Origin of the sequence: Streptomyces sp. NPDC096105, from assembly GCF_044763335.1 — a bacterium.
In the GTDB taxonomy this organism is placed as follows: domain Bacteria; phylum Actinomycetota; class Actinomycetes; order Streptomycetales; family Streptomycetaceae; genus Streptomyces.
In genome coordinates this window covers 1-112,195 of sequence record NZ_JBIWGC010000022.1, presented here as the reverse complement: position 1 = coordinate 112,195, position 112,195 = coordinate 1, and the positions used below count along the sequence as shown (strand labels likewise).

Genomic DNA, 112,195 nt, shown 5'->3' with positions numbered 1-112,195 from the left:
CCGGTGGCGGCGCGAGTCACGCCGACCACGCTGCCCAGCGCCAGGGCGGTGGAGGTGAAGGCCAGGGAGGGCAGCAGCCACTGCGCGGCCGTCATGGTTCCGGTCAGCCAGCCCCCCACCAGGAGCCCGGGCAGGACCACCACGAGAACCGCCGTGGTGCGCCTGAGGAGCAGGGGCAGGCCGGCTCGGGCGGTCGAGGCCGTCATTTCGTGCGCCGGGTCCAGGCCGCGCGACCACGATGCGGCGACACCACACAGCGGCAGCACGGGTGCGATCACCGACACGGGAGAGATGCCGCCGAAGAACGCAGGCGGGGCGAGCGAGTCCAGTAGCAGCGCCATCAGGGCAACGGCGCCGGTCATGGCCAGCCACGGGGCCATGGCCGGCGTCAGCCAGGCCGACAGCCACCTCGGGCGGCGTCGCCGCGAGGGTGTTCTGACGGCTGCGTCCAACTGCGGTTCCAGACCGGCCCGGACGGTCTCGAGGAGCGTGGCGATGCCGGGCACCTCGGTGGCCACGGAGGCCGCCAGACGACTCCGGCACATCGCGCACGTCTCCAGATGGGCCTCCACCGCCCATACCGCGTCCACGGCCATCTCCGTATCACCGCGTGCGTAGTCGTCGAGCAGCCGCATCGACACGTGTTCCCCGCTCATCTCAGCGCCTCCCGCATTGCGATCCGGGCCCGGCGGGCGCGGGTCTTGACCGTGCCTTCGGGCAGTCTGAGCAGGACGGCGGTCTCCCGCACGGAGAACCCGTCCAGCACCATGGCCTGCAGGACCTCTCGAAGTTCCGGCGCCAGCTGCCGGAGGGCGTCACCGACGTCCCCGCCGACGGTCCCGGCCAGTGCCTCGTCCTCCGCCGCGGGCGCCACCGTCCGCTCGGCGGCGGCAACGGGCGGCTCGGCATGGTGGGCACGGCGCCGGAACGCGTCGACGAGGCGGCGCGCCGCGATCGTCCACAACCATCCGACGGCCGTCCCGCCGACCGCGCTCCCGGCGAACGCACCGGCCGCGCGCCACACCGCCAGATAGGTCTCCTGCATGACCTCGGCGACGATCTGCTCGTCCGCGCAGCGGCGGCGCAGACGCACAGCCAGCCACGGCGACGTGCGCCGGTACAGTTCGTCGAACGCCCCGCGGTCACCTCTGGCCACCAGCCGGACGAGGCGCTCCTCGTCCAGCTCGTCCAGTGTTCTCACGCGTGATCTCACACCAGCCAGACGCCCGATGATGCGCACAGGTTCTGCTTCTTACGTGATGCGCGTCACAGTGTCGCGCACGGAGGGTTCCGATCCCCGTGAAAGAGGTGCTCCCAGGGCGGACACGTGCACGGCCGACAGGCGGCGCAGGCCGCGCAGCTCACGCAGAACGCGCGTGGGACGGCGGGGCAGTCGCAGATGGGGTTGTGGTCGGGGTCGTCCTCGCCGGGGTCGTAGGCCTCGCCGAGCGGCGGCTCGGTCCACGCATGGACGGTGCCGTCGGCGAGCAGCTCCTCGAAGCGCCGGCCGACGGTGCTGGCGGTGTGCCAGAGGGCGACGGCCTCCGGCTCCTGGTCGTGGGTCACGCCGGGCTCCCTGCGGGGTCGGCCGGCTCGGTGGCGCGGGTGAGGAGCGCGGCGAGGCCGGCGGTGGCCTCGGGTTCGGCGGCGGCGAGCCGGGCCACGACTGCCAGTTCGCCGGGCGCGGCGGCCGGGACCAGGCGGGCGGGCGCGGACAGCGGTGCGGCGTGTGCGAGGACGGACTGCGGCAGGAGGCCGGCGGCGGCCTCGCGGGCTGCCGGGTGGGCGTAGTGCCCGCGGTGCGCGGCCAGGGCGCGGGCGAGCCAGGCGTCGACGTCGGCCTGGACCTACGACCCGGCGCGGCGGGTGGGCTCGTCCCGGACGGCTTCGTCGCCCTCGCGGGGTTCGGCCTGCTCCGGCGTGTCCAGCTCGCGCAGCTCCTGGGGCTCGTCGGCGCGGTCTGCGATCCGCTGCGCTTCGCGTACGGCGGCCTCCCGTTCGGCGGCGGCCGTGGCCTCGGCGGCGAGCTCGGCCTGGACGACCTCGTCGGTGTCCGGGTCATACACGGTGCCCGGCGCAGCGGCGGCGGGCAGCTGGTCGATGCGCTCCCGTTCCGCCGGCTCCTCCCGGACGCGTTCGTCCCTGTACAGCAGAGACACGATCACGCGGACATGATCCCAGGACCGGATTGCATCACTCCCACCTGCGCCGATGATCTTTCGAGCGGCACAGGTCCTCTTTCGTGGGCGCGTAACCAGCACTGACACAAGGCGAGACAAGGACCCAACGTGGCCCACGGCAGAGGCGGACCCGGGCCCTTTCGACGGTTGGTGCTGGTGCACAGACCGGTCGAAGCCCGGTCCCTCAGCTGTGCCGGCTCCATGTCCGACGATGCGTCGATGGCTGTCAACGCCCTGTCAAGTCCTGTTCCGCCCCTTCGGTTTCCGCTCCCGGCCGTAAGCCACCTCCCCCGGATCATGGGGACCGTGCGGGGCGTAGTCTCAGCGGCCATGAACAGTCAGTCCGATGAAGCGCGTTCGGCGGGTCGACGCCGTGCCAAAGTGAGCAAGGGTGATCTGCGGGAGCAGGCGTTGCTGGACGCGGCGGAGGAGATGCTCCGGCGGTCGTCGGTCGCCGGGCTGACGATGGAGGCTGTCGCGAAGCAGGCGGGGATCACCCGTTCCGCTGCGTACTTCTACTTCGCCTCCAAGGAGGAGGTGGTGTGCGCCGTCATCGAACGGGCCACCCGGCACATCTACACCGGCCTCGAGGCATCCGGCGACGCGGTGGACACCACCAGCCTGAAGCGGGCCGTCGGCGTTCAGGTCGACAACTGGCGCCGCCACGGCCACATCTTCCGCGTCGGTGTCGAACTGTCCGCCCATGCCGAATACCGGCAGGTGTGGGTCTCCCTGATGGAGCACGGCATCGACCTGGCCTGCCGGGCGGTCGCCCACGACCGCGCCCGCGGACTGGTCGGGGGTGATCCCGCGCAGGACCGTGCCCGGCTGGAGGCCCTTGCCTGGATGGGCGAACGAACCTGCTACCTCCTCTTCACCCGCGATCACACTGAAACCGAGGAGGAGGAGTTGCGCGACATTCTCACCACCTTCGCCCACCGCGGGCTCGGCTACCGCGCCACCGACTGACCTGCTCCTGGGACCGCCGCTGTCCCGCTGCCGGCCGGTCAGGCGGCGGGCTCCTCACCGGCCCTGCTCAAGTACCCCTCGGGAAATCCTGCCTCCTCACTCAAAGACGCGTAGTGCAGGCGACCGTCGTCCCGGAGCGTGACGCGAGCTGTCTCCGTGCTCTCTACGCACAGGTTCAGGGGGTTGGAACCGCCGTTCTCGCTCGACCGGGTCTCCAGGACCAGGCGGTCGTCCTCAGCCGTCGTCAGCAGGTAATCACTGGTGCAGCTGACGCCCTGCATCGAGACCGCCGCGTCGGTCGAGACGACATCACCGACCGTGCCCTGCGCGATCGTGATGCGCAGAGTACCGCCCGGCAGGTCACGTCTGGTCGTGAGCTGCCCTTCCCAGGTGCCCAGGAACGCCCCAGGGACGTCACCGCCGTTGCCGCCGTCACCTCCTGCCTGCACCGTGACGAACACCGTCGCCGACACGGCGAGCGCGGCAGCGGCAGCGAGGAGCAGCGACCCTTTGCGTCGGCGTGGCGGGCCGGCGGGTTCCGTGCGCACGGTGTCGGCGGGGGCGGGCAGGTTGACCAGTTCCCGCATCAGGGCCTGGATGTCCGCCACGACCGGGGCGGGCAGCCAGCCCGCTCCGGCCAGGGACGCGGCCCCGTCAGGCGCCAGCGTGCGGGCTGTCTCCCCGGCCGCGGGGCGTGCCGCCGGATCCTTGGCGAGACAGGCGGCGGCGATCTCCCGCAACCGACCCGACAGGCCGCCCAGATCCGGCTCCTCGTGCACCACCTTGTACATCAGGCCGGCCGCCCCGTCCCCGGGGAAGGGGCCATGGCCCGTCGCGGCGAACACCAGCACCGCGCCCAGCGTGAACACGTCTGTCGGTGGGCCGACTTCGCCGCCGATGACCTGTTCGGGAGACATGTAGCCCGGTGAGCCGACGACCACTCCGGTGCGGGTCAGCGCCACCGAGGCGTCCGTGGCCCGGGCGATTCCGAAGTCGATCAGCCGGGGACCGTCCAGTGCGAGCAGCACGTTGGCGGGTTTGACATCGCGGTGCACCAGTTCCCGGCTGTGCACACCGTCGAGGGCCTCGGCCAGGCCGGCCACCAGCGTCCGTACCGAGGCTTCCGGCAGCGGCCCGTGCCGCTGTACGGCCCGGTCCAGGGACAGCCCCTGCACGAAGGCGGTGGCCACCCACGGCCGGGAGGACCCGGTGTCGGCGTCCAGCACCGGCGCGGTCCACGCGCCGCCCGCCCTGCGAGCCAGGCTCACCTCGCGTCGGAAGCGTTCGCGGAACTCCCCGTCCTGTGCGAATTCCGCCCGCACCAGCTTGACCGCGACCCACGGTGCCTCGTTCCGCCTGCGGGCGAGGTAGACGCGGCCCATCCCGCCCGAGCCCACCCGAGCCAGCAGCCGGTAATCTCCCGCCCACCCCGGGTCGTCCGCCTGCAGTCGCTCCACAGCGCATCCCCTCTTCCCGTCCCCGCGATCAGCCGTCAGCCTAGGTGTAAGTGGACCAAAATTCGACACACCGTCAATTCTGTTGCGGCACACTGGACTCATGGCAGACACGGGAGCGCTCTACGGACTGATCGGCGCAGTCGTCGGGGCAGTGCTGGGCGCGGTGGCCATGGTGAGCGTGCCGGTCCTGGAACGGTGGTGGCGGCGTTCGGACACCGAGGCCGAACGCACTCGGCAGGCCGTCGACACCGAGATCGCACGGCTGACGAGCCTGCGAGTCACCGGACGGCACTGGATCGACGTCCTCAAACGCGCCGAACAGGACCTCGCGGCGGGCCGGGTCCCGGCTCTGGACACGTTCGACGCGGAGATCAAGGCGGTCGGCGTCCCGGCGATCGACGCCCACTACCTCCATCCCCTCTTCGCCCAGCACTCACCCGCAACCCAGCAGGCTGCTGCCCACGCTTTCGACCGCCTGGAGGAAGCCACCCAGCTCCTCCGCCGCGACCTGCTCGGCAGCGTCGCCCAGGGCATCTCACGGGAGCGCGCCCTGGAAGCCTCCCTCGCCGTGGCCCGCGCCGAGCACGCCCGCGACCAGCTCAACGAACAGCTCCTCGACCAGATCGCCAGGATCCAGCAGACCCTGCCCGACCCACCCTCGTCCGTCGCCGTCTCCCGACCCGGATCCCCCGGACGCGCCAGGTCGAACCGGGGCCACTGAACCAGAGCCGGGTCAGGGCAACCGAACACGAGCCACTGAGCAAGAGCCGTTCCCGACACCGCCGGTGGCGTGGTGTCGGCGTACGCCTGGACGTGCTCGACCTCGTACAGGTGAACGTACTCAACCCCGTACAGGTGAACGTGCTCAGTCGATGTTGCGCTGGCCACGGGTTCCCGTCGGTCCGCAGTGGACGGTCGACAGCGTCGGACGGCCGGGCATCTCTCATGCCACCTTGATGACAACCTTGCCCGAGGCGTGACCGTTCTCGACGGTGGCGAGGGCGGCCGGGGCGTCGGAGAGCGGATGGACCGCGGTGATCACGGGTGCGAGGAGTCCGTCGAGGGCCAGCCGGGCCGACCGCTCCAGGTTCTCGCGATCGACGCGGCGCTCGACGAAACGCCCACCGAGATCGGACACGGACATGTCACCCACAGCGATGACGTTGCGGGGATCCTGGGCCAGCGGAGCGACCGTCCGCAGCGAGGCGCCTCCGGCCAGGTCGACGATTCCGTCGAAGCCGTCCGGAACCAGCTCGCGTGCCGCGGCGGCGACGTCCTCGGCGGTGTAGTCGATGAACCGCACTCCGACGGCCTCGGCGTGCTCGCGTTTGGCGGTACTCCCGGTGCCGATCACACGCAGCTCGCGCCCGATGGCCAGCCGGGCGACGGCGAGGCCGACCCCGCCCCCGACTCCGTTGACCAGGACCGTGGCACCGGCCGGGAGGCTGAGCTGGTCGAGCACGTCCACCGCGGTCGTCCCGGCTACCGGCAGCGTTGCCGCCACGGTCGCGGACAGGCCCTCCGGGATGCGCGCGGTGTTCGGCGCGGACAGCACCGTCGTCTCGGCGTAGGTGCCGCCACCGGTGAGCGCGAAGCCGAAGACCGCGTCACCCACCTCGAGCCCGTTGACGTCCTCGCCCCGGGCGAGAACGGTTCCGGCTGCCTCCATGCCCAGCACGCGGGGAAACGGACGCCCGCCGTCGAGCCCGTCGACCAGACCCGAGCGCAGAAGGTGGTCGAGGGGATTCACGCCGGCGACGTCGACCTGGATCAGCACCTCGCCGCGACCGGGGACAGGGCCGGGACGATCGAAGAACTCCTGCACCTCGGGCCCGCCATACCTGCCGAAACCCCACGCCTGCCCCATCTTCCGCCGCCTCTCGTACGACCGACCCGGCGATTCCGGGCGTTGTCGCCATCCTCACCTCTGACATGGATGTGAGGGGCAACCGGCTGAGACGCGGATCACAGCATCAGGCCGACTGCGCCACCGGTCCCGGGGCTGTGGACAGCTCCGCCCGGTGTCGGCTGTTGGCCCTGATCAGCACGTCGAGTGCATCCCGGGTCTCGGTCAGGTGCACGATGTCGGCGTCGATCCGGTCGCGCTCGCGCATCATCGCCGTGAACGTCTCCTCGGCGACGCCCAGGTCACCCGGGACGTCCACACACGGCAGCACAGTCGCGATCACCCTGCTGGACATACCCGCGTCGAACAGCTGTCGGATGAGTGACACGCGCTGGACCGCAGCATCGGAATAGTGACGCTGCCCCGCGTCGGAGCGTGAGCTGGTCAGCAGGCCCTGCTCTTCGTAGTACCGCAGTGAGCGCGGACTCACGCCCGTGCGCTTGGACAACTCGCCTATCCGCATTCCTGAGAGCCTACGCCCGCGTGTTCCAGGTTCAGACCGCCGTCGAGTCATGGACGCTCGCGGACACCCCACGGCCGCAGGGCCGTCCTCCCGGCCCCGCGACTGAGCACGTTCGTCTGTACACTCCCGAGCACTCTTCTCGGTACGCCGACACGTGGCCGACCGCCTCAGAGCCCGTTCTGTCCATACTCTGCCGCAGCCCCGACTCCCTTATGACGACGCGGTGTCCACGCGAAATGTATTTCGCTCCGCGGTCCGAGTGCGTGACGCATCCCTCCTTCAGGTCGCCCCGGCCAGCGGCCATCCGCAGGGCGTCGACGACCAGGCCGGCCCGGTGGCGGTCGGCCATCGCGTAACCGACGACCTCGCGGGTGGCCGGACCGATCACCGTGGCCGGACACCACCAGCCGGCCGGCGTGGGCAGACAGGTGATGTCGCCGACCAGCTTCGTGCCCGGCTCGGCGGCCGTGAAGTCGCGGCCCACCAGGTCAGGTGACGCGAGTGCCGTACGGTCCGCTCTGGTCAGGCCCCGGCGCCGTCTGCGAGTGACCCCGCTGATGCCGTGCTCGCGCATGAGCCGCTCGACGCGTTTGTGGTTGACCCGCTGCCCTTGCCGGTGCAGGGCCTCCGTGATCCGGGGAGACCCGTAGGCACGGCGGGAGGCAGCGTGCAGGTGTCGGATCTCGGTGACCAGCTCGTCCTGGCGACGGGCCCGTTCCCGGGCGGCCTCCCGCGTGGCCAGGCAGGAGTAACAGCCCGAGCGGGACACGCCCAGGATCCGGCGCAGCAGGGCGACACTGTGGCCACCGGGGTTCGCATCGGTGGCCCTCTCCGCATCGATGAACGCGTAGCGCACAGCTACTTCGCCGACTCCCTCGCGAAGAAGGCCGCGGCTTTTTTCAGAACCTCGATCGTCTGCTGCCGTTCCCGGCTCTCCCGCCGCAGACGACGCAGCTCTTCCTTTTCGTCGCTGGTCAGCGCACCCGTCGGCCCCTGCCACGGTCGGCCTTGTCCTGGTTCACCCAGTTCCGCAGCCCCTCCGGACTCACCCCGATCTGCCGAGCGACCTCGGTCACCGTCCTCCCCGACGGGTGGACCAGCGCGACCGCGTCCCGCTTGAACTCGGCCGCGTACCGCTTGCTCGTATTGCTCTTCTTGCCCACTACCTGGAACTGCTTCCTCCGGGACCTGTCGTCCCAGTATCAAGCTGCCCAGTCCAGAGGGGGAACTTCAGGCAGCCCTTCTCCCGCCGTCGCGTCGCGGAGGTGCGGCGGCGCCCCGGTCCGCCCCGTCCGCCCCGTCCGTCCCGGAACGGGCCCCGGCACCGGTGCCGGGGCAGGCGGGCCGGCGGGCCGGCGGGCCGGCGGGCCGGCGGGCCGGCGGGCCGGCGGGCCGCGGCGCGGGACGCCCGCGAGGGCGCCGCCGACGTGTGCCTCAACGAAGTGGATCTTGTCACGTTTGGCTGTCGAGACGTCAATCTTGCCCGCGCTTGCCCGAGTTGCATCACTTCCCCTCCCCGCTATCTTCACATCGGACTTACACAGGTAAGGCACAGATAAAAGGAGTGGACGAGGAGACATGTCGGTTCACATACCCCCGCCGCAGGAGCGCGGGCGTCCTTGGTCGGGGGTGAGCCTCCGCTGCCTGGCGGGCGGTCTCGCCCTCGCCCTGGCCGTCACCGTGCTTGAAGGCGTCGGTCCGGCCCTGGCGCAGTCGCCCCAGCAGCCCCACGCCGCCGAGAAGGCGGCCGTCACCCAGGCCGCCGACATTCCGTCCGCCCGGGTGGCCGCCCGGCTGTCCGGCAAGCGGGTCGAGGCTCTCTCGGAGCGCACGGAGACATCCACCACGTGGGCGAACAAGGACGGGTCGCTCACCACGGAACTGACGGCCGGCCCGGTCCGGTTCCGGGACGAGGCCGACGGCACCTGGCGGGACGTCGATCTCGACCTCGTCCGCGGACCCGGCGGAACGGTCGAGCCCCTGGCCCACCCTCGCGGCCTGCGACTCGCCGGCGAGACCGGTTCGCCGGCCGCGTCCCTCAAGGCCGCGCAGGCTTCGCGGGCCACCGATCTCGTCACCCTCGGCGAGGGTGACGAGCAGATCACCCTGCAGTGGAAGGGCGGTCTCCCCCAGCCCACGCTGAAGGGCACCCGCGCCGAGTACGTCGACGCCGTGCCCGGCGCGGACGTCGTGGTCGAGGCGACCCGGACCGGTTTCGAGCAGTTCGTCGAGATCAAGCGGCGACCCGCCGCGGACGGCTACACCTACACGCTGCCGCTGAAGGCCAAGGGCCTGAAGGTCGAGCAGCGGGCCGACGGCAGCGTGGTCTTCACCGACAAGAAGAAGACACAGGCGGTCATGCCGGCGCCGGTGATGTGGGACGCCACCGTCGACCCGGTCTCCGGCGAGCACACCCGCCGGGTGCCGGTGGCGATGAAGGCCGTCACCAAGGGATCCACCGTCGATCTGGTGATCACCCCGGACCCGGAGTTCCTCAACGACCCGGCCACCAAGTACCCGGTGACGGTGGACCCCTCCACCTCGGCCCTGTCCAACGTCTTCGACACCTACGTCCAGCAGGGCGAGACCCGCGACTGGTCCACCGACGTCGAACTGGACCTCGGCAACCCCGGCACGAAGAACGCCGACGGCACCCCGCGCACCGCGCGCTCCTTCATCTCGTGGAACACCGCGCCGATCGCCGACGCACTGGTGACAGGCGCCAAGCTGTCCCTGTGGAACTTCCACTCGGGCAACACCGACTGCAAGGCGTACCCGTGGGAGGTCTGGTCCACCGGCGCCGCGACGACCTCCTCGCGGTGGACGGCGCAGCCCGCCTGGACGGCGCTGAAAGCCACCTCCACCGAGACCAGAGGCAACACGGCGTGCACCTCGGCCCCCGACGGCTGGATCAACGCCGATGTCACCGCCCTGGTGCAGGAGTGGGCGTCCGCCAAGACCTCGCGCGGGCACATGGGCCTGCGCGCGTCCAGTGAGACCGCGACCACCCAGTGGAAGCGGGTGAACTCGGCCAACGCCGCCGCCAATCCGCCGAAACTGGTCGTCAACTACAACTACCGGCCGCGCACCGGGACCAAGCAGGAGGCGGGACCGCCGTACTACTCGTACAGCGGCGCCTACATGGTCAACACCACCACGCCTACCCTGCGCGACACCTTCGTCGACGCCGACGGGGACAAGGTCAACGGGACCTTCCAGATCTTCGACAGTGCCACCAACGCCCAGGTCGGCAATGTCCTCGTCTCCCCGTACGTGCCCTCGGGCCAGCCCGCCTCGGTGACGGTGCCGGCCGGGGTGCTGACCAACGGCAGGACGTACAAGTTCCGCACCTCGCCGTACGACGGGGCGCACTACAACACCGGCTGGTCGGCGTGGAAGACGTTCACCGTCGACACCTCGGCGCCCTCCGCCCCCGTGAAGATCGCCTCCACGGACTACCCGGCGAACGCCTGGGTCAAGGGCGCGGGCCAGGCCGGCACCTTCACGGTGACCCCACCCGCCGCTGACCACAACTGGCTGGAGTGGTCGCTGGACGGCGTGACCTGGACGAAGGTCGCCACCGGCGGGTCCACCGCGGCCAAGGCCATCAGCGTCGTACCGCCGCGGGACGGGACCCAGACCCTGCAGGTCCGCTCGGTCGACAAGGCAGCCAACACCTCGGACGCCGCCGAGTACACCTTTCACGCCGGTCCGGGCGGCTTCGTCCAGCCCGCCGACGGCGAGCGCACCGCGCGCCGGGTGCCGCTGGTCGCCGAGGCGGAGGCCGGCAAGTACGACCAGGTGTCGTTCTCCTGGCGCCGTTCCGCGGCGGACGACTGGGTGAGGATCCCGGTCGGCCACGTGACGGCCGGCGGCCAGCCGCTGTCCGCCTGGCCGGTGCCGCTGGCCGACGGGAAGAACGCGCCGCTCGTCTGGAACGCCACCGACACCGTCGATCCCGACGGAACGGTGCAGATCAAGGCCGACTTCACGGGCCCGGGCGGTGCCGTCGGCGCCACCCAGCCGCTGACCGTCGTGGTGGACCGCAACGCCGACGGCGCCGCGACCTCCGAGGTCGGTCCCGGCTCGCTCAACCTCCTCACCGGTGACTACACCCTGTCCGGCAGCGACGTGTCGGTGCTGGACATGAGCGTCACCCGCAGCGCCTCCTCCCGCACCCCCACGGCCGGCGCCGACCAGGAGGGGCAGGCCGCGATTTTCGGCAAGCAGTGGGTGACCGGCACGGCCGCCCAGGCCGTCGAGTCCGACTACTCCGAGATCCGCAAGACGTCGGCGACCTCGCTGGACGTCGTCACCTCCGACGGCGGCACGGTGTCCTTCACCTCCAACGCCGCCAGGACCGGCTGGGTCCCCGAGCCCGGCGCGGAGAACCTGACCCTCAAGGGCAGCCTCACCAGCGGCGACCTCGTCCTGTCTGACACCGACGGCACGGTCACCACGTTCCGCCGGGTGGGCACCGCCGGCACCGCTTGGGCCGTCAGCCGCTCCCTGGTCGACGGGCGGGCCCACTCCACCACCGAGGTGGTCTCCGAGTCGGTGACCGTCGACGGCAAGGCCCTCGTCCGCCCCAAGCGGATCATCGCCGCGACCAGCGCCGTGACGGTGGGCGCCTGCGAGGCCGCCCCGGCCACCAAGGGCTGCCGGGTGCTGGAGTTCGTCTACGCCTCCTCGACCACGGCGACGGCCTCGGCCTTCGGCGACTTCAAGGACCAGGTCTCCGAGATCCGGGTGTGGGCGACCTCGCCCGGCGCGGCCGCCTCGACGGCCACGCCGGTGGCCAAGTACGCCTACGACGACGCAGGACGGCTGCGCGAGACGTGGGATCCGCGGATCTCGCCGGCGCTGAAGACCGCGTACTCCTACGACGCGGCGGGCCGGGTCACCGAGCTGACCCCGCCCGGCCAGCTGCCGTGGACCTTCACCTACGGCAAGGTCGGCGGCGACCCGGTCGCCGGTGACGGCATGCTGCTCAAGGTGTCCCGCCCCACTCTCAAGGCCGGCTCGGCCGACGAGACCGACGGCAACACCGCGCAGACCACCGTCGTCTACGGCGTGCCCCTGACGGGTGCCAAGGCACCCCATCCGATGGGGGCCGCCGATGTGCGGGCGTGGGGTCAGCTCGACGCGCCCACCGACGCGACCGCGGTCTTCCCGACGGACGCGCGGCCGTCCTCCCACGACGGCGGCGCCCTGACCGCGGCGGACTACCGGCGCGCCATGGTCTCCTACCTCAACGCCTCCGGCCGCGAGGTCAACACCCTGGACCCGGCGAAGAACGTCACCACCACCGAGTACGACGAGTTCGGCAACGCCGTCCGGGAACTGTCCGCGGCCAACCGCGCCCTCGCCCTCGGCACCACCGACGCGCAGAAGGCCACCCTCGCCGACCTCGGCATCGGCTCCCTGCCGGCCGCGGAGCGGGCGGAACTGCTGTCCAACCGCGGCGTCTACAGCGCCGACGGCTCGCGTGAACTGGAGACCCTGGGCCCGCTGCACCGCGCGGTGCTCGAAACGGACCTGAAGGACGGCACCACCACGGTGGCCGCCGCGGGCGACCAGCTCATGGTCCGGCACCGCACCGTGATGGAGTACGACAGCGGACGGCCCACCGACGGCACCGCCACCGTCTCCGACAAGGTCACCAGGACCACCGAGGGCGGGCAGCCCCGCAACTGGCCGGCGCTGACCGCCGACACCCGCGTCACCCAGACGGTGTTCGACTGGACGAAGGGCCAGCCCACCAGCACCGTCCAGGACCCCGGCGGCCTCGCCATCACCGAGAAGGCGACCTACGACGCGGCCGGCCGTCAGATCAGCCGCAGCCTGCCCGCCTCCACCGGAGCGGACGCCGGAACCCTGATCACCGAGTACTACACCGGTGACGGCACCGGAGTCTGCGGAGGCCGCCCCGAGTGGGCCGACGAGGTGTGCCGCACCCGGCCCGCCGCGGCCGTCACCGGCGGCGGCGCCAACCCGGCCGAAACGGTCACCACCCTGGCCGAATACGACCGCTGGGGCGAGACCTCCAAGCTCACGGAGACCGCGGCCGGCAGCACGCGGACCAAGACGACCGAGTACGACGCGGCCGGCCGCGCCGTCAAGGTCGCCGTCACCGGCGGGCTCGGCTCCGCCGTCCCCACCGTGACCACCACCTACGACCCGGCCAGCGGCAAGGTGGCCACGATCACCTCGGCCGACGGCGGCACGATCAGGAAGTCCTACGACAAGCTGGGACGCCTGATCTCCTACACCGACGCGGACGGCGGTGTCACCACCAGCACCTACGACGCCGAAGGCCAGCCGCTGCGGGTGAGCGACAACGTGCCGTCGAGCACCACGTACGCGTACGACACCACGGCCGACCCACGCGGTCTGCCGTCGGCCATCACCGACTCCGTGGCCGGTACCTTCACCGTCAGCTACGACGCGGACGGCCAGGTGCAGAGCCAGAAGCTGCCGGGCGGCTACACCATGCGCCAGAGCACCAACCCGGCCGGCCAGCCGACGGAGCGCACCTACACGCGGGACAGCGACGGAGCGGTCCTCTTCTCCGAGAACCTGCTGCCCACCGTCCACGGCCAGCGGGCCGCCTACACCGGCTCGGCCGGGCAGACGGCCAACCAGACGTTCACCTACGACAAGGCGGGCCGCCTCACCAGAGCCCAGGACGACACCGTCGACGCCGTCTGCGTGACCCGCAGTTACACGTTCGACAAGAACTCCAACCGCAAGACGCGGGCCGTCTCCGCGGCGGCGCCCGGACTGGAGTGCACCACCAGCGGCGCGACCACGACCACCCACACCTACGACAGCGCCGACCGGCTCGTGGACAGCGGCTACGCTTACGACGCCTTCGGCCGCACCACCGCCGCGCCGGACACCACGCTCGCGTACTTCAACAATGACCTGGTACGCCAGCAGACGGCCGGCTCCCAGCGGCAGACCTGGTCGCTCGACTCCCAGCTCCGCTTCCGCGGCTGGACGGTCGAGTCCAACACCTCCGGCACCTGGACCCGGACCCAGTCCAAGCTGAACCACTACAGCTCGGACGCCGACAGCCCGCGCTGGATCGTCGAGGACACCGCGACCGGAGAGGTCACCCGCAACGTCAACGGCTTCGACGGGAACCTGGTGGCCACCACCGCCAAGACCGGCGGCACGGTGCTCCACCTGGTCAACCTCCACGGCGACGTGGTGCTGGAGCTTCCCGCCACCGCCGGGCAGGCCCCCACGGTGCTGGCCACGGACGAGTACGGCAACCGCGCCGAGGGCTCTGCCCCGGTCCGGTACGGCTGGCACGGCGGACAGCACCGCTCGGGCGAGACGCGCAGCAACCTGCTGCTCATGGGCGTGCGGCTGTACAATCCCGCCACCGGCCGGTTCCTGTCGGCCGACCCGGTTCCGGGCGGCAGCTGCAACGCCTACGACTACGCCTGCGCCGATCCGGTCAACAGCGACGACGTGACCGGCTGCGCCACGTGCCGGGTGCCCAAGCACGCCTGGACGGGCCGCAGTTTCACCACGGTGCTGCGCACCACCCGGTGGACCTACGGCAGTTGGCAGAACTACAACTACCACTGGGTGTGGGACGTCGTGAGCGGTGACAAGGGCCCCGTGCCGATCACCGCCTGGAAGCGCCAGTACCGCTACCGCAAGCAGTACGTCTTCAAGTGCAAGGTCGTGGCCTGGTACGGCTGGGGCAAGCAGAAGATCCTGGCGACGCACGAGACCCGCTACCAGTACTCCTACCGGGACCGGACCACGTACCGGATCGCCTTCACCGGCATCAAGTGGACCCGGACCGGTGGCTGGAGCTGGGCGCGCACGTCCCGGACGTACGTCTCCAGTTACCGGATCGTCTACACCCGCGGGTGACGGACGGTCGTCGGACCGCCGGGGGCGGGTGCCGCGCCGAGTGCGCGGTGCCCGCCCCCCGCTCGTCGTGCACCGGCCGTGCGGTCCGGGCGCGGCGTCGGCGTATCGTGGTCACCGTGAAGAGAGTCCGTCCGTACGTCGTCCTCGCCTATGCGGCGTGGTGGGCATTTGTCACCGCTGTCCTCTGGGTGATCGGTGAACTCGTGGGTGAGCAGGCGAGCTTGGCGGCGTGCGCCGCCTCCGCGGTGCTGGTGATCGTGATCGGGGAAGCCGGTGACCGCGTGCGGCGGTGGCGCGACGCCCGACGTGTGACGGCGCGCCGCCACGAATAGGGACGGCGCCGTTCCCGGTCGGCGCCCGGCCCCGCGATTCCTCGTGACGGCCGCTCCCGCCCGGTCTTCCACGCGACCGCTCACGGCAGTCGCTCAGACCGTGTCCTCTGTGTGAGGCGTCGTTGACCTCGGTATGGGGCAGGGTACGTGGAGTTGGATTGTTCCGGACGGGCTGTGGAGACGGCGGTCTGAACCGCGGCCGGATCGACACCGGTCGGCTGCGGACAGTGCTGGCCGGGCTGTCGCTGCCGCGTTTCGCCGGCGGGCGCCTGGTCCTGGCGGTCGACGTGTCGCCCTGGCTTCGCTCGGACGCGCCGTGCTCGGCGGAGCGGCTCTTCCGCCACGTCCACGGCCGGGCGAAGACGGCCTCGCAGTTCATCCCGGGCTGGCCCTACTCCTTCGTCGCCGCGCTGGAACCGGGCGCCACGTCCTGGACCGCGATCCTGGACGCGGTCCGGCTCGGTCCGGCTCGGTCCGGTAGACGACGCGACCGCGGTCACCGCCGCCCGGCTGCGAAAAGTCATCGAGCGGTTCATCGCCGCCGGCCAGTGGCAGGCCGGGGACCCGCATGTCGTGATCGTCAGCGACGCCGGCTACGACGTCACCCGCCTGGCCTGGGTCCTGCGTGACCTGTCCGTCGAGCTGGTCGGCCGGGTCCACTCCGACCGTGTGACTGGGGGGGGTGGGGCCGTTGCAGTGCGCCGGTACGCGCTGGGGCTGATGCCGCGGACCCGTTTGAACGCCGCGCTGAACGCGAACGCGTCGGAGTAGCCCACGGCGCGGGCGACCTCCGCGACAGTCACCGTCTCGCGCTCGGTCAGCAGGTCCGCCGCGAGCGTCATGCGCCAGTGGGTGAGGTAGGTCAGCGGCGGTTCGCCGACCAGGTCGGTGAACCGCTTCGCCAGCGTGGCCCGCGACACCCCGGTCCGGCTGGCCAGCGAGGCAACCGTCCACGGCGCTGCCGGTTCCCCGTGCAGCAGGCGCAGCGCGGCACCCACCACCGGGTCGCGCCCGGCGGAGTACCAGCCCGGCGGAGTGCCGCCGGGCCGGTCGAAGTATTCGCGCAGCGCACACACCAGCATCCAGTCCAGCAGTCGGTCGAGGACGACTTGCTGGCCCGGTGTGTCGGCGGCGACCTCGGCGGCGAGGTGGTCCCACACGGGGTCGGGCCCGTCGCCGGATCCCACGCGCAGTACGACGGGCAGCGCGTCCAGCAGCCTGCGGCTTATCTCGCCGCGCACCGGATAGGCGCCGACGACCAGGGTCGTCGTGTTCTCCCCGCCGGTACCGGCATCGTGCCAGCCGAGCCGGTACTGGGTCCCGCCCTGCTCGGGCGTCGAGCAGAACGCGCCGCACGCGACGGGTTCGGCCCGGGTGCCCACCTCATCGACGAAGAGGAACGGCGCGGGGCCCCGCACGATCACTGTCTCACCGACGCCCAGACGCTCGGGCGGACGGCGCTCCGGCACGATCCAGCCGCATCCGGAGAGGACGGTGCACAAGGTCAGCGGCGCGCCGTCCACGAAGTGCAGCGACCAGGGCGGGGTCAGGGTCGAGCTGCCGAACAACGAGCCCTGGGCCCGCAATCCGCGCAGTAGGTCACCGAAAGCATCCACCCGCCAAGGCTAAACGATCCAGACGATTACCCAGGTGATCTGGCGTATCACCTATGGAACCGTCCGGGTGCGTGCTGTTGGCTCACTGTCATGAGCAACGACATCACTCTCGTCCTCGGCGCGACGGGCAACACCGGCCGGCGGGTGGCCGCCCGGTTGCGGCTGCGCGACGCACCCGTGCGCGCCGCCTCCCGTTCCAGTCAGACCCCGTTCGACTGGTTCCACCCCGCCGGCTGGGATCAGGTCCTGCGGGGCGTCACCGTCGTCTACGTGGTGCCCCCGCCCGTGCCCGGTCCGGTGCACGAGTTCGTGGCGCAGGCCGAGGCCGCCGGTGTGCGGCGCCTGGTCCTGCTCTCCGGGCACGGCGCCGACGACTGGGGCGACTCCCCGTTCGGGCTGGACATGCGCTCGGCCGAGGACGCCGTGCGCGGCTCGGCACTGGAATGGACCGTCCTGCGTGCCTCGAACTTCGCCCAGAACTTCGACGGGCACCCCTTCCGCGTCCCGCTGGCCGCCGGCGAGCTGGCGCTTCCGGCGGGTGCGGTCCTCGAGCCGTTCATCGACGTCGAGGACGTCGCCGACGTAGCGGCCGCGGTACTGACCGAGCCCGGCCGGCACGCCGGTCGGGTCTATGAGCTGACCGGACCGCGCGGACTGACCTGGGCGGAGGCAGCCGACCTGATCTCCCGGGCGTCCGGGCGGCCCATCGTCTACCGGCGCATCTCCCCGGCCGAGTACACCGCGACGTTGGTTCAGGAGGGCTGGAGCGAGGACGAGGCCCAGCACCTCGCCGAGATGTTCGTGCTGCTTGAACGCGGGGTCGCCGCCTGGGCGTCGGACGACGTCGCCACCGTGCTGGGACGCGCGCCGCGGACGTTCGAGGACTTCGTCCTGCGGGCCGCGGCAGCGGAAGCCTGGCGGTGCTGAGTCCCGCAGGCCCCTGCCTGGCGTACCGCACTCCGGGAGGCGGAGCACCGCGCGCGCCATCCTGCACATCCCCACCACTTGTCAGCAGCCGTTTTTCACGTAACTGGAGCCATCGATGCATACCCTGCTGGTCGCCGCCAACCCGGACCCCCGGTCCCTGACGCATTACGTGCTGGGAAGACTTGAGGCAGCTCTTCAACCCGGTTCGGTCGAGATTGCCGACCTGTCCGAGGAGCGGTTCGACCCCCGGTTCACACCGGCGGATCGTCGGGCGTACCACGAGGGCGGCAACTATCCGGCTGACGTCATGGCTGAGCACCGTCGTCTTGAGCGTGCCACCGATCTCGTGCTGGTCTTCCCCGTGTACTGGTGGTCGATGCCTGCACTGTTGAAGGGGTGGATCGACCGTGTCTTCGTCAACGGCTGGGCCTTCGAGCACTCCCCCGCTACGGGCCTGCGGCCGAGACTGCAGAACCTCACCACCCATCTCCTCCCCATCGCCGGCGACGACTCCGGTGCGTATGAGCGCCACGGATACGAGAGCGCACTGCGGACGCAGATCGAGCACGGCATCGTCGACTACTGCGGCAGCCGGCGCGGCTCCACAGCGTTCATCTACGAATCCGAACAGCTCTCCCCCGAGGCCACGGTGCGCGGGGTCGACCGTGCGGTGCGGACCATCAGCGAAGCCATCCACGCCCGCCTGAAGGAATGAGGCAGTCAGACACCCGCTGAGGCTGTCCGGGAGAACACGACCGGGTGGCCGTACCGACGGCGTGGAGCTGCGCTGGAGTCCGTGTTCGCCGCCCGACGCTCATCGCGCCGTAGGCTCTGTGCCCGTCGACCACCGAGGCCGATGTCCGTGCGCGACAACCTGGTTCGTGAAGCCCTGATCGGCCAGGGCTTCACGGACGCTTCCGCCGGCGTGCTCGGCGACCTGGTCCAGCAGGACGATGCCCGCGATGTTGTCGTCGGTGTTCGCGGCGAGGACGACGGCCGCGATGACCAGACCGAGGACGTCCACGGCAAGCCCCCGCTCGCGGCCGGGCGCCCGCTTGGCCGGGTCGTGGCCGCTCGTGGAGGCGGGCCCCCGGCGGCCATGTGGACGCCCTGGGTGTCCAGGACCACCAGGGTCGGGTCCTCTCATTGTGGGACCCTCGCGGGTGTGTCTCATGCAGGTTGGTTTGCTTCGCCGATGGCATGGTGCCATGCCTGCCCGCCGGTGTTGTGGATGAACTGCTGCAGCACCTTCAGCGCCTGCACGTATGCCTCGTCAGGGATGCCGTCATGGCGCTGAGCCCAGACCTGGTCCATCACGTGCTTGGCGGTGTCGAACGCCAGGCGCCCGGCAGCTGTCAGGGTGAGTGTTCCGCTGCTGTCCTCGGTGGCCCAGCCGAGGGCGATCACGATGTCGACGGACTCGTCGATGGGGCGTGCGCCACGGAACGACACGGCCCCTGGAAATCCGTCTACGAGAGGCATCACCGCTGGTCGGCGAACGGCACCTGGGACCGGATCCTCCAGGCGGTACAGGCCCACGCCGACCTGGCCGGCCGGATCGGCTGGAGCATGGTCGGTGTCGACTCGGCCTCCTGCAGAGCCCACCAGCATGCGGCCGGAGCCCGCAAGGCCACACCGCGGTTTCCGGGAAAAGGACGACACCCCGGCACCACCGCCCCGACGAGGGGCTCGGACGGCCCCGGGGCGGACTGACCACGTCAGCTAGCCCGCCGACGACGAGTGCGGAAACCAGAACCAGGAGCAGGGACGCGTGCCCCCGGACATGGGCCCCGGCCATGACGCCGGTGATGACAGTCGCCACGGTTACTCCGCGCCGTCAAGACGCCACCCACTCAGCAGCCATGAGGCTCACCGTATCGGTGCACCGACACGCTACGCCGGGACAACCACCTGGAAACAGGGAGTCAGGCTCTTCCGCCTCACCTGAAAAGGCCCTTGACCTGGGACCAAGGCGCTGAAGTGGCTGCACATCACGCCTTCAGCACCGCCACGGGCGTTCCGGTCCACTTCTGTGACCCCGGCAGCCCCTGGCAACGAGGTTCAAACGAGAACACGAACGGCCTCCTGCGGCAGTACTTCCCCAAGAGCGGCAGTTTGTCCGGACGCACCCGCGCCCGCCTCGACACGGTCGCTGCCGGACTCAACAGCCGCCCACGCAAGACGCCCGGCTGGGAAACCCCAGCCGGGCGTCTGTCTGAACTGCTCGCCACCACACGTCAGTGATCACGTGTTGCGACGATCCCCGGAATTCGCCTTCGAACCGGGCTCTGTCGGTGAACGGGCCCTTCGGTGCTCGCCCCGCTGCCCTCGCCCTACCGGACCGTGAGGTAGGCGCGGTCGATCGTCTGGACCAGGGTGTTGCCGTCACGGTCGGTCAGCTTGGCACGCAGCGAGACGGTGCCCGGCTGCGCGGGGTGGTTCAGCGACAGGTGGGTGCCGTTGACGGCTCTGGCCGTGCTCCAGGTCCTGCCGTCGTCATAGGACACCTCGAACTCCAGCTTCTTGGCTGTCCGAGCGGTGGCCGCGCCCTCCACGGTGAAGGGCACCTGGAACCTCTCGCCGGCCTTCGCCGTACTGGTCAGTGACAGCGCGGGGGAGAAACGGACCACGGACAGCGGCAGCCGGACCCAGCTGTCCCCGGACACGCCGGCCGACCTGAACGTCCACTGCGCCCGCACGCGGGTGCTCACCGCGAGCAGCTCGGGGTCCCGGGAGGCGTCGACACTCAGTTCGTACCGGCCGTTCCCGGCGGGGACGGTGTACTCGGCGATGTCCAGCGGATCGCCCTCGACGGGGATTTCTTCGCCGTCGGCGCGGAGCGAACTCTCCAGCTCCGTGTAGCCGCTGCCGCTCTCATGCCCGTCACTGTCGCCGAACATGGGCAGATGCGCCTTGATCGTGTTCCCGCTCCGCGCGATCCCGGGACGCCCCCACCGCGGTTCACCCTCACCCGGAGGCAGGAGCGGACCGAAGACACCGACGTTGAACCGCGCGGTGTAGCTCTTCTTCGGCTGGTACGCCGTGGGCCTTCCCATCTGCGCGTTCCCCGACTCCCACTGGTGTACGGAGTAGGACCATTTGACGCCGTTGCCGAGGACGTGTTCAGAGGTCCGCAGCGGCAGTTGGCGCTGGGTGGGGGTGCTGAAGTCGGCCGCGAACTCGCCGATGGGTGTCAGGGGCATCACCGCGACCTGAGCGGTTGGCTCAAGGCCGGGCCTGCCGACCGCGAAGTCGATCTCGGCCAGCTGCTCGCGCCGGACGTCGGCGGTGAAGCCGCCGAGCGAACCCGTACGGTTCCACGCGAGACGGTAGTTCACTGCGCGCCCGCCGGCCGGCTGATGTGTCCAGAAACCGCTGTACTGGGCGTATGCCGCGTCCTTCGGCGCCTCCGGGCCGATGTGACCGACCTTGAAGCTCTGGAAATCGGGGAAGTCGAAGACGGACGGCATGAAGCCCAAGGGCTGCCCGTCGGAGCGGGTGTAGCCCGGGATGAGCTGGGCGTGGTGGTTCTCGGCTCCCGCGTCGGGGACGGTGATGCGCGTGGACTTGGCCTCCCGGGCGTCCATGACGACCGTGGTGTCCTTGGTCAGCTGCAGGGCCGGGGCCAGGAAGAGGGAGGCGGGGGCGGCGGACTCGCCGCCGGCGTTGAGGACCCCGGTGAGCGCATAACCGCCCTTGGGCAGGCGCACCGTGATCTCGCCGTCCGTCGCGTCGGCGAACTCCTGGTAGTAGTCGCGGTCCCGGCCGTCGATCGTCGTGAAACCCTTGCCGGTCGGCTTGCCGTCGTCGTCCAGGTGCTTGATGGTCAGGTCGTACGACTCGATCTCGCGCTCCACGCCGAAGGCGGTGCGCACCCGGGTCCGGCCGTCGGCCGAGGCCGCGGTCACCGAACCGCCGTACGAGCCGTAGGCCTCGCCGCCGACGCGCGTATCGGCGGTCACCGTGGTGCTCGCCGCGCCGCCCGCCGCAATGGTGAGCTGCCTCGGCGACATCTCGAACATGCCCTCGGGGGCGGGCCCGCCGTCCGTCCCGAGCGCCTCGATCGCCAGGTCCAGGACGACCGGCTCGGTGCCGAGATTGCGGTACGTGATCTCCTTCGTCACCGGCTCGTCATCGGTGTGAGGCCACTTCGGGCGGCCGAAGCTGATCGGCCCCTGCTCGGCGACGACGCTCTGCCCGATCGCCCGGGCCACATCGGTGCGGCCGGTGCCCTGCTGGTACGCGCTGTACGGGCCGGGCTCAGCGGAAGCGGTGAGCGCCGCCTTGATCCGCTCGCCGGTCCAGTCCGGGTGCTGCTGCGCCAGGATGGCGGCGGCGCCCGCGACATGGGGAGCGGCCATCGACGTGCCGCTCTGGGTGGCGTAACCGGGCGTCCCCGAGGGGAACACCTGCTCCATGCCGCTCGCGGTGGAGGCGGCAGCCGTGATGTCGACGCCCGGCGCGGTCAGGTCCGGCTTGACTCCTCCGTCACCGACGCGCGGGCCGCGGCTGGAGAAGTCGGCGAGCTGGTCGGCCTGGTCGACCGCGCCGACCGTCAGCGCGGACTCGGCGCTGCCGGGCGATTCGACGGTGCTCTCGCCGCCCTCGCCCGCGTTGCCCGCGGCGATGACGAACAGCGTGTCCGTCTCGGCGGAGAGACGGTTGACCGTCTCCTCCAGCGGGTCGATGCCCTGGGTGTCGGTGCCGCCCAGACTGAGGTTGACGACCTGGGCGCCCTCGGCGACCGCCCACTCCATGCCCGCGATGATGCCGGAGTCCAGGCCGCCGCCGCTGTCGTCCAGGACCTTGCCGTCCAGGATGCGCGCGCCCGGCGCGACGCCCCTGTACCTGCCCTGCGACCTGGCACCCGTACCGGCCACCGTCGAGGCCACATGGGTGCCGTGGCCGACTCGGTCGACACTGTCCTCAGCGTCGGAGAAGTTCCGTTCGGCGATCTCCTGGCCCGCCAGGTCGGGGTGCGTCTGGTCGACGCCGGTGTCCAGCACGGCGACCTTGACGCCCGTGCCGTCGAACCCGGCGCCCCAGGCCGTCGGCGCGCCCGTCCGGGCCACGCTCTTGTCCAGGTCGGCCTGGCGCTTGCCGTCCAGCCAGACCTTCACCACCTTCTTCACCGCCGGTGAGCCGGACAGCCGCGCCGTGCCCTGTCCACCGTCCCCGCCGTCGGTGAAGGTGTCCCAAAACGCGGAGTGGCCGTGCTTGTCGGCCCGTAGCGCCACGCCGTTGACGCTGGTCAGCTCCTGGCCGGCCTTGGCCCGTGCGTCGCGGAAGGCGCTCGCGGGGGGTGTCTCGTCCCCGGCGTAGGTGACGATCAGCGGCAGGTCGGACCGGCTCGCGTCGTCGTACCCGTACGCGACGAGTTGCGTCACGTCGAACAGCCGCCGGTCGAGCTTTCCCTGGGCGACAGCCGGCGCCGCGTCGCCCGGTATGACGAAGCTGTGCCCGTCGACCTTCCGGACCGAGAACGACGCGCCCTCGCGCCCCTTGGCCCTCTCGATCCCGGCGACAGAGCCGTCCGCGGCGATCGACACCTTGTCGCCGGTGATCAGCGTCACCGTTTTGGCGCTCTTCGCCCCCGGAACGGACAGGGCCTTCCCTGAGCCTGCCGGAGCGTCAGGGGTCAGGGCGACGGCCTGGCTCACCCCCGGCATCCCGGTCGCGGTGATCACGGCGGCCATGGCGAGAGCTCCCAGGGGGGCGGCCGCACGTATTCGTCTGCCGGGAGATAAGGACATGCTCATGCCATCTCTTTCGTCGGGGATGAAGGAACGAAGGGCTGGAGCACACAGGCCCGCCCCGCGATGACTCCGAGGTCGGAACGTCACGCCGTCCCACGCCGGCCAGGACAGGCCGGCAGTGGGTCCGCCGCCGGAGGCAGACCGCCCGGGCCGCGGGGCCGGGATGCCGAAGACCTCGCGTGCTGAGCGGTCACGGTCGTTGAGGCTAGGTCCGCTGTGTGACCGGACCTGGCTCGGACGATAACGGAACCGCATCGGCCGATCCGAGGATGTGCACGGGGACCGCCACGTGGCCGACGGCAGGCGACCGCGGCCACGTCAGCCGAAGATGCGCCTGCCGCGCCGACGGACGGTCTCACCGACCGCACATTCCCGTCCGTCGTGCCCACTGCACACCGGGGCGGTAGTCGGTGTGAGCAGGCCCCGCGCGCCGTGCGGTCCTGTCGTCACCGCCGCACCCGGCCGGCGACGGCCCGCACCGTGCGCGGGCCGCATCGGCCCAGCCACCGCCGTTCTCCGCGCGAAAGCCGTTGGCCGCGGCCGCCACGGCCCGACCCTGGTCGACGACGCTGTCCTCCAGCCTTTCGAGCAGTTCCTCATCCTGACGGCGCAGCGCAGCGAGCAGGTCGGCGGTTGCCTGGCCATGGACCGCTTTTCCGCGATGCTCCGGCCGACCCGGCAGGCCGCCGGCGCCCGGGCGGTGAGCGCGAAGGTGCTGTACGTCTTGCCGAGGCAACCCCTCACGCGGTGCGGTGGGGAAGGACAGGGCGTAGAAGACCTGCCGGGCGTTCACCAGGAACGCGGCCACGACTATGGACACCGGCGGTGCTGCGACGGTGACCATGCCGATGAGCAGGAACTCGAACGAGCCGCCGTACGTGGTTCGGGGCTGTGGCCGGGCCTGGATACGCCCCGTGGAGCGAGGCCGTGATCGCGTCGTTGGAGGGCATCGCCGCGGACCTGGACGGTGTGGGGCTGGACTCGGCGGATGCGCGCGAGGTGGCTGGCGTGGCCGGCCATGGCCGGGCGGTGCTGGACGAGGTGGCCGAGCCCCGTCTTTTGACCGGTGATCTGTGGACTGTGAACGCTCTGCTCGAGCGGGACGCCGACGTGCCGGCCATCAGCGGCGTGCTGGACTTCGACCGTTGCCTCTTCGGGGCGCCGGAGGCGGATTGGACGATCCGTATGGCGAGGGCCAAGGACGATGGACGGACCGCGTTCCGGGAGGCCCACGGGCGGTTGGACCGGTCGGCGGCGGTGCGGCGGTCGCGGGTCTATGCGGCGAGGCATCTGGGCGCGATCCGGCCGGAGCGTCACCGGCTGGGAAGGGCGGACGCGGTCCGCGAGGGCTACGGGACGATGGCCGGCCTGCTCGCCGGGTTGAGGTGATCAGGCCCGTGCGGCGCGGGCGGAACGCCTTGCCGGTCAGCTTGCGCAGCCGGAGGTGGTCCTTGCCGGCGGGGACCGCGCCCGGCCGGGCGCGGGGGTGCCGACGGTGAGCCCGAAGGTGACAGCCCGCCGGTGGTGAGACCCCCCAGATGTCTGGGATGGGATACGCCGACCGGCCGCGGCACTCTTTATCCGGTCGAGGGTGGTGAGCCGCCTTCGGCGCATTCGGTGACGACAACGAGGGGGAAGAGATGTCCATGCGAAGAAAGACCATGGGGATGCTGGCCGCGGCCGCGGTCGCCGGCCTGACGGTGGCGGGGGCTCCGGCTGCCGGTGCGGCCCCGTCTGCGGCGGGTGACGCGGTCACGGCCTCCGTGTGGCGGAACGTCGCTCTGACCGGCACCTACACGATCCGCGACGACGAGGGCATTTTCGCCGCCGGTACGTACTGCAACGGCAACGTCGCCTCCGAGGGCTGGGTGAACGAGGTCCGCACGCCGTCGGTGTGGTGGGAGACCACGTGCGGGGGCGAGATCCGTGTGGAGAAGCATGTGTCCGCGGAGACGGACGCCGGCGGCGGAGTCATGATCTATGTGACCCTGCGGTTCTACGAAGGCACGAACGACACCAACACCGACCTCGACGCCGAGTACGAATTCAACCGCTACGTCCCCGCGGGACAGACCTCGACGGTCAGCGAGATCACGCTCCGCAACGGGGAGAACGGCGGCAAGGACTGGGCGAAGCTCAACCTCGTCCTGCACAACAACCGCTGACCCGTACCGAGGCGTCGATCGCGCGCCCCGGACGTCGACGGTTCCCGGGCACGGTAAGCGGAGGCACAGCTACCTGCGCAAACCGGGCTCGGGAACTGTTGTGCACGCTTAGCCTCGGACCATGAGGCGTCATGGGGGAGCAAGACGGGTCGGCGAGACCGGGGACGCGGCGGCGCGGGCGGCGCAGTCCGCGCGGAGCGTCGAGGAGTTCTTCGAGGCGGTGAAACGGGTCGTACGGCCTGCGCTGCGCTTCGACGTATGCGCCTGCTTGACCGTGGATCCGCAGACGTTGATGAACACCGGCGGTGACTACCGAGACGGCCTGCCGCCCGCCATGATGCCGCGCATGCTCGACATCGAGTACCGCGAGGGGGATGCCAACGACCTGTCCGACCTGGCGGCCAGACCGACGCCGGTGGGCCTGCTCAGCCGGGAGACGAACGGGAACCTCACCCTCAGTCCCCGGTACCGCGACATCATGCGGCCCCTCGGCTTCCGCGACGAGCTGCGCGTACTGCTGCGGGACCGTCACGGAGCATGGGGCGCCCTGGTCATGGGACGCGCGGACGATGCGCCCCCGTTCGGCTCCCCAGAGCTGGCTGCGGCGGCATCGCTGGTCCAGCCGTTGGGGAACGCACTGCGCCAGCTGCACCTGACGCGGCTCGCCGAAGCGAACGCCTCGGAGACGGCGCCGGGGCTGGTGTTGCTGGACGGCGACCACCAAGTGGTCCATGCGACACCCACCGTGGCCATGTGGTTCAACGACCTGGCGCACGCCGACGGCGTGCCGTCCGGGGAGCGCGGACTGCCTCCCGCCGTGTACGCGGTGGCAGCGGCGGTGCAGGCCGCAGGGGCCGCGGCCTCCCACACCTCGTGGATGCACAGCCGCAGGCACGGCCGGGTACGGTTGCACGCCTGGCGCCTGGAGGAACCCACGGCGGCCCCGGCCCGCACCGCCGTCGTCGTTGAACGAGCCGGTCCCGCCGAGCACATCGCGCTGATCGTCGCGGCGTACGGACTGACTCCTCGCGAGAGGGACGTCATGGCGCTGGTGTTGCGGGGGCGGTCCACAGCCGACATCAGCCGCAGTGCAGGCTTGTCACCGCACACGGTCCAGGACCACCTGAAGTCGGTGTTCGACAAGACGGGCGTCCGCAGCCGACGAGATCTGGTCGCCACGCTCTTCGCTCGTCACTATTTGCCGGACATGAGTCCGCCGGCGTCCGCACCGCAACGCCGCCCCCGGGTCTGAAGAGGCAAGCCCTCGAATTCGCCGGCTGCGACCCGTTCGTCGTCCTCGCCGGCGCCGGCCTCGGGTCTGTCCCGGATCCGGGTGTCCGAAAGCGCCGTGTGACGGGCAAGCTCCGCTCGGTCCTGCCGCAGAGGGCCACGGAGGTCGCTCTGCACGACGGGCTCGGTGCGGCGGAAGCCCGGGTGCCCACGGAAGCGCTGAAGGCGGTCACCTCGCCTGAGACGCCCGAGGACATCGTCATGGCCCAGGGGCACGGCACGCTGCTGGTGGCCGACGACATCCAGATGGGCTGCGGGCGCACCGGCCCGTCCTTCTCCTTCGAGACGGCCGGAATCGTCCCCGGCATCATCTGCCTGTCCAAGTCCCTCAGCGGGTACGGGTCGCCCATGGCCCTCACGCTGATGCGCCCCGAGTACGACGTGTGGAAGCCGGGCGAGCACAACGGCACGTTCCGGGGCTACAACCCGGCGTTCGTCACCGCCGCCCGGGCCTTGGGGGTGTTCTGGTCCGACAGCGCCTTCCAGGCCAGAACCGCAGTGCTGGGCGAACGGGTCCGCCACTCTCTGCTCGGGACGGCACGTCGCCACGGGTTGGCCGCGCCGTGCGGGCGGGGCCTGTCCTGGGGCCTGCCGCTGGACCGTCCAGGCGCGGCCCGAGAGGTGTGCGGCGCCGTTTACCGGGCGGGGCAGCTCCTGGAGACCGCCGGCCCCCGGGACGAGGCGGTGAAGCCGCTGCCGTCGCTCACCGTGGCGGACAGGCAGTTGGAGCAGAGCCTGGGGATCATCGACGAAGCCGTCGCGGCCATCGCCGGCGCCCGCACCTTGGTGGCCTGACGGGGACACCGGCCCACGGACGCCTACGACCCCCGCGGCCACCGGGCCGCAGGGTGAACGAACGGAGGATGGATGTCGGTCGATCTCATCGGCTTCCTCGGCGTGGTACTGGTGGCGTACGTGGTCCCCGGGCCGGACTTTCTGGTGGTTGTCCGCTCGGCGGCCGAGCACCCGGCCAAAGGGCGGGCAGCGGCGCTGGGCGCCCAGGCCGGGCTGTGCGTGCACATGCTCGCCGCGGCCACCGGCCTGTCGGTGATCGCCGCCCGCTCCCCCGTGGCGTACGACGCCATCAAGCTCCTGGGCGCCGCCTACCTGGTCTACCTGGGCGTCCGGGCGGTGCTCACCGCACGTCGGTCCGCCCACGAGCGGGCCGCCGGACGAGCGGTGGAGAACGACGGCCCGTACGCCGCCGCGCAGGCGCCGCCGGAAGAACCCCGTTCGGCTTGGGCGCGGTGGCGCTCCGGCTTCGCCCAGGGGTTTTTCACCAATGTGCTCAATCCCAAGGCGGCGCTGTTCTTCCTCAGCGTCCTTCCCCCATTCGTCGACGACGGCGGTGGCTCCAGGACCCAGCAGATCTTCTTCCTGGGCATCCTGGACGTTCTGATCGGGGTGGCCTACTGGTTCGCCCTGGTGGCCGTCGCTGCGCGGCTGCGTGCGCTGCTGGCCCGCCCAAGGGTCCGTCACCACTGGGAGCTCACCACCGGCTGGCTGTTCATCGTCATCGGCATCGGCGTCGCCACGGTCACCTGACCAGCATCGCTAAGGCGGTGACGGGTCTTGCTCCCGGATCTTGGGCACACGAGACACTGGATCCCGAGGACCTGAGAACGGACATCTCGTGGTCATGAAGAACTGTCTGCCGCAGTTCAAGGCGACGCGGTCGCGTTGTGAAGGAGGGCATGCCCGCCTACGTCAAGCTGCAGGAGAGCGAGTTCGCGGACCAGCAGCGCGGGTTCACCGCGGTCGAACACCAAAGGGGGGTCGGCGCCGGGTACTTCGACCTGGTGAGCGCGGCGGTCAACCCGGCGGCGGAGACCCTGGCGCTGCGCGGTTCCACCGGGGAGAGCCAGTTCCGCTGACGGCCTCATCGTCCGCAGGTGGCGGCCCGTGACTCCTCCCCCAGCGCGTCACTGTGCTCCGACCGCCGCGCGGGAGGCCGGAAGGCCAGGGTCACCAGTGCCACGGCCGCCGTCACGAGAAACGCGGTCCGCACGCTGTAGTGGTCCGCCACCGCTCCGAGGGTGGCGGGCCCCGTCAAGGTCCCGATGCCGAGGGCCAGGACGGTCGCGCTGAAACCGGTCAACGGTTATTCGGGAAAGACCCGGTAGCTCCACAGCGCGAGCAGCGAGGACGTGGCCATGAAAGTCGGCACGTACAGGACGGCCGAGGCGAGGACCGCAGGGAGAGCGCCGGGAGCCAGCCCCAGCAGCGCGATCGCGGCCGACAGCGCGATGAACAGCACCGCCTGGCCGAGCCGTAGCCCCAGCCGTACGAAAAAGGCGCCGGCGAAGACGCTGCTGATCCCGGCCAGCCCCATGAGCGTCCAGAACAGCGGCGCCATCAGGGAGTTCTCTCCCGTCGCGTCCGAGACGGCCTCCAGGGCGAAGGCCCAGTAGAAGGCGCCGATGAGACCGTAGACGAACGCGGTGAGATACAGCGTCGCGGACGCCGGGCGAAGGAACCAGCGCACGGTGACGGTCTTCCCACCGCCGCTCCCCCTGCCCTCATGGCGCCCGGCGGGCAGGACCCGCGCCGCGTACCAGGCCATCGCCAGAGCGACGAGCGCGAAGCCGAACCAGGCGTACCGCCAGTCGCCCCCCGGGTGGCCAGGGCGAGCGGCCCGGCCACGGTGACACCGAAGGCGGTACCGCTCGGGATTCCGGCACCTGTTCGGCGCCGGTCTCGCGCAGGACCCCGCGGCCGGTGGCGATGTGCTCCGTCGCCACCGGCGAGGAGGAGTCGACGACGTGCAGGGCCAGGTCCGCCTGGACGACCTCCTCCAGTGTGGAGCGGAAGGCGTCGACCAACTCGTTCGGGAGGCGGCGGACGAAACCGACCGTGTCGGTGAGGGTATAGGTCAGGCCGTCGAGGGTGCGGACCTGGCCCTGCACGTCGTCGACTCGCCCTCCGTGTGCGCCGAGCGGCTACGCGCTGTCCGTGAGGGCCTCGTAACCGCGCGAACGGGCACAGTGGGCGCAGCAGAAGAACCGTCCGTCGACCTGGTGCCCGTGCCCGAGGACTTTGCACTGGCAGTTGTCACAGATCGGCGCCAGCCTGTGGGCCGCGCATTCCAGGCTGTCGAACGTGTGAACCGCCCCGCCGACCGTGTGCACATCGAAGGACGGGGCGTAGTCGTTCCCGCATACCTCGCAAACCGCCGTGATGTGCTCCCTTCCGAGCGGCAGCCGGGTACCGAGCCGTGCTCGTTTGCGTGCGGGCCACTCGCCGTGCGGGGATCGCGGCCCCCACGGGCCGCCCCGGGTCGATGCGGACCGTCCTGATCACTGGCCGGCGTCCGGCGCCGCCTCGGCCGGCCGCTTCCACGCCGGTGCGGGCCGTCCGGCCCTCCCGGTGCCGTCCACGACCGCCCTGACGAGGGAAACCGTCATCGGTCCGGCGGTGCCCCGGGCCGGTCTTCACCGGTGTCCGAACGGGTTTCGGGGCGAGCGCTGCCCGGTGGGACCGACGCCTGCGGGTCGATGGTGAGCGCGGTGCACCCGAGAGGTGCGGCGAGGGAACGCAGCGCAGTGGCGGAGAGCCTGATCCAGGGGTGGTCCTGACCGAGGGTCGCCAGGAGCCGTGCGGAAGAAGTGAAGGCGACGGCCGTACGGTGCCCGCCGGGAGTGCGGAAGAAGCAGGTCACGTAGCAGCGGCCCTCCGGCCGGACGGGCACGTACAGCACGCCGGCCGGCGCGGGTCCACCGGGCGTGGGCCCTTCGCCCCGCCCGGCGTCTGCCAGGGGGCCCCGCGACCGGTTCGGGCCTTTCATGCCGGGCGGCACCGGCACGTGGCCCGGAGAGTACGGCTCCCCGGTGCTGCCGACCGCGGTGACCGGGGCGGGGCCGTGGCCCCGCTGCCCCGGTGCGATGCGGGGCGTTTCCGCGCCTCCGCGGCGGTCCGCGGCAGCGGTCCGGCGGGTTCCCACGGACGTCCGGCGCGCACGGGTCTCACCTCACCGGTGCGAAGTCCCGCGCTCCGACGAACGCGGGCCGCCGTGCCGGTGCCGCGAAGGGCTCCACCGCTGTGTTCTCCACGCTGTTGAACACGAGGAACACGTTGCTGCGCGGGTACGGCGTGATGTTGTCGCCCGAGCCGTGCATGCAGTTGCAGTCGAACCAGGTCGCGGAGCCGGCCCGGCCCGTGATCAACCGGATGCCGTTCGGTTCCGACAGCGCGGTGATCGCCTCGTTCGACGGCGTTCCCGCCTCCTGCTTCCTCAGTGACATCTTGTAGTTGTCCTTCGGCGTCTCCCCCGCGCAGCCCAGGAAGGTCTTGTGCGAGCCGGGGATGATCATCAGGCTTCCGTTGGTGACGTGGTTGTCGGTGAGCGCGATCGACACCGACACGGCCCGCATGCGCGGCAGACCGTCCTCCGCGTGCCAGGTCTCGAAGTCCGAGTGCCAGTAGAAGCCGCTCGCCCCGAAGCCGGGTTTCACGTTGATGCGGGACTGGTGGACGTACACGTCCGAGCCGAGGATCTGGCGGGCCGCTCCCACCACGCGCTCGTCGCGCACGAGCGAGGCGAACACCTCGCTGATCCGGTGCACTTCGAACACCGAGCGGATGTCCTGCGATGCGGGCTCGATGAAGGCGCGCTCGTCGGCGCGGACCGCCGGGTCCCGGATCAGTCGGTCCAACTCGGCCCGGTAGAGGGCTACTTCGTCCGGGTCCAGCAGCACGTCCACGGTCGTGAAACCGGTGTGCTCGAAGTCCCGCAGTCCGGCTCGCCCCAAGGGCCCCGGCGTGTCGGACGGGGACCACACCACGGGGTCCCGACGCGGCAGCATCGCCTCGGCCGGGCCACGGGTCGGATACAGGTCGGTGGTCCTGCGGTGGTTGTACAGCGTCGTCATGGTCGTCCTCACGCTTCGTCGCTCTCGGATTCCGTCAGGTGGGGTCCCTCCAGGCATCCGGCTCCGGGGGAGGGTAGACGCCGTTCTCGTCGTGATCCTCCAGACCGGTCAGGGGCGGGTTGAAGACGCACACGCAGCGGAAGTCGGTCTTGGGCCGCAGGGTGTGCCGCTCGTGGCCGTCCAGGAGGTACATCGTTCCCGGCACGATCCAGTGTTTCTCGCCGGTCCCCTCGTCGGTCAGTTCGGCCTCGCCCTCGACGCAGAACACGGCCTCGACGTGGTGGGCGTACCACATCGCCGTCTCCGTACCGGCGTAGAGCGTCGTCTCGTGCAGGGAGAAACCGACCCGCTCCCTGGCCAGGACGAGCCGCTTGCTCTCCCAGGTGCCGGACGCACTCGTGACGTGCCGGTCGGTGCCTTCGACCTCCTTGGAGGAACGGACGATCATGGTGATCTCCCACCTTTCTTCCGCAGGGTGGATGCTCGCTCGCACGACCGCCGGCGCGCTCGTGCGTTCAGCGGCCGGAGGGTCCCGGCGGGCGCTCGGTCTCCCGCACCGCGCGGGCGAACAGCGCGAGCCCTTCCTCCAGTTCCTCGTCGCTGATGGTCAACGGTGGGAACAGTTTGACGACTTCGTCCTCCGGGCCGGACGTCTCCAGCAACAGGCCCAGTTCGAAGGCACGGGCGCACACGGCGGTGGCACGGGACGGATCGGCGAATTCCATGCCCCACGCGAGCCCACGGCCACGCACGTCAGGCGCGGGGGCCGGTCCGTCGGCGGCGACGGCCCGCAGCGCCTGCTCGAGCTGCTCTGCGCGGGCCAGGGTCTGCTTCTCCAGCCGGCCGTCGCGCCAGTACTCCTCCAGCGCGGCGGTGGCGGTGACGAAAGCCGGGTTGAAGCCGCGGAACGTGCCGTTGTGCTCGCCGGGCTGCCAGATGTCCAGCTCGGGACGGAACAGGGTCAGCGCCATCGGGAGTCCGTATCCGCTGACGGACTTCGAGAGCGTCACGATGTCCGGGGTGATGCCGGACTCCTCGAAGGAGAAGAACGCGCCGGTGCGGCCGCACCCCATCTGGATGTCGTCGACGATCAGCAGCATGTCCCGGCGCCGGCACAATTCGGCGAGGTCGCGCAGCCACTCGGCCCGGGCCACGTTGATCCCGCCTTCGCCCTGCACGGTTTCCACGATCACGGCCGCCGGGGTGTCCAGTCCGGAGCCCTCGCCGGCCAGCAGCCGATCGAACCAGAGGAAGTCCGGTTCCCGGCCGTCCGGCCGCTCGTCGTAGGGCATGGGGATGGCATGCACCAGTGGGACGCCCGCGCCCGCCCGCTTGAAGGCGTTGCCGGTGACGGCGAGGGAGCCCAGTGACATGCCGTGGAAGGCGTTGGTGAAGAAGATGACGGCTTCCCTGCCCTTCACCTTGCGGGCCAGTTTCAGGGCGGCCTCCACGGCGTTGGTGCCGGCGGGCCCCGGGAACATCACCTTGTACGGCAGTTCGCGCGGTGCCAGCACGGCGTCCTGGAAGGTGACCAGGAACGTGCGCTTGGCGGCCGTCGACATGTCGAGGGCGTGGGTGACACCGTCACGTTCGATGTAGTCGAGAAGCGCGCGCTTCAGCACCGGGTTGTTATGCCCGTAGTTCAACGCTCCGGCACCGGAGAAGAAGTCCAGATAAGGCCGATCGTTCTCGTCGTACAGCCTGCTGCCGTTGGCCCGGTCGAAAACGGCGGGCCAGCCCCGGCAGTAACTGCGGACCTCGGACTCGAGCCTCTCGAACACGTCGGAGGCGGGTTGGGCAGCCGTCATGATGCTCGCTCCTTACGGAGGACGAACGGACTTAATTCTCGGTCCTTTCGAGGGCACCGTTCACCGTTCACCGGCGCAGCGGCCCGATACGGTACAGGAACTCGGCTTCATGCGTGTCGGGGAAGAGTTCCGCCGGAAACAGGAGGTCCCTTTCGAGCGGTGCCGCGTGCCGTTGGGCGAAGGACCGGAACAGCCGGTGGGACGCGGCATTGTCAGGACTGATGGTCGTCTCCAGGTGCCTCAGGGCGCCGTCCGCCGTCAGCCGGGCGGTGAGATGGTCCAGCATGGCGCTGGCCGTGCCGCGTCCGCGCTGCCCCCGGTCCACGGCGATCTGCCAGACGACGAGGGTGTCGGGCTGTTCGGGTCGGCGGAATCCGGTGACGAATCCGACCGGCACGTCACCGGAATCCGAGGCCACCACGGACGTACGGGCGAAATCCCTGAACCACAGCAGGTAACTGTAGGAGGAATTCACGTCGAGTACCCGGGATTCGCGGGCGATATGCCACGCCGCGACCCCGTCTTCGACCGTGGGAATCGCCATGACCAGTGTGTCCATGGAGCCCACCTCACTCTCGCTGCGCGGACCACCGCGCGCAGGTGTCAAACGGACCTCGTTCGGTCCGAGTTCCGCGCGCCTGGCGGATCGCCGCTCCACCCTGTGGGTCACCTGATTCGTGCCTGCCGCTCAGGGTTCAGTTGTCCGCGCGGAAATACCGCTGTAACGCTTCGGTTCGATGCTACGTCCGCCGGGCCGCGCATGCCCAGGTGAAATCTTCTGTTTAAGTGGGGGCGAAAGGTGGAACCTCCCCCGGATCCGGCAGGGAAACCCAGCACGTTGATTCCGCCCCTTAACCCCCGCTTCACCCGAGGGACTCCCCGCGCCCCTGGCAGCAGCCGGCCCCGCCATCTTCCTCGCGGCCCTGCAAGAGGGCCGCTGGCCTCCGGGCCCGGCATGACTGTTGCCCCCTGTCGATCGGATGACCTCAGGGGGGTGGTGTCACCGGGTCCGAGGGGTGCCGTCGGACCCGGTGATCAGAGGTCCGGCCACCGCCCGGCCCGGCGCAATGCCGGGCAGCTCGTGGGCGGCAGGTCTGCACAACGTGGATGCGCGCGAACGGCCCCGACCACGAGGCCGGCACGGCATCGACGCATGTGGGGGCACGGTGATCGACATTGATCAGGTGGGCGTCTTCCTCGGCTTGGACGTCGGCAAGAGCACGCACCACGGCCACGGCCCCACTCCGGCAGGGAAGAAGGTCTTCGACAAGCCGCTCCCGAACGGTGGTCCCCGACTGAGAGCCGCCTTCGGCAAGCTCCGCGCCAAGTTCGACACCGTCCTGGTGGTCGTGGACCCACCCGCTTCCATCGGCGCCCTCCCGCTGACCGTCGCCCGCGACGCGGGCTGCCAGGTCGCCCACCTGCCCGGACTGGCCATGCGGCGGATCGCCGACCTCCACCCCGGCGAGGCCAAGACCGACGCCCGCGATGCGGCGGTGACCGCGGACGCCGCCCGCACCATGCATGCCTCACACCCTGCGCTCCGTCGAGCTCGCCGACGAGGTCACCGCCGAACTCACCATGCTGGTCGGCTTCGACCAGGACCTCGCCGACGAGGCCAACCGCACGTCCAACCGCATCCGCGGCCTGCTCACCCAGTTCCACCCCAGCCTCGAACGGGTCCTGGGCCCCCGCCTGGACCATCCCGCGGTCACCTGGCTCCTCGAGCGCTACGGATCTCCGGACGCTCTGCGCAAGGCCGGCCGCCGCAAACTGGTCGAAGTCATCCGGCCCAGAGCCCCGCGCATGGCCCAGCGGCTCGTCGATGACATCTTTCACCGCCTTCGACGAACAGACCGTCGTCGTTCCCGGCACGACCACGCTCGATGTGATCGTGCCCTCGTTCGCCAAGTCGCTGGCCGCCGTCCATGAACCACGCAGAGCCCTCGAGGATCAGATCGAGAGCCTGCTGGAGGCCCACCCTCTTGCCGAGACCCTGACGTCGAAGCCCGGCGTCGGCGTCAGGACCGCCGCAGTCCTCCTGGTCACCGTCGGCGACGGCAGCTCCTTCCCGAGCGCCGCCACCTGGCCTCCTACGCCGACCTCGCGCCGACCGCCAAGTCGCATGAGACCAACCACTACACTCAACGTCAGCCCCAACCGGCAGCTGGAGTCGACGCATGGAGCTCCCGTCGAACCCGGAGCGGTTCAGGCGGAGGCAGCGCACCGGATGCCGGTACCGGCCAGCGTCCACCCCCGTGTCCCCAGCGAACCCGGCCGCCGCGTCGGGTACGCCCGGCCGGCCGGGCCTCGCCGCGCGCGGCTTCCACGTCCACCCGAGCCGGGCGGGCACCTCCTCCCTCGAGGCGCAAGATGTGCAGGGCGTCGGCTGCGACCATGCGCGCCGCACTGCCGGGCAGCACAGGCGCGGCGGCCCGGAGTATCACGCAGCCGATCGTGGACGCCCCGGCGGGTGGGCCCGGCTGCGCGCGGCCCCGATGAGGGGAAGAACACGGGGTATCCGGAGCGTGACAAGGATGTCCCGACTCCCTCTTCGAGGAGGTCTGCGCTGTGCTCTCGCTCAAGCGCTTACTCGACCGCAGTCTGACCGCGCAGGCGATCCTGGTGTTCCTGCTGGGCCTGGGCGTTATGGCCCTGATCCGCAGGGACGAGCATCCAGCTGTCTGGGTGCTCCACAGCGCTCTCTACACCGGGATCGCCGTCGCGGTCCTGGCCGTACAGCGCCGCAGGGCCGCCCGAGCCGTGGGCACCGACGCGGGCGGACTCGCCGATCTGAACCGGAGGATTCGCCACCGTGAGGTGCCGCAGGACCCCGAGGAGCGGGCGGCCGTGCGACGGCTGGTCGCCGAGCAGCTCGGCCAGATGGAACGGGCGGGCAAGTGGCTGCCGTACTGGCTCGGCGCCATGGGCCTCGTCGCGGTCGGCCTGTTCGTCCTGGGGGCCGTCAGCGGGTCTTTGGTCTTCCCCCTTCTCTTCGCGGTCGGCATGGTCGCACTGTGCGCCTGGGTTCTGTGGATGCGCCGCCGCTCCCTGGACCGCCTCCACTGGATGCGCCAGGCCCTGCGACAGGAGTGAGCGGCCAGAGAGGGCAGGGAGGGCGGGCAAGTCCCCGGAACGGACCTCGACGGCAGCGGACCGCCGGGCCGGCGCCTGACCGGTGCGCCGGCCCGGCGGTCATTCCGCTTCTCTGCGACAGGTCAGCGCCGAGGCGAGCAGCGCCGCACTTGGGTGATCCCGGCGCCGGCGGGGCCAGGACGGTCGTCGGGCCACCGCAGAGCGCAGTCGGTCGGCGATGTCGTAGCCGGTCGGACGCAGCGCGCGGATGTCGGTGGTCAGGTCACGCCACGGCTCGTAGGAGTCGTCCACGCTCTGGCCGGTGCTTTCGCACGCCATCAACGCGCCCATGCCGGGGGCGGATCCAGTGCGAACGTCCAGTCGGCGCGGCAGAGGGCCGCGTCCGAACGGCGGGGCTGCCCTTCAAGCTCACGGCGCCGACCGGATGACGAAGACCTGGCTGTCCTTCGGCCGGCACGGCTCCACCACGGCCTCGGCCCCCTCCGAGGTGTCCGCGTCTCTGATGGCCACGCAGCCCCGGCCGTCGATACGCAGCGAGTACCGTCGGCTTTCGTCCGGCCCGGCCGGCGCGATCCGGAACGGGGTCGTCTTCCCGCAGTCGTCCCACGGCTCCAGCAGCCCGGAACCCGGCCCCCCGGCCAGGGCCTTCAGACAGCCGGGGCCGTGGTCGGGGTGGTACCAGCGGATCCGGAAGGTGTTCCCGCCGAGCGGAACCAGCGTCGTCTCCTGGGGCGCGACCTCGTCGCACGGCCGCTGCACGGCGACCAGTGACTGGTACCGGCTGCTGTGACCATCCGTCAGGCAGAGGCCGTCCGCCAGGGCCGGACGGATCTGCACACGACCCTGGGGCAGCGGGGGCCGCGCGTCGGCCGCGGCGAGGCCCCCGCCCCCGGCGCCCTTCGAGCCGCCGTCGTCCCGGGAGGGGACCAGAGCCCAGACGGCAGCGGCCAGGAGCGCCACCAGGGCCACCGACGCCGGTAGGACGGGAACCCCGAACACCCGCGCACCGAGGCGGACGCCCCGCTTCGGATCCGCGCCTCTCCCTTCGGCGGTCCCCCCTCGGGCGAGGCTGTCCCGGGCCGCCAGCCACTGCGCCGCCCGCTCGCCGTCCCCGCAGGCTCGTACGAAGGCGGCCAGCAGTTCCGGACGCGGCAGGGTCCGGCCGCGCAGCACATCGGCCAGGGTGCTGCGCGGCAACACCTCGCTGTGCTCGGTGGCGCGCTCCTCCAACTGGCGGTACGTCAGCCCCGCCCGTTCCTTGAGCTCCCGCATGGCGGCAATGAACTCGGCGGCGTCAGAAGCCTGTTGGGGGCCCGAGCCCCCTCTGATCTCCATGCCGCACATCGTCGGCCCTGCTCGATCGGCCGCACAATCCCGTTTCCCGCCACGGTCCTCATGATCCGGACAAGACCCGGACAAGGCGCTGACCAGGCCGGACAGTCAGTGAGCTGTCCGGGACAGCGACGGCTCTTGTCCCCGTCCGGCCCATCCCAGCAAGCTCGGTGCTGCCCCGGCCGGAGCACCCACCCACCCGACTCGTCGATCCCAGGGGGACACCTCATGCCCATGCGTCAGCGCATCGCCGCGACCGCGATATCGACCGTGCTCGCGGGCGGCGCCCTCGGCCTCGCTCCGGCGGCCCAGGCACACGACATCGCGTCGGCTTCCTGCTACGGCGGCGCGAACAGCTATCTCAAGCCGGCCGGAACGTACTGGCTCCCGGCGGGCGATGTGTTCAGCACCTCAAGCGCGTGCGCCGACATCAACATCAAGCCCAACACGAACCGCTATGTGAAGGTCTGCTTCGAGACCGACGGCCGCCTGGAGTGCCAGGCGAACTACACCCTCGCCCGTGCCGGGCAGTGGAACGTCATCGCGAGGAACGTGCGGGACGGCGCCCTGTTCGCCTTCGAGTTCCGCTCGGACGCGAAGTCCACCGGCAGCTGGGCCGCCTGACCCGCGGGCACCGGCACCCGCACCATCACCGACCACCGGGAAACCCGATGAAAAGGACTCGAACGATGGCAAGAGGAACCTGGCGGGCCACGGCCTCGCTGACCGGAGTGACCACGGCCCTGTTCGCCCTCGGTCTCGCGCTGCCGGCCCAGGCCCACGCCGCCGTCCGCTGCGAGACGGTGCGCGCCACCGTGGCCAACTCCCACGGGCTGTCCGGCGGCACCGTGCGGGCGACCGTGTGCAAGCCCAGCAGCGGACACGCCTACTTCGACGACGGCTACTACAACTACGTACAGGACCACCAGGCCGACGGCGTCGCGGCCCGCGCATACGTCGTGGACGCGAACGGCCGCTACGGTCCGCTCGCAGTGGACGACACCTCCACTTCCGGTGGGGAACCCATTTCCTGGGAGTCCAACGGGGCGGGCAGCGGGACGGTCCGTGTGTACGTCTGCCTGGGCAAGAAGTACCCGTGGGACAGCGGGTCCCGCTGTGCCTCGGACTCCATGAGCTAGATCCGTAGGAGAACAACGGGGGAACGGGGAAACCGGGGGACGGGGGCCGGGCTGCCGTAGCAGCCCGGCCCCCGCGGCGGAGCGGCACGTGTCCTTGCAGCGGATGACGTGGCGTACCTGGGCCTCTGTGCCGTCGCGGGCGGTCGTCGGGCGGTACGCGAGCACGAAGCCGTGCTGCTGGTCACGAGTGGAGAACGCGGCGTTCCTGTAGCCGTACGTCTCGCCGGTGTCGCCCCGGAGAAGGATCACCGGGGTAAGCCCAGAAGGGGCCACGGGACGATCTTGAAGCCTTGAGCGTTCGGATTCCCTCCGGCGGCGGACCGCGGGGGCGCGCACGGCGAGTCGCCGGACGCGACGAGCAGGCCGTCACCGTGCGGAAGGAGGCGGCCTGGACGGAGGCGAAAGAGCCTGGGCGGCCTGCGGGGACCGCCTCCGCTGCGAGGACGAAGCCGGGTTCACCCGCCGGCCGCCCAAAGGACGCACTCCCCCAGCTCCGCCGGGGGCACCCCCAGGGGCCGGCGCGGACACCCCCGGTCGTGACCGTCATCGGGCGCCGCCCGGGACGTCTGCCGGTGGCCGGGCTGATCGCGATGCGGCCCGGTTCCCGCACCCGGCTGTGCCATCGCCTGCGCACCCACCGAGCGGGCAAGAACACGCGCCGCAGCATGGGTGAGCGGGACTTCATCGCATTGATCGACGGCGTCCACCAACTCGTCAAGGCACCGGTCGTGCCGGTCTGGGACCGGCTGAACACCCACGTCTCCCGCACGATGCAGAATCCGGTCGCCGAGCGTGAGTGGCTGAGGGTGTTCCTGCTGCCCGCGTACTCACCGGACCTGAACCCGGCCGAGAGGGGGTGGGCGTACGTCAAACGCAGTCTGGCCAACCTCGTCGTCGTCGCCCTGGGCCGGCTCGAAGCCCTCGTGCGCAACCGGCTCAAGCGCCTGCAGTGCCGGTCCGGCCCCCTCGACGGCTTCACAGCCGGCACCGGCCCGACCCTCGACGAACCGGCTTCACCCTGACAAGCCGAAGTCAGCAGCCCAACGGACCGAGGGGCCTCCGGGGACCGGGAGGCCCCTCGGCCGGGGTCGAACCGGCCGCGGACGGGACCCCTCGTGAAGCGGGTCCCGCTCGCACGCGCACGCCGTGCACGCGCGCGTCATCCGGTCGTCGCCGGGGCGGGGACGTACTCGAACCAGTCGAAGGCGACCGTGCCCTCGGTGGCGTACATGCCGATGACGCGGCCGGTGAAGCCGCAGGCGACCTCGGTGGACAGGTAGCGCCCGTCCAGTTCGGCGAGCGGCCGGGCGCCCGGGGCGTCGGGACCGCCGAGATGGAAGGCGATGGTGTCGGGGCCCGTGGTCCCGCCGTCGGTGAGTTCGGGTGACGCGGGTACGAGGCCGGTCGTCCGGACCGTGACGGTGAGGGGCAGCGGCCCGGCCGGGACGGAGCGCTGGGCCACGGTCTGGCGCAGCGGCCCGATCCGGGCGACGACGCGGACCTCCCCGTCCCCGGCCTCGATCTCGTAGTGGTGGGCCTCGTCCAGGCGCACGCACAGACCGCCGCGCCCCGTGCCCGGGTCGGTCAGGGCGGTGACGCGGCAGTCGTGGTGCTGCTGGCGGCGGCCGACGAAGGTGTGGCCGGGGCGGTCGAGGGTGGGGCCGGTCGCGTGCAGGACCAGGTGGCCGGGGCGCTCGGTGAGCGACCAGGAGCCCTCCGGGCGGGTGAACGGCGAGATCCAGTGCGGTGCGAGAGCCGGCCCGTCGAAGTCGTCGCGGGCGGGCGGGGCCGGGACGGGGTGCCAGGCGCCGTCCGGCGCGGGGTGCCGTTCGGGGACGGGCGCGACGACGGGCCAGCCGTCCTCGTCCCACTCCACGGGGGTCAGGAACGTCTCACGGCCGAGGACGTGCACGTCGGGTGTGAAGCCGCGCGGGCGGACGCCGAGCAGCACCATCCACCAGCTGCCGTCGGGGGCCTGTACCAGGTCGGCGTGGCCGGTGTTCTGGATCGGGCGGGCGGTGCCGCTGTGGGACAGCAGGGGGTTGCCGGGTGCGCCCTCCCAGGGGCCGCGCGGCGAGCGGCTGCGGGCCACGGACACGGCGTGGCCGCGTTCCGTGCCGCCCTCCGCGATGAGCAGGTACCACCAGTCGCCGATGCGGTACAGGTGCGGTGCCTCGGGGAACTTGAGGCCGCTGCCGGACCAGGTGGCGAAGGGCCCCTCCAGCACCTTTCCCTCGACGGGGTCGATCCTGGCCATGTTGATGCCTCCTGCGGGGCCGGAGAAGGCGCACCAGCAGGTGCCGTCCTCCTCCCACGCCAGGTCGGGGTCGATCCCTTCCAGGTCGATCCACACCGGGTCGCTCCACGGTCCCTCGGGCCGCTCGGCCGTGACGACGAAGTTTCCGCCGCCGTCGATGTTGGTGTTGATCACCCAGTAACGGCCGTCGTGGTGGCGGAGCGTGGGGGCGTAGAGGCCCCCGGACGCCTTGGCGCCGGGGAGGGGCAGCGGCAGTTGTGCGGGGCGGTCCAGCACGTTGCCGATCTGCTCCCAGTGCACGAGATCCCGGCTGTGGAAGAGCGGCAGTCCGGGAACGTACTCGAAGCTGGAGCACACCAGGTAGTAGTCGTCGCCGACCCGGCACACGCTCGGATCGGGGTGGAACCCGCTGATCACCGGGTTGTCGTACATGCGCACGGAAAACGTGTTCCCTTCGGGCTGCCGGGCACCGCTCGCTCCGGCACGGCGGTCCGGTCGGTGAGGGCCGCCGCCTCGACGGCGGCGGCCCTCGCACGCATCAGGGGTGCCTTCACGCAGGACGTGTCAGGCGCGGGTCCAGCGCTGGTTGCTGCCGTTCGAGCAGGAGTAGAGCTGGATCTGGGTGCCGTTGGCGGTGCCGGCGCCGACGGCGTCGAGGCAGCGGCCGGACTGGACGCCGACGATGGTGCCGTCGGAGTTCAGGCGCCACTTCTGGTTGTCGCCGCCCCAGCAGTTGTAGATCTGGACCTTGGCGCCGTTGCCGGTGCCGGCGGCGTCCAGGCACTTGTTGCCGTAGACCCTGAGCTCACCGGAGCTGGTCAGCGTCCACTGCTGGTTGGTGCGGTTGTTGCAGTCGTAGAGCTGGACCTGCGTGCCGTCGGTGGTGCTGGCGTTGGGCACGTCCAGGCAGCGGCCCGAGCCGACGCCCTTGATGGAGGTGCCGTCGCCGGGCCCCGGGTCCGGGTTGCCGCCGTCGCCCCCGTTGAGGGCGTTCAGCACGGCGTTGTACGCCTGCTTCTTGCTGCCGTCGTTGTTGAACAGCAGCGGCGTGTGCTCCGGACGCCAGGAGTCGCTGTCGCGGACGCCCCAGACGGTGACGCCGAGGCAGCGGGAGACTGCCAGGCAGTCGTTGACCACGGCGGCGTAGGTCGTCGGCGAGGCACCCTGGATGTCGAGCTCGGTGACGGCCACGTCGACGCCGAGCGCGGCGAACTCCTGCAGGGTGGTGCGGAAGTTGCTGTTGTAGGGGCTGCCGCTGTTGAAGTGCGACTGGAAGCCGACGCAGTCGATCGGCACGCCGCGCTGCTTGAAGTCCTTCACCATGCGGTACATGGCCTGGGTCTTGGCCCAGGTCCAGTTCTCGACGTTGTAGTCGTTGTAGCAGAGCTTGGCGGACGGGTCGGCGGCCCGCGCGGTGCGGAAGGCGACCTCGATCCAGTCGCTGCCGGTGCGCTCCAGGTTGGAATCGCGCCGGGCTCCCGAACTGCCGTCCGCGAAGGCCTCGTTCACCACGTCCCACTGCGCGATCTTGCCCTTGTAGTGGGCCATCACGCCCTTGATGTGGTCGATCATCGCCTGGCGCAGTGCGCTGCCGCTGAGGCTCTGCATCCAGCCGGGCTGCTGGGAGTGCCAGGCCAGCGTGTGGCCGCGGACCTCCTTGCCGTTCTGCACCGCCCAGTTGTAGACGCGGTCGGCGTTGGTGAAGTTGAACTGGCCCCGCTGCGGCTGGGTGGCGTCGATCTTCATCTCGTTCTCGGCCGTCACCGAGTTGAACTCACGGGCCGCGATGGACGCGTACGTCGAGTCGCTCAGCCGGTTCGCGGCGATGGCCACGCCGAAGTAACGGCCGCTCTGCGCCGCGGCGGCGCCGAGGGTCGATTCCGCGGCCTGGGCGGCCGGCGGCGGTGCGGCCAGTGCGCCGGCCGCACCGAGGGCGCCGACGAGCAGCGTGGGGAGCAGAACGCGGAACTTCCGCCGGAGGGCGGCTCTGGGGAGGGCATAGGAGCCCATTGCTGTGCCTCCAAGGTAGGTGTGACGGACCGCCCGGCCGACAGCGCGGGTCCGGGGGAACCCGCAGGAGCTGCCTGCGGTACGTGGATCCGTCGTGCAGCTGTGCGCGGCTCTGCGGTGCGGCATGTCCGCACAAGACAGTTGGTTCGACATGTCGAACTGGGGTCGCGTTGCCAGACAGATGATTGGAGGTTGCTGAGTACGCGTCAACCCTCACGACGGAAAAACTTTCCATTCCTCTTTCGAAACTTTCGTATTCGCGTCCAGGCGCCCGTTGGGCCCCGAACTAGCGGTTGTTTGCAGCCAGATCGATGGCAGGCCTTGACCGGAGACCCTCCGCTTTCTACCTTGTGGCGTCACAGGGCTGGAATCACTTCGAAACATTCGAACTCTTTTCGTCCTGCTCGGTCGCCGCTCCGCCGGTCGCCGGCGTCATCTCCCCCCACTTCGAGGAGGCCCTCCGATGCGGCTTCGCCACGTCCTTCCGGTCCGTCCCAGACGTTTACTCGGTGTCCTCGCCCCCCTGCTGCTGTTGGCCACCTTCCTCGGAGCCCAGCCCGCCGAGGCCGCGACCGTGGATCCCAACGCCTCGTACGTGCTGGTCAACCGCAACAGCGGCAAGGCGCTGGACGTCTACAACCTGGCCACGAACGACGGCGCCCGGGTCACCCAGTGGACGAGGAACGACCAGGCCCAGCAGCAGTGGCAGTTCGTCGACTCCGGCAACGGCTACTACCGGATCAAGTCCCGCCACTCCGGCAAGGTGCTGGACGTCTACAACTGGTCCACCGCGAACGGCGGTTCGATCGTCCAGTGGACCGACCTGAACGCCGCCAACCAGCAGTGGCGGCTGGCCGACAGCTCGGACGGCCACGTACGCCTCATCTCGCGCCACAGCGGCAAGGCCCTCGAGGTGCAGGGCGCCTCCACCGCCGACAACGCGAACGTCGTCCAGTACGACGACTGGGGCGGGACCAACCAGCAGTGGCAGCTCGTCAAGGTCGGTTCGGACACCGGCAACCCCGGCTCCTGTGACCTGCCGTCGAGTTACCGCTGGAGCTCGACCGGCGCCCTGGCGCAGCCCCGGCAGGGATGGGTGTCGCTCAAGGACTTCACCGTCGCCCCCTACAACGGCAAGCAGCTCGTCTACGCGACCACGCACGACACCGGGACGCGTTGGGGTTCGATGAACTTCGGCCTGTTCGGGGCCTGGTCGGAGATGGGCTCGGCGAGCCAGAACGCGATGAACAGCTCCACGGTCGCGCCCAGCCTCTTCTACTTCGCGCCGAAGAACATCTGGGTGCTGGCCTACCAGTGGGGCGGCACCGCCTTCTCCTACCGGACGTCGACCGATCCCACCAACCCCAACGGCTGGTCGTCCGAGCAGGTGCTGTTCTCCGGGAGCATCTCCGGCTCCGGAACGGGGCCCATCGACCAGGCACTCATCGGTGACGGCACGCACATGTACCTGTTCTTCGCCGGCGACAACGGCAAGATCTACCGGGCGAGCATGCCGATCGGGAACTTCCCCGGCAGCTTCGGCTCGACCTCGACCGTGGTCATGAGCGACACGACGAACAACCTGTTCGAAGCCCCGCAGGTCTACAAGCTCCAGGGCCAGAACCGCTACCTCATGATCGTCGAGGCGATCGGCTCGCAGGGCCGGTACTTCCGCTCGTTCACGGCGACCAGCCTCAACGGCACCTGGACGCCCCAGGCGGCGACCGAGAGCAACCCCTTCGCCGGCAAGGCCAACAGCGGCGCCACCTGGACCAACGACATCAGCCACGGCGAGCTGCTCCGTACCAGCGCCGACCAGACCATGACCGTCGACCCCTGCAACCTGCAGCTGCTGTACCAGGGGCGCAGCCCCAACTCGGGAGGTGACTACGGCCTGCTGCCCTACCGCCCGGGCCTGCTGACCCTGCAGCGCTGAGAAGCCCTGTTCCGAGGGGGAGTCGGTGCGGCGGGTCCGGTGTCATGCCGGACCCGCCGCACCGCCGTGCCGACGGCCGGGCAGCGGCTTCGTCCGGCCGCACGGTGACGGGACCTCAGCGGCCGCCTTGCGGTGCGGCGGCCGCACCGCAAGGCGGAACGAGGCAGCAGCGCACCGGGGCCGGCGTGCGTTCGGTGACCGGGCCGACCGGGGCACCGCCGTCCACGGCGGCCAGGGCCGTGTGGAGCGTGCCGGCGATCAGATCCGCGGTGAGGGCGGACTCGGGGTCACCGAGCTCCCGGAGGCCGCGCGGAACGGTTCGGCCTTCTCAGGTGGAGTCCCCTCAGCCGTTCCAGGCAGGCGGGCGGGAGGCCGGCAGTCATGAGGGCGGCGGCCCCACGGTGTGCGCCTTCGGCGCCGAGGCGCGGTCTCTCCCGGAGGAACGCCTCCACGCGTTCCACCGGGCCGTCGGCGGCGGCCACAGCATGGGTGAGTGCCTCGTCGGCGCGCCGGAGGGCCTCCTCGGTGATGCAGATCTCCCACGGCGGGGCGCCGTCGGGTCCGGTCACTCGAAGCGCGGGGGCACCCGGTTTCCTCCTCGCTCCAGAGCCCCCGGCGCCGCCAGCCTGGTTGATCCCGCCTTGCGCCAGGCATCGGTCTGTCACGTCGGCAGGAGTTCACCGGTGACGGGGACCTCGGGGGTGTCCGCGTTGGTGACGATGGCGAGACGGGGGCCTTTCGGGCCCTGGTGCCACTGGCCGCCGGACAGGCGGAGGAGCGCGATGTTGGGCGTCGGGCCCTGCTTCCAGTCGAGGGTTCCCGCGATCGTGGAGAAGGTGGAGCCTGCGATGGCCCGGGCCACGGCCGCGCGGTCGGTGGGGTCGTCGGCCGTGCCGAGGGCGCGGTGGGCGGTTTCCACGAGGGCATGGGCCAGTCCCAGGGGCTGCAGCCAGGATTCGCCGGTGTCCTGCTGGTAGACGTGGGCGAGGTCGGCGCAGGTGGTGCCGTCCAGGCTGGAGCGGTAGGGGTGGCCGGGGCTCCAGTAGACCAGGGTCGCCACGCGTGCGTCGGCGAGTTCGGCGTGGACGCCCGGCACGGAAGTGGTGTGGGTGTGGGGGTAGGTCAGCCACCGCGAGCAGGTGATCAACCGGGGCCGCAGCCCGGCCTGGCGGGCCTGGCGGTGGAAGAGGGCCAGGTCGGCGGCGGTGGCTGCACTGGTGACGATGTCGGCGCCGTGTTCCCGCATCCGGCCGACCTGCTCCTGGAGGTCTGTGGCTGGTTCCCGGTAGGGGCCGAGGTCGACCAAGGTGTGTCCGCGCGCGGAGGTCACCGGGGCGAAACCGTACTCCTCGTGGCGCAGCAGACCGCCCTGCAGCTCGTCGTTCCACAGGCAGCCGACGGTGGCGTGCCGGACGCCGGTCTGCTCCCACATCCGGGCGAAGACGGTGGCGATGTCGTCCAGGCCCCACGCGAAGTGGTAGGTCCACTGGAAGGAGTGTCCGGGAGTGGCGCCGCGCGAGTGCACGTACGCCTGCCAGGGGAAGGTGGTCGACAGGCAGGGAACCCCCAGTTCCTCGCAGGCGTCGGCGACGGCCGGCAGTACCTGGGTTCCGGCCATGGTCAGAACGATGTGCGCCCCGTCGGTGGCGGCCAGGTCGCGGACGGCCTGCCGGGCGGCCGCCGGGTCGGAGCGGCTGTCGCGCACGGCGACCGTCACGTCATGACGGCGGCTGCCGTTGCGCACGTGCTCCAGCTGCGGTGCGAGCGTCTTCAAGACGTACGTCAGCGGCTTGCCCAGCGGCGCCAGGCGTCCCGTCAGCGGCGCCACCACACCGATCGTCAGCTGGGACGGGGCTGTGTTCACCTTGTGCTTCCTGCTTTCTCGTCATTCGGCGGGAAGGGCCGGGGAACCGGGGCGGTGGGCAGTGCCACGGTTCCCCGGCCCCGCCGATGAAGTCCCTGTCAGCGGCCGGACCGGTCCACGGTGACGCACGTGGTCCGGCTCATCACCGAGACCGTCTCGTTGCCGCAGTTGTTGCTGTGGCCCGAGGCGTTGCGGGCGAACACCAGGTTGGACAGAACCCCGCCGCTGGGCCCCGCCTGGTCGCCGCCGCCCTTACCGGTGTCCTCGGCCACGCAGGTGCGGTCCTTGAAAAGAGCCACCTTGCCCGTCCCGCAGAGATTGGCGTGGCCGGAGGAGTTCCTGCCGGACAGGTTGGACAGCACCCCGCCCGGTCCCGCGTCGCTGTCACCGGCATGCGCCGTGGCCATTCCCGCGGGCGCCGCCCACATCATCCCCACCACCGAAGCGACCACCGCAATGCGCCGCGCGCCGTTCATCTGCACTTGCTTCCTTCCCGTGCTCCATTCCGGCCGTGTCGACCGGTTCACCAGAGGTAACGACGCTGCGGTCGGTCAGGATGGGCCTGGTCACGGTGAAACATCAGCAAGGCAGTTGATCAGCTACTTCGAACGGGCTTCACCGTCCGAGCCGTTGACGGCGGATGGTCGGCGGAGCTGCCGAGGGGACCGGGCATCGCCGTGCACCAAGGCGATGCCCGGGACGGTGGGCCGGGAGTCGGGAAATGCCGCCGGCCCGGACGGAACGGGCCGGACCGCCAGGGCGCGAGTCGTACATCGTCCGGCCACCGACGCCGAACGGCCCCGGTCCGGCGCAGAGCACGGCGCCGGTGGCGACCCCCGGCCGCGGCGTCATCCCTGTCCGGCAGGCCGACCTTGCGCGGTGCGGCGAGGAGGACGGCGTGGCGGCGGGGCCAGACGCCGGCTTCGGTCCGGTGGCGTGTCCACCGGTGTGGCTGTGGCGTTAAGGGATGGCACATGAATTTTTTCGCGGCACGGGTACCGCAGAGCAGACTCTGGAGTGATGCGCATGCGGGACGTTGTGGCCGGCGGTCAAGGGCGCGCGCGGCACGTGGCGGTGTTCAACGTGCCGATGCACGGGCATGTGATCCCCACCCTCGCCGTCGTACGGGAACTGGTCGATCGCGGTCACCGGGTGAGCTACGCGGTGACCGCGGAGTTCGCCGACGGTGTCCACGCGGCGGGCGCGACGCCCGTGCTCTATGACGCGCCCCCGGCAGGAGAGGCGCCCGAGGACATGGCCGAGGGCGTCACCCTGGCCGTGGGCGTCAATGTGACGGCGCTGCCGTAACTGGAGGAGGCGTTCGCCGACGACGTGCCGGACGTGGTACTGGCCGACGTGTACGCGTGGGCGGGTCCGTTGCTGGCGGCGCGCTGGAAGGTGCCGGCCATCCAGCTGGCACCGACGCACATCCCCTACGAGGGACTGGTCCAGGAGTTCTTCGGCCTCGCGGACATCGCGCAGATCCCCGGTTTCTCCGAACTCTCAGGCGCGCTGGCGCACTTCGGGGTCCCCGGCGGCGTCCACTCCCTGACCCTGGCCCCGCCGCGCACCGTCGCCTTCTTCCCCCGCTCCTTCCAGCGGCGGCCGGAAACGGTGCGGGCCGGCGAGGCGCACTGGGTGGGCCCCGCCCTCTCCGAGCGTTCCTTCCAAGGTCACTGGCACAGACCGCAGAGTGACAAGCCGGTGGTGTACGTGTCGTTGGGCTCCCAGTTCTACCGGCGCCCGGAGTTCTACCGGGCGTGCATCGAGGCGTTCGACGGCCTGGGCTGGCACGTGGTGATGAGCGTGGGCGCCGAGGTGGCGGCAACCGGACTCGGCAAGGCAGGAGACGGGTTCGAGGTGCACGCGAGCGTGCCTCAGCTCGACGTTCTGGCCTCAGCCTCGGCCTTCGTCACGCACGGAGGTACGGGAAGCCTGATGGAAGCCTTCTCTCTGGGGGTGCCCGTCGTCGTGGTGCCGCAGATGGCCGAGCAGAAGGTCAACGCCGGCCAGGTCGAAGAACTCGGCGTCGGATGTCACCTCCCGCGGGACCACGCCACCGCCGAAACCCTGCGCAACGCGGTCCGGACGGTCATGGACGACCCGCAGATCGCCACCGCGGTGACCAGGCTCCGCCAGGACATCAGCGCAGCCGGTGGAGCCGCGGCCGCGGCCGACGTCGTGGAGAAGACACTGGCAGGTACGCCCATGACCACACACTGATCCGAAGCGCCCCGGGTCTGCTGGAAGCTCGGTTCCCTGAGAGGAGACCGAGTTCATGGCCCGTCCTTCCCCTTGCCCTGCCGAGCGTCGTGAGCGCGCGGTGCGCATGGTCGCGGGGACCCGCACCAACTGCGCGGCCGAGTGGGCCGCGATGAAAGCGGTCGCCGCGAAGCTGGCATCGGTGCCGCCGAGACGGTGCGGACCTGGGTCCGCAGGGCCCAGGCCGACACCGGCCGAGGTCCCAGGGTGACCGTGGAGGAGGCCGCGGAGATCAGGCGGCTGAAAGCCGAGACCGCCGAGCTGCGGAGGACCGGCGAGATCCTCAACCGGCGTCTCCGCACCGTCGTCGGAGACATTCCGCCCCGCGAGCACGAGACCAACCAGGGCGTGTGGTGGAAATGCTGGTCACAGCGTCTCGTCGAGGACGGTGACCAGCACGGTCGTCCCCGGGGCGACGGGTGGCCGGTCAGCGCACCAGCAGGTCGACCACGCCCGTCAGGTCCTCCTCGCCGCTGCCCTCGGCCAGGCGGCGGCGCATCAGCTCGAAGTAGGGGCTGAGCAGTTCCGGGCTGACACCCTGCTGCTCGGCGGTGCTCAGGAAGGTCGGCGTGCCGGCCACCTGCATGGCGAGACTGGAGACGACACCCTTGGTGTAGTCGCCGCTCCGCAGCTGGTCGGCAGTCTGGTGAACCGCCGGGGCCATCGCGACGAGCCAGTCGGCGAGCAGCGGGGCGAGCGACGCGGGGTCGATGTCCTCCTTGCGGATCAGGGCGAAGGCGTGCGCGACACCGGCGAACATCCCGTACATGGCGCTGAGCAGGGCCACGTCGTACAGGGACGCGAAACCCGCGTCCTCGCCGACGTAGGTGGTGCCGACCGGGACGGCCAACGTCTTCCGGTGCCGCTCGAACAGCTCCCGCGAGCCGCTGTAGAAGACGTAGCCGCCGGCCTCCGGGACGCCGATCATCGGAGGGACGGCCATGATCCCGCCGTCCAGGTAGCGGGCGCCGCGCTCGCGGGCCCACGCGGCGCGGGTGCGGGCCTGGGCGGGGGTGCCGGTGGTCAGGTTGACCAGGTCCCGGCCGGCCAGGTCGGCCCCGGCCAGCGCCTCCTCGACCGAGGCGTCGTCCAGCAGGCAAACGATGACCAGGGGGTTCGCTGCGACCGCCTCGGCGGCGGTGTCCGCGACCGAGGCCCCCTCGGCGGCGAGTGCCGCGGCGCGGGCCGGGGTGCGGTTCCAGATGGTGAGCGGGTGGCCGGCGGCAAGCCAGGTACGGGCCAGCGCGGTGCCCATCGCGCCGAGGCCCAGCAGCGTGACGGGAGTTTTCTCAACAGTGGTGTGTGCCATGTCGATTAGGCTGGTCACCAGCCCGGGAGTGATCAAGTACGCACTTGGGAGTGGGTGGTTGCCCCGGGGTGAGTGAGCACGTCAGAGGGGTGGGACATGGCGACGCTGAACCGGCCGGGCACACCAGACGGACACATCTGCGGGATCGACACCGCGATGGAGGTGATCGGCGGCAAGTGGAAGGTGCTGATCCTCTGGGCACTGCACGAGCACCCCTACCGCCGCTTCGGCGAGCTGCGCCGGCTGCTTCCCGGCATCACCGAGAAGGTGCTGGCCTCTCACCTGCGGGAGCTCGAAGCGGACGGCGTCGTGCGCCGCGTCTCCTACGACGAGGTGCCGCCCCGCGTCGAGTACTCGCTGACCGAGGACGGCATACGCCTCAACGACGCGCTCCAGCCGCTGGCCGCCTGGGGTCGCGAGCGGCCGGCCACTTGAGGGCTGGAAGAAAAGGCGGGCCAGGGCCTGTTGTGAACGTGCTGGTCACAACCACTCGTTGAGGGCCGCGACCAGCACGGTCGCCTCGTGGCGGACCGCGAGCTCGTCGTATCGCGTGGCCACCGCCCGGTGGCGTTTCAGCCGGTTGGTGCCGCACTCCACGGCACGGCGTTCTTTGTGGTCGTTCTTGTCGAACTTCGGTGGTCGCCCGCTTCGGGAGCCGCGCTCGGTGCGGTTGCGGACCTGGTCGGCCTTCCCCGGGATGGCGCAGCCGTTCCGGCGTCTGCGCGGGTGGGAGCGACGGGTGCGGGAGCCGTGGGCCTTGTCGGCGCGGATCCCGTCCGGCCTGGAGCTGCTCGCTGCGGGACGGGGTGGGCTTCCGCGGGCGCGCCGGCCGTTCGCAGCGTGAGGCGGGCGGGGCGTCGCGCCCCGTACGCGCTCTGTGCTCCCGGTTCACTCCATCAGGTTCGACCTGGCGTTTTCCCTGCCCATGGGTTCTCCGCTCTTCCAGGATCGGTCTGTGGCAGGTACGGCGGGCGGCATCTTCCTTCCGCCCGTGGTGCCTGCCGCGTGGGTGGAGCGACGAACAGGAGAGGGGGAACAGCGTGCACCTGACCCCGCATGAGCAGGAGCGTCTGATGGTCCACGTGGCGGCCGACGTCGCCCAGCGGCGGCGTGAGCGCGGTCTGCTGTTGAACTATCCCGAAGTCATGGCGCTGTTGACGGCGCATGTCTACGAGGAGGCGCGGGCCGGGGCGACGGTCGATGCGGTGATGGAGTCCGGGCGGCATGTGCTGCGGCGCAGCGAGGTCATGGACGGTGTGCCGGAGATGGTCGACAACGTCCAGGTCGAGGCGACGTTCCCGGACGGGACGAAGCTGGTGACCATCAGTGATCCGTTCGACGAGGCGTCCACCACGGTGGACGTCCACCCGGGCAAGCAGGAGTTGCTGCCGGACGAGGACGAGCACCGGGTGGCCTTCAACGAGGGTGCGACGCCCGTGCCGCTGGTGGTGCGCAACCCCAAGGACCGCCCGGTCCAGGTGGGGTCCCACTTCCACTTCGCCGAGGCCAACAAGGGACTCAAGTTCCGCCGTGAGGCGGCCCACGGAATGCGGCTGCACATCCCGTCCGGCACGTCCGAACGGTTCGAGCCCGGTGACAGGCGCACCGTGATGCTCGTGCCGATCGCCGGTGAGCGGATCGTCCACGGGCTCCAGGCCGACAAGAGCGAAGAGGAGAAGCACCTCGATGCCGGACAGGACTGAGAGGAACAAGCCCTGGGACCCGCTGCCGCGTTCCCGCTACGCCGACCTGTACGGCCCGACCACCGGCGACCGGATCCGGCTCGCCGACACCAATCTCGTCCTGCGCGTCGACGCGGACTGGTGCGGTGGTCCGGGGCGCAGCGGTGACGAAATGGTCTTCGGCGGCGGCAAGGTGATCCGTGAGTCGATGGGCCAGTCGCACATCCCCCGCGACGATCCCCGCGAGCCGGTGGACACCGTGATCACCGGTGCGCTGATCCTGGATCACTGGGGCGTCGTCAAAGCCGACATCGGGCTGCGCGACGGCCGCATCCACGCCATCGGCAAGGCGTACAACCCGGAGACCATGACGCCCCGGCCGAACGACGACCCGCGCGCCGCGGATTTCGTCGTCGGTCCCGAGACGGAGGTGATCTCCGGCAAGGGCCGCATCCTGACCGCGGGCGGCGTCGACACCCACGTGCACTTCCTCTGCCCGAACCAGATCCACGAGGCGGTCGCGTCGGGCGTGACGACACTGATCGGTGGCGGGACCGGCCCGGCCGAGGGCAGCACGGCCACCACCGTGACGCCGGGCAAGTGGCACATCCAGCGGACCTTCGAGGCGCTGGACTCCTTCCCGGTGAACATCGGCCTGCTCGCCAAAGGCAGCACCGTCTCGACCAAGGCGCTCCACGACCAGGTCGCGGCCGGCGCCCTCGGCTTCAAGATCCACGAGGACTGGGGCGCCACCCCGGCGGTGATCGACGCCGCGCTGACGGTGTGCGAGGAGACCGGTGTCCAGGTCGCGCTGCACGCCGACTCGCTGAACGAGGCCGGCTTCGTCCAGAGCACCTACGCCGCGACCAAGAAGGACCGCAAGGCCAAGAAGGCCAGGTACCGCAGCCTGCACATCTTCCACATCGAGGGTGCCGGCGGCGGCCACGCCCCCGACATGATCAGCCTCGCCGGCAAACCAAACGTGCTCCCCGCGTCGACGAACCCGACCCGGCCCTTCACGGTCAACACCGTCAAGGAGCACGTCGACATGATGATCGTGTGCCATCACCTGAATCCGGAGGTCGAGGCGGACATGGCGTTCGCCGACTCCCGGATCCGGCCCTCCACCATGGCCGCCGAGGATCTGCTGCACGACATGGGCGCCATCTCGATGATGTCCTCCGACGCCCAGGCCATGGGCCGCATCGGCGAGATGATCATGAGGACCTGGCAGACGGCGCACGTCATGAAGTCCCGCTACGGCCCCTTGCGCGAGGACGACGCGCACGCGGACAACTTCCGTGCCCGCCGCTACGTCGCCAAGTACACGATCAATCCGGCCATCACCCACGGCATCGACCACGAGGTCGGCTCCGTCGAGGCCGGCAAACTCGCCGACCTGGTGCTGTGGGAGCCGAAGTTCTTCGGCGTCAAGCCGCACATGGTCATCAAGGGCGGCCAGATCTCCTACGCCCAGATCGGCGACGCCAACGCCTCCATCCCCACCCCGCAGCCCTATCTCCCACGCCCCGTCTGGGGCTTCCACGGCCGAGCCCCGGCCGCCAACTCCCTCACCTTCGTCGCCGAGGCCGCCCTCGACGGCGAACTCTCCGGGATCGGGCTGCTCAAGCCCCTGCGCGCGATCCGGTCCACCCGGGAGATCACCAAAGCCGACATGATCCACAACAACGGCGTCCCGGAGATTCGCATCGACCCCGACACCTTCGACGTCACCATCGGCGGCGCCACCACCTCCGACGTACGCACCACGGTCGACGGGCAGGAGGTCGGACGGAACTACGCCACCGAACTTCCTCTGGCGCAGCGGTACTTCCTGTTCTGACCTCGGTCGGCTGTTCCGCCTCTCGGCCGGGTCGTGGCGTGCCCGTGCGGTGCCGGGCCCGGCTTCTCCCTGCGAAAGGTTGTTCCTTCCCCCATGAGTCGTACGTGCCTGCTCGTCCTGGCCGACGGCCGTTTCCCCGCCGGCGGGCACGCCCATTCCGGCGGGATGGAGGCCGCCGTCGCCTCCGGCCGGGTCCACGACACCGCGAGCCTGGAGGCGTTCTGCCGGGGGCGGCTGCACACCGCGGGACTGGTCGCGGCCGGCCTCGCTGCGGCCGCCGCCGACGGCTACGACGCCCTCGCCCTGGACGAAGCCGCCGACGCCCGCACCCCCGTACCGGCGCTGCGCCACGTCGCACGCCGCCTGGGCCGGCAACTGATGCGCGCGGCCCGGGCCACCTGGCCCAGCGCCGACCTCGACCACCTCGCCCGTCACCGGCCCCGGGGCGCCCACCAGCCGGTCGTGCTCGGCGTCACCGCCCGCGCCGCCGGGCTCACCCCACTCGACGCCGCCCAGGCCGCCGCCTACGAGAGCGTGGGCGGTCCGGCGACCGCCGCAGTGCGCCTGCTGAGCCTGGACCCGTTCGACGCCACCGCCGTCCTGGCACGGCTCGCCGCCGAACTCGACACCGTCGCCGACGCGGCGGCCGGCGCGGCGGAGCGGGTGGCGGCGGAGGGGGTCGCCGCCCTGCCCGCCGCGTCCGCTCCCCTGCTGGACATCACCGGTGAGCAGCACGCCGCCTGGACCGTCCGGCTCTTCGCCTCCTGACCAGCCCTCACCGTCGCCTGGAGCATCCCTGTGCATCTCGACCACCCCGTGACCATGCCGCACCGCCACACCCACAGCGCCGAACCGCTGCTCGCCGACGGCAGCCGCCGCGCCCTGCGCGTCGGCTTCGGCGGGCCCGTCGGCTCGGGCAAGACCGCGACCGTGGCCGCACTGTGCCGCGCCCTGCGCGACCGGTTCTCCCTCGCCGTGGTCACCAACGACATCTACACCCAGGAGGACGCCGCCTTCCTGCGTCGCGAGGCCGTTCTGCCGCCCGAGCGGATCACCGCCGTGGAGACCGGAGCCTGCCCGCACACCGCCATCCGCGACGACATCTCCGCCAACCTCGAAGCCGTCGAGGAACTCGAGCGGACCCTGCACCCGCTCGACCTGATCCTCATCGAGTCCGGCGGAGACAACCTCACCGCGACCTTCTCCCGCGGACTCGTCGACACCCAGGTCTTCGTCATCGACGTGGCCAGCGGCGACGACATCCCCCGCAAGGGAGGCCCCGGCATCACCACCGCCGACCTCCTCGTCGTCAACAAGACCGACCTGGCCCCCTACGTCGGCGTCGACCTGGACACCATGAGGGCCGACACCCGCGAGCAGCGAGGGGACCTGCCGTACGCCTTCACCAGCCTCACCGGCACCGACGGCGTCCAGCCGGTCGCCGACTGGGTCACCGGCTGCCTCGCCGCCTGGCACACCACCGGATCCACCCGGTGAACGCCGCCGCGCCCCAGGCGCCGACCGCGCTCCCACCGGCCGACGAGCCAGGGCGGACCAACGGTCCACCGCACGGCCCGCGCTCCACCGCGTCCGCCCCGGCGCACCCGTCGGGCGTCGTCGCCGCCGCCCGGATCCAGGCCACCCACAACGGCCGCACCACCACGGTGCCCCTCCTGCACAGCGACGGTCCTTTCCACCTCCGCCGGCTACGAGCCCGCGGAGAACAGGCACGCGTCCGCGTGATCGGCGCGATGAGCGCACCGCTCGGCGGAGACCGGCTCGCCCTCGACATCACCGCCGGAACACGCGCCCGGCTGGAAGTGACCGGCGCAGCCGCCACCCTCGCTCTGCGCGGCCCCACCACCGCACCGGCCACCTACGACGTGAGGCTCCAGGCGGGCGACCACGCGAGTCTGCACTGGCTGCCGGAACCCTTGATCAGTACCCAGGGCAGCATCCTGCACCAGACGTTCACCATCGACCTCGCTGCCACCTCCCGTCTGCTCATGCGAGAGGAACAGCTCCTGGGCCGCTCCGGCGAGGAGCCGGGCCACCTCACCACCCGCCTCACCGTCCGCCGCGGCGGACGGCCGCTCCTCGACCAGGACACCGCCTACGGCTGCCCGGCACCGGCATGGGACGGCCCCGCGGTCCTGGGACCCCACCGCGCCACCGGACAACTCCTCCTCGTCGACCCAGAGCTGCGCACTCCCCGCGCCCCGCACGTCATCGGCGACGACCCGGCCGAGGGCCACGCCGTACTGACCCCCCTCGCCGCTCCCCAGGCCCTCGTCGCCACCGCCGTCGCCCCGACACCAGCCCAGCTCCGCCACCTTCTGGACACCGCCCTCGCCTGCGCCTACGAGCCGCAAAGACCGGAGCCCGACGACGAGCAGCAGTGAAATCCGTGGTGGAGCAGAACGACGTCGCAGGAGTTCTCACCGTGGCGGACGCCCCGGCATCCGGCGCGGCGTTCCGTCTCGCGGTCCCCTGACGCCCGTTACTGCATCCGGGGGGCCGGCCCGACCGGACGCGCAGACCGCCGGCCACCCGTGCGGAGCCCACCGCTGCCCACAACCGAGCCCGGCCTGCCGACGGGAATCGCCCAGCGATCCCCCCCCTCGGCCGGCCGGCCGTCCCTCTTCTCATCCCGCTCACTTCGCGGCCGGGCAAGGCGGGGTTGCGTCAGTGAAGCGCCGCAGGGCCGGAGAGCGCCTCCTCACTGCGCTCCGGGCCTCCGCGTCCCGGCCGCTCCCCTCTGTCCGCGAGAGGCCGGGGCCCGTCCTCCTGCACAGGTGCCCTTCGCGGCGCAGCGAACCCTCGGGACCCGGACCGGAACGACGATGAGACCGCGTGCCAGGGCCTGTCCCTGCCGGCCGGATCCTGCACCGGGCCCTTGAGCGCCCCCATCGCAGCGGCGGCTTCTTCACCATCGCCGCCCCAGGCGGCGCCGCCGTCGAGACGACCTCCAGTGAAGCCGGACATGTCCTGCCCGGTACTCACGAGATCGCCGCCGTCAGAAAGGGCGGCCGACGCCGCAGCAGCGGTTGCGGGGAGGGGTGCACCGGCGAGCGCGGCCGTGGTCGTGATCCTCATGTTCAGCCCGACGACCGACCGGACAACAGGACGCGCAGCCCAGCAGGCCACTGACGTCCGGCGGGCCACCAGCCGGCCGGTCGGAGAACGTGACGGTCGCACACGCCTTGGTCGCACACGCCTTCCGCCCGTCCCGTTGACGCGCCCGTCCGAGCGTCTCGTGGCGGGCCCGTCGCGCCGCATGATCACCACGACCACTCCGCACCCCGTGCTGCCCGCGTCCGTCCGGGACCGCGCGGACACCTTCCACAAGCGGAAAAACACGGTCCCGCCGGGGCGGCCGGCACAGCCTGGGCGGCAGCCCCACCCCGGGCGCGCACTCGACCGTCGTCGACGGCGACCCCTGCCTGCGCCCGCCCGGTGACCAGCGGATCATGAGTCATCGCCGCATTTCGGAAGAACACCCGCGTTGTTCTGCCGGCGGCAGAACAACGGCCCGACCGGACTCGACGATCACTACAGTCCAGTCGCATGACGACGATCGCCACGCGCACGGTCGAGTACCCGGCCGACGGTCTGACGATGATCGGGCACCTCGCGCTCCCGGCCGGAGTCGATCGCCGGCCCGCGGTGCTGCTCGGGCCGGAGGGCATGGGGCTCAGCGACGTCGAGCGCCGCCGGGCCGATGCTCTCGCCGAGCTGGGATACGTAACGCTGGCCTTCGACCTTCACGGCGGGCGCTATCTGGGTGACCCCGAGGAGATGCTGGCCCGTTGCATGCCGCTGCTCGCCGACCCCGACCGGATGCGGGGCATCGGTCGTGCGGCGCTCGACGTGTTGCGTGCCGAGCCACGGACCGACCCCGACCGGATCGCCGCCGTCGGCTACGGCACCGGAGGCGCCGTCGGGCTGGAACTCGGGCGCGACGGCGTCGACCTGCGTGCGATCGGGACAGTCAACGCGCTGACCACGGGCCGACCGGGCGAAGCGGCGCGCATTCGCTGCCCGGTGTGGGCCGGGGTCGGGTCGGAAGACCCGATCATGCCGCCCGTGCAACGAGGCGCGTTCATCGCCGAGATGCAGGCCGCGGGCGTCGACTGGCGCCTCGTGGTCTACGGCGGCGCCCTGCACGCCTTCCACCACCCGCCGGTCGACCACCCCGTGGTCCCCGGCGTTGGCTACCACCCACGGCACGCGCAGCGAGCCTGGCACGACGTCGTCGACCTGCTCGCCGAGTGCCTGACCGTAGCGGAGTGATCTGATCGGAACCGCGATTCCGGGCCGCGGGCCAGACCCGTGGACCGCCACCGGCTCCGGTGGTCTCACCCTCGACGCGGTCAGCGGTTGGCGGGATCGGCCTGCCGCCCGGGTCGCCCTGGAAGACGGCGAGATGCGCCTGAGTGGCCCGGCCTCTTTCGCTTCTGTCCGCGGGCCCGTGTCGGGCACAGGGGAAGCGGTCCGGGGTGAGGCGGGGGGACGCGGTCGGTCCGATGTGCTGTGCGTGCCGCACGGACTGCTCCTGCCGGATGCCCGGCCATCGCCGTGCCCGCCCACCGGATCGTCGCGCTCACCAGCGACCGGCGCCGGCGCAGCGACGGACAGGTACCCGCCCTCGGTTCGTACGGTGGCCAGGGGCCGCTTACATCACACGCGTCAGGTTCCGGTCCGTGCCGGGACGGCTATGAACGGCGAGCTCGTCCGCATTCCGTGTCGCGTGCCACGACGTCGACGAGGAGGACCGGCTCGCTCCCGTGCATCTCGTTGATCGGGTTCGTGCACGCCACGACTCCGGGCTCCGGTGGGGAGTTCCGCGCGGGCCGGGTCGTCACCCGAGCGGGCCTCCCGGGCCCGGGTGCGGGCCGGGACCGGGAGGCCCGAGGGTGGGGCATGCTCCCGGGCGGGGGTGCTCTCACCGGTCACCGTTCGCCTCAGAGGCGCGGCGACACGAGTCCGACTCCTGGTGGTTTCAGGCCGGTTTGGCTGATAACCGGAGACCTCTGCTTGTGACTCCCGTCACGTCGAGTGGCCGCACAGGGCGAACCACAGCACCTCGGGAAGGGCCGATGCCGCAGCTCAGGCGGGGTGCCCTTCCCGCAACATGATCACCATGGGCGACCATTGAATGTCGGACGGTCATATGAAAGGTCGTCTGCATGCGTGTTCGGGGCGCTGAGCCGGTTGAGTGACCGTCACCGGCGCACGCCGGGCACCAGACACCTCAACGAAGAGGATCCATGCACGAAGACGTCTTCCGTGCCGACGACGGCTACGGTTCCGCCACACAGGAGCCGCTCCCCCTGCCGCTGGACTTCGAGGCGCACTACGTGATGAACCAGGAGGCGTGGCACTCCTACGCGCTGTACCGGCTCGGCACCAACGATGCCGCCGAGCGCGCGGTGCACCGCGCCTTCCTGGAAGTGCTGCGGAACTGGGACGCGCTGCTCGCCGAGGCCAACCTGCCGCAGCAGACCTGGAGCATCCTGCGGCGCGTCGTCGGGGACGAGGCGCTGTGCGCGGCACGCGACGGGATCACGGCGATGCCGAGCACGATCGGCCTGTACCCGGCGCTGCTGAAGCTGCCGCAGCGCCAGTTGGACGTGGTCATCCTGCGGTACGTCCTGCAGTACAGCAGCCGCAAGACCGGCTGGTACCTCGGTATCACCGCGAGCACCGTGGACCACCACTGCCGCAAGGCCCGCGAGCGCCTCGCCCCGGTCTACCACCGTCACCGTGGCACGAGCCCGCAGAAGAAGGAGGAGGCAGACCAGTGACATCTGTGAGGAACAAGCGCCCCGCCGAGGCCGAGACGACATGGGCGGAGCGTCTGCGCGAGGCGGATCCCGTCGTGCGCGAGCCGCGTCGGCCGTTCAACGTCGCCGAAGGGCTGCGCCGGCTGGCCGCGGACGCCGGGTACGCCCCGACCGCGCCGGCCCGGCCCACCGGCGCCGGCGCCCGCCGCCAGCTGGATCTGATCTCCCGGTGGACCGTCACCGAGGCCGGTGCCGCCGACCACGTCGAAGAACTCGCCGCGGTCATCGGCGACGACGGCACCGGCAGGCCCAACTGGGACGACTTCACCGAGTGGACGCCCGTCGACGTCCACGGCATCCACGTCTTCGCCTGCATCCTCCACCTCGCCGACCACCCCGAGAGCGCCGTGTTCTGGTGGCAGATCGCCGCCGGCGCCGAGCACACCGGCGCCGCCTACTGCCTGCACCTGCACCACCTCAGCCAGGGCGAGATCCGCGAAGCGGCCCTGTGGAAACGGCAGATGAGCGCCATGCGCGACCGCACCGCACAGCAGTGGTTCGACGGTCCGCCCAACGACTACACCCACGACCTGGTCGGCGCCGTGAACGCCTTCACCGCCTACTGCGCCCGCCACCGCGAACCGGCGCCGATCCCCACCCGCCACCTGCAGAAGCGTTACGAAGCGCTCGCCGACCGCCACGACGAGGACGGACTGGTCTGCCGGCCCGACAGCCGGCTGCGCGACCGCATCCAGGAACTCATCACACCGCGCTGACCCAGCACCGACGAAGAAGCCCGGCAGGGACGAAGGTTTCCAGGCCGCCCGCCCCACCAGGTTTCACGAGCAGTACCCACGAGGGAGCACCGCCATGAACGAGACCAACCGCACCGCCCCCGCCGCGCAGGCTCCCGGCCGCTTCGGCCGGGCATCGGCATGGATCCGCCGCCGTCGCGGCGCCCTCATCTCCAGCGCCCTGCGCGGCGCCGCCTACGGCTGCGGCGCCGGCATCGCCGGCCTGCTCTTCTGGTGGCTGCGCCAGATGATCTGAGCCGCTACCGGGCCCGCCCCTGAGAGCGGATCCGTCAGACCCGGCTCCCGTGCTGGACCGGGTGGGCGAGAGCCTCGGGCGGCGCCGCCGCAACCGTCACCGACGCGGACATCGAGCGCGTCGTCGTCAAGACGCTGGAGGAGGAACCCAAGGGCGCCGCCCATTGGTCGGCCCGGTCGATGGCGGCGGCCACCGGCATGTCCCAGTCCGCGGTCTCACGGATCTGGTGGACGCTCGCCCTCGCGCCGCACCGCTCGCAGACGTCTCTGCTGCCCGCCGACCCGTTGTTCATCGACAGGGTCCGTGGCGCGGCCGGCCTCTACCTGGGCCCTCCGAAGAAGGCCCTGGTGCTGTGTCTGGACGAGAAGCCGCAGATCCAGGCCCTGGACCGGTCCCAGCCCGTGTCGCCGATGATGCCCCGGGTTCCCGAGCGCCGCAGCCACGACCGCATCCGGGCCGGCACCACCGCCCTGTTCGCAGTCCTGGAGGTCGCCACGGGGAAGGTGATCGGCTCTCCGCACCGCAGGCATCGGGCCCTGGAGTTCACGAAGTTCCTGGCCAAGCTGGACAAGAAGGTGCCCCCGGGCCTGGACGTACACCTGGTCCTGGACTACTACGTCACCCACAAGACACCCGCCGTCAAGAAGTGGCTGCTGACGAGTCCCCGTTTCCACCTGCACTTCACGCCGACGAGTTCGTCCTGGCTGAACCTGGAGGAGCGGTGGTTCGCCGAGCTCACGTAGAAGCTCAAGCGCGGCGTCCACCGCTGCGTCCAGGCCCTCGAACGCGACGTCCGTTCCTGGCTCGCCAGCTGGAACGGCAATCCACGACCGTTCGTCTGGACGAAGACCGCCGACGAAATCCTCGACAAAGCAGCCACCTGCTGCCGACGAGCCTCCGGCTCAGGTCACTGGACGCGGTCCGGCAGCATGCTGCCCCGCGGCTTCGCTCCACTCACGGCGGTCCCGCCGTAGCGAGCGAGGACCTGCGGACGGCATCCGCCGTTTTCTCGCGGCGCAGCACGCCCCGGCCCGGCCCAGGTAGCAGCACTCGTCGACAAGCATCCACGCCCGGGGATCGAGCCCGCGCTCCGGAAGCTGAACATCCTTTTGCCCGCCTACTGCCGCTGGCGTCAGGCCGAGAGAGCCGTACGGACGGCGGCAGCAGGACGCGCAGTCGACGGGAAGCGTCCGGCAAATCCAGGAGGGTTCCAACGACGCCCACGGATCACCCTCGTCCATGCCGCCCTCACACGCAACGCAATCCACGTCGGCCACGGTGGGGCGAGCGGCTCATGCGCAAGGCCAGTCTCGCCGGCGACAACCCCCGCAGACCCAACGGCAGGCCGGAAGACACCAGCAACACCGAGGGAGAAGCAGCCACGGTTCAGTGTCGACACGGCTGTTACACACCTGGCTTCACGGAACCTCCACGACCAGGCTCGGTGCGTATTACAGTTTCCTCTGCGCGGCTCGTCATCTTGTGTCGCGTAGAGGACAGATGGGGCGGAATCATCCGCATGCCCAAGGTGCGCCGTCGGGGGGCTTTGTGCAGGAAATGATCAAGGGCGCGAATACGGCCCTGGCGGATCTGAGCGACGACGTCGGTTCAGTGATCGTCAGTTTGGGCTGGGCCAGCCCTACCGGCGAGGGTGACGCGGATGTGTCGGTCCTGCTGCTGGACACGAACGGCAAGGTGCGCAGCGACAGCGACTTCTACTTCTACAACCATCCGGTGGCCGCCGACGGAAGCGTGCAGCTTCTGGGCAAGACACCGACGGCAGACGGCAGCGAGGACCGGATCAGTTTCGACCTCACCGCGGTGCCGTCCGAGATCGGCCGGATCGTCGTCGCCGCGAGCAGGTATGACGGAGCTCGCTTCGATGAGCTGGAGGATGTGAGGATCACACTGGCCGACGCGGCCGGCGAGAGCCTCCTGCGGTTCGCCGTCGACGACGCCGACTCGGTGACGGCGGTCATCTTCGGCGAGTTGTACCGGCGGGGCGAGGGATGGAAGTTCCGTGCCGTCGGGCAGGGTTACGAGAGCGGGCTTGCGGGGCTGGCGACCGACTTCGGTGTCGACATCGAGGACGACGCGGCCACTGAGGCGGAGACGGAAGCAGCGCTCGACACCCCCGAAGCCGACGAGCACGCGGATGCGGCGACCCTGGCACCGGCCGAGGAGCCGGCCCCGCCGGCGGTGCTGGAGGCCATCCCCGCGCCTCGCCGGCCCGAGGGCGAGGCCGTCGAGCCGAAGAAGCCGACCGCGCGCCCCCGCACCGCGAAGAAGAAAGTCACCCTTCCCAGGACGGTCAAGAAGACCCTGGCGGAGAACGACTCCTGGAAGCCGGCCAGGCTCTTTCCGGTTTCGGTGCTCAAGAGCGACCGGGACCGGGAGATGCGTGCCACTTCGGTGCTGCTGTCGGTGATGGCGCAGGTGCCAGAGTTCAGCAGGAGGCTCACCGCCGGGTTCGGGGCTCCGGCGGGCCACATGGAGACGTTCACCGAGGTCTCCCTGCCCCATGGCGACAGTCCGCGGCGCCCGGACGGGGTGATCCGGGTGGAGCGGGCCGGCAAGTTGTGGACCGCGCTGGTCGAGACGAAGACCAACGGCAACGCACTCAAGGCCGACCAGGTGCAGGCGTACATGGACATAGCCGCGCGCCGCGGTTATGAGGCCGTGATCACGCTGACGAACGACGTCGCGCTGGAGGGCAGCCCGCTCGTCGACGTCAAGATCGACAAACGGCGCAAGCACAAGGTGGCTCTTTGGCACCTGTCCTGGGCGGAAGTCGCCCACCAAGCGCAGATGCTGATCAGACACGAGGGAGTGGGCAACGTCGCGCACGCCTGGCTTCTACAGGAACTGCTGTACTACCTGCAGCACGAGAACTCCGGCTGCCACGGCTTCCAGAACATGGGTCCGGCCTGGGTCCCCGTGCGCAACGGGATCGACGACGAAACCCTCTGCCAGGGTGACGCCCGGGCACTGGAAGTGGCCGAGAACTGGGAGCGACTCATCCGCCAGGTCTGCCTCAGGCTGGGTGGCGAACTCGGACAGAAGGTGCTGCCCGTCCAGCGCGCCAAGCGCGGAACGGACCCCACCGAGCGCCGCAACCGCCTCGCCGACCAGCTCTGTCTCGACGGACGTCTCCAGGCGGAGCTGCGCATCGACGGCATCCCCGGCGTCCTGGCCGTCAGCGCCGATCTGCGCACCGGTAAACTGCGCACCTCCGTCGAAATCCCGGCCCCCGAGCAGGGTTACCCCCTGAGCTGGGCCAAGCGACTCGTCCGACGCCTGGCCGAGGCGCCGGCGGACCTCCACGTCGAGACTCTCGTCGACAGCGAGACCGGAGGCCCGCGCGGAACCCTGGAGCGGCTGCGCCCCGAACCGGCGGACCTGCTCCCCAAGGACAACGGCACCAAGATCACCGGGTTCCGCCTGTCCCTGCTCAAGAGCATGGGAAGCGGCCGCGGCAACGCCGAGACCGGCTTCATCCGCAGCGTCGACGACGCCGTGCACCGCTTCTACACCACCGTCGTCGTCCATCTGGATACCCCGAGGACACGCCGGGCGCCGGCCAAGGAGCGCACCACGACCGGATGACGCCCGGGCACAGGCGGCAGCAGCACCGTCCTTGTCCCACGAGAGATCGTCCTCTTGCACAGGCCCGCACCCGGCCTGAGTTCTGCAAGGGGGCGCTCGCGCAACCTGGTGTCATGCTGCCCGTTGCTCCCCGGTCTTTCAGTCCGAACCGCACTGCCCGCTTCCGAGCAGGCACAACGTGCCTGCTCGGAAGCGGGCATCACCCTGGAGGAGTGATTTCGACGAATGACATCGAGCGTGCTGCGACCATCAGCCTGACCAAGGTGCAGGAGAGGGCACCTGATCTGGTCAGCCTGTACAAGACGGCGGGTGCCAGCGTGCGCAGGCATGGGCTGGAGGACGTGCGGGTTGCGGTGTATCTCGTGCTGGACCGCTCCGGGTCGATGCGGCCCTACTACCGGGACGGCACCATGCAACACCTGGCCGAGCAGGTTCTGTCACTGTCGGCTCATCTTGATGACGACGGCACCGTTCCGGTGGTGTTCTTCTCCACCGACGTCGACGGATCCACCGACCTGACGCTCGGCGGACACCGCGGCCGGATCAACAAACTGCACGAGAACCTCGGTCACATGGGACGCACCAACTATCACTGGGCCATGGACGAGGTCATCGACCACTACATGGAATCCGGCAGCCACTGCCCCGCCCTGGTCATCTTCCAGACCGACGGCGGCCCCACCAGCAGGTCAGCTGCCGAACGCTACCTGTGCAAGGCCGCCCGTCTTCCCTTCTTCTGGCAGTTCATCGGTTTCGGCGACCCCGATGACAATGAGTTCACATTCCTGCGCAAGCTGGACACCCTCGCCGTCCCGGCCCACCGCATCGTCGACAACGCAGGCTTCTTCCACGCTGGCCGCGCCCCGCAAGCCATCCCCGACCACCGCCTCTTCGACCAATTGCTGCAGGAATTCCCCGACTGGCTGACCACCGCCCGCACCGCCGGCATTCTGAAATGAGACGCCCAGGGCTGTCCCCTGCACCGGCGCACCGACGGCCACCGCGCCCCACCGGCACGCCCAGCAGAGGACAGCAGCCGCAAGAGGGCCGGCACCCGAAGACGACCAATACGGCTAGTACTGCAAAGGTGCTCGCCGTTGCAGTACTAGGTCCAAAGTCGGTCTGGTGACACCTGCCCACAGGGGCGAGAATTCCGTCCATGGTCAACTCCCACCAGTTGCTCGCTTTCTGCGCCATGTCGTTGCTTCTGTCAGCCGTGCCAGGGCCGAGCGTGCTCTTCGTCATCGGACGAGCTCTCGCCCACGGGCGCAGAACGGCGTTGTCTTCTGTCCTCGGCAACGCGCTCGGCGGCTACGTGCTTGTCATCGCGGTGGCCATGGGCGTCGGGAGCGTGGTCGAGCGTTCGGTCTTGCTCTTCAACCTGATCAAGCTGGCCGGAGCCGCCTACCTCGTCTTTCTCGGTGCGAAGGCGCTGCGGGCGAGCTGGAGGGACCGGGCGATCACGAGGATCGCCTCGGGTGCCGCGCCCGGCGGCGGCTCGGTCCGGGCGGGGTTCGTCGTCGGGGTGACCAACCCGAAAAGCATCGTCTTCCTCACCGCCGTCCTGCCTCAGTTCGTCGACCCGGAAGCCGGCCACGCCAGCATCCAGATGCTCCTCCTGGGCCTGGCCGGAGCCCTGCTTCAACTGGTCTCCGACGGCATCTGGGGGCTGACCGCCTCCACTGCTCGTGCCTGGCTGGGTCGTTCTCCCCGCCGCATGTCACTGATCGGTGGCACGGGAGGGCTGGCCATGATCGGCCTTGGGGCATCTGTCGCCGTCACCGGCCGGGCAGATTAGTGCTCATGGGCTGTGGCCTCGTTGTTTGCAGTGGCAGGTGCGGACCTGGTGTTGGTGTCGTCGGCGCCAGGTCGACCAGTGCAGGATCTGTTCGACGGGGGCGCAGTGGCGCTGGGTGAGCCGGTGAATGAGGCGGCGTATATCAGCGAGGCTCAGGGCTATGAGCTGAGAGGATCCGTTTCCGCTTTCCCGGTGTCGAGTGCGCGGGCCCTCGGGCCGGTCAGGACGGCGTGGACGGCCATGGCGAGGGTGACGTGGCGGGTGGCGGCCATGACGTGAAAGACGTCGGCCTGTTCGAGTTCGGTCCGTCAGCCTTTGCTGTATAGCCGTAGCCCGCGTCCGCCGTCACCCTCCGGAACGGAATCTCGTCGGTGACCGCCCGGCGGACCATCTCCCGCGCCATGGTGACCTTGGTGGCGAAGCCGATCGCGTCCTCGACGCCCGCGCGACGGCATCGTTCCCGGTCGTCCGTCCAGGAGGCGGGCAGATGCAGGAGCCGGTCGATCAACGTCCGCCCGCGGCTGGTGGCGTAGGCGAGGAAGACGCCGACCTGGCAGTTCTCCGTGCGTCCGGCGGTGCCGGAGTACTGACGCCGGACGCCGGCCGACCGGTCGCCCTTCTCCATGAAACCGGTGTCGTCCACGATCAGAACCGCGTCCTGGTCCCCGAGATGCCCGACCGCGTGGTTCCGGACATCGTCGAGGATCAGGTCGGCGTCCCACTCGATCCGATTCAGCAGCCGGTGCAGCCGGTCCGGGCCTGCATGGCCGGCCACCTCCCGCCAGCTTCCAGCCGTTCTTCCGCTCCAGCGGGGCTGTCAGCCCGCGCATGTAGGCCAGAGCCGACTCCCGCGGCTCCGACCGGCCGAAACGAGGAGCAAAACGGCCATGCAGAGCATCCAGTTCACCGGCCCATATCCGAGCCTCGGCAACGTCCCCACCCATGCCCAGGACAACGACAGACCCAGCCTCCCCTCACGGCAAGCACCGTTGCAGTACTGGTTGCCGGGTCCGTCGCGCCGAGCGTCCGCGACGGCGCGGTCGCGGCGTGGCCGGGAACCTGGCAGGGCGCCGGCCTGCACAGCATGTCCGTGCTCGCCGGCTCGAGGAGTCGGCGGATGCGTGCTCGGGCGATGTGCTTCGTCCGGGGCGTCCCCTGCCCCGAGTGCCACGGCAGCCGCATCCGGCTGGAGGCGCTCACGGCACCTTCGCAGGTCGCTCGGTCGCCGAGGGCCGACGTCATGCCGCTCGCCGAGGTCGTGAAGCTGCTGCGGCCCGTGGCGGACCTGCCCGAGGCGACTGCCACCACGCCCACCGCCCGGTCCGGAGGGCCGACCAGGGCCGCGGTACGCATCTGCGCCGACCTGGTCGCACGGATCGACGTGCTGCTCGGCCTCGGCCCGGACCACCTCGGCCTCGCACGACGTTCGACGGCCCTGTCGCCGGGTGAGGCCCAGCGCCCGCGGATCGCCACCAGCTGCGCGCTCAGGGCTGTTCGGCATGGTCCATGTGCTCGACGAGCCCTCCGCCGGCCCGCACCCGGCGGACACGGGGCCACTGCCGGACGTGCTCGACCAGCTCAGGGCGTCGGGCAACTCGCTCTCCGCCGTCGAGCACGCTCTCGACGCCGTGCGCCGGGCCGACGGGGCGGTCGACATCGGCCCCGGTTCCCGCAGGGACGGCTGCGCCTGACCGGCGTCTCCCGCCACCACCTGCGCGAGGTGTCCGTCGACGTGCCGCTCCGGGTGCTGACTGCGGTGACCGGGGTCTCCGGTTCCGGCAAGTCGATCCTGGTCACGCAGGTGCTCGCCGAAGTCGTGGGCCGTCATCCCTGGCCGGGTCGGTCGCGACGAGGCACTGCGGGCGCTCACGGCCGCCGATGTCCGCGACGCCCCTCACCGCCGCCACGCCGCATGACCGGTACCCCGGCCTTACGGGCGGGGACTCCCCGCCGTCGCGTCACGGAAAGCGACCCCGCCGTACGAGATCGGGAGCGGAGGGACCGATCACCTTGCCCCGCACGGGGGAAGCACACTGGAGGAGAGCTGATGCCGCCGGCCTTCGCGCCTGCCCGCCCGGGCAGCTCCTCGCAGGCCGGAGAGCGATGCGAGCCCTGACAGCGGGACACGGAGATGTGATGGCGAACCGCGTATACACCATCGGGCATTCGACCCGCACCTTCGATGACGTGCTGTCAATGCTGCGGAAAAATGAGATCACCCACCTGGTGGATGTCCGTTCCTACCCGGCATCGCGCAAGTTTCCGCAGTGGAACCAGGACGCGATCATCGACGGTCTCCCCCCAGCTGTCCGATACCGGTGGATCCGGGAGCTGGGCGGCAGGCGGCACACCCCCAAGGGCGTCGAGAGCGTCAACACTGCGTGGCGGGTGAAGGCATTCCGGGACTACGCCGATCACATGATGAGCAGCGAGTTCACGAAAGGGCTGGATGAACTGCTCGACCTCGCCGCGCACGGTCGGCCGGTGATCATGTGCAGTGAGGCCGTACCGTGGCGCTGCCACCGCAGACTCATCACTGACGCGCTGCTCGTCGCAGGTGTGGAGGTCACGCACATCATGTCCGCCACCGTGACGAAACCGGCGTCCTTGAACGAGTGCGCGTGCGTTCATAACGGTCGCATCACCTACCCTGCGCCCTGCGGTGAGTGAGATGAGCATGGACATCGTCGCAGAGGTCCGCGAGGCAGTCGCGGCCATCCCGGCGGGCAGCGTCGCTTCCCACGGAGACGTCGCGAAATGGATCGGAACGGGTCCTCGGCAGGTGGGGCGCGTGATGGGCCTCCTCGACGAGGGCGTGCCCTGGTGGCGCGTAGTCCACGCAGACGGCACGCCCGCGACGTGCCACCAGGGTCAGGCCCCCCGGCTGCTGGCCGAAGAAGGGACACCGATGCGCGGCGCACGAGTGGACATGCGACGCGCACGGCACCGCAGGCAGACGCCTGTCCCGCCGTCGCCGTGATCGCGAGGCGGCCTTGCCCCGGAGCCGGGGGCGCCGTGGCCCGGCCGGGGGCCGTTCCGTCAGGTTGACGCCCCGGTACGGAACACCGACGGCACCATGGCCTCCGGCGGCCGTCCCGCGGCGGACCGGCGCAGCTCGTCGGACGGGACCGTCCGGCCGTCCGCCGGGACGACATGGGACACCGGGCGCTGCTGCCCGGAACTGCCCTCCCCGGCGACCACGACGGCCTGCGCGAGACCGGTGTGCTCGGACAGCGCCCCCTCCACCTCGGCCGGCTCGACCCGTGCACCGCGCACGCCCGCCCGGACGTCGGCCGGGGGCCGGTATCGCCCCGCAGGTCACCGCGTGCGCGGCCGCCGCGGATTCGGTCGCCGCGCATGCTCGGCCCACTGCAGGTCTACTCGTGCTCCGGCTCCGTGGTGCCGCCCGGGGGCGCCTCGGGTTTCGTGCGAAGGATCTCGCGGGCCTGTTCCGCGGCGCGGGCGGTGCTCTCGGAGACGAAGTCGAGGAAGCGGGCGATGTTCTCCAGGCGGGTGGCGGCCGGGGTGCCCGGGACGAGGACGTGGACGCCCTGCCGTGCGGTCTCGACGATCTGGGCGATGGAGCGGGCGCTGGCCATCATCGACTGGTACCAGACGTCGTCGTCCACGACATAGCGCTCACGGCGGCCGTCACCCTGCTCCCGGCGGACAAGATCCTGGCTCTCGAGGAAGGCGATCGCCTTGGAGACGGACGCCGGGCTGACCTGGAGGCGCTGGACGAGTTCGGCAGCGGTGAGGCTGCCCGCGTCGGAGAGGGTGAGGCAGGCCATCACCCGAGCCGTCATCGTGGGCATGCCCGAAGCCATCATGACGGTGGTGAACGTCTCCTCGTACTCGCGCACCGCCTCGGCGTCGCGCCCGTAGGCCTGCTCGGGTGCTCCGCTCCCCCGGGACGCGGCCTGCCGACGGCGGTGGGCGCGACGTTCGGTGGCGCGCTGGGCCAGGTCGGCGCGATAGGCGGTGGGGCCGCCGTTGCGCATCACCTCACGCGTGATCGTCGAGGTCGGACGCCCCAGGCGCCTGGCGATCTCCGCGTAGGCGAGGCCTTCGGCCAGTCCCAACGCGATCTGCTGACGTTCCTGCTGTGTGAGCCTGCCTCCCGGCATCGCGGTCTCCTTCGTGCTCTGTGACGGTCCCCGGCGCCTCGAGCGTAGTGTCCGACCTCATACCATTGCAACGATCACGATACTCGCATTACTTTACCTTCCATATCACTGCAATGATTTCACCCACTTCACCTGGAGATACTTAATTTTAGAGCAACAAAGATGTTGCTCAATCCACGAACGCAACGTAGCTTTTCCAATGTCAGAAAAAACGAGTCACGGGAGAGCACGATGCAGAAGTTCGACACCCCCGCCCCTATCTCCGCCGTCCTGGACGTCCAGGACGGCGGGTTCAGGTCCTCGCCGCCGACCGGGCCGACACCCTGGTCGAGATCCGGCCCGCCGACCCCTCCAGGAGCCGGGACGTGAAGCTCGCCGAGCAGGCCACGGTCGAATACGCCGACGGCATCCTGCGGATCACGGCCACGGCGGCGACGAAGAGCCGGGTCCTGGGCCCGTCCGGCTCCGTCGAGGTGACCGTGCGCCTGCCCGCCGGCTCCCGCATCGAGGTCAGGGCGGCCGGCGCCGATTTCCGGGGCGTCGGACGGCTCGGCGAGGTCGCCGTCGACGGCTCCCGCGGCCGGGTCAAGCTCGACGAGACCGCCGGCGCCCGCCTCACCGTCCTGGCCGGGAACGGCACCGTCGGCCGGCTCACCGGCCCCGCGCAGATCAGCACCCACCAGGGCGACATCCGCATCGACGAGGCCGTCCGCGGCACGGTCACGCTGCGCACCCAGCAGGGCCGGATCTCGGTGGGAGCCGCCCGTGGCACCTCCGCCACCCTCGACGCCGGCACCTCCTACGGCCGCATCCGCAACACCCTCCAGAACACCGAGGGCGCCACGGCCGGCCTGACCATCCACGCCACCACCGCCCACGGCGACATCACCGCCCACAGCCTGTGACCCGCACCCGGACCACGCAGCCACCCCCCTTGACCGGCTCGTCCGTCGCGGCGAACGGGCTGCGCACGGCGTACGGGGAGAAGGGTCGTCCTCGACGGCGTCGGCCCGGCCGTGCCGGAGGACAGGAACTGAATTCGCGTTCGAGCCGGACCGCTTTCCGGCGCCGCGCGACGAAGATGCGGGGCGCCGGGACACGGACAATCATCTGAGAGAGGCGGTTGCGAGTCGTCCGCCGACCGCCGCCCATGCCGCCTTCGTGCGCCTCTCTGACCGCGATCCGGGACGGAGTCTCCATGCCCAGGAACGGCGGGGCACGGCCTGCCCGCACGAGCTGCCGGCCTCTCTCACGATCGCTCTCGCGAAGTCACGCGGCGGGAGGACGACCGGCGTTTCCCGCCCCGGAACCGCCCCGCCCGGTCGACGAGTCGTCCGGCCGAGCGGCGGAGCCGGCCGGGTGGCCTCTCGGCAGGGGGCACGCGGGAGTCCAGGGCGGCCCGGCGGCCGCCGACCGGGACCCGGACGGCGCGACGACGACCGCCCTCGACGCCGTGACGGTCTCCACCGGTCTCGAACGGAGCCCTGACGGGGACCGCGCGCACTACGCCGGCACAGCGACGGGCCGCGTCGACGCCTTCGACTACGACTACGACTACGAGCACGGGCTGGGCGGACGGCGCCCGTTCACCACCGTGCCGGAGGGCGGCGGCAGCCGGGACGCGCCGACGGTCGACGCGGAGGGCGGCGCCCGGGGCGTCCTGTACGGCGGCGGCGTGCACCGGTACGCGCCGGACGGCACACTCGACGGAGTCGTGGAGCTCCCGGTCACCAAGGTCACCGCGTGCGCCTTCGGCGGGCCCCGGCTCGACCGGCTGTTCATCACCACCTCGCGCGAGCACCTCGGCCCCGGCGCCGAGCCGGCGGCGGGCGCGCTGTTCGCCTGCACGCCCGGGTCGCCGGGGATGCCGGTGAGGGAGTTCGCCGGATGAGCGCCGCCGACGCCCCGGCGGGCCCGCACGGCGAGCGGCCCCAGACGCTGCTCGTTCTCGGCGCCCGCGGCGACCTCACGAAGAGGCTGCTCCTGCCCGGCCTGGGCAGCCTCGTCGCGGCATCCGGGCTGACCGGTCTCCATCTGGTCGGCAGTGACCGGGGCGAGGGCAGCGACGAGGAATGGCGGGCGCTCGTCGCGCGGGCGTTCTCCGAGGGCGACGCGAGCGGTGCGGCCGTCGACGCCGTCGTCCGCGACACGCGCTACGTGGCCGCGGACGCCGCCGGCGCGGACGACCTGCGCGGTCTGCTGGCGTCCTGCGGCGGCCGCCTCACGCTGTACTTCGCGCTACCACCGGCGGTCACCGTCGAAGCGTGCCGGACGCTGGCCCGGATCGGAGTGCCCGAAGGGACGCGCCTGGTGCTCGAGAAGCCCTTCGGCACCGACGCGGCCAGTGCCACGGCACTGAACGAACTGCTGCACAGCTTCGTGCCCGAGGACCATGTGCATCGCGTCGACCACTTCCTCGGTATGCCGACGGTGCTGAACATCCTGGGCGTCCGGTTCGCCAACCGGGTCATCGAACCTCTGCTGACCTCGGAACACGTCGAAGCGGTCGACATCGTGTTCGACGAGACGCTCGGTCTGGAGGGCCGGGCCGGCTTCTACGACACGACGGGCGCCCTGCGGGACATGGTCCAGAGTCATCTGCTTCAGGTGCTGGCGCTGGTGGCGATGCCCGCGCCGAGCGCTTTGGAGCCGGTCGATGTGCGGGACGCCAAGGCGCACGTCCTGCGCGCCACCCACGTCTGGGACGACCGTCCCGAGCGGTTCAGCCGACGTGCCCGCTACACCGCCGACACGGTCGGCGGGCGCTCGCTCCCCTCGTACACCGACGAGCCGGGTACCGATCCGGCCCGGGAGACCGAGACCCTCGCCGAGGTCATGTTCGCGGTCGACACCTGGCAGTGGGCCGGCGTGCCCTTCCGGGTCCGCTCGGGCAAGGCGATCGGCGCGCCCCGACAGGAGGTCACCTTCTGGTTCAAGGCTCCCCGGCACGTGCCGGGCGGGCTCACCGGCGCGGTGCCCAACAACCGGCTGCGCCTCGGCATCGGCCCCCACCGCCTGCAACTGGACCTCAATGTCAACGGGGCGGGTGATCCCTCCACCATCTCCCCCGTCACCCTCGACACCTCTTTCGCCCCGGGCGAGTTGCTCGAGTACGGGGAGGTGCTCCGGGGCGTGCTGGAGGACGAGAAGCCCCTGTCGGTGCGCGACGACATGTCGGTCGAGTCGTGGCGCATCGTCGAACCGGTGCTGGACGCCTGGCACGATGGACGCGTCCCCCTCGACGCGTACCCGGCCGGCAGCGCGGGCCCCGGGAGCTGGGAGGACCTGGCGCCCCGAACGAACCCCTGGACACCCGGCCGGCGGACCGGAGCCCCTTCGCCCAGCTGACGCCGAAAGGGCTCGGGACCGTCCGCCGCTGGGCGACGGCCCTCACCATCGGCAGCTTCCTGTTCGGCTTCGGCACCGGGATCATCCCGGCGCGCCGTTGTTCATCCGCGACGGCTTCGGGCGAACTCCTTCGAGTGGATGCACGGGATCGACGGCCTGGAGATGTCCTGCTACTCCTGGTCGATCCCCCGGCAGGACCTGGCCGCCGGACGCTTCGACCGGGTCTACGCCACCATGGCCTGGAACCCGTGACATCCGCAGGACGCCGGCCCGGGACATCGCCGCCGCCAAGGCGGGAACCGTTGGACGGGCGGCGTGGAGAAGCCCCCGGCGGCGCTCCGTGCGGGGGCGGCCGCCGGGGGAACGGCATCGATGACCGCCCCGGCTCCGGCACGAGGAGCGGGACGGCGACGGCCGTGATCAGCCTCCGTGGACGGTGAGGCGGTAGCCCTCGGGTCCGGTGAAGGTGAACGTCGGCCCGAAGGGGCTGTCCTGTACCGGGCCGGCCACGTCGACGCCTGCCGCGACGAGCTGCGCGTGCAGGTGGGCGGCGTCGTCGGTGCGCAGCCACAGTGCCACCCCCAGGCCGGGGGTGGAGTCGCCGGTCAGGTCGGTGTCCGGCAGCGGCTCGCGGACGGCGAAGGGGATCGGGGTGGTGGCGAAGATCACCGCGTTCGGCGGCGAGACGGGGGCGCGGCGCAGGCCGAGGTGCTTCTCGAAGAAGGCCGCCGCAGCGGGCAGGTCCGTGACTTGCAGAGCGATGAAGTCGGGGCCCTCGACGGCGGCGGTCATGTTTCCTCCAGGAATCTGATGTCAGGACTTTGACATCAAGGACTGTAGATACCTTCCGTCAGTCATGTCAAAATGCTGACATGGAAGATCGGACGCCCGTTCCCCCGCCGCACCCGGCCCGGGACGTCACCGAGCACGTCGGATACCGCCTCAAGCGCACCTCGGCCGCGCTGCGCTCCGCCATGGACAAGGCACTGCGCGAACACGGCCTGACCGTCCCGCAGTACTCCTGCCTGGAACTCCTCGACGAACAGCCCGGTCTGTCCAACGCCGCCCTGGCCCGTGGCACGTTCGTCACCCGGCAGTCCGCCAACGTCGTCCTGCGCGGTCTGAGGGACGGCGGTCTGATCACCCGCCCGGCTTCCGCGGAGCACGGCCGCGCCCTGCCCGTGCACCTCACCCCGGCCGGCCAGGAACGCCTGCGCGCCGCCCGTGGCGCCGTCTACGCCATTGAGCAGCGCATGATCAGCAACGTGGCCCCGGACCGCCTGGCGGCCCTGCTCGCCGACCTCGACGCGATGGCCGAGGCGCTCGGCGACTGACCGGCCGCAGCAGAGCGCCTGCGGCCGGACCGAGGCGCCGGCCCCGGACCGCACGGCTGTGGACGCGGCCCGGTGCGCCTGGCCACCCCGGCACTCCCCGACCGCGTCGTCAGTCCGGCGCACTAGGGTTTCCGATCACAGTCGTCGCGTGGACGGCTGCTCCGTCGACCGGGCATCAGGAGCTGAGGACGCCATGGGGTTTGAGGCAACGTATGCGGACTTCTCCGTCGGCCCGGCCCGAGTGGGCAACGCCGACGTCAGGCTGCACAGGGCCCGATTCGCCGGGTCGCACCTGGCGCTGAGTGCGGGCGGGAGCGTGACGCTGGAGTTCGAAGTGGCCGACCCGGAGGACGTTCCGCAGGTGACCCTCACCGTCACCGCGCTCGTCTCCAAGGCCGGGAGATCGCTGGGGTACGCTCCGATGGACGTGCTCCTGCAGGGTGAGCCGGTGGTCGAGGATCTGACCGTGCCCGGGGGCGGGGACCTTCCGCAGGACAACGTCCTCGCCGTTCCCGGGCATCTGCTGAAGCCGGGCGTCAACACCCTGGAGATACGCTCCTCGGCCGAGGCGAGCACCATGCTCTGGCTCTACCGGGTCACCCTGGACCCCGTCTGGGAGCGCGGCCGTTCGGAGCGTGCCCGGACCGCGGCGGCCGCCCGTGACTCGGTGTTCGCCTACCGTACGGAACTCCGGCCCGCCCACTCCTCCTCCGCCCACTGGCAGCCGGCGCCGCGGCTGCTGTTCCACATCGACCGGGGCGAGCACTCGCTGCCCGCACAGCTCGGATGGCGCGGCGCCGACGGCGCCGAGACCGCCATCAGCTTCCAGTCGAACATGTCCGACTTCCACGGCTGCCGCCGTGACGCGAACGGTACGGTCCACGAGTACCGGGGCCGCGTCACCGGCCGCTGGGCATACCCGGAGGGCGTCGGGCAGGTACCGGCGGAATCCCTGTACCGCTTCCACACCGAGGAGGGGTGGGGCGGCGGCTGGCACCGCGCCCACGAGTTGCGGCTGCTGGTGGACGACGGCGGGTCCGCGCTGGAGCGGGTGACCTGGCGGGACCAACGGGGCAACTCCGGTGTGGCCGTCCTGCACACGCTCGAGACCGAGGCCGAGGTGACCGAGGTCGGGGCGAGCGGCGAGCACTACGCGGCGGGCGAGGTCGCCCGCAACCTCCTCGACGGCTCCCGCAGCAAGTGGCTGGTGGGCGACGACACCGCGCTGCTCGACTTCACACTGGCCCGCCCCGCCGCCGTCACCTCGTACGTCCTCGTGTCGGCGAACGACCACCCCGACCGCGACCCCCAGGACTGGACCCTCCACGGATCCCATGACGGCCGCACCTGGACACCGCTGGACTCACGCACGGGTGAGATGTTCGACCGGCGTCACCTGACACGGGAGTTCTCCCTGCGCGGCACGCCCAAGGCCCACCGTCACCACCGTCTGGAGATCACCCGCAACGCCGGCGCGTGCGAGATCCAGCTCGCCCAGGTCCGCTTCCTCGAGGGCCCCGCCGGACAGGGCTTCACCGGCTACTACCAGCGCCACGACGAAGGCCCCATCGGCTATCGCGGCACCCCCGTCGCCGTCGCGTCCCCCACCCGTCCTCCCGCCGCCGCTTCCCGCGTCGCCTCGGAGCTGGAGACCGCCGTGGCGAGCCTCACCGAGACGGCGCACGCCTTGTCCGGCCTGGCGGCGCGCCTCCGCGAGCGCTGACACCGGGCCCTGCCGGGGACGGGCCGGCCGGGACGGGGGACCGGCTCTACCGGGGGCGCGCGGACACCGTGCCGCGGGCCAGCGCGATGGCGCCCGACAGCCGCTCCCCCGCCTCGTACACCATGTACGGCACGCCGCCGTCGGTGCCGAACGACGGTGACGCCGCGCGCCCGTTCTCCGGTGCCGCGCTGCCCGAGGCGTAGAAGACGCCGAGGTGGTCGCGGCGGGAGAAGTCGCTGCCCACCTCGGTGATCAGGATGTCGCCGCCGCTGCCCTTGTCGGTGTTGTACACGACGTACGCGCTGCCGCCGCGGGTGAGCAGGTGCGGCCCGCCGACGTTGACCGCGCCGACCTCGGCGTGGTCGATCAGGGGCCGGTCGGAGAATTCCCAGGTGCGGCCGTCGGGCGACCAGCCCCAGCCGATGTCCCGGTGGTCGGCGGTGGTGTTCCACATGAACAGCATCACGTAACGGGCGCCCCGCGCGGGCAGGTCGTGCCGGAAGACCCGGGCGTAGGAGGTCTCGGTGGTGCCCGCCGGCATCATCGACGTGCTGAGGACCGTCCTGTCGTAGGCGAAGTGCACGCCGTCCTTGGAGCGGGCGAGCCGGGTGGTGGTGTTCTCGCCGTGGAAGTACAGCCACAGCTCACGGACATCGGCGTTCCACAGCACGTGCGGTGAGGAGACGTGGCTGACCCTGTAGTGCGGGGACCAGTCGTTGCTCACGATCGGGTTGCCCGGGTACTCCGTGAACGGACCCTCCAGGGAGTCGCCGTACGCGAGGCAGATGCCGCCCGGCGCGTCGTGCGGGGCGTAGTACAGGTAGTACCGGCCGAGCGAGGCGCTCAGCTTGTCGTAGACCCCGCGGACGCACGGGAAGATGATCTCTCCGGTGGGGTTGTAGGCGAGCTGTGCGGGGGTGAGGAGGGTGCGGACGTGGCGGTAGTCGGGGAAGCCGCCGGGGGCGGCGCCGGCCGGGCCCGCGCCCTGCGCCCCGAAGGCGAGCACGGCGCCGCCGGCGGTGGCGGTGCGCAGGAAGGTACGGCGGTCGAACGTCATGTCGTCACGGCTCCTTCGGTTCGGTCGGACGGGAGGGCGGATCGCGTGCGGCTCACAGCTGGGTGGCGGCGGTGACGATCAGACCGCCGAGGGCGACGCACCACACGTACGGCAGGGTGCGCAGCATCACCTGCTGGGGGCTGACGCCCGAGTACTGCGCCGCCCACACGGTCTGCGTGCTCGTCGGGTCGCTGACGCCGAACACCTGGTTGTAGGACGCGGTCAGTCCGAGCACGGCGACGGCCGGGTAGATGCCGGCGGCGATGAGGACGCCGGCGATTCCCGCGCCGAGGCCGTACACGTTGAGCGGCCCGCGGTACAGGCACAGCGGCACCAGCAGGGTGAACACGAGCACGAAGACGACGGGGTCGTCCGGTGCGACGGCCTCGACGAGCGGGTTCAGCGCCTCGACGGCGCCGGGGAGTCTCACCGCGGCGAGCAGGACGCCGATCGCGACGAAGAGGGCGATGGGCGGGGCGGCGACCTCGAAGCCGGCGTAGAGGGTGCGCAGGAGCCGCTTGTTGAGGTGTCCGGGCCGGGTCGTGGTCAGCGCGGCCCACAGGACGCCGCCGAGCATCGACGGGATGACGGGCAGTTCGAGGCCGAGTGCGAGGACCAGCGGCACCACGGGGGCGAGCAGCGCGTACCAGGGGGCGTCGCCCATCCGGCGGGCGCGGGCGCGCCGCCGGCTCCGGGGGCTGTCGTCGCCGGAGCGCTCCGTGGCCGGCGTCAGCGACCAGGCGTGTTCGACGCCCCTGCGGCGGGACTCCACCAGGACGAAGAGGACGGCGAAGAAGGCCGCGAACGGGAACAGCTTCAGCATGAAGCCCTTCACCGTGTCGAGGGGCAGTTCCAGCGCCGTGGAGAAGAACTGCCAGACGGGCAGCTCGAAGGGCAGACCGGCGGCGATGCCCATGAGGATCGTGCCGGCGGCGGTGGTCTTCGGGACGCCGACCGCGATCATCGCGGGGATGCCGATGATGCCCGCCATCATCGCCGCGGGCGCGGAGCCGGTGACGGTGCCGATGAGGGCGGAGACCGTGAGGACGCCGAGGGCGACGACGGTGGGACGGTCGCCTCCGAACTCGACGATCTTACGGACCAGGGTGCCGGCGATGCCGGTCTCTTCCATCAGCTTGCCGAGCCAGGAGCCGATCAGCACGGCCAGCATGGTCGCGGCGAGAGCCGGCGGCCCTTCCTGGAGCACCGTGTCGAGGAGGCTGTTCTCCCCGGTGAGCGGCGCTCCGGCGGCGATCGCCATGGCGACGCCGAGGAGCACCAGGGCGAAGGCGGTGGGGAGCACGCGGGCCAGCATGAGCGCGACCCCGGCGAGCATGAGCAGCAGAATGACGATTCCCATGGCGGGGCCTCAGTCCTCTCGGAGGGCCTGGACCGCGTGTGTCAGCGCGGCGGTGAGGAGGAGCGGGGTGCGGCCCAGGCCGCAGACGGCGCCCGCGTAGGCGTGCGCTACGAGTTCACCGGCGCCGGCGACGTGTCCCGGGACGCGCAGCGCGCCGATCCGCAGGGCGGTGTGCCCGAGCCGGTCGCGCAGTGCCCGGCGGGCGCGGGCGTCCTCGTGCAGCAGGCAGTGGGCCCGCTCGTGGGCGAGGGCGGCGGCCCTCAGGGAGCCGGCGGGGTACAGGTGCCGCCAGCCGAGGACGTCCACCAGGTGCTCGCCGAGGGCGAGGGTGTCGGTGAACAGCTCGACGGTGGGCACGGGCCGCGAGCGGTACCGGGCGAGGAGCAGCCGGTCCGTTCCGCCGGTGGTCTCGACGACGCGCGCTCCCGGTGTGCCGGGGGCGGGTCCGGCCGCTGCGGTGGCGGCCAGCCCGGCGCCGAAGTCCGTCGCCGTCCGGGCCCACCGGCGCAGCAGTCCCTCGTCCCGCGTCTCGTGCCCCGGCGTGCCGGCGAGCAGCCGCAGGCCGAACTCCGTGTCGTCCAGTGCCGCGAGGCGCGCGCAGGCCGCGCGCAGCTGCTCCTGGCGGGCCGGGGGCAGGGTGAGGAACGGGGAGTCCGGCGGGGCCGTCACCGGGCGACGGCCGGGCTGCCGCTCCCGCGGTGGTGCCGCCGAGGGGCTGTCCGGAGCGTGTCCGGCACGGGTGCGCGGGGTCGGCGGACGGTGTGTGCGGGTGCTCATGCGCGCACCTCCAGGACCGCGACGACCGGCTCGTCGGCCGCGCGGGACCGCAGTTCGCTGCGGGCGAGGGCCAGCAGCGGTCCCGCCTCCAGGACGCCGGAGAGGTCGGCGATGCGGGAGCCGAACAGCAGGCGCAGTGCCGGGGCGCGCACTCCCCCGTCACCGTAGGAGGTGGTGTCGCGCACCAGGCCCGCGAGGAGTTCCGGCGCCTCGCCGACGGTGGTGGAGGCGACCGTGGCGTCGGCCGCGTGCAGCCGTACCACGCCGTCGGCGTCCAGCACCCGCACCGGGCGCCGGGCCTTGCGGAAGCGCCGGTGCCGGACGGTGCCGTACACGGTGTGGGCGGGCGTCTCGGCGAGCACCCGGACGGCGGCCGGGTCGGCGCGCAGGCTCGCGGCGGCCAGTTCGAGCCGCTCGGTGTCGTCGGCGCGGTGCGCCCGGTCCTGGGTGCGCAGTTCGGTGGCACCGGTGGCGACGGCCCGTACGGTGTTGGTCTGGGGGTCGACGGTGACCTCGACCTCGACGGCCGCCGGGTCGGCGCCCTGGGCGACGACGGCGGTCTCGGCCTCGGCGCGCACGCCGAGGATCTGTTCCTGCGTCGCCCCGGGGATGATCCGTTCGACCTGTTCCCGGACGAGGGCGAGGGCGACCCCGATGGGGCTGATGACCTCGTTGTGCCGGGCGATGCGGCCGGGCAGCGCGGTGACCGCGGCCAGGTGGGGGGTCACCGAGGCCGCGCCGCCGCCCCCGCCGACCAGCACGGCGGTGTCCCGGTCGAGCCCGTAGTCGTCCATCATCGCCTCGGTGACCTCCCTGACCTGTCGCACGCCCGCGTCGAGGAAGTGGCCGGCCGCCTCGTCGACGCCGGTGCCGAGCGCGTCCGCGAGCGGTCGGAGTGCGGCACGGGCGGCCTCGGGGTCGCAGGCGGCGAAGTCGCCTGCGGGAACCCGGCCCAGGGCGTTGGCCGCGCAGGTCAGGGTGAGGGCGAAACGGCCGCCGGCCGCCTCGATGACCGCGTAGTCGTCCGGGTCGCCGTCGAGGGGGGAGACGGTGACCAGTGTGGCGCCCGCGAGTTCTTCCGGAGTGGCGAAGCAGGCGTAGGGCAGGCCGGCGATGTGGGCGCTGCGCGGGCCGACGGCGTGCAGGCGGCCGTCCGCGACGCGGGCCATGGAGCCGCCTCCGACGCCGACGGTGCGCACGTCGAGCGCGGACAGGTACGAGGGTCTGCCGAGGATCGTGGCGTGCCGTACGGCGACCTTGCCGCGGCGTACGACGCTGATGTCCGTGGAGGTGCCTCCGGTCTCGAGGAAGACGCCGTCGCTGAGCCGCTCCCGCATCAGCGCCCCGGCCACTCCGGCCGCGGGGCCCGAGAGCACGGTGAGCAGGGGGCGGCGGCGCATCTCGTCCAGCGACATCACGCCCCCGTCGCAGCGCATCACCATCAGCGGCGCCGTCACCCCGGCGGCGGTGATGCCGCGGTCCACGAGGTCGGCCGTGGCGAGCATCCTCGGCAGGATCGCCGCGTTGACCACGGCGGTCCGGGTCCGCTTGCGCAGCCCGTACAGCGAGGTGATCTCGTGCGCGGCGGTCACCGGCAGGCCTCGTGCGCGGGCGGCGTCCCGCACGGCCCGTTCGCCGTCCGGGACGTCGACGCCGAAGGGTTCGGTCGCGACGAGCACTTCGGCCCCCGCGGCGGTGACCGTGTCGACGGCGGAGCGGACGGCCGCGGGGTCGTCGGGGTCGGTGACGTGGGCGTAGTGCAGCGGAAGCCGTTTGCCCGGGGTGAGTTCGAGGGAGGCGAGCCCGGCGAGCCGTCGGGTGGGCCAGGCGCCCGGGCCGGAGCCGATCCCGACGAGCCCGACGGGGGCGACGTCGCCCTCCAGCAGGGCGTTGGTCGCCTGGGTCGTGCCGTGCGCGAGGAACGCGACGTCCCCCGGGCCGCTGCCGACGTCCTTCAGCAGCCGGTCGAGTGCCTCGACGATGCCGTGGGCGACACCGTCCTCGTGGTGGTGGGTGGTGGGGACCTTCACCTGGGCCACGAGTTCCAGGGGCACGGAGTCGACGGCCACGGCGTCGGTGAAGGTTCCTCCGACGTCGATGCCGACGCGGATGCGGTGCGGGGCCGGAGCCATGGGGGGAACACCTCCTTGTGTTCGTGCGCACGGCGGACGGTGCGGTACGGCGGGCGGTCGCGCCGCCGTACCGCACGGGCGGCCGGCGAGCGGGTGCGGGCGGTCAGTAGCCGCGGACGTCGGGCCAGTGGCGCTGCACGCCGGCCCGGTCGAGCACGCGGGTGAACTCCTCCAGCCGCTTGTCCTCCTCCTGCACCTGGTGCGGGCGGACGCCCTCCTCCAGGCAGTGCGCGGCGAGCGCGCCGGCGACCTCGCCGATGTTCCATTCGACCGGGTGGAGGCGGTAGCAGCCGTTGGTGATGTGGGTGGTGCCGATGTTCTTGCCGGCGGGCAGCAGGTTGCGCATCCGGCGGGGCAGCAGGGCACCGAGGGGGATCTCGAACGGCACGGAACCGATGTCGATGTAGTTGTCGCCTCCGGTGGAGGGGTGCAGGTCGATGCGGTAGCCGCCGACGCCCACGGAGTCACGGTGGCGGGTGCCCCCGTAGGGGCCGACGAGGTCGATGGCGACGTCGTGTTCGGTGACGGTGGTGACGGCCTTGATGCGGCGTGACTCACGGACGTAGGGCGCCTTGGCGAGCCCGTCGGCGGTGCCGGTGACGTCCGGGCGCAGCCGCAGGCCGGGGAAGCCGGTACCGCCGTCGGTCCTGGGCGCCTCGGTCTGGAGCCAGTACAGGACGGACAAGGAGAGCTGTCGGGCCTCCTCCACGGCGGCGCGTGACGTGTCCTCGCCGGCGCCGACGAGCGGCTTGAGCCAGTAGTCGTTCAGCGGCCAGTTGACGAGGGTGACGTCGGAGTCGAAGGCGCCGGGGCGGTGCAGCGCGCGGGCCAGGATGCGGCGGAAGCCCCACAGTTCTTTGTCACCGGCGTCGGCGCTCTGGTCGGCGTCGACGCCGAGGGGGTCCGTGTCGGGGTTGGGTTCGAAGGTGCGCGGCACCGGCTCGAGGGAGCGGGGGTCGGGGGCGAGGAAGCCCAGGAGCGGGCCCGGCCAGAAGCCGGGCCGGTAGGAGCGCCAGAAGGCGTAGTCGTCCGGGCGGTCGATGGTGTGGTCCTCGCCCTGGTGGTGGGAGAGGGCGAAGCAGACGGTGATGCCCTGCTGATTGAGGGGGTCGGCGGTGTCCGGGGCGTGCGGCTCGTCGTGCTCGGACCGGGCCTCGGCGCCCGAGGCGTGTTCCACACCGGCGAGTTCGAGCAGTTCACCGGTCTCCGTCGCGTCGAGGACGTAGGGAGCGGTGATGGTGTGCCGGGCGCCGTCGCGGACGTCCTCCACGGTCACGGCGCGCAGGGTGTCGCCGTCGGTGTCGGCGGCGACGGGCCGGGTGTGGGTCAGCACGGTGAGCCGCCCGGCCGCGATGTGCGGGGCGAGCATCGACTCCAGGACGGTCAGCGCCACGCGCGGTTCGTGGCAGAGCTTGCTGACGCGGCCGGCGCCGGGGTTGAGCAGGGGCAGGTCCCGGGCCTCGGCGCGCAGCGGGTACCACTGCCGGTAGTACGCGCGGATCCCCTCGCGCAGCGCCCGGTAGGAGGCCGTGACGCCGAACTGCTCGACCCAGGGGTGCTCGTCCGGGGGCACGGCCTGGGCGGTGAGCTGGCCGCCGATCCAGTCGGTCTCCTCGGTGAGGACGACGGTGCGCCCCGCGCGGCAGGCGGCCAGCGCGGCGGCCACGCCGCCCGTGCCGCCGCCCGTGACGAGGACGTCGGTGTCGGTGGGGGTGCCGGTGGGGATGGGCATACGGTGCTGGCTCCTCGGGGGACGAACGGCGTGCGGCGGCACGCCGTGGGACGGGCGTGGTCGGGGTGCGGTGGGACGGTCCGGGGGTGAGGTGAGCCGCGATGGTCCGTCGGTGGCGTGGCGGCGGTCCGTCGTGGCGGGTGGCCGGTCGGGGCCGGGGTGGTCCGCCGACGGCGTGGCGGGGCGGCCCTGGGTGACGTCGCCTCGTGGGTGATGCGGGCGTGCCGGGCGGAGGGCCCCGGCCGGTGACCGGGGCGGGCCGTCGCCCACCGGCCTCCGGTCCTATCGGGTGCCTCGGCCGGCCCCGCCGGGTGGCGGGCCGGTGGTGTGCCCGGGCCGGAAGGCACAGGCCACCAGGGGCTCCTCGTGTCCCTGTCCGGACAGCTGGGCGATGAGCAAGCGGACCGCGGCGGCGCCCAGGTCGGCACGGGGCACGTCGAAGCCGGTCGGTGACGGTGCGGTGGTGGCCAGGTCGGCGGGCGGGGACCCGAGCAGTGCCAGGGACAGGTCGCCGGGCACGTCCAGACCGGCCTCGGTGACGGCGGCCCGCAGCGCTCGCCAGGCCGCTCCGTTGTCGGTCTCCTCGGTGACGAAGGCGGTGACGCCCTCGTCCAGCCGCGCGCGCACCCACTCGGGCGTGATGTCGTCCTCGGGGCGCGAGGTGCGCACCACGACGGCCGGGTCGTCGGCGGCGCCCGGGGGGCCGTACCGGGCGAGCCCGGCGCGGAAGCCTCGCTCGCGGTCGGTGGAGGCCAGGGCGTCGTCGTCCTCGCGGACGAACAGGACGCGGCCGTGGCCGAGTTCGATGAGATGGCGGACGACCTCGGCGGACGCGGCGACGTAGTCGGCACCGACCCAGGCGAGTCCCCGAGGCTCGTCGCGGCGGCCGATGTGGACCGCCGGATAGCCGTCGGCGACGAGCTTGCCCAACTGGTCGTCGGGGACGTGCCGGCCGAGGAAGAGGCATCCGTCCGCGAGCCGCACCCGGTCCAGGGCTCCCGGCTCGCGCGCCTGGGCGCCGCCGGAACTGGAGCCGGTGAAGAGCACCAGGTCGTATCCCTGGGCGGCCGCCTCCTGCTCCACGCCGACCAGGAACGGATAGTAGGAGTGTTCCACCGCGGTCGGGAACGTCGCGGTGAAACTGAACACGCCCAGCAGGTTGTTGCGGGCCGCGGCGAGCCTGCGGGCGGCGGGGTCGGGCACGTAGCCGAGTTCCCGTGCGGCGGCCAGCACCCGTGCGCGGGTGTCCTCGTGCAGGGCGATGCCCTGCTTGTTGCCGCCGAGCACCAGCGACACCGTCGTCTGGGACACCCCGGCGAGCCGGGCCACCTCGGCCTGACGGGGTCGGCCACGACGCTGCCGGGACGGCACCTTTTCGGCCATGCTGAATCCTCCGGACGGCTCGTGACTAATGCGCATTAGCAGGGCGGTGAACAGGAGGTTCGACGCGCTAATGCGGATTAGTCAGCAACAGTGCCCCCGTCCGGCGGGAGGGTCAAGGGAGCCGGGACGACTAATAAGCGACTAATATTCCGCGCCCTCTCCGGGGCCCGTCCGAGCCCTGCCGCCGAGGCCCGGAGGGACGCGGCGTGGGCGGGCCCCGGGCATCACCCGCCCCGGAGAGGGGCGTACCGCACCGGATCACGGCAGGGGCGCGATGACCGGCGCCGGCCGTCCGGTCCGGCGGCGCGGACGTCCCCGCCCGACCACCCGCGGACGTCGGCCAGCCGAGGGGCCGACCGGGCGCGGCACGTCCTGTCGGCCGACCCGACGGCCCGGACTCCCCCGCACGCGCGGAGGTGTGGTGGACGGGATCGCGGGTATCCGGGGATCACGCCACGCCGCGGACGCCCCCCGCTGCCGCGTGGCGAGGCCGCGCCAGCAGCGCTCCCCCCGTCGCTGCACGGCGCGGCCCTTGTTCGTCCCCCGGCCCGCGGGCCTTCCGCCGTGCGCCATGCGTGGCGCCGGCCGGCCCTGTTCTCGGGCGGTACCCGGCCCGGCCCTGCCCGGCTTCGCCTGCGTCGGCCCGGGCATGACCACGGGAGGAGGCGGCCGAACGGCGGTGAACGCCGTGGCCCCCACGCGCGGGCAGGGGCCGCGGCTCCCCTTCCGGGCGTCGCCCCGCACCAGGTGGAAGTCCCTGGCCGGCGACGCCCCGACAGTGGCGTGCCGGGCGCGGTCGGCCGCTGGTTCCGGAGGACCCGTCTATGTCCCACGGCCTAGTCGGCACTCCTCACGGCGGAGGACGCCGCCGGGCGCGCCGGGCGACATGATCCTCCACATGACTTTGTTCGAGCACGATTTCGTCGCAGCGGGTTCCGCCGGACCCCCCGTGGGGGTCACGGGCCGGATGCTTCAGATGATCACCGGTTACTGGGTCACCCAAGTGGTGCGCACCGCGGCCGAGTTGCGTATCGCCGACCATGTGCGGGGAACCGGTGCCACCGCGGCCGAGGTGGCCGCGGCGGAGTCCCTGGATCCCGATGCGACCTTCCGGTTCCTGCGGGCCTGTGCCTCCCTCGGCCTGGTCGTCCCGGCCGACGGTGAGCGCTTCACCGGTACGCCCCTGCTCGACACCCTGCGCTCCGACGCCCCTGACTCCCTGCGGGACCTGGCCCTGTGGGGCGGCGCCCGGTCCCACTGGCTGCCCTGGGGACAGTTGGCGGACGCCGTGCGCACCGGCGTCCCGCCGACCGGGGCGACCCTCGGTGCGCCCGTCTTCGACTGGCTCGCCGGCGAACCGGCGGAGGCCGAGGTCTTCACCAACGCGATGACCGCCATGACCCGCGGTCTGGCCCGCAAGCTGGCCGACGTGATCGACCTGGCGGACGCCCGGGTCGCCGTGGACGTCGGCGGCGCCGGCGGGAACCTCGTCCAGACCCTCATGCAGCGGCACCCCGGCCTGACCGGCGTGGTCCTCGACCTTCCGCACGTGGCCGCCGAGGCCCGCGCCTCCGCGGACGCCATGGGTGTCGCGGACCGGTTCGACTTCGTCGGCGGCGACTTCTTCGAGGAGGTGCCGTCGGGGGACGTGCACCTGCTGAAGTTCGTCCTGCACGACTGGGACGACGACTCCTGTGTCCGCATCCTGCGCAACTGCCGGGAAGCCCTGCGTCCCGGTGGGCGGGTGCTGGTGATGGAGCTCCTCGTCGACCGGGCCGGCACGCCCGGCCTGGAGCCGCTGATGGACCTCAACATGATGGCGCTGTCGACCGGACGGGAACGCAGCCTCGACGAGTTCGGGCGGCTCTCCGAGCGGGCCGGGCTGGTACCGGTCCGGACGACTCCGTCCGCGTCCCGGGTCGTCGTGCTGGAGCTCGTCCCGGCCTGAACCGGTCCGGCGCCCCGCACCCGCCGGGCTCGCCCGGCTCCCGAGCCGTCCCGGAGCTCGGTTCGCGCCCTGACCGGAGCTGGAGCGTCCGGGGAGGTTCCCGGCAGGGGCGCAGGCCGCCTCCGGGACGCCCGTCAGGGGGAGGCGAGGGATCCCGACGGGCGGATCAGACCGCTCTCGTAGGCGAAAATCGTCGCCTGCACGCGGTCCCTGAGGTTCAACTTGCCGAGCACGGCGCTCACATGCACCTTCACCGTGCCCACCGCCAGCCCCAGCCGCTCCCCGATCTCCGCGTTGGTCAGGCCCGTGGCGACCAGTGTCAGCGTCTCCCGTTCGCGGGGGGTGAGGCTGTCCACGGCGGCCGTGGTCCGCGCGGAGACCGGGGCACCCTGGGCGAAGGCGGCTATCAGACGTCCCGTGACCGCCGGCGCGAGGACGCCGTCGCCGGCGGCGACGACCCGGATGGCGTTCAGCAGCTCGTCCGGGTCGGAGTCCTTGAGCAGATAGCCGGAGGACCCGGCCCGCAGGGCGTCGTAGACGTAGGCGTCGAGGTCGAAGGTGGTGAGCACGAGGACCCGGACGGGGCTGCCGTTCTGCGTGATCAGACGGGTGGCCGTCAGCCCGTCCATGCCCGGCATGCGGATGTCCATCAGCACCAGATCGGGCTGGAGCTCGGCGGCCATGGCGACGGCCGTGCCTCCGTCGGTCGCCTCGCCGACCACGGTGATGTCGGGTTCGGCCGCGAGGATCGCCGTGAACCCCGCACGTATCATCGCCTGATCGTCCGCGACCAGCACACGGATGCTGATGACATCTCTCCTTCCCTCGCCCGCGAGGGGCCGTTCACCCGGTCCATTCTCCTACACGCGCGGGGAGCCGGCCGCCGTGCCTGCGGGGCGCGGCGCCTGCGGGGCCTTGCCGGCGTCGAGGCTTCCCAGGAGACCGCGCATCGCGGCCAGGGTCGCCCGGGTGGCGGCGGCGACGTCGTCCAGACTGCCCGCCTCCGCGGCGGAGACGACCCGGTCGGTCTCCCGGAGCACCGTCTCCCGCAGGCCGTCCGCCACCCGCCGACGCTCGTCGTGGACCAGGTCCTTCGTACTCGACAGCAGGGCCGAGAGCTCCGCGTGCCGGCGGTCCAGCTCCCTCCGCCGGCGCCTGTGCACCAGCCATCCTGCCAGCCACACGAGGGCGCATCCCCCGGCGAGGACGCACAGCAGCGGGACGAGGAGGAACACGACGCCGAACGGGTCGACGGGGTCCCCGAGGAGCCGGCCGTCGGCGGCGAAGGAGGCCATGACCGCGCTCGCGAGGGACAGGACGGCGGCGGGGACCGCGAGGAACGTCAGCCGGGAACGGGGCGGGTACGCCGTCGCCGTCGGCGGGGGCCCGGCGTGCGACGGGGCACGCAGGACACGGCCGTACGCGGCGACGGCGTAGACGGCGGCCAGCTCCGCGCACCCGCCCCAGAGCAGACAGCTCGCGGCGGCCGGCGGCAGCATCCCGCTGCGGAGCGCCGCCGGCCACAGCAGGGCGGTGGCGCAGGTCGCCGCGAGCATCGCCCAGGGAGCGCGGCGACGGCCGAGCAGGGGCAGGGCGTGCGCGGTCAGCAGCAGCGCGAGCAGCAGGCGGACCGACGCATCGAGGTGGGAGCCGTCCGCCGCCTCCAGGGCGGCACCCACCGAGACCGTGGTGACGAAGCCGAACACCGCCGCGTCCGCGATCCGCTGCTCGCGGGTGAAGTCGCGCCGTCTGCCGGCGGGCACACCGCGGGCGGAGGTCGGTTCGGGAAGCACGGCGTGCACGCGCCAGCCCCCGTCGGGCCGGGGCCCCGCGGTCAGTTGCCCGCCCAGGTCGGTGGCGCGCCGCCGCATCCCTGCCACACCGCGGCCGGAGCCGATGCCCAGCCGGTCGCCCGCGGCGCCGGGGGGCCTGCCGTTGTCGACCGTCAGCAGCAAGGCGCCGTCGGCCCGTTCCACCCGGACGGCGGCCGGGGCGCCCGGCGCGTAGCGCAGGGCATTGGTGAGGGCCTCGCGGACGATGCCGTGGGCCGCTTCGGCCGCGGGGCCGGCGAGATCGGCGGGCAGGGACACCGCGACGGGGCGGCCCACCTTGCCGAACCCCGCGACGAGTTCCTCGATCGCCGCGGTCATCGGCCGGTCGGCCGGTCCGTCGTCCGCCCGCATGACGGTCACCAGCCGTTCGAGGGCGGACCGGGTCTCCTCAGCGGTGCGGCGCGCGAAGGCGAGGGCGTCCGTGACCAGTTCGGGCCTGCTGCCACCGAGCCGGCGGGCCGCTTCCACGGATACCACGACGGAGGTGAGGTGGTGTGCGCTGATGTCGTGCAACTCCTGGGCCAGCCGGTCCCGTTCGGCGTCCGCCGCCCGCTTCTTTCCCCGCTCGGCGCGGACCAGCCGCAGCAGCGACACCCGTCGCTCGCCGCGCCAGTGCCGTCGGCCCGCGCCGAGGGCGGCCGCCACCGAGCAGAAGCCGACGGTGAGAAACCAGTCGGGCAGGAGAGCGCCGCCGAACCCGTGTTCCGCTGCGCTCGGCAGGAACTGGACGGCGCAGGCGACGGCGGTCGCGCTCAGTCCCCTGACCCAGTCGCTCAGAGCGGTGACGGAGAAGAGCGCCACGAGGACCGCCACCACGGTGACCAGGTTCAGCGTGTCGGGGGGCAGGGCGAGTCGGGCCAGGACGGACACCGTGAGGGTTCCGGCCAGGGCGACGAGCGGCGCCCGCCTGCGCTGTCCGAGCGCGAGCACGCAGGCAGCCGTGGCGACGGAAGCGGTGATCCACGCGGCGGCTCCCCGGGCCGGTTCCGTCGTACGGGCCGCGGCGCACCACAGGGCCAGTTGGGCGGCCGCCAGGAGAAGGGGCAGGAGCCAGCGCCTGGTTCGGACCATTGACACAAGTGTAGTGCCGGGGACAGGAGTGCCCGGTTCCGGGGCGTGGGCCTCATGCCGGGGCCTACGGCGGGCCGAAGACCCGCGGGGACGCACGCGCCGCCGGCCGCCCCGCACCGACGTGGACGCCGCCGGCCGGGCCGTGAACCGCGTCGGCCGCACAGCCTCTTCACCGCCTCGCCCACGTGCCCGACGGACGGTTCCCGAGACGGCGCGACGCGCCTGGGGCCACCGCCTTGCTCCTCGCCCCCGGACGGGAGCAAGGCCCCGTTACTCTCACGGGGTGACGCAGCAACCCATGTCCGACGCACGGAGGCCCGCGAGCGGGGGCCCCAAGGCCGCTGCCCGCAACCGGGCGGCTCTCATCGCCGCCGCCCGGGAGATCTACGCGGAGCACGGGCTGGACGTCCCACTGTCGGCGATCGCACGGCGGGCCGGGGTCGGGCAGGGTGTGCTGTACCGGCACTTCCCCGATCGGGCCGCCCTGGCGGCCGCGGTCCTGGAGGAGAACGTCCGGCAGATCGAGAGGGCGGCTCAGGAGACGGATCTGGCCGGACTCCTCGGTGTCATCACCTGGCAGCTGACGGAGTCGGCGGCCTTCATCAGCATCCTGCACACCGACAGCACGGGCACTGTTCCCGCGTACGCCGTGGCGCTGTCCCGGCGGGTCGAGCGGGCGTTGCGCACGCTGCTGCCCCAGGACCATCCGCTCGCTTCGGAGCCCGACGACCTGATGATCGCCGTCGCCATGGTCTCCGGGGCCGTCACCGGGCCCACCCGCGAGTACCGGGAGCGCCGGGCGCGGGCGGCCTGGAGATTGCTCGGTGTCGAGGTGGGACCGGCACGGCCCGTCGAGGTGTGAGAGCGGACGGCGGCCGTCAGCCGCCGTTGGACTGCCGTACCCCCTCGGCCAGCGCGCCGAAGGCGTACAGGTAGCCGCCGGCGGGTCCGCTGACGGTCATGTAGGCCCGGGTCCCGCCGGGAGCGATGGCCACGTTGGTCGCCGACTCCAGTCCGTCGGCGGCGCGGGCCGGGACTTCGACGGTCGCCAGCCGTTCGCCGTGCTTGCTGTAGACCGCCATCGCCGGCCTCCCGTGCAGGCCTTGGTAGAGGTTGCCGGCCGCGTCCACCGCGATCGAGTCGGTCTGCGCGGTCCCGCCGTCGACCCGGATGGCGGTGTGCCGTGAGGACACGGAGCCCTCCGCGTCGAGGAGGAGGTAGGAGACGCGGTTCTGTGTCAGCTCGCTGAACCACAGCCCGCGGTGGTCCGCGTCGAAGGAGATGCCGTTCGGCGCGGCGAGGCCGTCGGCCAGGACGGTGGCGTCACGGCCGGTGCGGTCGATCCGCACCACGCGTCCCTTCGCCTCGCCTTCGGACATGCCGCGCGAGTCACTGACGTACAGGTTGCCCTCCCGGTCGAAGGCCAGGTCGTCGGGGTTCATCGGCGCGCCCTCGACGTCGCCGGAGAAGAAGGTCCGCGGGTCACCGCCGTCCGGGTCGAGGCTCACGATGTCGCCGTGCGCGAAGTCGGTCAGGTAGATCCGCCCGTCGTACGGGCTGAACTGGGCCGAGGTGTAGGCGCCGCGGTCGTCGGTGTGGACCGGCCGGGACGTCTTCTTCCGGACATCGACGCGCAGCACCTTCGGCGCGCCGGGCGGGGCGGTGACGTCGACGACGAGCAGCGTGCCGTCCTCGTCGAAGACCGGCCCCTCCAGCAGGGTCATCCCGGTCCGCTCGTGCACCTCCGTCAGGCGCATCACCTGCTGTGCGCGGATGGTCCGGCCCTCTCCGGCGCCGCCCGGTTCCTCCGGGGCGCCGGCCGTCTGCGTACCGCACCCCGTCAGGGCCAGTCCGATCGCGGCCAGTCCGGCGAGCGGCCGGAGCGGGAGTCGTCGCATAGGGATCACTCTTCCTGTCCGAAAGTATGCGGAAGCAACCTTCCACTAACCGGACAGCGCTGTCCGGTTCTTGTTACCGTACGGCATGGCTGCTCAAGTCCTCAGGCGATGCGTCGAGTTGCGGACACAGTGGCTTCCTGGCAGATGACCGGAAGGAACAGGCCCCCCACATGGATCATTCACAGACGCCGACACCCGAGGCACTGGCCGAACTGAGGGAGCGCTACCGGATCGAGCGGGAACGCCGCGTGCGCCCCGACGGACCCCGGCAGTACGTCGGCGCCGACGCCGAGTTCGGCTACTACGCCGCCGACCCCTACACGGATCCGGTCGGACGTGAAGCGGTGCGGGACCGGGTGGACGTCGCGATCGTCGGCGGCGGGTTCGGCGGCATCCTCGCAGGGGCCCGCCTGCGCCAGCAGGGCATCGAGCGCATCCGTGTGATCGACAAGGGAGGCGACTTCGGAGGCACGTGGTACTGGAACCGTTACCCGGGCATCCACTGCGACATCGAGTCGCACGTGTATCTGCCGATGCTCGACGAGACCGGTTACGTGCCCGAGTGGAAGTACGCGCCGGGTGAGGAGATCCGCCGGCACGCGATGCGGATGGCGGAGAAGTTCGGCCTCTACGCCGGCGCCCTGTTCTCGACGTCGGTCACCTCGCTGGTCTGGGACGAGGCGTCGGAGGCGTGGACCGTCTCGACCGACCGGGGCGACGAGTTCCGGGCGACATATGTCGTCACCGCCACCGGCACCCTGACCGAGCTGAAGCTTCCCGGCATCCCCGGCATCGAGACGTTCCAGGGGCACACCTTCCACACCTCACGGTGGGACTACGGCTACACCGGCGGCACCCCGGACGGCGGCCTCACCGGTCTCGCGGACAAACGCGTGGGCGTCGTCGGCACCGGCGCCACCGGCATCCAGGTCGTCCCGGTGCTGGCCGAGGACGCGGGACACCTCTACGTCTTCCAGCGCACCCCCTCCACCGTGGACGTGCGCGCCAACCGCCGCACCACCGCCGGTGACGTCGGCGCCGGCCGTCACGGCTGGGCCCGCGAGCGACGCGACAACTTCCTGCGCATCGTCTCCGGCGAGAGCGCCGAGGAGGACCTCGTCGCGGACCGGTGGACGTCGTCCGCCGGGCTCCTGGAGAAACTGCTGCCGAGCTTCCGCCGCCAGGGCGGTCGTGCCGCGTTCGAGGCCGCCTACGAGGTCGCGGACGCCGCCAAGATGAACGAGATCCGCGCCCGCGTCGACGCGGTCGTCACCGATCCGGACACGGCGGAGAAGCTCAAGCCCTGGTACCGCTATGCCTGCAAGCGCCCCACCTTCTCCGACCTCTACCTCGAGGCGTTCAACCGCGACAACGTCACCCTCGTCGACACCGCCGACACCCACGGCATCGAGCGCATGACCGAGCGCGGCGTCGTGGTCGGCGGCACCGAGTACGAACTCGACTGCCTGATCTTCGCCACGGGTTTCTCCGCCGGGGTCTCCGGCATCCTCTCCGGCCGGCTGCCCGTGCACGGCCGGGGCGGCGCCCGGCTGCAGGACGCGTGGGCCGCGCGGGGGCCACGCACCCTGCACGGCTTCACCAGCAACGGGTTCCCCAACCTGATCCAACTGGGCGGGGTGCAAAGCGCCCCCAGCGTCAACTTCACCCACGTCCTGGACGAACACGCCGTCCATGCCGCCGCACTCGTCGCGGCCGCGGAGGCGAAGGGCACCCTGATCGAACCGTCCCGCGAGGCCGAGGACGCCTGGATCGCCGTCCTGGCGAAGGACGCCCCCGACCACGCGTGGTTCCACGCCGAGTGCACCCCCGGTTACTACAACGCCGAGGGACGCGGCCGGCCGAACGGTCCCACCGCCTATCCGCACGGCGCGTTCGCCTTCCACGGACTGCTCGCGCGGTGGCGCGAGGAGTCCATGGACACGATCCTCCAGCCGGCGCGTCCGGCCCGGTAGGGCTTGCGCCGGGCTCCGGTCCGCCGGCGGCGGGGCGGCCGCGACACCGCCGGCGGACCGGACGCCGGACCTCGGCTGCGGGGTGTCAGACGGCGGACCACCCGTCGTCGACGGGCAGGATCGCGCCGTTGATGTTGCTCGCGGCGTCGGAGGCGAGGAACAGGATCGCCGCCGCCTGCTCCTCCGGCTGCGACACCCGGCCGAGGTTGGCGAAGTGGGGGCCGAGCGCGGCCGGACCGTGGGCGGCCGGGTCGGCGTCCACGGTGATGGCGGTCGCGGTCCCGCCGGGGCACACGGCGTTCGCCCGGATGCCGTTCTTCCGGTACATCACCGCGAGGGACTTCGTCAGCCCGACCACGCCGTGCTTGGAGGCCGTGTACGCGGCCCCCGCCGCGCTGCCGCGCAGAGCGGCCTCGGAGGCGGTGTTGACGACGACACCGCGGCCCGCGGCCAGCATGTGCGGCAGCACGGCGCGGGTGAGGAGGAAGGGGGCCGTCAGGTTGACGCGGACGACCCGCTCCCACTCGGCGTCGCTCACGTCGGCGAGGGCCGACATGCTGTCCATGATCCCGGCATTGTTCACCAGGACGTCCACGCCGCCGAACCGGTCCACGGCCGTCGCCGTCACCCGGTCCACGACGGCCCGCTCGCTCAGGTCGCCCGTGACGGCCACGGCGGTGCCGCCCGCCGCCTCGACCTCCGCGACGACCGCACCGGCCCCCTCGGCGTTGAGGTCGGCGACCACGACGCGGTCGCCCTGCGCGGCGAAGGCGAGCGCGGCCGCGCGGCCTATGCCCGACCCCGCCCCGGTGACGATCACGCTGCGTCCGTTCACACCGTCGGTCATCCAGTACTCCGTCCGTAAAAGGCCGGCGCGGCGGACTCCGCTCGCGCCGTGCCGATGACTCCCCCACTTTATGTCTCTCAGTGACATAAAGTGGTGAGCAAGAATACCGGGGACATCACTGACCGTCGTCGGAGGGGAGGCGCGGATGACCGCAACCCGCGGACGGACGGGACGGCCACCGCTGACCGAGGAGCGCAAGGCCGCCGTCCGGCTGGAGATCGCCCGTGCCGCGGTCGACCTGTTCCTCGCCCAGGGCGTCGACGCCACGACGGGCGAGCAGATCGGGCAGGCCGTGGGCGTCTCGGCACGCACGGTCTGGCGATACTTCCCGTCGAAGGAGAGCTGCGTACGGCCGCTGCTCGCTACCGGGATCGACGCGATCGCCGACGCGCTGCGGAACTGGCCCGCCGGCCGGCCCCTCGAAGAGGCGCTCGACCCCCTGTGGGCCGGCGCCGATGTCCTGCCCGGCCCGGACATCGGCGCCCTGCTGCGGCTGACCCGGAACGAGCCCGGCCTCCGCGCGGTCTGGCTCCGGACCCACGACGAGGCGGAGCCCGTCTTCGCCCGCGCCCTCGCCGAACGGGCCGGCCTCCCCGCCGACGACCTGCGGCCGAGCGTCCAGGCCGCCATGCTCAACGCCGCCCTGCGCGCGGCCGTGGAGCACCACGCCTGGCACACGGCCGACCCGGCGACCGCCCGGGCGGACCTGGAGGCCGCCCTGCGCGCCGCCCTGGCGGTCGCGGCGACGGGGCTCACCTGAAGGCGCCCTCGCTCAGGGCAGCCGGGGCCACGTCACGTGCCTGACGTGGCCCGACGTGTGTGCCTCACTTCCGCGCGTAGGTGAGGCAGTCGACCTGCTCGTGCTCGTAGCCGACGGTGACGGCCGGGGCGTGGCACTCCAGCCCGGAGTTGTGCCGGCAGTCGGCCATCTTGCACGCGCCGACCCTGCCGGTGGTCGACGGATCACCACCGTCCAGGTCGGCGCCCGTGAACGTGTCGCAGACGGGACTGTCGAGGTCCCCCACGGTGATCGCCGCGGCGCGGCACGTGTGGTCGTGGTTATAGGCGCAGCCCTCGGCCGCGCACTCGCTGATGACGGGCAGGTGCATGACGGGCGTGGCTGCCATGGCGGTTCGCCCCTCTCGTGGCCTCGTACGGAGCGGACACCGCGGTGGCAGCCGGGCTCGGGGCCACGCCTGTCACCCGTCGGCAGCGGATGGGGCGGACGGCCCCGCAGGGCCCGTCCGGGCCGGCCGCTCGCGGAACGCTCCTTTCCTGTCTTCCACTGTCCGCGACGGCAGGGGGCGGCGCACCTCCGCGGGCGGAATCGGCTGTGCGGGACGTCGGCGGTGCCGGCTGCCCGGTGGTCCGGTACGCGGCAGGTCGCGGTTCGGGCGATCGGGCGCCGTGGCCGTCGGGTTGCCCGTGGGGACGGCGGGTTGCGCCGGAACCCGTGGCGAAGGGTGCCCCATCGGGCAGTTGATCCTGTCCTTGCGACCGGTGTCGCGGCGATCACGGATCCCCTAGCGTGTGCGCATGAACCGGCGTCTCTCGCCGTAGCTGAGGACAGGGAAGGCACGGCGTACCCCACAGGCCGGGACGCCGAGAGTGAGACCATGCAGAACGTGCCCGAGGGCGACGACGCGCCACAGCCCCCGTCGCAGACTTCCACCACCGCACCGCGTCGGCGTCGCGGCCCGGGCGCCTGCCTGCTGATCGTGCTGCCGGGCATGGTGACGCTCGGCGGTGTCTTCGCGTTCGTCTCGTTGGCCGGCGGTGGGGCGGCCGTACCGCAGGACGGGACGCCGGGCCAGGCGGAGTCCGCCGTCAGCAACGTGGACGGTTCCTACGTCCCTTGGCTGCGCAGGGCGACGGCTGACTGCGTGGGCGTCACCCCCGCGCTTCTGGCCGCGCACATCGACCAGCTGTCCGGATGGCAGAGCGACGGCGCCGGCCTGTCCGAGCTGGGCGTCGCCCGTTTCACGGACGCCGGCTGGAAGAAGTGGGGCCGGGACGACGACGGCAACGGCAGGTCCTCGCCGCACGACAAGGTGGACGCGATCATGGCCCTGGGGCGGCAGGACTGCTCCTTGTCGAAGCAGATGACCGGGCTGCGCACCAAGGGCACCGTGAACGGAGATCTCGCCGAGCTCACGCTCGCCGCGTACGCGGTCGGGGTGGACGAGGTCGCCAGGGCCGGCGGAGTCCCTTCTCCGGCCCGCTTGTTCGTCGCCGAGGTGAAGAAGCGGCTGCCGCGGTACAGCGCACTTCGAGGTGCTTCTCGACGGCCAGTACACGGACCCGATGGTCTGGCTCGCGAACGGCGGCTGAGCGGGGCTCGGTGAGGCCGGCGCGTTGATGAGCTGCGCTCAGTCGTCCGCGACGGCCGGTCCGGGGTGCGATGACGCGCCGGGGGAAAGGAGTGTGCCAGGGGCGGGCCGTCCCGCCGGCTTCACGTCGGCGTCACGTTGCGCGGCACCCCGCCGGCCCCCGGTCGCCGTCCGTACCGGCGGGGCCGGCCACCGTGCGGTCCGTCCCGTGTTCCGTCATGCGAACGGCCGGCCCCCGGTCCCCTGCGGTGTGCCCGTACAGGGGTGGTGCGGGTGAGGTCGGACGGCTGCCGGCGGCCGGTGTGACGGCTCCCTGCCGCGCCGGGACCTGACCGGATCGCGCGTCCCGTTGGAGAGCCGGCAGGACCAGTTTCCACCAGTCGGAGAGGCGGCCGGTGAGCGCGGTGGGGCCTTCCAGCGCCTCCGTGAGCGTGCAGAACCCGTAGAAGGCCCGGACCAGGGTGCGGGCGGCGGCGGCCGGGCGGACACCGGCGGCCAGGCACCCCCCGGCACGGGCCTCGGCGAGCAGACGTGTGGCCGCGGCCGTCCAGAGGACGAAGGGGTCGGGGAGGTCCGCGCTGATGGTGTGGCGCTCGGCCCACAGCCGGGCACCCGCACGCGTCAGGGAGTCCTCCGCGAGCGCGCGGGCGATTTCGTAGCTCAGTGCGACGAGGCGCTCCAGGGGTGGCACGCTCGGATCGTCGTACCGGGGGACGAGGCTGGGCCAGGTCGCGAATCCGTTCCGGACGACCGCCTGGGCGATGCCTTCCTTGCTGGCGTAGTGGAAGTAGACGGATCCGCTGGTCCGTCCCGACCGGGCGCTTATGTCGTTGACGCTCGTACCGGCGTAGCCGTGCTGGGCGAAGAGGCAGGCGGCTGCCTCCAGGAGTGATCTGCGGGTTGCTCTGGCCCGTTCCTGCAAGATCTCGCGCACCTCGTTCGGCTCCGTAGTGAACGGCCCAAAATGTAGTGCGCCCGCGTACGCCTGGAGCAAAGAAACGTCAGCCTCACACAGCAATTGCGGCATTTCTTTCGAATCTGAACACCCAGGAGTGGAAATTGGCTTCCGAGGTGCCGCTCCTGATTCACCGTCCTCATTTTCCGTCGCATGCCGAAGCGTGATCGCTCGCCGAGCACACGCGCCGCGACTCACGTCGTCAACTGCGGGTATGACGCTGCGTCAGGAGGGCGGAAGCGGCGGACCGCGGCGACCGCTTACACCCTGATCGCCCGCGAAGGGAGCACTCGAAACGGTGATTGCCCCGATTTTCCGGGGCTAAATATCGTAGTCGTCGCAATGTTTTTCCTTTGCGGCTGATGCCCGACTACGAGTCGTCTCCGTCGGTGGGCCGCCGAAGGACACCGGCCCTCCCCGCGCTCCGTCGTCGCGGGCCCCGCCGCCTTCAGCCCCGCAGTCCCGCGACTCGTGCGACCCCTTCCGCCCTCTCCCCCAGGAGGCCACCATGACGCCGTCACTCCGCACCCTGTCGAACTGGTCGCCCGAGGCCGTCGTCTTCGACTGCGACGGCACGTTGATGGACACCGAACGTCATTGGCAGGATGCGCGGACCCGAGCCTTCCGCGAGTTCGGCCTGCTGCCTCCGCCGGGCTTCGCCGATCGCGCCAAGGGCGTGCACTACGCCGACTGCGGCCGTCTGATGGCCGAGGAGACGAACAAGCCCGAGCTGGCCGCAGACCTGACCGCGGCGCTCCTGGCGCACTTCCTGTCCCTCGTGGCCGAGGACCCGCTGACGATGCCGGGAGCTTGCGAGACGGTGCGCCTCCTCTCCGGGCGGCTGCCGCTGGCCGTGGCCAGCAACTGCCCGCTGGAAGTGGTGGAGGAGAGTCTCGGCCGCGCAGGACTGCGTCGCCACTTCCGCCACATCGTCGTGCCCACGGCGCCTCCGGGGGACGCCACCGGGCCGGGACCCGGGAGGGACGACGAACGGCCGCAGGCGGTACGGCCGAAGCCGTGGCCGGATGTGTACGCCACGGCGGCACGGCTGTGTGGGGTCCGCCCGGGAACCGCGCTGGCCGTCGAGGACTCCCTCACAGGCGTCGAGTCGGCGTGGCGTGCCGGTCTGCGGGTTCTCGGCGTGGGCCCGCTGCCCGACGACGGGAACACCGGGCGTGCCGATGCCTGGGTGACGGCTCTGGACCGTCCGGAGGTACTGGAATGGGTGCGGGACTGGCCGCGGGCCTCGTCACCGGACGCCGGGCAGGGGCACGCGCCTCACGGTTCGCTCTGACCGGCCGGGTCGGGCACCGTCACGCCGGTGAGCACCCCGCCCCGGATTGCCGGCTGCCCTCTGCCCTTCTGGCGATCAGCCGAGTCGCGCATGTGCACGAGGCCGCCGATTCCTGCCACCGGCTCGGGGCGGCTAGGGTGGGCTGTGACGCGACAGGGGGGCACCGTGGCCAAGGTCAGCATCAGTCTCGACGCCGAGCTCGTGGTCGAAGTGATGGTCCTGGCGGGGATCGGCTCGCCGCAGGACGCCGTCGAGGCGGTCGTGCGGGACTACATCGCCCGGGGGCACCGCACCGAGGCCCGGACCGGGCTCAAGGAGCAGGGCCTGCGCGAGGTCGACGTGAAGCCGCAGGAGCCGCAGGGCTGAGACGCCTCCCCCGAGGCGTGACGACGGTGCGCCTCACTGCGCATCCCCGCCCCCGCAGCGGGCACCCGGGCCGGGACCACACCGGTCAGGGCCTGGAAGGGGCGTACGCGATGGATGAGCAGGAGCGGGACGCCGAGTTGCGTCGCGTCGCCCGTGAGCGGTTCGGCTGGAGCGACCTGGGGACGGAGCAGGCCGAGGCGATGCGGGCGCTGCTGGACGGCCGTGACGTACTGGTCGTCATGCCCACCGGCTCCGGGAAGTCGGCGATCTACCAGGTGCCGACCGTGCTGCTGGACGGTCCCACCGTCGTCGTGTCGCCGCTGATCGCCCTGCAGCGCGACCAGGTGACCGGCCTGCGGGACAGCGAGGCTCCGGACGCCGTGGCCGTGAACTCCGCGCAGTCGCGGTCGGCGACCGACGAGGGCTGGCAGGCGGTCGAGGACGGCGACGCCGAGTACCTGTTCCTCTCGCCCGAGCAACTGGCCAGGAAGGACGTCCTGGAGCGGCTGCGCGGCCTGCGGCCCTCGCTGTTCGTCGTCGACGAGGCCCACTGCGTGTCCGCCTGGGGACACGACTTCCGCCCCGACTACCTCAACCTGGGTGAGGCCGCCGACCGGCTGGGCCGTCCGCCGGTCCTGGCGCTGACGGCGACCGCGGCGGCCCCCGTGCGGGAGGACATCGTCGAACACCTGCACATGCGCGATCCCCTGTTCCTGACGACCGGCACGGACCGGCCCGCCATCCGGCTGACCGTGCACACGTACACCGACGACCCTTCCAAGCGGGAAGCCGTCTCCCGCTGGACGGCCGCGGCGCGCACCCCGGGCATCCTCTACACCGCCACCCGCAAGGACGCCGAGTCGTACGCGGAGCGTCTCCGGCAGGACGGGGTGGACGCCGAGGCGTACCACGCGGGTCTGAAGGCGGCCGACCGCCGGCGGATCCAGGACGGCTTCATGGGGGGCGCTCCCGCCGTGGTCGTCGCCACCTCGGCGTTCGGGATGGGCATCGACAAGCCCGACGTGCGGTTCGTCGCGCACGCGTCCGTGCCCGAGTCGCTCGACTCCTACTACCAGGAGGTGGGGCGGGCCGGCCGGGACGGCGAACCCGCCGACGCCGTGCTGTTCTACCGGCCGGAGGACCTGGGGCTGCAGAAGTTCCTCACCGCCCGGTCCCTGGACACCGGGGCGCTCCGCCGGATCATGACCACACTGCTCGACCAGGACGCCCCGCGGAGCCGCGGTCGCACGGCGGAGCTGTGCGGGCTGTCCCGCCGGAAGACCAGCGATCTGCTGAACCTGCTGGAGGAAGCGGGAGCCGTGGCCGTCGAGGGACGGCGCCGTGCGGTACGGGCCGTGCCCGGCCGGTCGGCGCAGGAGGCCGCGGAGGCGGCGGAGGAGGTGTTCGAGCGGCGGCGCCGTATCGACCGCTCGCGCATCGAGATGATGCGCGGCTACGCGGAGACGCCGAGCTGCCGCCGTCAGTACCTGCTCGGCTACTTCGGTGAGCAGCTCGACGCTCCGTGCGGGCATTGCGACATGTGCGACCGTCTGGACAAGGAGTCCGGCGCCACGGGCGCAGGGCGTCCGGACGCCGCTCCCCTGCCCGGGGAGGCCGGGGATGCCGGTCCTTACGAGCCGAACGAGCGTGTGCGGCACGCGGATTGGGGTCCGGGCACCGTGATGCGCAGGGAGGAGGACCGGGTCGTCGTGCTCTTCGAGCAGGTCGGCTACAAGACGCTGTCGCTGACGGCCGTGGAGGAGGGGGACCTGCTGACCGGCGCCTGAGAGGCGGGGGAAGCGGGCCCGCCACCGTACGGTACGTCGGGCCCGGCCGCCGTACGGTACGTCGCCGGGCCCGGGGTCACCTCATGGGCGCGGGCGGACCCGCACCCAGCGGGGGCGTGCGTCGCTGCCGCGGCGTCCGGCCACCGACGCGCAGCGCGGGCACACCCGCTGCACCCTGTCGGCCGCGCCGCCCGACTCAGGGAACGTGTCGGGCCAGCTGACGTGCGAGAAGCGTGCGAGACGCGAACGGCTGAGGGACAGACCGCAGACGGTCTCGTTGCGGCCCGGCTCCCAGGCGTGGACCTCCCCGGCGGGCAGCCTGCGACGGCCGTCCTCCTCGTCGGTCCACTGTCCGGAGGCGGCGACGGCGTACCGCTTGCCGCGCTTCATGACACGCGCCTGGCTGCGGTGGGGCTGTTCCCGGTCATGTCTGCACCGTCCTTACCCTCGGCGGCTGTCCCTGTGCGGTCGCGGCGCCCCAGGAGAGGCGGGCGCCGCCCGCACCCGACGAGTGCCACGCGGGCCGCCGTCCCATTCCCGGCGTCCTACTCGCAACCGGTGCCGTCACCGTCGCGGTCGAGGTGCCTGCCGTAGCCGGGGTCGCCGGCGTGGACGGGGGCCGCGCCCGCGGCGCGCGCGGCGGCGCAGTTGTCGTAGTGGACGCTGCCCCCGCCTCCCCCACCACCGCTGTGGTCCTCCTCGACGGGTTCCGCGGTCACGGTCTTGGTGACCTTCACCTTGACCTCGGCCGTCTCCGTCTCCGTGACCGTCACGGTCGGGGCGGGTTCCGGCTCCGCGGTGGGTGCGGCGGTCGTCGTGGCGGTGACGGTCGCCGTCGGCCGGGCTTCGGCCGCCAGGGGCTTGGCGTCGCCCTTCGCGCTGCCGTCATCGGTGGCGCCCGCCCCGATGCCGATGAAGAAGGCGAAGCCGAGCGCGGGCAGTACGTACCGCTTGCGCGCCCACTTCGGCGCGGTACGGCCTCCCGGTGTGTACGGATCGGTCATGACGCCCCCCGAGGTGTTAGTTGAAGCACGAACTGTAGCGGCTGCGTGAAGAACATATGAAGCCTCGGGGTGAGTCCGCGTCAGCAGTCCGGGGCGGGCAGGCAGTCCAGACCGGTGTCGCGCATGAGACGGTCCCCGGTTTCGGCCAGGACGCTGTCGGCGGTGACGACGGTTCCGGCGCCGCCGGGCAGGAGGCCCCGCGGGCGGTACCACTCGCGCAGGCGGCTCTCGTCCACGGTGCTCGCGATCGGCTTGGCGGCATGGCGGGTGAGGGTCTCGTCGAGGGGGGCGTCCAGGCAGTAGGCGTGGGTCCGGCCGCGGCGGCTGAGACCGCGGCAGTCGGCGCGGGCGGAAAATGTGATGCGCCGAGGTCGGTCAGGTCACCAGAATCACGTGTATGACGGCCGAGATCACGCGCATCAATCCGCCTCAGCTCCATGCGACTCCGGGGTACCACCACATCACCGTCGTGGAGGCGGGCCGGACGGCTCATCTGGCGGGTCAGTGCCCGTTCGACCCCACGGGGAAGCTCGTGGGCCCGGGTGATCTGGACGCCCAGATCGACCAAGTGGCGGCCAATGCCGCCACGGCTCTGAACGCGGTGGGCGCCGGGCCGGAACACGTCGTCCGCTCGCTGATCTACGTGGTCAGCGACGACGTCGCGGTCCTGGGTGACGCCTGGCGACGCCTGACCGCATCGGTCATCGGACCGGCGTTCACCACTGCGAGCACGCTCCTGGGCGTCGCCCGGCTCGGCTTCCCCGGCCAACTGGTCGAGGTCGACCTGACAGCGGCGCTGCCGGACTGAGGGGCAGCACCCGAGCCGAGATCGCCCACGCCCGGTCGCTGCGCGAACCCGTGCGGTTCGCGCACCCCGAGGCCGGCCCCGACGCCTGACCGCCCGCCCCTGCCTGCCGGTCGGGGACACCGGGTTCTCCGAGGCGTTCTTCCAGCTGCCGCAGTCGATGCCGTACGACTTCGGCGTGAACGAAGTACGGGTGCGGCATCGACGTCTGCAAGGCGTGCACGAGCCATCTCAGCGGCCGGGCGGGCGGTGAGCCCCTGCGCGGTCCCCGTCGGCGCGCTGGAGCCGGCCGACGGGATCACCACCGCCGAAGGGCTCGCCGGCACGGTGGACGCCGGACCGCATCCGACGCAGCAGGCGTGGCTGGACCAGGACGTGGCGCAGTGCGGTTACTGCCGGCCGGGGCAGATCACGGCCGCGGTCGCCCTGGTCCGCCGTGTCGCGGAGGAGGGCCGCGAGGTCACGGACGACGACCTGGACGGCATCCGCGACATCTGCCGCTGCGGCACGTGCCCGCGTGTCCGCGAGGCGATCAGGGCAGCGGCCGGGGAGATGTGAGGGGCGGTGCGCGGACGGGCCCCGGCGGGGTCAGGAGGTCCGGGGAGTCAGCACCTCCTGGAGGAGGGCGCCGTACCGGGACACCAGTTCCGTGCGGTCCATGCGGAGCAGACCCTGGTCCCCGGCCACCCACAGGGCGTAGAGAAGTCCTCCCGCCACGGCGGCGGCCATCCGCGCGCGGACGTCGGCGTCGGGGCCGCTCAGGCGACGGCGCAGGGGTTCGACGAAGAGATGCTCGTGCGTGTCCCGCAGCCGGTCGTGGATGTGCGGTTCATCGCCGCCGTGAACCAGGGCGAGGAAGACGCCCCGTGCGGAACCGCCGAGGTCGAGGAGGAGTTCGGCGAGCCGTTCCCCCAGGTGCTCCAGTGGCACGTCGAGCAGGGGTTCGTCGTCGAGCGTCAGATGCATCGTCTCCAGGAACAGAAGCTCCTTGCTCTTGAAGTGACGGATCACCAGTGCGGGATCCGTGCCGGCCTCGGCCGCGATCTGGCGGACGGTGGTCCTCGAGAAGCCCCTGCTCCGGAAGAGCCGGGCGGCGGCCGAGTGGATGGACTCGCGGGTCGACGCGCTGGAGCCGGTCTGCAGCATGCCGGTCAGGATAGGCGGCCGGGCGCTTCGCACCTGCGCGTTCGCTCTTTCACAGCGGCCGCTCCCAGCTTGCGTGCGTGTTTCGAGAAGTTCGGTCAACAATGTTGACTCCAGCCCGGGGCGGCTGCACATTACTTGACGGTAGAACCACCCGGTAACCGCCCGGCCGGGCACTCCTCCCCGCCCCCGACCACCCTGTCCCCTCGGCCGGCGGGCCCTGCCGGCCGCCGCACCCGCAGCCCCGTCCCCTCCGGAAAGGGATCACATGCAGAAGCACGTCTCGCGCCGCAATGTCATGACCACATCACTCGCGCTCGCCGGCGCGCTCGCCCTGAGCGTCACGGCCGGCGGCACGGCCCAGGCTTCCGACCCGCTGAAGTACGTCGCCCTCGGCGACAGTTACAGCGCCGGCTCGGGCGTGCTGCCCGTGGACACGAGCAACCTGCTGTGCCTGCGCTCCACGGCGAACTACCCGAACGTGATCGCGGACCGGACGGGCGCCGAACTGAAGGACGTGACCTGCGGCGCCGCCCAGACGAAGGACTTCACCTCGTCGCAGTACCCCGGCGTCCCGCCCCAGGTGAACGCCCTCAGCGCGGACACCGACCTGGTGACGCTGACGATCGGCGGCAACAACAACGGCACCTTCATCAACGCCATCACCTCCTGCGGCAGCGCGGGCCTCCTCACCGTGGGCAGGGGCAGCCCCTGCAAGGACAAGTACGGCACGGCCTTCACGGACCAGATCGAGAAGAACACGTACCCCGCGCTGAGGAGCGCCCTGCGGGCCGTACGCGCCAAGGCGCCCAACGCCCGCGTGGCGGTGCTGGGTTACCCCTGGATCACCCCGGAGAAGGCCGACCCGTCGTGCTACCTGAAGCTGCCGATCGCCTCCGGCGACGTGCCCTACCTGCGTGACGTGCAGACGCACCTGAACGCGGCGGTCGAGCGCGCCAGCAAGGAGACCGGTGCGACCTTCGTGGACTTCTCCCGGGTCTCGGACGGTCATGACGCGTGCAAGCCCGGCGGAACTCGCTGGATCGAGCCGCTGCTCTTCGGCACCAGCGTCGTGCCGGTCCATCCCAACGCCCTCGGTGAGCGGCGGATGGCGGAGCACACCATGGAGGTTCTCGGATTGCGGTGAGGCCGGCGCGTGGCGCCCGGTCCGCGGTGACCGGGCGCCACGTCCGTCACGGCCGGTCAGTGACCGAGGGCGGCGGTGGGCGTGCGCCGCCCCGTGGAGGCGTTCTAGACGGGGAACGTCACCCCCGTCAGTTCCTCGGAGACGGCCCACAGACGCTGCTGCACGGCCCGGTCGTGGGAGTCGCGGCTGGACCGCACCGGCTTCGGGTGGCCGCGGAGCTCCAGGCGGCCGCCGGGGCCGTAGTACTGACCGCCGCGCACCTCGGGATCGGTGGCCGCGCGCACCGTGGGCAGGGCCCCCATCGCGGCGTTCTGGGTGAGCAAGGGCGCGAGCCGGGCGATGGGCAGGCGGAACACGGCGGGCGCGTTGCGGATCAGCTCGGTGTCGGACACGCCGGGGTGGGCGGCCACCGCGAGCGTGGTGCCGTGCGGTGCGAGCCGGCGCTGCAGCTCGTACGTGAACATCAGATTGGCCAGCTTGGACTGCCCGTACGCGGCCACGCGACTGTACGAGCGTTCCCAGTTCAGGTCGTCGAAGTGGATGGCGGCGCGGATGCGGTGGCCGCCGCTGCTGACCGTGACGACACGGGAGCGGGGGGTGTCCAGGAGCCGGTCGAGCAGCAGGCCGGTGAGGGCGAAGTGGCCGAGGTGGTTCGTGCCGAACTGCAGCTCGAAGCCGTCGGCGGTGGTCCGCTTCGGCGGGTGCATCACGCCGGCGTTGTTGATCAGCAGGTCGATGCGCGGATGCGCGGCACGCAGGTCGGCCGCCGCGGACCGGATCGAGTCGAGAGAGGCCAGGTCGAGAGCCTGCACACCGACGTCGCCGGCGATGCGGGCGGCGGCCCGCCCGCCCTTCTCGACGTCCCGGACCGCCAGCACGACCGTGGCCCCGCGCCCGGCGAGCATCCGGGCCGTCTCGAAGCCCAGCCCGGTGTTGGCGCCGGTCACGACCGCTACCCGGCCCCGTTGATCGGGGATGTTCCGCTCGTCCCAGTCGTCACCCATCACGCACCCCTGACGAACCACCGGTCTGTTGTCGCCGAACGTAAGAGACCGGCGGTACGATGTCAAGAGACCGATGGTCTTTAAGCTAGGGTGCGGTCATGACCTTCCAGCGGGCGCGAAGTGAGGAGCAGCGGGCGATCCGCCGCCGGGCGATCCTGGACACGGCGGCGGCGATGCTGGACGAGATGCCCGTGGCGGAGGTCAGCCTCAACGAGCTCAGCCGGCGGGTGGGCCTGGCCAAGTCGAACGTCCTGCGCTACTTCGAGTCACGCGAGGCGGTGCTGCTCGAACTGCTCGACGACTTCCTGGGCGGCTGGCTGGAGGTCCTGGCGGACGAACTGGCCGAGGGCGTCGACGCGGAGGCGGCGCCGGAGGTGCGTGCGCGCCAGCTGGCCGAGGTGATCAGCCGGTCGCTGGCGGACCGTACGGTGCTGTGCGACCTCTTCGGCGCGCAGGGCGCCGTCCTCGAGCGCAACGTCTCGGTCGAGGTGGTCAAGCGGCACAAGCGGGCCTCCCTCGCGAAGCTCGCGACCATGTCCGGCCTGGTGCGACGCCATGTGCCCGAGACCGGTGACGACGCCCGGCTGTTCTGCCTGATGGCCCTGGCCACGGCGGGCGCCCTGGGGACGTACGTCCCACCGCCGCCCAGCGTCCTCGCCGCCTACGCGGAGGAGCCGGCCCTCGGCGTGCTCCACCAGGAGCTGCCGGACGCCCTGCGGTCCACCATCACCTCGCTGCTGCTGGGGGTGCTCCCCCGCTCCTGAGCGACTCCTCGGACGGCGGACGGTGTGCGACCGGTCCGCCGCCGTCATGCGCGGACGAAGGGGTCCGTGCCGGGGGTGCTACGCGACCGCGGTGCCTTCGAGCTCGACCATCTGCCCGGGGATCGCCAGGCGGGTCACGCCGAGCATGGTGGTGGTCGGTGCGACGCCGGCCGCGCCCAGGCGGCCCGCCAGCACACCGTAGTGCTGGACCAGCAGGTCGAGGTCGGTCGTGTAGACGTTCAGCCGGACCAGGTTCGCCAGCGACATGCCGGCCCCGGTGAGCACCGTCTCGACGTTGTCGACGCTGAGGGCCAGTTGGGCCGCCATGTCGCCGTCGTGCTCGGGCTTGCCGTCCTCGCTCATCGCGGTCTGGCCGGAGATGTACAGGGTGCGGGAGTGCCCCGAGACGACCTCGCCCTGGTTGAAGCCCATCCCCGCCGACCACGACACCGGGTTGACCGCGTTGCGTTCCCTCACCGCTCCGCCCCTTCGTCGGGTTGTCGTTGTTCCGCACGCCGGTGACCGGACCGTTCCGCCCTGCTCCGACGCCGTGCGGTGAAGCCTCGCAGGGAAACGTGACATCTCTGGTCATGTATTTCGTCAGGGTCTTTCCCCTGCGCGCCGACCGCCTGGTGTCCCTCGTGCTCCTACTGCGTCAACGAGGCCGGATGACCGCGGAGGCACTCGCCCGTGAGAGGGAGGTGTCCACCCGGACGGTGCTGCGTGACATGGAGGCGCTGTCCGCGGCGGGCGTCCCGGTCTACGCGGAACGCGGCCGGCACGGCGGGTTCGCGTTGCTGCCGGACTTCCGGACGGCACTCACCGGCCTCACCCACGACGAGGCGCTCGCCCTGCTGGTCGTCGGATCGCGGCGCGGAGCACAGCTGTTCGGGCTCGGGTCGGCGCTCGCGTCGGCCGTGCTGAAGGTGGTCGACGCACTGCCCGAGGGGGTGCGGGCAACGGCGGCGGGCGCGGCGCAGCGGGTGCTGTTCGACCCGGAGACGGATCTGCTGGCGCGGCCGGTGGCTCCTGACGAGGTGCCCGACGCGGTAGCGGCGGAGGCGCGGCGGGCGGTGTTCGGCGGACACCGGCTGCGCATCCGCTACGCGGCGGCGAACCGGCCCCCGAAATGGCGCACGGTGGACCCGATCGGCCTGGTCACCGTCAAGGGCCACGGTTATCTGTTGGCCAAGCGGGGGACGCAGGACCGTACGTACCGGTTGTCCCGCTGGCGGCCGAGGAGCTCGACGAACCGGCGCAGCGATCGGACACCGTCGACCTGGACCGCGCCTGGCGCGACCGCGAGGTGCGGTTCCGCATGGGCGGTGACACCACGGAGGTGCTGGTGCGCGTGGATCCGGCGCGCCGGGAGCGGTTGGTCTCCACGGCCCTGGCGGTGCGCGGCGAGGGGACCGATGCGGACGGCCGGCTGCGGCTGACCGTCGTGTTCCAGGACCCACGGCACGCGGAGTGGGCGCTGTGGGAGCACGCGCCCGGGGCGGAGGTGCCGGCTCCGGAGTGGCTGCGCGCAGGGCTGGGTGAGCGTGCGAGGGCGGTGGCGGCTCTGTACGACCGCCCGGTCGGGGAGCCGGAGCCGAACGCGCCCCGTGCAGGCCGTACACACCCTGCGGGCGACGGCGGCGCGTCACCCGGGCGTTGAAGACGGCTGTCGCCCGGTACGGCGCTGCGCCACGATCCACGCATGGCGATGCGATACCCGTCTGCCCGCGTCCCGGTGACCGTGTCGGTGTGACCTCTCCGCCGAGCGGAGTCCCGGAGGCACTGCGCGCACGGCTGGAGGTGGCCCTCCATGACGTGCGGGCACGTGGGTACGAGGTCGTCGTCGGGGAGTGCACGGACGGTTCGGGGCACATCAGCGCCCCGGCCGCCGAGCGTGCGGCCGAACTGATGTCGATGCTCACCGACCCCATGGTGCACTCGGCGGGTCGGAGTGAGCTGACGGACGGCGGGCGGCGGGCCGGGAGTCTCCGGTGCTCGGGGAGGGTACGGTGGTGCGTTTCACTCCGTGAACGGGAGGCATGTGTGGAGCACCGTGACATGTCCCGCGGTGCTCGCCTGGCGGCCCATGGGGCCGTGTCCACATCGCTGGCACTGTGCAGTGACCGCGAGCTGCGCGAACGCGTGGATGCCGGGAGGCCGACCGGTTCCGGCATCGGCGGGCAGACAGTGCTGTTGGACGTCGCCGGCACGCCGGTGTTCGTGAAGCGGATACGCCTGACCGATCTGGAGCGGCGACCGGAGAACCTGCACTCCACGGCGAACCTGTTCGAACTGCCGCTCTTCTGTCACTACGGAGTCGGCACGATCGGCGGCCCGGGCTTCGGCGCCTGGCGGGAGCTGGCCGTGCATCACATGACGACGAACTGGGTGATCGCGGGAGAGTACGAGGGCTTTCCGTTGATGCACCACTGGCGCATGCTGCCGGACCGCGGACACCCGCTCCCCGAGGAACTGGCCGATGTCGAGCGCGCCGTCGCCTACTGGGGAGGCGGGGCCGAGGTGCGCCGGCGCATCGAGTCCCTGCAGCGGTCCTCGGCCGGTCTCCTCCTGTTCATGGAGTACATACCGCGGAACCTGCACGACTGGCTGAGCGAGCGGATGGGCGCCGGCGAGGAGGCCGCCGAGCGGGCGTGCGCCATGGTGGACGACGAGCTGAGAGCCGGCATCTCGTTCATGAACGCCAACGGGCTGCTGCATTTCGACGCGCACTTCGAGAACATCCTCACCGACGGCCGGCGGCTCTTCTTCACCGACTTCGGCCTCGCGTTCTCCTCCCGCTTCGAACTCGCGCGGGCTGAGGCCGACTTCCACGAACGGCACCGCGCGTACGACCAGTACTACGCCGTCACCCATCTCGTGAACTGGCTGGCCGCGGCTCTGCTGGGATGCCACGCGGAAGAGCGAAGGGCGTTCGTGCGGGCCTGCGCGGAAGGGGCCTGCCCCCGGCAGATGCCGGCCGCGGTCGCTGCCGTCGTGGCCCGGTACGCTTCGGTGGCCGACGTGATGGGGGATTTCTGTCGCCGGTTCCAGGCGGGGAGCCGGACGACTCCTTTCCCGGTCGAGATGCTCCGGCGGGTCGGGGAGCCGCCGTTCCCGGCAGGGACGTGAGATGCGTGATCAGGGGAGGACAGGGGGTTCCATGGATGCGTTCGCGTACGCGCCCGCCGAGGACGCGCTCTTCGGCGCGGTGGAGATCGAGCTCGACCATGAGGGCGGGACGCTGCGTGTGGGCGGCGGCGGGCTGCCGTCGGTCGGGATCCGGCGAAGCCCGGGCACTCCCCTGAAGACCCGTGTGCCGATCGGCACGCGCGACCCTGACCGGCTCACGCTGCTCGTCGACGGGGTCCAGGAGACACTGCGGCCTGCGAAGGGGTTTCTGACGCGGAGGTCGTATCGGGTGGAGGTCGTCTCGGCGGCTCGCCGATGCCGGCATGTGCTGGTGCCGGACTCCCTCGACACCAGTCGCCTGCTGCGAGGCAAGCGGCGGCTCGGCGTCTTCACCTCGGCCGGCGACGGGAAGGTGACCGTCATGTGGGACAGCACCGACGGCCGTCCGGAGACTGGCGCGGAGCCCTACGACGCCTCCGTGGGATACGCGCTCGCCGCTGCCTTCGGGACCGGTGCCGAGCCGATGTGGAATCTGGCTCTGGAAGCCGCACTGGAGCTGTGGCCGTGACGCCGGTGCCTGAGGTGTTCGTGCGGAGGAGGCCGGAGCGGGCGGAGCGCGCGATGACGTGCGACGTGTGTGGGCACCGGATGCGGGAGCGGCCGCCGGGCTCATCGCGCTCCGGTCACCTGCCCCTCCCGGCCCTTGGGCAAGAAGTCCAAGGGCCGGGGATCGCGCGGAACTACGGGCGGCCGGTCTGCGGCGGCATGCCGTCCGGGTGCTGGTCGGTGCCCCGGAAGGCGCCCGTGGACGGGTGCTCCACGCGGCCCGGGATCGTCTCGCCCTGGACGACCCGCGGGGGTGTGTCCGTCGCCTGCTTCTCCTCCGCCTGCTTCATGGCGCGCGCCTCGGCCTTGAGGATGCGGGCCGACTTGCCCGCGTTGCGGGCCAGTTCGGGGCCCTTCTTGGCCAGGACGAGCGCGATGACGACGATGAGGATGATGGCCAGTTCGCTCAGTCCGAACATGGTTTCCCGCTCCCTCTGTCTTCCCGGGTCAGACGTTCACGCCGAAATCGGCGGCGATCCCGGCCAGACCGGAAGCGTAACCCTGCCCGACGGCGCGGAACTTCCAATCGGCGCCGTGACGGTAGAGCTCGCCGAAGACCATCGCGGTCTCGGTGGAGGCGTCCTCGGACAGGTCGTAGCGGGCGATCTCGGCGCCGCCGCTCTGGTTGACGACGCGGATGAAGGCGTTGCGGACCTGGCCGAAGCTCTGGCCGCGGTTCTCGGCGTCGTGGATGGAGACGGGGAACACGATCCGGT

General features: G+C 71.6%; 101 protein-coding genes and 12 pseudogenes (1 of these 113 cut by a window edge). 61 read left to right on the top strand and 52 right to left on the bottom strand.

Annotated features, from left to right (window positions below):
- The 4 genes from ACIQ8B_RS27480 to ACIQ8B_RS27465 all read right to left on the bottom strand — a co-directional run.
- Positions 1–656, bottom strand: partial view of a zf-HC2 domain-containing protein gene (locus ACIQ8B_RS27480; RefSeq protein ID WP_403550450.1) — the 5' portion only. 172 nt of this gene lie to the left of the window's left edge; the window shows 656 of its 828 coding nt (coding positions 1–656); the start codon lies at positions 654–656; the stop codon falls past the left edge of the window.
- Positions 653–1,201, bottom strand: a complete 549-nt coding sequence (locus tag ACIQ8B_RS27475; RefSeq protein WP_403550448.1) for an RNA polymerase sigma factor — start codon at positions 1,199–1,201, stop codon at positions 653–655. Before ACIQ8B_RS27475 ends, ACIQ8B_RS27480 begins: the two co-directional genes overlap by 4 nt.
- Before the next feature lie 65 nt (positions 1,202–1,266).
- Positions 1,267–1,566: a hypothetical protein gene (locus tag ACIQ8B_RS27470; RefSeq protein ID WP_403550446.1), complete on the bottom strand. Its 300-nt coding sequence runs from the start codon at positions 1,564–1,566 to the stop codon at positions 1,267–1,269.
- 281 nt (positions 1,567–1,847) lie between these two features.
- A complete protein-coding gene (locus ACIQ8B_RS27465) occupies positions 1,848–2,165 on the bottom strand; it encodes a hypothetical protein (protein WP_403550444.1) in 318 nt (105 codons plus the stop codon).
- Positions 2,166–2,561: 396 nt separating this feature from the next.
- Here ACIQ8B_RS27465 and ACIQ8B_RS27460 point away from each other — a divergent pair, with 396 nt between their 5' ends.
- Entirely contained in the window at positions 2,562–3,149 is a 588-nt protein-coding gene (locus tag ACIQ8B_RS27460) for a TetR/AcrR family transcriptional regulator (RefSeq protein WP_403550442.1), read from the top strand.
- A 38-nt stretch (positions 3,150–3,187) separates the two neighbouring features.
- Here ACIQ8B_RS27460 and ACIQ8B_RS27455 read toward each other — a convergent pair whose 3' ends face one another.
- Entirely contained in the window at positions 3,188–4,606 is a 1,419-nt protein-coding gene (locus ACIQ8B_RS27455) for a serine/threonine-protein kinase (protein ID WP_403550440.1), read from the bottom strand.
- A gap of 100 nt (positions 4,607–4,706) precedes the next feature.
- Here ACIQ8B_RS27455 and ACIQ8B_RS27450 point away from each other — a divergent pair, with 100 nt between their 5' ends.
- The gene (locus ACIQ8B_RS27450) at positions 4,707–5,327 is read left to right on the top strand and encodes a hypothetical protein (protein WP_365422262.1); all 621 of its coding nucleotides are present in this window, start codon (positions 4,707–4,709) and stop codon (positions 5,325–5,327) included.
- A gap of 222 nt (positions 5,328–5,549) precedes the next feature.
- Here the strand turns inward: ACIQ8B_RS27450 and ACIQ8B_RS27445 are convergent, their stop codons facing one another.
- The 4 genes from ACIQ8B_RS27445 to ACIQ8B_RS27430 all read right to left on the bottom strand — a co-directional run bounded on the left by ACIQ8B_RS27445 (position 5,550) and on the right by ACIQ8B_RS27430 (position 8,138).
- Entirely contained in the window at positions 5,550–6,473 is a 924-nt protein-coding gene (locus ACIQ8B_RS27445; protein ID WP_403550438.1) for an NADP-dependent oxidoreductase, read from the bottom strand.
- 106 nt (positions 6,474–6,579) lie between these two features.
- Positions 6,580–6,975, bottom strand: coding sequence for a MerR family transcriptional regulator (locus ACIQ8B_RS27440; RefSeq protein WP_403550436.1), 396 nt, complete (start codon positions 6,973–6,975; stop codon positions 6,580–6,582).
- A gap of 31 nt (positions 6,976–7,006) precedes the next feature.
- On the bottom strand, positions 7,007–7,975 hold the full coding sequence (locus tag ACIQ8B_RS27435; protein WP_403550434.1) for an IS3 family transposase: 969 nt from the start codon (positions 7,973–7,975) through the stop codon (positions 7,007–7,009).
- Positions 7,950–8,138, bottom strand: coding sequence for a transposase (locus tag ACIQ8B_RS27430; protein ID WP_403550432.1), 189 nt, complete (start codon positions 8,136–8,138; stop codon positions 7,950–7,952). The genes ACIQ8B_RS27435 and ACIQ8B_RS27430 overlap by 26 nt, the downstream gene beginning before the upstream one ends.
- A gap of 415 nt (positions 8,139–8,553) precedes the next feature.
- Here ACIQ8B_RS27430 and ACIQ8B_RS27425 point away from each other — a divergent pair, with 415 nt between their 5' ends.
- The 3 genes and pseudogenes from ACIQ8B_RS27425 to ACIQ8B_RS27415 form a co-directional block, all read left to right on the top strand.
- Positions 8,554–14,871: a DNRLRE domain-containing protein gene (locus ACIQ8B_RS27425; RefSeq protein WP_403550430.1), complete on the top strand. Its 6,318-nt coding sequence runs from the start codon at positions 8,554–8,556 to the stop codon at positions 14,869–14,871.
- A gap of 116 nt (positions 14,872–14,987) precedes the next feature.
- On the top strand, positions 14,988–15,203 hold the full coding sequence (locus tag ACIQ8B_RS27420) for a hypothetical protein (RefSeq protein WP_403550428.1): 216 nt from the start codon (positions 14,988–14,990) through the stop codon (positions 15,201–15,203).
- A 182-nt stretch (positions 15,204–15,385) separates the two neighbouring features.
- Positions 15,386–15,875, top strand: a pseudogene (locus ACIQ8B_RS27415) (transposase); the annotation flags it as partial.
- Here the strand turns inward: ACIQ8B_RS27415 and ACIQ8B_RS27410 are convergent.
- Positions 15,797–16,819, bottom strand: coding sequence for an AraC family transcriptional regulator (locus ACIQ8B_RS27410; protein WP_403550426.1), 1,023 nt, complete (start codon positions 16,817–16,819; stop codon positions 15,797–15,799). The pseudogene ACIQ8B_RS27415 and the gene ACIQ8B_RS27410 overlap by 79 nt on opposite strands.
- A gap of 90 nt (positions 16,820–16,909) precedes the next feature.
- Here ACIQ8B_RS27410 and ACIQ8B_RS27405 point away from each other — a divergent pair, with 90 nt between their 5' ends.
- On the top strand, positions 16,910–17,746 hold the full coding sequence (locus ACIQ8B_RS27405) for an NAD(P)H-binding protein (RefSeq protein WP_403550424.1): 837 nt from the start codon (positions 16,910–16,912) through the stop codon (positions 17,744–17,746).
- 115 nt (positions 17,747–17,861) lie between these two features.
- Positions 17,862–18,461, top strand: coding sequence for an NAD(P)H-dependent oxidoreductase (locus ACIQ8B_RS27400; protein ID WP_290011615.1), 600 nt, complete (start codon positions 17,862–17,864; stop codon positions 18,459–18,461).
- A gap of 144 nt (positions 18,462–18,605) precedes the next feature.
- On the opposite strand, the pseudogene ACIQ8B_RS27395 reads toward ACIQ8B_RS27400, so the two are convergent.
- Positions 18,606–18,889: pseudogene (locus ACIQ8B_RS27395) on the bottom strand (transposase); the annotation flags it as partial.
- A gap of 27 nt (positions 18,890–18,916) precedes the next feature.
- Positions 18,917–19,198, bottom strand: coding sequence for a hypothetical protein (locus ACIQ8B_RS27390; protein WP_403550474.1), 282 nt, complete (start codon positions 19,196–19,198; stop codon positions 18,917–18,919).
- Between ACIQ8B_RS27390 and ACIQ8B_RS27385 the strand changes: the two are divergent.
- Positions 19,190–19,461, top strand: a pseudogene (locus tag ACIQ8B_RS27385) (IS5/IS1182 family transposase); the annotation flags it as partial. The gene ACIQ8B_RS27390 and the pseudogene ACIQ8B_RS27385 overlap by 9 nt on opposite strands.
- 217 nt (positions 19,462–19,678) lie before the next feature.
- A pseudogene (locus tag ACIQ8B_RS27380) lies at positions 19,679–19,990 on the top strand (IS30 family transposase); the annotation flags it as partial.
- An 89-nt stretch (positions 19,991–20,079) separates the two neighbouring features.
- On the opposite strand, the gene ACIQ8B_RS27375 reads toward ACIQ8B_RS27380, so the two are convergent.
- Positions 20,080–23,442 (bottom strand): S8 family serine peptidase, encoded by a 3,363-nt coding sequence (locus tag ACIQ8B_RS27375; RefSeq protein WP_403550422.1) that lies wholly within the window; start codon positions 23,440–23,442, stop codon positions 20,080–20,082.
- Between the two features lie 415 nt (positions 23,443–23,857).
- A complete protein-coding gene (locus ACIQ8B_RS27370; RefSeq protein WP_403550420.1) occupies positions 23,858–24,346 on the bottom strand; it encodes an AzlC family ABC transporter permease in 489 nt (162 codons plus the stop codon).
- Positions 24,347–24,429: 83 nt separating this feature from the next.
- Between ACIQ8B_RS27370 and ACIQ8B_RS27365 the strand changes: the two genes are divergently transcribed.
- The 6 genes and pseudogenes from ACIQ8B_RS27365 to ACIQ8B_RS27340 form a co-directional block, all read left to right on the top strand.
- Positions 24,430–24,891 carry a hypothetical protein gene (locus ACIQ8B_RS27365; RefSeq protein WP_403550418.1) on the top strand — a complete coding sequence of 154 codons (462 nt, stop codon included), beginning with the start codon at positions 24,430–24,432 and terminating at the stop codon, positions 24,889–24,891.
- Positions 24,892–25,142: 251 nt separating this feature from the next.
- The gene (locus ACIQ8B_RS27360; protein ID WP_290011204.1) at positions 25,143–25,667 is read left to right on the top strand and encodes a hypothetical protein; all 525 of its coding nucleotides are present in this window, start codon (positions 25,143–25,145) and stop codon (positions 25,665–25,667) included.
- A gap of 121 nt (positions 25,668–25,788) precedes the next feature.
- Entirely contained in the window at positions 25,789–26,919 is a 1,131-nt protein-coding gene (locus tag ACIQ8B_RS27355; RefSeq protein WP_403550416.1) for a LuxR C-terminal-related transcriptional regulator, read from the top strand.
- 98 nt (positions 26,920–27,017) lie between these two features.
- On the top strand, positions 27,018–27,752 hold the full coding sequence (locus tag ACIQ8B_RS27350; RefSeq protein ID WP_403550414.1) for an aminotransferase class III-fold pyridoxal phosphate-dependent enzyme: 735 nt from the start codon (positions 27,018–27,020) through the stop codon (positions 27,750–27,752).
- A gap of 72 nt (positions 27,753–27,824) precedes the next feature.
- Entirely contained in the window at positions 27,825–28,502 is a 678-nt protein-coding gene (locus ACIQ8B_RS27345) for a LysE family translocator (RefSeq protein ID WP_403550412.1), read from the top strand.
- 140 nt (positions 28,503–28,642) lie between these two features.
- A pseudogene (locus ACIQ8B_RS27340) lies at positions 28,643–28,831 on the top strand (isocitrate lyase); the annotation flags it as partial.
- 227 nt (positions 28,832–29,058) lie between these two features.
- Here the strand turns inward: ACIQ8B_RS27340 and ACIQ8B_RS27335 are convergent.
- From ACIQ8B_RS27335 to ectA, 7 genes are all read right to left on the bottom strand, one after another.
- Positions 29,059–29,520, bottom strand: a complete 462-nt coding sequence (locus ACIQ8B_RS27335) for a hypothetical protein (RefSeq protein WP_403550410.1) — start codon at positions 29,518–29,520, stop codon at positions 29,059–29,061.
- Complete coding sequence (locus tag ACIQ8B_RS27330; RefSeq protein WP_403550408.1) at positions 29,477–29,863, bottom strand: hypothetical protein; 387 nt, start codon at positions 29,861–29,863, stop codon at positions 29,477–29,479. The genes ACIQ8B_RS27335 and ACIQ8B_RS27330 overlap by 44 nt, the downstream gene beginning before the upstream one ends.
- Before the next feature lie 494 nt (positions 29,864–30,357).
- Entirely contained in the window at positions 30,358–30,741 is a 384-nt protein-coding gene (locus tag ACIQ8B_RS27325) for an SAV_915 family protein (protein ID WP_403550406.1), read from the bottom strand.
- A 178-nt stretch (positions 30,742–30,919) separates the two neighbouring features.
- Complete coding sequence (gene thpD / locus ACIQ8B_RS27320; RefSeq protein ID WP_403550403.1) at positions 30,920–31,825, bottom strand: ectoine hydroxylase; 906 nt, start codon at positions 31,823–31,825, stop codon at positions 30,920–30,922.
- 34 nt (positions 31,826–31,859) lie between these two features.
- Positions 31,860–32,273, bottom strand: a complete 414-nt coding sequence (locus tag ACIQ8B_RS27315; protein WP_403550401.1) for an ectoine synthase — start codon at positions 32,271–32,273, stop codon at positions 31,860–31,862.
- A gap of 67 nt (positions 32,274–32,340) precedes the next feature.
- Positions 32,341–33,633, bottom strand: coding sequence for a diaminobutyrate--2-oxoglutarate transaminase (ectB, locus tag ACIQ8B_RS27310; protein ID WP_403550399.1), 1,293 nt, complete (start codon positions 33,631–33,633; stop codon positions 32,341–32,343).
- Between the two features lie 67 nt (positions 33,634–33,700).
- Positions 33,701–34,192, bottom strand: coding sequence for a diaminobutyrate acetyltransferase (gene ectA, locus ACIQ8B_RS27305; protein WP_403550397.1), 492 nt, complete (start codon positions 34,190–34,192; stop codon positions 33,701–33,703).
- Positions 34,193–34,799: 607 nt separating this feature from the next.
- Here ectA and ACIQ8B_RS27300 point away from each other — a divergent pair.
- Both ACIQ8B_RS27300 and ACIQ8B_RS27295 read left to right on the top strand, forming a co-directional pair.
- Positions 34,800–35,793, top strand: a pseudogene (locus tag ACIQ8B_RS27300) (IS110 family transposase); the annotation flags it as partial.
- Positions 35,794–36,204: 411 nt separating this feature from the next.
- The gene (locus ACIQ8B_RS27295) at positions 36,205–36,729 is read left to right on the top strand and encodes a hypothetical protein (protein ID WP_290011225.1); all 525 of its coding nucleotides are present in this window, start codon (positions 36,205–36,207) and stop codon (positions 36,727–36,729) included.
- A gap of 99 nt (positions 36,730–36,828) precedes the next feature.
- On the opposite strand, the gene ACIQ8B_RS27290 is transcribed toward ACIQ8B_RS27295, so the two are convergent.
- Complete coding sequence (locus ACIQ8B_RS27290; protein WP_403550395.1) at positions 36,829–37,059, bottom strand: hypothetical protein; 231 nt, start codon at positions 37,057–37,059, stop codon at positions 36,829–36,831.
- 78 nt (positions 37,060–37,137) lie between these two features.
- Positions 37,138–38,064, bottom strand: coding sequence for a helix-turn-helix domain-containing protein (locus tag ACIQ8B_RS27285; protein WP_403550393.1), 927 nt, complete (start codon positions 38,062–38,064; stop codon positions 37,138–37,140).
- Between the two features lie 225 nt (positions 38,065–38,289).
- On the opposite strand from ACIQ8B_RS27285, the gene ACIQ8B_RS27280 reads away from it, so the two are divergent.
- The 3 genes from ACIQ8B_RS27280 to ACIQ8B_RS27270 all read left to right on the top strand — a co-directional run bounded on the left by ACIQ8B_RS27280 (position 38,290) and on the right by ACIQ8B_RS27270 (position 40,222).
- Positions 38,290–38,685 carry a hypothetical protein gene (locus tag ACIQ8B_RS27280; protein WP_290011228.1) on the top strand — a complete coding sequence of 132 codons (396 nt, stop codon included), beginning with the start codon at positions 38,290–38,292 and terminating at the stop codon, positions 38,683–38,685.
- A gap of 65 nt (positions 38,686–38,750) precedes the next feature.
- On the top strand, positions 38,751–39,200 hold the full coding sequence (locus ACIQ8B_RS27275; protein WP_403550391.1) for a hypothetical protein: 450 nt from the start codon (positions 38,751–38,753) through the stop codon (positions 39,198–39,200).
- A gap of 536 nt (positions 39,201–39,736) precedes the next feature.
- Entirely contained in the window at positions 39,737–40,222 is a 486-nt protein-coding gene (locus ACIQ8B_RS27270) for a transposase (protein ID WP_403550389.1), read from the top strand.
- A gap of 137 nt (positions 40,223–40,359) precedes the next feature.
- Here ACIQ8B_RS27270 and ACIQ8B_RS27265 read toward each other — a convergent pair whose 3' ends face one another.
- Positions 40,360–41,889: a glycoside hydrolase family 43 protein gene (locus ACIQ8B_RS27265; RefSeq protein ID WP_403550470.1), complete on the bottom strand. Its 1,530-nt coding sequence runs from the start codon at positions 41,887–41,889 to the stop codon at positions 40,360–40,362.
- Positions 41,890–42,021: 132 nt separating this feature from the next.
- A complete protein-coding gene (locus tag ACIQ8B_RS27260; RefSeq protein WP_403550387.1) occupies positions 42,022–43,467 on the bottom strand; it encodes an endo-1,4-beta-xylanase in 1,446 nt (481 codons plus the stop codon).
- Between the two features lie 463 nt (positions 43,468–43,930).
- On the opposite strand from ACIQ8B_RS27260, the gene ACIQ8B_RS27255 reads away from it, so the two are divergent.
- Positions 43,931–45,403, top strand: coding sequence for a non-reducing end alpha-L-arabinofuranosidase family hydrolase (locus tag ACIQ8B_RS27255; protein WP_403550385.1), 1,473 nt, complete (start codon positions 43,931–43,933; stop codon positions 45,401–45,403).
- Between the two features lie 661 nt (positions 45,404–46,064).
- Here the strand turns inward: ACIQ8B_RS27255 and ACIQ8B_RS27250 are convergent.
- The gene (locus ACIQ8B_RS27250) at positions 46,065–47,267 is read right to left on the bottom strand and encodes an ABC transporter substrate-binding protein (RefSeq protein ID WP_403550383.1); all 1,203 of its coding nucleotides are present in this window, start codon (positions 47,265–47,267) and stop codon (positions 46,065–46,067) included.
- Between the two features lie 98 nt (positions 47,268–47,365).
- Positions 47,366–47,743, bottom strand: a complete 378-nt coding sequence (locus ACIQ8B_RS27245) for a hypothetical protein (protein ID WP_403550381.1) — start codon at positions 47,741–47,743, stop codon at positions 47,366–47,368.
- Between the two features lie 550 nt (positions 47,744–48,293).
- Between ACIQ8B_RS27245 and ACIQ8B_RS27240 the strand changes: the two genes are divergently transcribed.
- Positions 48,294–48,575: a hypothetical protein gene (locus ACIQ8B_RS27240; RefSeq protein WP_403550379.1), complete on the top strand. Its 282-nt coding sequence runs from the start codon at positions 48,294–48,296 to the stop codon at positions 48,573–48,575.
- Positions 48,576–49,490 carry a macrolide family glycosyltransferase gene (locus tag ACIQ8B_RS27235; protein ID WP_403550468.1) on the top strand — a complete coding sequence of 305 codons (915 nt, stop codon included), beginning with the start codon at positions 48,576–48,578 and terminating at the stop codon, positions 49,488–49,490.
- Positions 49,491–49,956: 466 nt separating this feature from the next.
- Here ACIQ8B_RS27235 and ACIQ8B_RS27230 read toward each other — a convergent pair whose 3' ends face one another.
- Positions 49,957–50,838 carry an NAD(P)-dependent oxidoreductase gene (locus ACIQ8B_RS27230; RefSeq protein ID WP_403550377.1) on the bottom strand — a complete coding sequence of 294 codons (882 nt, stop codon included), beginning with the start codon at positions 50,836–50,838 and terminating at the stop codon, positions 49,957–49,959.
- Positions 50,839–50,934: 96 nt separating this feature from the next.
- Here ACIQ8B_RS27230 and ACIQ8B_RS27225 point away from each other — a divergent pair, with 96 nt between their 5' ends.
- The 14 genes from ACIQ8B_RS27225 (at position 50,935) to ACIQ8B_RS27160 (ending at position 66,603) form a co-directional block, all read left to right on the top strand.
- The gene (locus tag ACIQ8B_RS27225) at positions 50,935–51,273 is read left to right on the top strand and encodes a helix-turn-helix domain-containing protein (protein ID WP_106415899.1); all 339 of its coding nucleotides are present in this window, start codon (positions 50,935–50,937) and stop codon (positions 51,271–51,273) included.
- Between the two features lie 605 nt (positions 51,274–51,878).
- Positions 51,879–52,541, top strand: coding sequence for an urease subunit gamma (locus tag ACIQ8B_RS27220; protein ID WP_403550375.1), 663 nt, complete (start codon positions 51,879–51,881; stop codon positions 52,539–52,541).
- Positions 52,525–54,363 (top strand): urease subunit alpha, encoded by a 1,839-nt coding sequence (locus ACIQ8B_RS27215; protein WP_403550373.1) that lies wholly within the window; start codon positions 52,525–52,527, stop codon positions 54,361–54,363. The genes ACIQ8B_RS27220 and ACIQ8B_RS27215 overlap by 17 nt, the downstream gene beginning before the upstream one ends.
- A 93-nt stretch (positions 54,364–54,456) precedes the next feature.
- Entirely contained in the window at positions 54,457–55,131 is a 675-nt protein-coding gene (locus ACIQ8B_RS27210; RefSeq protein WP_403550371.1) for an urease accessory protein UreF, read from the top strand.
- 30 nt (positions 55,132–55,161) lie between these two features.
- Positions 55,162–55,860, top strand: a complete 699-nt coding sequence (ureG, locus tag ACIQ8B_RS27205) for an urease accessory protein UreG (protein WP_403550369.1) — start codon at positions 55,162–55,164, stop codon at positions 55,858–55,860.
- Positions 55,857–56,765 carry an urease accessory protein UreD gene (locus ACIQ8B_RS27200; protein ID WP_403550367.1) on the top strand — a complete coding sequence of 303 codons (909 nt, stop codon included), beginning with the start codon at positions 55,857–55,859 and terminating at the stop codon, positions 56,763–56,765. The genes ureG and ACIQ8B_RS27200 overlap by 4 nt, the downstream gene beginning before the upstream one ends.
- Before the next feature lie 1,165 nt (positions 56,766–57,930).
- On the top strand, positions 57,931–58,656 hold the full coding sequence (locus tag ACIQ8B_RS27195) for a dienelactone hydrolase family protein (RefSeq protein ID WP_403550366.1): 726 nt from the start codon (positions 57,931–57,933) through the stop codon (positions 58,654–58,656).
- 977 nt (positions 58,657–59,633) lie between these two features.
- Positions 59,634–60,170, top strand: a complete 537-nt coding sequence (locus tag ACIQ8B_RS27190; protein ID WP_391663206.1) for an RNA polymerase sigma factor — start codon at positions 59,634–59,636, stop codon at positions 60,168–60,170.
- Complete coding sequence (locus tag ACIQ8B_RS27185) at positions 60,167–60,925, top strand: hypothetical protein (RefSeq protein WP_290009736.1); 759 nt, start codon at positions 60,167–60,169, stop codon at positions 60,923–60,925. The genes ACIQ8B_RS27190 and ACIQ8B_RS27185 overlap by 4 nt, the downstream gene beginning before the upstream one ends.
- A 94-nt stretch (positions 60,926–61,019) precedes the next feature.
- A complete protein-coding gene (locus ACIQ8B_RS27180; protein WP_403550363.1) occupies positions 61,020–61,199 on the top strand; it encodes a hypothetical protein in 180 nt (59 codons plus the stop codon).
- 29 nt (positions 61,200–61,228) lie between these two features.
- On the top strand, positions 61,229–61,942 hold the full coding sequence (locus tag ACIQ8B_RS27175) for an IS630 family transposase (RefSeq protein WP_403550466.1): 714 nt from the start codon (positions 61,229–61,231) through the stop codon (positions 61,940–61,942).
- A gap of 814 nt (positions 61,943–62,756) precedes the next feature.
- The gene (locus ACIQ8B_RS27170) at positions 62,757–64,805 is read left to right on the top strand and encodes a TerD family protein (RefSeq protein ID WP_403550465.1); all 2,049 of its coding nucleotides are present in this window, start codon (positions 62,757–62,759) and stop codon (positions 64,803–64,805) included.
- Positions 64,806–65,017: 212 nt separating this feature from the next.
- Entirely contained in the window at positions 65,018–65,764 is a 747-nt protein-coding gene (locus ACIQ8B_RS27165; protein WP_403550361.1) for a vWA domain-containing protein, read from the top strand.
- Positions 65,765–65,964: 200 nt separating this feature from the next.
- A complete protein-coding gene (locus ACIQ8B_RS27160; protein ID WP_403550359.1) occupies positions 65,965–66,603 on the top strand; it encodes a LysE family translocator in 639 nt (212 codons plus the stop codon).
- Positions 66,604–66,848: 245 nt separating this feature from the next.
- Here ACIQ8B_RS27160 and ACIQ8B_RS27155 read toward each other — a convergent pair.
- Positions 66,849–67,547, bottom strand: a pseudogene (locus tag ACIQ8B_RS27155) (IS701 family transposase); the annotation flags it as partial.
- A 77-nt stretch (positions 67,548–67,624) separates the two neighbouring features.
- On the opposite strand from ACIQ8B_RS27155, the pseudogene ACIQ8B_RS27150 reads away from it, so the two are divergent.
- The 3 genes and pseudogenes from ACIQ8B_RS27150 to ACIQ8B_RS27140 all read left to right on the top strand — a co-directional run.
- Positions 67,625–68,431: pseudogene (locus ACIQ8B_RS27150) on the top strand (ABC transporter); the annotation flags it as partial.
- A 308-nt stretch (positions 68,432–68,739) separates the two neighbouring features.
- Positions 68,740–69,273, top strand: a complete 534-nt coding sequence (locus ACIQ8B_RS27145) for a DUF488 family protein (RefSeq protein ID WP_290009749.1) — start codon at positions 68,740–68,742, stop codon at positions 69,271–69,273.
- 7 nt (positions 69,274–69,280) lie between these two features.
- Positions 69,281–69,583, top strand: a complete 303-nt coding sequence (locus tag ACIQ8B_RS27140) for an MGMT family protein (RefSeq protein ID WP_403550357.1) — start codon at positions 69,281–69,283, stop codon at positions 69,581–69,583.
- A 59-nt stretch (positions 69,584–69,642) separates the two neighbouring features.
- On the opposite strand, the gene ACIQ8B_RS27135 is transcribed toward ACIQ8B_RS27140, so the two are convergent.
- The gene (locus tag ACIQ8B_RS27135; protein WP_403550355.1) at positions 69,643–69,879 is read right to left on the bottom strand and encodes a hypothetical protein; all 237 of its coding nucleotides are present in this window, start codon (positions 69,877–69,879) and stop codon (positions 69,643–69,645) included.
- Between the two features lie 101 nt (positions 69,880–69,980).
- The gene (locus ACIQ8B_RS27130) at positions 69,981–70,730 is read right to left on the bottom strand and encodes a helix-turn-helix domain-containing protein (protein WP_403550353.1); all 750 of its coding nucleotides are present in this window, start codon (positions 70,728–70,730) and stop codon (positions 69,981–69,983) included.
- A 231-nt stretch (positions 70,731–70,961) separates the two neighbouring features.
- Here ACIQ8B_RS27130 and ACIQ8B_RS27125 point away from each other — a divergent pair.
- From ACIQ8B_RS27125 to ACIQ8B_RS27115, 3 genes and pseudogenes are all read left to right on the top strand, one after another.
- Positions 70,962–71,635, top strand: a pseudogene (locus ACIQ8B_RS27125) (DUF4097 family beta strand repeat-containing protein).
- Positions 71,636–71,880: 245 nt separating this feature from the next.
- A complete protein-coding gene (locus ACIQ8B_RS27120; RefSeq protein ID WP_403550351.1) occupies positions 71,881–72,621 on the top strand; it encodes an SMP-30/gluconolactonase/LRE family protein in 741 nt (246 codons plus the stop codon).
- On the top strand, positions 72,618–74,078 hold the full coding sequence (locus ACIQ8B_RS27115) for a glucose-6-phosphate dehydrogenase (protein WP_403550350.1): 1,461 nt from the start codon (positions 72,618–72,620) through the stop codon (positions 74,076–74,078). The genes ACIQ8B_RS27120 and ACIQ8B_RS27115 overlap by 4 nt, the downstream gene beginning before the upstream one ends.
- A 420-nt stretch (positions 74,079–74,498) precedes the next feature.
- Here the strand turns inward: ACIQ8B_RS27115 and ACIQ8B_RS27110 are convergent, their stop codons facing one another.
- Positions 74,499–74,870 carry a VOC family protein gene (locus ACIQ8B_RS27110; RefSeq protein ID WP_403550348.1) on the bottom strand — a complete coding sequence of 124 codons (372 nt, stop codon included), beginning with the start codon at positions 74,868–74,870 and terminating at the stop codon, positions 74,499–74,501.
- Positions 74,871–74,950: 80 nt separating this feature from the next.
- Between ACIQ8B_RS27110 and ACIQ8B_RS27105 the strand changes: the two genes are divergently transcribed.
- Positions 74,951–75,412: a MarR family winged helix-turn-helix transcriptional regulator gene (locus ACIQ8B_RS27105; protein ID WP_403550347.1), complete on the top strand. Its 462-nt coding sequence runs from the start codon at positions 74,951–74,953 to the stop codon at positions 75,410–75,412.
- A gap of 193 nt (positions 75,413–75,605) precedes the next feature.
- Positions 75,606–77,135 (top strand): alpha-1,2-mannosidase, encoded by a 1,530-nt coding sequence (locus ACIQ8B_RS27100; RefSeq protein ID WP_403550345.1) that lies wholly within the window; start codon positions 75,606–75,608, stop codon positions 77,133–77,135.
- Between the two features lie 46 nt (positions 77,136–77,181).
- Here the strand turns inward: ACIQ8B_RS27100 and ACIQ8B_RS27095 are convergent, their stop codons facing one another.
- The 6 genes from ACIQ8B_RS27095 to ACIQ8B_RS27070 form a co-directional block, all read right to left on the bottom strand.
- Complete coding sequence (locus tag ACIQ8B_RS27095) at positions 77,182–78,192, bottom strand: hypothetical protein (RefSeq protein ID WP_403550343.1); 1,011 nt, start codon at positions 78,190–78,192, stop codon at positions 77,182–77,184.
- Between the two features lie 52 nt (positions 78,193–78,244).
- Positions 78,245–79,552, bottom strand: coding sequence for a TRAP transporter large permease subunit (locus tag ACIQ8B_RS27090; protein ID WP_403550341.1), 1,308 nt, complete (start codon positions 79,550–79,552; stop codon positions 78,245–78,247).
- A 9-nt stretch (positions 79,553–79,561) separates the two neighbouring features.
- Positions 79,562–80,329 carry a hypothetical protein gene (locus tag ACIQ8B_RS27085; protein ID WP_403550339.1) on the bottom strand — a complete coding sequence of 256 codons (768 nt, stop codon included), beginning with the start codon at positions 80,327–80,329 and terminating at the stop codon, positions 79,562–79,564.
- Positions 80,326–82,461, bottom strand: a complete 2,136-nt coding sequence (locus ACIQ8B_RS27080; RefSeq protein WP_403550337.1) for a hydantoinase/oxoprolinase family protein — start codon at positions 82,459–82,461, stop codon at positions 80,326–80,328. The genes ACIQ8B_RS27085 and ACIQ8B_RS27080 overlap by 4 nt, the downstream gene beginning before the upstream one ends.
- A gap of 103 nt (positions 82,462–82,564) precedes the next feature.
- Entirely contained in the window at positions 82,565–84,193 is a 1,629-nt protein-coding gene (locus ACIQ8B_RS27075) for an FAD-dependent oxidoreductase (RefSeq protein ID WP_403550335.1), read from the bottom strand.
- Between the two features lie 282 nt (positions 84,194–84,475).
- Entirely contained in the window at positions 84,476–85,576 is a 1,101-nt protein-coding gene (locus ACIQ8B_RS27070; protein ID WP_403550333.1) for a LacI family DNA-binding transcriptional regulator, read from the bottom strand.
- Positions 85,577–86,543: 967 nt separating this feature from the next.
- On the opposite strand from ACIQ8B_RS27070, the gene ACIQ8B_RS27065 reads away from it, so the two are divergent.
- Complete coding sequence (locus ACIQ8B_RS27065) at positions 86,544–87,524, top strand: methyltransferase (RefSeq protein ID WP_403550331.1); 981 nt, start codon at positions 86,544–86,546, stop codon at positions 87,522–87,524.
- Between the two features lie 134 nt (positions 87,525–87,658).
- On the opposite strand, the gene ACIQ8B_RS27060 is transcribed toward ACIQ8B_RS27065, so the two are convergent.
- Together ACIQ8B_RS27060 and ACIQ8B_RS27055 are read right to left on the bottom strand one after the other, a co-directional pair.
- Positions 87,659–88,333, bottom strand: a complete 675-nt coding sequence (locus ACIQ8B_RS27060; protein ID WP_290009877.1) for a response regulator transcription factor — start codon at positions 88,331–88,333, stop codon at positions 87,659–87,661.
- 51 nt (positions 88,334–88,384) lie between these two features.
- Entirely contained in the window at positions 88,385–90,427 is a 2,043-nt protein-coding gene (locus ACIQ8B_RS27055) for a sensor histidine kinase (RefSeq protein WP_403550329.1), read from the bottom strand.
- A gap of 283 nt (positions 90,428–90,710) precedes the next feature.
- Between ACIQ8B_RS27055 and ACIQ8B_RS27050 the strand changes: the two genes are divergently transcribed.
- Positions 90,711–91,289: a TetR/AcrR family transcriptional regulator gene (locus tag ACIQ8B_RS27050; protein WP_403550327.1), complete on the top strand. Its 579-nt coding sequence runs from the start codon at positions 90,711–90,713 to the stop codon at positions 91,287–91,289.
- A gap of 16 nt (positions 91,290–91,305) precedes the next feature.
- On the opposite strand, the gene ACIQ8B_RS27045 is transcribed toward ACIQ8B_RS27050, so the two are convergent.
- Entirely contained in the window at positions 91,306–92,325 is a 1,020-nt protein-coding gene (locus ACIQ8B_RS27045; protein ID WP_403550325.1) for an SMP-30/gluconolactonase/LRE family protein, read from the bottom strand.
- A 170-nt stretch (positions 92,326–92,495) separates the two neighbouring features.
- Here ACIQ8B_RS27045 and ACIQ8B_RS27040 point away from each other — a divergent pair, with 170 nt between their 5' ends.
- Positions 92,496–94,298 carry a flavin-containing monooxygenase gene (locus ACIQ8B_RS27040; RefSeq protein WP_403550323.1) on the top strand — a complete coding sequence of 601 codons (1,803 nt, stop codon included), beginning with the start codon at positions 92,496–92,498 and terminating at the stop codon, positions 94,296–94,298.
- Between the two features lie 85 nt (positions 94,299–94,383).
- Here ACIQ8B_RS27040 and ACIQ8B_RS27035 read toward each other — a convergent pair whose 3' ends face one another.
- Positions 94,384–95,145, bottom strand: a complete 762-nt coding sequence (locus tag ACIQ8B_RS27035) for an SDR family NAD(P)-dependent oxidoreductase (protein ID WP_403550321.1) — start codon at positions 95,143–95,145, stop codon at positions 94,384–94,386.
- Between the two features lie 145 nt (positions 95,146–95,290).
- Between ACIQ8B_RS27035 and ACIQ8B_RS27030 the strand changes: the two genes are divergently transcribed.
- On the top strand, positions 95,291–95,905 hold the full coding sequence (locus tag ACIQ8B_RS27030; protein WP_403550319.1) for a TetR/AcrR family transcriptional regulator: 615 nt from the start codon (positions 95,291–95,293) through the stop codon (positions 95,903–95,905).
- A gap of 64 nt (positions 95,906–95,969) precedes the next feature.
- On the opposite strand, the gene ACIQ8B_RS27025 is transcribed toward ACIQ8B_RS27030, so the two are convergent.
- Positions 95,970–96,272 (bottom strand): DUF1540 domain-containing protein, encoded by a 303-nt coding sequence (locus ACIQ8B_RS27025; RefSeq protein ID WP_198602659.1) that lies wholly within the window; start codon positions 96,270–96,272, stop codon positions 95,970–95,972.
- 489 nt (positions 96,273–96,761) lie between these two features.
- Here ACIQ8B_RS27025 and ACIQ8B_RS27020 point away from each other — a divergent pair, with 489 nt between their 5' ends.
- Positions 96,762–97,490, top strand: coding sequence for a hypothetical protein (locus ACIQ8B_RS27020; RefSeq protein ID WP_403550316.1), 729 nt, complete (start codon positions 96,762–96,764; stop codon positions 97,488–97,490).
- Positions 97,491–97,608: 118 nt separating this feature from the next.
- On the opposite strand, the gene ACIQ8B_RS27015 is transcribed toward ACIQ8B_RS27020, so the two are convergent.
- The gene (locus ACIQ8B_RS27015) at positions 97,609–98,409 is read right to left on the bottom strand and encodes a ScbR family autoregulator-binding transcription factor (RefSeq protein ID WP_403550314.1); all 801 of its coding nucleotides are present in this window, start codon (positions 98,407–98,409) and stop codon (positions 97,609–97,611) included.
- A 529-nt stretch (positions 98,410–98,938) separates the two neighbouring features.
- Here ACIQ8B_RS27015 and ACIQ8B_RS27010 point away from each other — a divergent pair.
- The 3 genes from ACIQ8B_RS27010 to ACIQ8B_RS27000 all read left to right on the top strand — a co-directional run bounded on the left by ACIQ8B_RS27010 (position 98,939) and on the right by ACIQ8B_RS27000 (position 101,877).
- Entirely contained in the window at positions 98,939–99,724 is a 786-nt protein-coding gene (locus tag ACIQ8B_RS27010; protein WP_403550312.1) for an HAD family hydrolase, read from the top strand.
- A gap of 165 nt (positions 99,725–99,889) precedes the next feature.
- Positions 99,890–100,090 (top strand): DUF2191 domain-containing protein, encoded by a 201-nt coding sequence (locus ACIQ8B_RS27005; protein WP_106415867.1) that lies wholly within the window; start codon positions 99,890–99,892, stop codon positions 100,088–100,090.
- Between the two features lie 110 nt (positions 100,091–100,200).
- The gene (locus ACIQ8B_RS27000; protein WP_403550309.1) at positions 100,201–101,877 is read left to right on the top strand and encodes a RecQ family ATP-dependent DNA helicase; all 1,677 of its coding nucleotides are present in this window, start codon (positions 100,201–100,203) and stop codon (positions 101,875–101,877) included.
- A gap of 81 nt (positions 101,878–101,958) precedes the next feature.
- Here ACIQ8B_RS27000 and ACIQ8B_RS26995 read toward each other — a convergent pair whose 3' ends face one another.
- From ACIQ8B_RS26995 to ACIQ8B_RS26985, 3 genes are all read right to left on the bottom strand, one after another.
- The gene (locus ACIQ8B_RS26995) at positions 101,959–102,267 is read right to left on the bottom strand and encodes a hypothetical protein (RefSeq protein ID WP_106415865.1); all 309 of its coding nucleotides are present in this window, start codon (positions 102,265–102,267) and stop codon (positions 101,959–101,961) included.
- A 155-nt stretch (positions 102,268–102,422) separates the two neighbouring features.
- A complete protein-coding gene (locus ACIQ8B_RS26990; RefSeq protein WP_403550307.1) occupies positions 102,423–102,881 on the bottom strand; it encodes an excalibur calcium-binding domain-containing protein in 459 nt (152 codons plus the stop codon).
- An 80-nt stretch (positions 102,882–102,961) separates the two neighbouring features.
- The gene (locus ACIQ8B_RS26985) at positions 102,962–103,117 is read right to left on the bottom strand and encodes a hypothetical protein (protein ID WP_403550305.1); all 156 of its coding nucleotides are present in this window, start codon (positions 103,115–103,117) and stop codon (positions 102,962–102,964) included.
- Between the two features lie 161 nt (positions 103,118–103,278).
- Here ACIQ8B_RS26985 and ACIQ8B_RS26980 point away from each other — a divergent pair, with 161 nt between their 5' ends.
- Positions 103,279–103,689 (top strand): RidA family protein, encoded by a 411-nt coding sequence (locus tag ACIQ8B_RS26980; RefSeq protein ID WP_290009794.1) that lies wholly within the window; start codon positions 103,279–103,281, stop codon positions 103,687–103,689.
- 182 nt (positions 103,690–103,871) lie between these two features.
- A pseudogene (locus tag ACIQ8B_RS26975) lies at positions 103,872–104,244 on the top strand ((2Fe-2S)-binding protein); the annotation flags it as partial.
- Between the two features lie 30 nt (positions 104,245–104,274).
- Here ACIQ8B_RS26975 and ACIQ8B_RS26970 read toward each other — a convergent pair.
- The gene (locus tag ACIQ8B_RS26970; RefSeq protein WP_403550303.1) at positions 104,275–104,832 is read right to left on the bottom strand and encodes a TetR family transcriptional regulator; all 558 of its coding nucleotides are present in this window, start codon (positions 104,830–104,832) and stop codon (positions 104,275–104,277) included.
- A 265-nt stretch (positions 104,833–105,097) separates the two neighbouring features.
- Between ACIQ8B_RS26970 and ACIQ8B_RS26965 the strand changes: the two genes are divergently transcribed.
- On the top strand, positions 105,098–105,976 hold the full coding sequence (locus ACIQ8B_RS26965; RefSeq protein WP_403550301.1) for an SGNH/GDSL hydrolase family protein: 879 nt from the start codon (positions 105,098–105,100) through the stop codon (positions 105,974–105,976).
- Positions 105,977–106,080: 104 nt separating this feature from the next.
- Here the strand turns inward: ACIQ8B_RS26965 and ACIQ8B_RS26960 are convergent, their stop codons facing one another.
- Positions 106,081–106,980: an SDR family NAD(P)-dependent oxidoreductase gene (locus ACIQ8B_RS26960; protein ID WP_403550299.1), complete on the bottom strand. Its 900-nt coding sequence runs from the start codon at positions 106,978–106,980 to the stop codon at positions 106,081–106,083.
- Positions 106,981–107,078: 98 nt separating this feature from the next.
- Between ACIQ8B_RS26960 and ACIQ8B_RS26955 the strand changes: the two genes are divergently transcribed.
- Positions 107,079–107,744, top strand: coding sequence for a TetR family transcriptional regulator (locus ACIQ8B_RS26955; RefSeq protein ID WP_403550297.1), 666 nt, complete (start codon positions 107,079–107,081; stop codon positions 107,742–107,744).
- A gap of 78 nt (positions 107,745–107,822) precedes the next feature.
- Here ACIQ8B_RS26955 and ACIQ8B_RS26950 read toward each other — a convergent pair whose 3' ends face one another.
- The gene (locus ACIQ8B_RS26950; protein ID WP_403550462.1) at positions 107,823–108,176 is read right to left on the bottom strand and encodes a RidA family protein; all 354 of its coding nucleotides are present in this window, start codon (positions 108,174–108,176) and stop codon (positions 107,823–107,825) included.
- A gap of 158 nt (positions 108,177–108,334) precedes the next feature.
- Between ACIQ8B_RS26950 and ACIQ8B_RS26945 the strand changes: the two are divergent.
- The 4 genes and pseudogenes from ACIQ8B_RS26945 (at position 108,335) to ACIQ8B_RS26930 (ending at position 111,441) form a co-directional block, all read left to right on the top strand.
- A pseudogene (locus ACIQ8B_RS26945) lies at positions 108,335–109,404 on the top strand (helix-turn-helix transcriptional regulator).
- 89 nt (positions 109,405–109,493) lie between these two features.
- Positions 109,494–109,619 (top strand): annotated as a pseudogene (locus ACIQ8B_RS26940) (LD-carboxypeptidase); the annotation flags it as partial.
- A gap of 183 nt (positions 109,620–109,802) precedes the next feature.
- Positions 109,803–110,873: a protein kinase family protein gene (locus ACIQ8B_RS26935; RefSeq protein WP_403550460.1), complete on the top strand. Its 1,071-nt coding sequence runs from the start codon at positions 109,803–109,805 to the stop codon at positions 110,871–110,873.
- A 31-nt stretch (positions 110,874–110,904) separates the two neighbouring features.
- Positions 110,905–111,441 carry a hypothetical protein gene (locus tag ACIQ8B_RS26930; protein ID WP_403550295.1) on the top strand — a complete coding sequence of 179 codons (537 nt, stop codon included), beginning with the start codon at positions 110,905–110,907 and terminating at the stop codon, positions 111,439–111,441.
- Positions 111,442–111,613: 172 nt separating this feature from the next.
- Here ACIQ8B_RS26930 and ACIQ8B_RS26925 read toward each other — a convergent pair whose 3' ends face one another.
- Both ACIQ8B_RS26925 and ACIQ8B_RS26920 read right to left on the bottom strand, forming a co-directional pair.
- Complete coding sequence (locus ACIQ8B_RS26925; RefSeq protein WP_403550293.1) at positions 111,614–111,898, bottom strand: twin-arginine translocase TatA/TatE family subunit; 285 nt, start codon at positions 111,896–111,898, stop codon at positions 111,614–111,616.
- A gap of 28 nt (positions 111,899–111,926) precedes the next feature.
- The coding region (locus tag ACIQ8B_RS26920) for a TerD family protein (protein WP_403550291.1) at positions 111,927–112,195 on the bottom strand (269 nt) is incomplete at its 5' end.

Coding starts and splice junctions, on each gene's coding strand:
- ACIQ8B_RS26995 (WP_106415865.1), bottom strand. CDS start 102,267: ATGAAGCGCGGCAAGCGGTACGCCGTCGCCGCCTCCGGACAGTGGACC.
- ACIQ8B_RS27285 (WP_403550393.1), bottom strand. CDS start 38,064: ATGGAGATCAGAGGGGGCTCGGGCCCCCAACAGGCTTCTGACGCCGCC.
- ACIQ8B_RS27170 (WP_403550465.1), top strand. CDS start 62,757: ATGATCAAGGGCGCGAATACGGCCCTGGCGGATCTGAGCGACGACGTC.
- ACIQ8B_RS27020 (WP_403550316.1), top strand. CDS start 96,762: ATGCAGAACGTGCCCGAGGGCGACGACGCGCCACAGCCCCCGTCGCAG.
- ACIQ8B_RS26925 (WP_403550293.1), bottom strand. CDS start 111,898: ATGTTCGGACTGAGCGAACTGGCCATCATCCTCATCGTCGTCATCGCG.
- ACIQ8B_RS27240 (WP_403550379.1), top strand. CDS start 48,294: ATGCGGGACGTTGTGGCCGGCGGTCAAGGGCGCGCGCGGCACGTGGCG.
- thpD (WP_403550403.1), bottom strand. CDS start 31,825: ATGACGACGCTGTACAACCACCGCAGGACCACCGACCTGTATCCGACC.
- ACIQ8B_RS27375 (WP_403550422.1), bottom strand. CDS start 23,442: ATGGCCGCCGTGATCACCGCGACCGGGATGCCGGGGGTGAGCCAGGCC.
- ACIQ8B_RS27055 (WP_403550329.1), bottom strand. CDS start 90,427: ATGGTCCGAACCAGGCGCTGGCTCCTGCCCCTTCTCCTGGCGGCCGCC.
- ACIQ8B_RS27000 (WP_403550309.1), top strand. CDS start 100,201: ATGGATGAGCAGGAGCGGGACGCCGAGTTGCGTCGCGTCGCCCGTGAG.
- ACIQ8B_RS27035 (WP_403550321.1), bottom strand. CDS start 95,145: ATGACCGACGGTGTGAACGGACGCAGCGTGATCGTCACCGGGGCGGGG.
- ACIQ8B_RS27070 (WP_403550333.1), bottom strand. CDS start 85,576: ATGGCCGAAAAGGTGCCGTCCCGGCAGCGTCGTGGCCGACCCCGTCAG.
- ACIQ8B_RS27030 (WP_403550319.1), top strand. CDS start 95,291: ATGACCGCAACCCGCGGACGGACGGGACGGCCACCGCTGACCGAGGAG.
- ACIQ8B_RS27275 (WP_403550391.1), top strand. CDS start 38,751: ATGGCAAGAGGAACCTGGCGGGCCACGGCCTCGCTGACCGGAGTGACC.
- ACIQ8B_RS27105 (WP_403550347.1), top strand. CDS start 74,951: ATGGAAGATCGGACGCCCGTTCCCCCGCCGCACCCGGCCCGGGACGTC.
- ACIQ8B_RS27075 (WP_403550335.1), bottom strand. CDS start 84,193: ATGCCCATCCCCACCGGCACCCCCACCGACACCGACGTCCTCGTCACG.
- ACIQ8B_RS26935 (WP_403550460.1), top strand. CDS start 109,803: ATGTCCCGCGGTGCTCGCCTGGCGGCCCATGGGGCCGTGTCCACATCG.
- ACIQ8B_RS27065 (WP_403550331.1), top strand. CDS start 86,544: ATGCTTCAGATGATCACCGGTTACTGGGTCACCCAAGTGGTGCGCACC.
- ACIQ8B_RS27345 (WP_403550412.1), top strand. CDS start 27,825: ATGTCGGTCGATCTCATCGGCTTCCTCGGCGTGGTACTGGTGGCGTAC.
- ACIQ8B_RS27440 (WP_403550436.1), bottom strand. CDS start 6,975: ATGCGGATAGGCGAGTTGTCCAAGCGCACGGGCGTGAGTCCGCGCTCA.
- ACIQ8B_RS27145 (WP_290009749.1), top strand. CDS start 68,740: ATGGCGAACCGCGTATACACCATCGGGCATTCGACCCGCACCTTCGAT.
- ACIQ8B_RS27255 (WP_403550385.1), top strand. CDS start 43,931: ATGCGGCTTCGCCACGTCCTTCCGGTCCGTCCCAGACGTTTACTCGGT.
- ACIQ8B_RS27450 (WP_365422262.1), top strand. CDS start 4,707: ATGGCAGACACGGGAGCGCTCTACGGACTGATCGGCGCAGTCGTCGGG.
- ACIQ8B_RS27355 (WP_403550416.1), top strand. CDS start 25,789: ATGAGGCGTCATGGGGGAGCAAGACGGGTCGGCGAGACCGGGGACGCG.
- ACIQ8B_RS27010 (WP_403550312.1), top strand. CDS start 98,939: ATGACGCCGTCACTCCGCACCCTGTCGAACTGGTCGCCCGAGGCCGTC.
- ACIQ8B_RS26930 (WP_403550295.1), top strand. CDS start 110,905: ATGGATGCGTTCGCGTACGCGCCCGCCGAGGACGCGCTCTTCGGCGCG.
- ACIQ8B_RS27090 (WP_403550341.1), bottom strand. CDS start 79,552: ATGGGAATCGTCATTCTGCTGCTCATGCTCGCCGGGGTCGCGCTCATG.
- ACIQ8B_RS27120 (WP_403550351.1), top strand. CDS start 71,881: ATGCCGCCTTCGTGCGCCTCTCTGACCGCGATCCGGGACGGAGTCTCC.
- ACIQ8B_RS27040 (WP_403550323.1), top strand. CDS start 92,496: ATGGATCATTCACAGACGCCGACACCCGAGGCACTGGCCGAACTGAGG.
- ACIQ8B_RS26980 (WP_290009794.1), top strand. CDS start 103,279: ATGACGGCCGAGATCACGCGCATCAATCCGCCTCAGCTCCATGCGACT.
- ACIQ8B_RS26960 (WP_403550299.1), bottom strand. CDS start 106,980: ATGGGTGACGACTGGGACGAGCGGAACATCCCCGATCAACGGGGCCGG.
- ACIQ8B_RS27280 (WP_290011228.1), top strand. CDS start 38,290: ATGCCCATGCGTCAGCGCATCGCCGCGACCGCGATATCGACCGTGCTC.
- ACIQ8B_RS27100 (WP_403550345.1), top strand. CDS start 75,606: ATGGGGTTTGAGGCAACGTATGCGGACTTCTCCGTCGGCCCGGCCCGA.
- ACIQ8B_RS27260 (WP_403550387.1), bottom strand. CDS start 43,467: ATGGGCTCCTATGCCCTCCCCAGAGCCGCCCTCCGGCGGAAGTTCCGC.
- ACIQ8B_RS27215 (WP_403550373.1), top strand. CDS start 52,525: ATGCCGGACAGGACTGAGAGGAACAAGCCCTGGGACCCGCTGCCGCGT.
- ACIQ8B_RS27315 (WP_403550401.1), bottom strand. CDS start 32,273: ATGATCGTCCGTTCCTCCAAGGAGGTCGAAGGCACCGACCGGCACGTC.
- ACIQ8B_RS27230 (WP_403550377.1), bottom strand. CDS start 50,838: ATGGCACACACCACTGTTGAGAAAACTCCCGTCACGCTGCTGGGCCTC.
- ACIQ8B_RS27190 (WP_391663206.1), top strand. CDS start 59,634: ATGCACGAAGACGTCTTCCGTGCCGACGACGGCTACGGTTCCGCCACA.
- ACIQ8B_RS27080 (WP_403550337.1), bottom strand. CDS start 82,461: ATGGCTCCGGCCCCGCACCGCATCCGCGTCGGCATCGACGTCGGAGGA.
- ACIQ8B_RS26990 (WP_403550307.1), bottom strand. CDS start 102,881: ATGACCGATCCGTACACACCGGGAGGCCGTACCGCGCCGAAGTGGGCG.
- ACIQ8B_RS27180 (WP_403550363.1), top strand. CDS start 61,020: ATGAACGAGACCAACCGCACCGCCCCCGCCGCGCAGGCTCCCGGCCGC.
- ACIQ8B_RS27160 (WP_403550359.1), top strand. CDS start 65,965: ATGGTCAACTCCCACCAGTTGCTCGCTTTCTGCGCCATGTCGTTGCTT.
- ACIQ8B_RS27265 (WP_403550470.1), bottom strand. CDS start 41,889: ATGTACGACAACCCGGTGATCAGCGGGTTCCACCCCGATCCGAGCGTG.
- ACIQ8B_RS27335 (WP_403550410.1), bottom strand. CDS start 29,520: ATGGCCTGGTACGCGGCGCGGGTCCTGCCCGCCGGGCGCCATGAGGGC.
- ACIQ8B_RS27225 (WP_106415899.1), top strand. CDS start 50,935: ATGGCGACGCTGAACCGGCCGGGCACACCAGACGGACACATCTGCGGG.
- ACIQ8B_RS27370 (WP_403550420.1), bottom strand. CDS start 24,346: ATGGTCACCGTCGCAGCACCGCCGGTGTCCATAGTCGTGGCCGCGTTC.
- ectB (WP_403550399.1), bottom strand. CDS start 33,633: ATGACGGCTGCCCAACCCGCCTCCGACGTGTTCGAGAGGCTCGAGTCC.
- ACIQ8B_RS27210 (WP_403550371.1), top strand. CDS start 54,457: ATGAGTCGTACGTGCCTGCTCGTCCTGGCCGACGGCCGTTTCCCCGCC.
- ACIQ8B_RS27405 (WP_403550424.1), top strand. CDS start 16,910: ATGAGCAACGACATCACTCTCGTCCTCGGCGCGACGGGCAACACCGGC.
- ACIQ8B_RS27195 (WP_403550366.1), top strand. CDS start 57,931: ATGACGACGATCGCCACGCGCACGGTCGAGTACCCGGCCGACGGTCTG.
- ACIQ8B_RS27425 (WP_403550430.1), top strand. CDS start 8,554: ATGTCGGTTCACATACCCCCGCCGCAGGAGCGCGGGCGTCCTTGGTCG.
- ACIQ8B_RS27140 (WP_403550357.1), top strand. CDS start 69,281: ATGGACATCGTCGCAGAGGTCCGCGAGGCAGTCGCGGCCATCCCGGCG.
- ACIQ8B_RS27325 (WP_403550406.1), bottom strand. CDS start 30,741: ATGAAAGGCCCGAACCGGTCGCGGGGCCCCCTGGCAGACGCCGGGCGG.
- ACIQ8B_RS27400 (WP_290011615.1), top strand. CDS start 17,862: ATGCATACCCTGCTGGTCGCCGCCAACCCGGACCCCCGGTCCCTGACG.
- ACIQ8B_RS26955 (WP_403550297.1), top strand. CDS start 107,079: ATGACCTTCCAGCGGGCGCGAAGTGAGGAGCAGCGGGCGATCCGCCGC.
- ACIQ8B_RS27290 (WP_403550395.1), bottom strand. CDS start 37,059: ATGGGCGCGTTGATGGCGTGCGAAAGCACCGGCCAGAGCGTGGACGAC.
- ectA (WP_403550397.1), bottom strand. CDS start 34,192: ATGGACACACTGGTCATGGCGATTCCCACGGTCGAAGACGGGGTCGCG.
- ACIQ8B_RS27245 (WP_403550381.1), bottom strand. CDS start 47,743: ATGAACGGCGCGCGGCGCATTGCGGTGGTCGCTTCGGTGGTGGGGATG.
- ACIQ8B_RS27130 (WP_403550353.1), bottom strand. CDS start 70,730: ATGCCGGGAGGCAGGCTCACACAGCAGGAACGTCAGCAGATCGCGTTG.
- ACIQ8B_RS27110 (WP_403550348.1), bottom strand. CDS start 74,870: ATGACCGCCGCCGTCGAGGGCCCCGACTTCATCGCTCTGCAAGTCACG.
- ACIQ8B_RS27445 (WP_403550438.1), bottom strand. CDS start 6,473: ATGGGGCAGGCGTGGGGTTTCGGCAGGTATGGCGGGCCCGAGGTGCAG.
- ACIQ8B_RS27025 (WP_198602659.1), bottom strand. CDS start 96,272: ATGGCAGCCACGCCCGTCATGCACCTGCCCGTCATCAGCGAGTGCGCG.
- ACIQ8B_RS26965 (WP_403550301.1), top strand. CDS start 105,098: ATGCAGAAGCACGTCTCGCGCCGCAATGTCATGACCACATCACTCGCG.
- ACIQ8B_RS27095 (WP_403550343.1), bottom strand. CDS start 78,192: ATGACGTTCGACCGCCGTACCTTCCTGCGCACCGCCACCGCCGGCGGC.
- ACIQ8B_RS26970 (WP_403550303.1), bottom strand. CDS start 104,832: ATGCTGCAGACCGGCTCCAGCGCGTCGACCCGCGAGTCCATCCACTCG.
- ACIQ8B_RS27360 (WP_290011204.1), top strand. CDS start 25,143: ATGTCCATGCGAAGAAAGACCATGGGGATGCTGGCCGCGGCCGCGGTC.
- ACIQ8B_RS26950 (WP_403550462.1), bottom strand. CDS start 108,176: ATGGGCTTCAACCAGGGCGAGGTCGTCTCGGGGCACTCCCGCACCCTG.
- ACIQ8B_RS27045 (WP_403550325.1), bottom strand. CDS start 92,325: ATGCGACGACTCCCGCTCCGGCCGCTCGCCGGACTGGCCGCGATCGGA.
- ACIQ8B_RS27115 (WP_403550350.1), top strand. CDS start 72,618: ATGAGCGCCGCCGACGCCCCGGCGGGCCCGCACGGCGAGCGGCCCCAG.
- ACIQ8B_RS27085 (WP_403550339.1), bottom strand. CDS start 80,329: ATGAGCACCCGCACACACCGTCCGCCGACCCCGCGCACCCGTGCCGGA.